Here is a 115,343-nt window from a genome sequence, read left to right as displayed (position 1 = left end):
CTTCCGATTAATCCGGCCCATTCATACGTCGCGCTTGAATAAGCATTGAACTGATCATGCTCCTGTCCCGAAGTAATGACCGTCCCTCCTATAAAAATATGAAAAATAGCGAGGTGCAGCAACAGGTTGAGAACCTGTACGAGCTGCCTGCCCGTCAAAATGATGAGTCTGGGGAAGATGTGAGGGAAAACATGCCTTTTTGCAAGGTGAAAGGATGATCCACCAAGGACTCGTGCACTATCCATAAAATCAAGGGAGTGAATATGCCGTACAGTCTCTCCGATCATCTTTGCTGTAGTAGGTACACCTGCCATAGTGAGAACAATCAGCTGTAAAAGGAGAGATTCGGTCATTGTAAGGGGTGGTGCAGTTCTCAACTCATACAGCAAAAATGGGGACAGCCAGATGATCGCTACCAATGACTGGGGCACGAACGTGAATGCTTGTAGCAGTCCTTCCATCCATGATGAAGTGAACCAGTTTTTAAGCCACACACCAAGGAAAGTCGCAATGATGATTCTACATAAGGTGACCAGTAACGCACATAACATCGTCCACTTCGCTCCAATCACCAACAAATAAAATAAATCATGGCCTTCCCGGTCCGTTCCAAGCCAATACAGGCTTGAAGGGGGGTATGGAGTAGTGTCCACCACAGCCCCATTTTCGTCATACAGAAATGGCTTGACGACGGGCTCTTCTTTTACAATCGGCCAGATGACGCTCACGAGAAAAGTCAAAATGAGTAGATAAGCTGGAAGCACCCTTAATGATTTCAAGCCTTCCCTCCTCCCTTCGTTCCATAAAATCGCTCCCGGTAATGGATTGTACCTTTTATCACTATAAAAAGTGGTGTCATGAAGAGGATCAGCATGAATGCCCGGGATGCCGCTGGCTGTTCTCCCATGATGAATCTCATGATCCCACTGCTATGAAACAGGAACTCGAGGACAACGAGATTGGTGAGCAAGACAAGGATGATGACGGGTAAATGAGCCAGGCACTCCATGACCGTATTTTTTATAATATGATGAAACGAAATGGCAAAACCGGAGATCCCTTTTGATTTTGCAAAGAGTACATAATCCTTCTCCATCTCTTCTTTCATGAATAGAACGTTCATTTTCAGGAGATAAATGCCCGGAACGATGCTTAAGGTTAAAAGCGGTAAGAGATAAGCCGGTTCATCATCGGTGGAATAGGCTGCCGCAAGTTCAACCCCTGTCTGTTTATAAAACCACACAACAAATAATTGAATACTAAAGATAAAAAAGACGTCTGGAAGTGATTCAAGAATTTCAACAGTGGCAAGTGTTATTTTCTTCAATGATGGATGGCAATGAATATACATCAAACTCGCCATTGCGACAATGGATATGGCTATAATAAAGCTTCCCAATAGCAAGGATAAACTATAAAAATAGGAATCTGCTATATAGGGAAATAAGTCTATTGTGACCATCTGCTGATGGAATTCCTCGGACCTCACTTCAGGCATTCCGGCGTAGGACCGGGTTTCTGAATGTACATAATATGAAAGTGTGTGCGGCTGCAGAATATTTTTCATAATCGTTAGAATAGTTGATGTAAAGGTCTTTAGGCCTCCAATCAATGAAGGAGAAGCCAGTAGGAGAATGATGCCTGTGCACGTCAATCCATATTGCCCAATTCCTTTTACGAATTTCAACATGAACATAACCCCTTAAGTTAAATCAGACTCATAAATAAATTGTTCTAATTTAGGAAGCGAGATGAACTGACTAAGATCCGCCCGCAGTGACTCCATTCTCTCTCTGTTTCCTGAATAAAAGATGTAATAGCCTTTCCGTTCACTCGTTACCAGGTCGGACTGTTGAAGAGTTTTAATATGACTGGAAATGGTCGCTTCAGCAAGGTCATGTTTTGCCGCAAGCTGTTTTGTGCTGTACGGATGCATGAAAACATCCCGTAAAATCTTTAATCTTGTTGATTCTCCCAAGGCTTTGAACATGAGAACTAAGTCTGTGGGAGGCTCATCATTTAAAGCTTCCGTCTCAGGCACTGCCACGTGCAATCCGAGGCAAAGCCTGCCAGGATATACGCCGAGCATGACATGTGGGGTAATGAAGGTAGAAAGCTGCAATGTGAGATGGGAATATTCTTTTAAAGAAAAACGGTACGTCTCACCCTTTTGCACCTTAAGGGTTGAGCCTTTTAGCGTAACATCCGGATGAAGCTCATTCAGTGCATCGAAAGAAGACTGATCAAGCTTTTGTTCGAAAGTGGAGGATGCCCTCTTAATCCATGGCTGTATACGGAACAATTCCCGTTGGAAAATCTTTTCGTTGTATTCGTATAGGAGCTGGTGAATACGGTCCTTCCACTGCTTCGGATGTTTCAGTAAATCCTTTTGATGATGGTTAAGCGGCGACATGCGATTATCTTTCCTCCAGCCTTGAAGCGATTCAACACTGTACTGCTCCCCCAGCATATAAAAAACGAATGGCTCATCAGGCATGGAACAAATAAACTCGATAGCTTCTTCTGTAGAGGACTCATTAAGATTGTATTCGTTGCGGATGTTCATGAGATACAGCCACTCATAGGTCAACGACCCAATCATCCGAATATCAGAGACCATCTCTTTTGAAAGTGATGCCTCTACCTCCATCGACCATTTCCTGCGATAAGGATGATGAACCGGATTACAGAGCACATGCAAACTCGCCACCAATTCATTAAATGGTGAAAACACAATTTCAATTCCCATAAGAACTCCACCTTTAACTGATTCGTTATTAATCTAATCAAATTATAAAACTGGATAAATTAAACATAATTTACGGTATGTGGAGGAATCTGTCAAGAGGGGTTTGAGGGACGGACCTTGAAGTTTGATTGAAAAAATGGTGTGGTTACGGATTGGTGGTTGGGCTGTAAAGCAGAGGTCCGTCCCTCTTTAACACGCAAAAAAAACCCCGTCAGGCATCAAGCCCGACGGAGGTCCGTCCCTCTATTAAGGTAATTCTGTTCCACCCATGAGGTAGCGGTCGCATTCGCGTGCTGCTTCACGGCCTTCGTTGATGGCCCAGACGATGAGGCTTTGGCCTCGGCGCATGTCTCCTGCAGCAAAGACTCCATCGACGTTGGTCAGGTATTTGCCGTATTCTGCTTTCACGGTGGAATTGCTGTTTGTTTCGACTTCAAGTTCCTTGATCAGGTCTTGTTCCGGCCCACTGAATCCGATTGCCAGAAGAACAAGATCTGCCGGCCATACTTTTTCCGTTCCAGGAATTTCATCGCGGATTTTGTTTCCATCTTCGTCATAACGAAGCTTTACATTAATCGTATGAACTTCTTTGATATGACCATGTTCGTCACCGACAAACTTCTTGGTCATGACAGCGTACGCACGTGGATCTTCTCCAAGTACTTCAGCTGCTTCTTTTTGACCGTACTCCACCCGGTGAATGACTGGATATTGGGGCCATGGATTGCCGACTTCATCCCGCATGGCACCCTTTTTATCGTAGATATCAAACTGAGTGAGGCTTTTACAGTTATGTCTTACAGAAGTGGCTAAACAGTCTGTACCTGTATCTCCACCACCGATGACGATGACGTTTTTCCCTTCAGCAGAAATATAATTCCCGTCTTCCAGGTTGGAATCCAATAGGCTTTTTGTATTGGAATGAAGGAAATCCATTGCGTAGTGAACGCCTTTCAAATCTCGTCCATCTACTTGGATGTCACGATGAACGGCCGCTCCTCCGCACAGGATGACTGCATCAAAGTTTTCACGCAGGTTTTCGACAGTGTAGTCTTTTCCGACCTCCGTATTCGTAACGAACTCAATGCCCTCTCCCTCTAAAATATCAACGCGGCGCTTTACGACTGAATAAGGCAGTTTCATTTCTGGAATACCATATGTTAATAGGCCGCCTACTCGATCATTTTTTTCGAAAACAGTCACAAGGTGCCCAGCTTTATTCAATTGAGCAGCAGAGGCTAATCCTGCAGGACCTGAACCTACGACCGCCACTCGTTTACCGGTACGGTGTTCGGGTGGTTCTGGAATGACCCAGCCTTCTTCAAACCCTTTTTCAATAATCGAGCGTTCCACGGTTCTGATTGCTACAGGGGGCTCATTGATTCCGAGTACACATGCTCCTTCACATGGTGCCGGACAAGCAAAACCTGTAAATTCCGGGAAGTTGTTCATCTGATGCTCGCGCTTAAGGGCTTCTTTCCATTGACCCTGATACACCAGGTCGTTCCATTCCGGTATTAAGTGATACACGGGGCAACCCGTTGTTGCTCCGTTGATTTCCATCCCGGACTGACAAGTGGGAACGCCGCAGTCCATACAGCGTGCCCCTTGTTTTTTGACTTCTTCTTCCGAAAGAGGAGAGGTGTAATCGTTCCAATCCTTCGTTCTTTCAGCCGGATGTCGTTCATCTAAAGTATGTCTTTTATATTCCATGAACCCAGTTGGTTTTCCCATAATATCCCCCTCCCTCTTTATTTCGCTGGTTCTAACACTTTTTTCTCTTCTTTTGTACCTTCTTCAAATGCTGCCATTTCAGCATCGAATTTCTCTAATCCACTATTCTCAAGCTCACTGATCCGTTCTCTCATCTTGAGGTACGATTTCGGAATCACGCGTACAAATTTTGACACGTAGGAATCCCAGTTCGCTAATATTTTCTTCCCATTGTTGCTGGATGTATAATGAACGTATTTCTCGATCATGTCGTATACATCTTTCATTTCTTCCGGGTCAAATAATGGTTGAACGAGGACAAGCTCCTGATTACATCTCGATCTAAAGTTTTCATCCTCATCCAGTACATAGGCGACTCCACCTGACATACCTGCGGCAAAGTTTCGGCCTGTAAGTCCAAGTACAACCACTTTTCCACCTGTCATATATTCACATCCGTGATCCCCGACGCTTTCAACAACTACCTGCGCTCCACTGTTACGGACACAGAAGCGCTCGCCGGCCACTCCATAAATATATGCTTCTCCACCAGACGCCCCGTAGAAGGAAACGTTACCGATGATCGTGTTTCGTTCTGGGATGAACGTAGCGGTTGGATCAGGATGAACGATGATTCTCCCGCCTGATAAACCTTTTCCTACGAAGTCATTGGAATCTCCTACAAGTCTCAGCGTCAGACCTTTTGGAATAAAGGCACCGAAACTTTGTCCTGCTGATCCTTTAAACGTCAAGCGAATTGTATCTTCCGGTAGGCCTTCTGCCCCGTAACGTTTTGTAATTTCGCTTCCAAGCATCGTGCCGGTTACACGGTGAATGTTGCGAATCGCTGTTGTCCATTCAACCGGTTCTCCCGTTTCAATCGCTTGGCGACAGCGAGGAATCAGCTCTTGATAATCGAGTGTCTTCTCAAGTTCGTGATCCTGTTTTCTTGTCGCATAACGGCCCACCTTTTCAGGCACATCTGGCTGATGCAGAAGAGCAGAGAGGTCGATCCCTTTCCCTTTCCAATGATCAATGGCTTCGTTTGCTTCAAGGATATCGGTTCTGCCAATCATTTCATTGATCGTTCTGAAACCAAGTTGAGCCATAAGCTCTCTTGTTTCCTGGGCAACAAATCGCATGAAGTTCGCTACATGTTCAGGGTCACCTGTATATTTTTTACGTAATTCAGGGTCTTGTGTCGCAATACCGACTGGACATGTATTCAAATGACAAACACGCATCATGACACATCCAAGAACAACGAGGGGCGCAGTCGAGAACCCATATTCTTCTGCTCCTAGAAGCGATGCAACCACAACATCCCGGCCCGTCATCATTTTCCCATCAGTCTCGACGACAATCCGGTCACGAAGACGATTCAGTAACAGGGTCTGATGAGCTTCGGCAAGACCGATCTCCCACGGCAATCCTGTATGTTTCAGACTCGTTCTCGGTGCTGCACCCGTTCCTCCATCATATCCACTGATCAGCACAACATCCGCCCGGCCTTTTGCCACACCTGCAGCGATCGTCCCAACACCGACAGCTGATACCAGCTTCACGCTGATGCGGGCCTGCGGGTTTGCATTCTTCAGGTTATAAATCAGCTCGGCAAGGTCTTCAATCGAATAGATATCATGATGAGGCGGTGGTGAAATCAATTCCACTCCAGGAGTAGATCCCCGCACTTCAGCAACCCAAGGATAAACTTTTTTGCCAGGGAGATGTCCACCTTCACCAGGTTTTGCTCCTTGTGCAACTTTGATTTGAATTTCGTCCGCATTTACCAGGTAATGGCTTGTTACACCGAAGCGTCCTGACGCTACTTGTTTGATCGAGCTGCGTCTTGAATCCCCATTTTCATCCGGGGTGAAGCGGCTTGGATGTTCCCCACCTTCACCTGAGTTGCTCCGCCCGCCAATTTTATTCATGGCAATCGCTAAAGCTTCATGGGCTTCCTGACTGATGGATCCGAATGACATGGCACCAGTCTTAAATCGGCGGCAGATCTCTTCCACTGATTCAACCTCTTCAATCGGGATAGGCTTCGTTTCTTTAAACGAAAGAAGTCCACGAAGAGATTGAAGATTCTGCTTTTCGTCTGTAAGCATGTTGGAATATTTTTTGAATAACTCATAATTATCCGTACGGCATGCATGTTGAAGAGTGTGAATCGTACTTGGATTGTACGCATGATCTTCTCCATTTTTCCGGTATTGGAATTCATCTCCGGAATCCAATGTTTGTTGATTGTCTTTTCGCTCATTGAACGCTTTTCGGTGCCTTAAGAGCACTTCTTTTTCGATGATATCCATCCCTATCCCGCCGAGTCTCGACGCTGTACGGGTGAAATATTTATCAATCACTTCTTTATGAATGCCTACCGCTTCAAAAATCTGGGCTCCACGGTAGCTTTGAATCGTAGAGATCCCCATTTTTGATAAAACTTTGATGACACCGTCTGTCCCTGATTTCACAAAGCTTTGCACCGCTTGTTCGTAAGTGGTATCCTGCAGCTCGCCCTTATCGATCAGATCGCGCAGTGTTTCATAGGCTAAATACGGATTGATTGCTTCTGCCCCATAACCAAGCAGGGTTGCGAAATGGTGAACCTCTCTTGGTTCCCCTGATTCTAAAAGGATGCTGACAGTCGTACGCGTTCCCTGGCGAATTAAGTGATGATGCAGCCCTGAAACGGCAAGGAGTGCTGGAATGGCTGCCTTATCCTTCACAACTCCACGGTCAGATAAAATAAGGAGTGTCGCACCGTCTTCAACGGCCTGGTCAGCTTTTTCATACAGAACATCCAGCGTACTTTCAAGCTGATCTTCTTCATCGGTTACATCAAATAAAATGGATAAAGTAACGGCTTTAAAGCCCTTTTCGTTTTGATGACGAAGCTTTTCAAGCTCTTCACCGGTTATAATCGGTGAATTTAAATGGATATGCCTGCAGCTTTCAGGACCGGGGTCAACCAGGTTTCCTTCTGCTCCAATCGTTGTTCCTACAGATGTAATGATCTGTTCTCGGATCGCATCGATCGGTGGGTTTGTTACTTGGGCAAAAAGCTGTTTGAAGTAGTTATAAAGAAGCTGTGGCTTTTTCGATAATACTGCCAGAGGTGAATCATATCCCATGGAACCAACCGGATCTTTGCCGTCCGTCACCATCGGCTTGATGATTTTGTTCAACTCCTCATTTGTGTAGCCAAAAGCCTGCTGCTGCAAACGCACTTCTTCTGAATCCAGTTGAACTGGTTCATGAGTCGTTTCAGGTAGATCTTCAAGTTCAAATTTATTATTATCCAGCCAATGTCTGTACGGATGCTCGGAAGCAACGCGCAGCTTGATCTCTTCATCAGGAATGATTCTTCCTTTTTCAAGATCAACAAGCAGCATTTTCCCTGGCTGTAATCGATCTTTGTACACAATATCATCAGCAAAAATATCCAGGGCCCCTACTTCAGAACCAAGAACGATCATGCCACCCTTTGTCACATAATAACGTGCCGGGCGTAGTCCATTTCGGTCCAGACAGGCTCCAATCTGCTTTCCATCCGTAAACACAAGGGCTGCCGGTCCATCCCATGGCTCCATCAAACAGCTATGATATTCGTAGAAGTCCTTTTTCTTCGGATGGATCGTGTCATCGTTTTCCCAAGGCTCCGGTACCATCATCATGGCCGTGTGGGCAAGGGATCTTCCAGATAAATGAAGGAATTCAAAGCAGTTATCAAACATAGAGGAATCACTGCCTGTCTCATCAATAACAGGAAGGATTTTTTCCAGATCTTCTTCTTTAAATGCACTTGATTGGCACAGCTTCTCACGTGCGCGCATCCAGTTCACATTACCTCTTAATGTATTGAACTCTCCATTATGAATCGTATATCGGTTTGGATGAGATCTCTGCCAGCTCGGGAAAGTGTTTGTACTAAATCGGGAATGTACAAGGGCTAAAGCTGATCGGAACTCAGGGTGGTTGAGGTCAATATAAAAAGAATCGAGCTGTTCCGGGATGAGCATCCCTTTGTAAACGATGGTCGTGGACGACAAGCTACAAAGATAGACATCTTCTTGTCCCTCAACAGTTGCCACTTCTTTTTCAATTCGTTTCCGGATCACATATAACTTTCGTTCGAAATCCATCCGGGACTGTATATCATCCGATACGCCGATGAATACCTGACGGATGAACGGCTTCGACTTGGAAGCCACTTTTCCGACAAAGGAATCATTGAGGGGAACAGGTCTCCAGCCAAGTGTCTTCTGACCTTCTTCTTCAATGATGCGTTCGAAGATTTCTTTGCTCTTCATGCGCTTCTCATAATTTTCAGGAAGGAACACCATTCCGATTCCATATTCACCTTTTCTCGGAAGGATGATGTCTTCTTTCTCACATTGCTTTTTGAAGAAATGATGAGGGATTTGGGTGAGGATACCTGCACCGTCACCAGTACTTGTATCTGCTGATTGTCCTCCGCGGTGCTCTAAGTTACATAGAATATTAATGGCATTTTGAACGATGTTATGACTCTTCGTCCCATCAATATTTGCGATCATTCCAATTCCACATGCTTCATGTTCTTGCGCAGGATCATACATACCTTGCGCTACAGGAAGATTCGTTTTCATCCAATGTCCTCCTCTACTAAACTTGTATATTGTTTGAATAATTAACCGGTTAATTAAATTTTCTTAATTTTCGTTAGTATATCATGAAATTTAGAAAAAACGAAAAATTAAGTTAATGGAAAAAATGCGGTTTTCCCAAATATATATGTAATAGACTGATTGAACCTTGATATATAAATGTTTGTTTTCACTCAATATTCAGAATCTTTTAAAGCTTGATGCAATCATAAAGAAATCGCTTACAAAAAACCGCTCACTGGAACATTTTTCAACAAATCCCAACATGAATTTTCATGCAAAATTTTAATTAAAAAATTTTTTTCATACCCTGAATTTCAGCTGCTGAAACCCTTCTTCTTTTCCCTCGGGTACCAAAATTCAAACCAAATGAAGAGGGACGGACCTCCACGAATCGTGGAGGTCCGTCCCTCTTCTGTGCTATTTATTCGCTTCTTTCAATGCTTCGCTTTCAACAAGGTCCATGAAATCGGTGACGACTTTGTTGTTGTTTTTTTCTCCGCCCAGTTTTAATAAGACTTTCCCCAGGAAGTTTACTCCCCTGTTTTCGCCTTTATAGACGAATCTGGTTTCGCCGTCGTCTATTTTGTGAAGGGTGAATTCCGCTTCGATTTCAAAGGCTTTGGCAAGTGTGAAACCAATTTTATTGTGTTTTTTCTCGGGGGTGTTCTCGTACTCGAGGTCTTCTACAATATACGTCTCGATTCTTTTCCCTTCTTTGTATTTCTGTTGGTAGGTGGAGCCTACCACGCCTTCCTTTAGCTCCAGTACCTTGTTTTCAACGACGTTCGGCATAATTCGTTGAATGTTCTCGATCTCAAACAATTGCCAGATCGTTTCAATGTTGACTGGAATGATCCGTTCTTCATGCCATTTAATCATCCTTATCCTCTCCTATTCCCATCTCAAAGAAATCATCCATTTCTTCGATCACTGTTTGTATGCGCTCTATCTCAGCTTCCAAGTCCCGTTTCTTGGCACGTATCAATTGTTCCAGATTCTCAAAGGATTCGTCATTTACGACGATTAACATTTCTTGAATGGAAAAGTTAAATCTCCTTAAGTAGACCAATAATCGTCCCACTAGATAGGACCCATTATCATAATAGCGATAGTTGTTTGCAGGATCGATATATACAGGTTCCAGCAATTTGATCTCTGCGTAATAACGCAGTGTTTCCTTACTCAGTCCTGTCATCTTGGAAAACTCGCTCACCTTGTACATTCTTTCCACCTCACACTTAAATCATAAACTACGTGGTGCACCACACGGTCAATCCCTTACTATAAAATGGTTTCCCGACACGATCTTTGTAAACTGAGATTTTCATGAATAGATACGCTTCCCTTGATAAATTTCTTAACTTCTTCGCATGCCTCTTCAATAGAAGACGCTTTTATCATCACCTTTTTATCTCCAGGATACTGACTCGCCGTATGGCAGTATCTTGGATCATAATAGTACTCCATTAAAAGCTCTAAAATCAGCTGATAATTCTTCTCTTTCAGCTCACCTTCTATTTGATTGGCAATCGGGCTATGTATACGTTCTTGATACACTGAAACGCTTCTGTAAATTCATCACGATGCTCGTGTAAACGGTATTCCTCTAAAATATGATTGACTCTTTCTTTCATTGGCATCTCAATAAAAACCGCTTTCTTTTTTCTCTACTAGAAAATCGGGGATAAGCAGCTTTCCGATCCGTTTGCTTTCTGCTTCAAATTATATAAAGGGAGATTCCTGCAGCCCCATCAGGTCTTTAAGAAGAAGGGAATCAATGGTTTTCTGGTTGCTTGGTGTCAACCCGATCCGTCCAAAGATTGAGCCTCGATGGTTGGCTAACGTTTCGATATCCAGGACGGGGTACCCTTCCTTTTGAAGCTGTTTCAGAATGGCTGTTTTGCCAATACCGTTCCACCGCCCTCTCTTTGCATACTTGCTTATCTAGAGTCCCGACTTCCGCTCTCTCTTCATCATTGAAGACGGGTAAGTTCATACGACCCGGAATCATCATTTTCATTTCCCTGTATTCAGAAGGAGATCTCACATCTACGAATGTATAATTTGATCTATCGTTATTTCCTTGAACATTTCATCAACTCTCCTCTTCACTTCTAACTTTTAGTTTACCACCTCTCCAACCCGATTGTTCACAACATTCTGTAACTGTAATCATCCTTTCCTTTCTTTTTAGAACTATTTATCTAGTCAAGATGCATAGGCAGTAAGAGTACGATAATGATAGAAAGAGCGTTTCTCCGCCATGGAGAAACGCTCTTTCTATTTTAATTGCAATTCCTTTATTTTTTGCCTGATATGATCCGGCCACCATGCCCCGCATTCTTCCGATACCACACAGGCCGCACATTTTTCCAAGTCGTACACCATCATACCCTGAATCGGCGGAGAATAGAGATGGAGGGTCACCAAATCTTCCCCACTCTCCTTCTTCATTTTGTGAACACCCTTTTTCGGTGCAAAAAAGAAAGAACCCTCCCTATATTCGCGATGGAATATCTCCTGTGGAAGCTTGTTTTCTTTTACTTCAAAGATTGTATTGACTGTAGTCCCGTTCATGACTTGGATCCATCCCTTAGAGTTCCCATGATCATGTGGGGCACATTCGATATCGGACCAATTCATCACGAGGAGCTCTGCTTCTTCATTTTGATAAAGGAGCTTTCGATAATAGGGCTTTCCTTCCGGAGACTGTAAGTATGGCTGTAAATCATCGAGACTTAAGTTTAGAGACTGCAAGACTTCTTTAAGTTCTTTCGTTGAAGGGTTGGTCAATTCATCCAATCTATCCTTTATCCGTTCCCTTAAGATCACCGCGATTCCTCCCTATGTTATCGTTTCCTCCATAGAAACCGATGGAAAACAGAAATCATCTGGCCATTTACAATCACAACTCCTATTATAATTATGATTCCACCCATGATGCTTATGAAGAAAATTTTCTCGTGCAGGAGAAGGATCGCGGCAATGAGTGTAGTAACAGGCTCTAAATACAGAAACATCGACACCTTTGACGCATCCAATACCTCAAGTGCCTTCCCCCAATACCAGTACGCAATACCTGAGACAAACACACCGAGGAACATCAAGTGGGCCCATTCCACATTTGATAGAAGAGAAATGCCTTCCCAGCCGCGGTTTCGGATGAGAAAAGGGATGGTTAAGCTGAACCCCAGCAGGCTCATATAAAAAGTGATGACGAGAGATGGCAACTCGATACGGAGTTTCTTCAGCAGCACTGAGTAGATGGCCCAATTCAATGTACTGAGAATCATCAGGGTATAACCAATGTTGACAGCAAACCCGATGGACTGACCGCTCCTTGCTGTCGTCACCATCAGCACACCGGTAATTGCTATAATCATACCTATCGCTTTTGGAACCGTCATTTTTTCATGTAAAAAAATCATGGAGAGGATTACGGTGAAAACGGGAGAAAATGAAATCATCCAGCCTGCTGATGATGCATCGATTGTAAGGAGGGCCGTCGCCTGGATCACTTGGTGAATGAAGACCCCAAGTACCCCCAGCACGATCAGGTGCGGGATATATCTGATCGGAATGATGAGGCGATATCTTTTTAAAAGTAAGAGCATGAGCAGAAACAGAGCTCCAATCGCAAACCGGAGAACGAGCAGTGTATAAGGATCAAGGGTGTCCAACACTGCCTTCGTTGATACAAATGATATGCCCCAGAAGCTGATTGACATCATAGCATATAATGAGGCGACAACCTTTGTTTTAACTGGAATCATGGGCGTGGTATCCTTTCGAAAAAGGGTCTTTGTATCATGGTATGCTCGTCCGGGTGAAAGATGTGGGGATTGTAGTGAAATTTGGTGTGGGATGGGTTTAGACGGTTTTGAAAATAAGTTGGAATCCGGACCCGCTGTGGCATATTGTATGTCGATAATAAACTGGTCATACTCGATAATATATTTGAAAAGTCGATAATAAACATACCAAACTAGATAATATATCCGGGAAGTGGGGAATCTTCAATTTTGGTTTCGGGTGGGGCGAATGAAGGTCCGTCCCTCTTTTTTAATCAGCTGCTGATTTTTCTGGAATATTTAACAGGTGAATTTCTTTGATTTTTCAGCTGCTGAATAAACACTAGTATTCTCCTGTTGAATTTAAACGTTATTTTAACGGTTGTATTTTATCTATATTTCTCCTGTTAATTTCCGTCGTTTTTCACCTGTTAAACTACCACCATATCAAACGAAAAAAGACGAACCCCATCCAAGGTCCATCCCTCTCTCTACCGTTTTGATTAGCTGCGCAGGTGATTGAAGGTCCGTCCCTATACCCCAACAGCTCCCTTCGTTGTGATTTCTATAGCTTCCACCATAATCCCTACCATTTTCTTAAGCTCTTCTTCGGTTGTGGCGAGTGGTGGCATGAAGACGATGGTATCTCCGATCGGCCGGGTCAGCATACCCAGTTCACGCATCTTGATGGTGGTCCGGTAGCCGACTCTGTCTTCCCACAGGAACGGCTTTTTACTGGCTTTATCCTGTACCAACTCAATGCCGCAGATCATCCCGAGCTGTCTGATGCTGCTTACATGGGGATGATCCTTTAAAGGAGCTAACAGGGATTCAATGATCCCCGATTTCTCTTGAACTTTCTCAATCAGGTTTTCTCTTTCATAGATCTCCAGATTCGCCAATGCCGCAGCACAACCAAGCTGGTTTCCTGTATAGGAATGACCGTGGAAGAAGGTTTTCAGTGATGTGTAATCATCATAGAATGCTTCATAGATTTCTTCTGTGGTAAGGGTTGCTGCAATGGGGAGGTATCCACCTGTGATCCCTTTTGCCACTGTCATAATGTCAGGCTGGACTTGTTCGTGCTCGACTGAGAACATTTTTCCTGTACGGCCGAAGCCTGTTGCTACTTCATCGACAATGAGAAGCACCTCATATTTCCGGCAAAGCTTTTCGACGCCTTTAAAGTAGCCATTTGGCATAATATTCATGCCGCCAGCACCCTGTATCAACGACTCCACGGTCATACCGGCAATTTCATGATGATGCTCTTTCAAAATCCCTTCCAGCTCTTCAAGTGCACGATTTCGAATCTCTTCCTCATCCTCTAAATCCGGGTGATGGTCCACGTCCGGGAACGGAGCAACGAGTGATTCAAACATAAGAGATTTGTAGACTCTGTGAAAAATGTCCACCTTCCCGACGCTGATCGCACCGACCGTATCTCCATGGTACGCATTTTGAAGAGTGATAAACTTCTGTTTTTCCGGCTTCCCTTTATTTTGCCAGTATTGATAAGCCATTTTAATGGCAATTTCCACAGAGGTTGCACCGCTGTCTGAATAAAAGACTCTGGCTAATCTCTCCGGGGAAAGTTGGACCAGCTTTTCGGCTAACAAAATCGATGGAACATTGGTGGCACCGAGCAAAGTAGAGTGCGCGATTTTATCAAGCTGATCCTTGATCGCTTGATTGATTTCCTCATTACGATGGCCATGAACGTTTAGCCACAGAGAGGAATATCCATCAAGATATTCATTCCCGTAGATATCCCGAAGATAAACGCCTTCCCCGCTTTCAATCACCAACGGGTTCTCATCATAATCCTTCATCTGTGTAAACGGAAGCCACATATATTGACTGCTTTTTTCAATAAGCTGTTGTTGATTCACTCTGTATAGCCTCCTCTAACTCTTCAAGGTTCCAATTCTTAAATAACTCCCCTACATCGACAGTTGCAAAAGAATCCTGCGATATGTTTGGCAGCACACCGATTACCTTTACACCGGTTAATGTTTCGATCATTCGTTTGTTGTCCCGCTCGATCTCCGGCATTTCATCTCTGGATGTCTGATTCAGGATGATGCCTGCGATTTTAATACTCCGTTGTTTCAATGCCATCACAGACAGGACCGTATGATTAATTGTGCCAAGACCTGCTCGCGCGACAAGAATGACAGGCAGTGACACTCGTTCGATTAAATCAAGAATGGTTTCTTCTTCGTTTAGCGGGACAATCAGTCCTCCCGCTCCTTCAATCAGTAAAAGTTCGTGAGTGCTTTTTAACTTCTCGACTTGTTCTAAAATTGGCTCCAATTCAATCGAAACACCGTCTATTGCAGCTGAGAGATGAGGAGAGCTTGGAGTTTTCAATAAATATGTATTAGCATCTTTTCCAAAAGAACGATCAGTGACCTCTTCATAAAATTCAGTATCGGGTGCTACTAGTCTATCTTTTTTCAAGACAGCTCCACTTTGCACGGGCTTATAGGGGAATGCATCCATGCCCTTTTCCAAGAAGTACTTTGTTAACAATCCAGTGGTTAACGTTTTGCCGATATCTGTATCTGTGCCGGTAATGAAAAAACCCTTCATATTTTCCCTCCTTTTATGTAAACCTTATTTACAAACTGGTTAACATTTAAGATAATATCAATCATACCACAGTTTTGAGGAGGAGAAAATGAAAATGGGAAAAACTAGAGAAATGGTCTTATGTGGTCTTTTTGCTGCTTTAATGGCAGTAGGAGCGAATGTGTCTCCGTTTTTAATGATTGGAGGAGTTCCGGTCACCCTTCAGTTGATGTTTGCCATCATTGCGGGAGGAATACTTGGAAGCCGGGTGGGAGCGAAGGCGATGACGGTATATTTAGCTCTCGGCCTAGTAGGGGCCCCGGTCTTTGCACAATTTAAAGGAGGACCGTCAAGCCTGCTCAGTCCTACCTTTGGATTTATTCTATCCTTTATCGCGGTTGCGTTCGCCGTGGGAATCGTTTTGGAAAAGAAGCGTACATTTGTAGGATATCTCACTGCAGGAATCCTCGCCTTATTGTTAAATTACATAATCGGAACGAATTTCATGTACCTGGCCCTGACATTTTGGGCAGAAGCACCGGGCGGATTCAGTTACACGGTTGCCTGGGGATGGATGGTTGCGTATCTGCCGCTGGATATAGGAGTCATGGCTGTTTCCATGGTGATTCTTCAGCGATTGTATAAGGTGGTACCGTCGAGGCATATGAGTCCTTCTTTTCATAAATAAGGGGAGCATTTGTATAGATCGGCAGCTGAGAGATTGGATTCAGCTGCTGATTTCCGCACAATATTCAGCAGCTGATTTTAAGCGTTCATTAAACAACTGAATCCCCCATGAAACCAACTCCATTCCACAAAAAAACACCCGACACCCTAAAACAGGCATCAGATGTCTATCATTTTTATTTAATTGCAGTCTCATAAACCTTCAAATTTCCATAAATCAAACGCAATTCACGCGCTTCGATTCCCTCTGCTTCTGCAGCCTTCAATAAATAACCGTAAAAATGATCCGCTTCTACAGAGAGACCTTTTTCCATATCCCGTTGTAAGGATGACTTCATGCTATAACCCATTTGATTGATTTTATCGTATTGAGCTTCTTCTATTTTCTCAGCAAGTGGTGCTTTCAAGCTTCTCATAATCGCTGCGGCTTCATAAAGGACTCCTTTGATCATATCTGCACCCTCTGCTATTTCCCGAATCGGGCCAATCGGTGCACGGTACAGGGACGTGACACCTGAAAGAGTGGTGATAAATAAATACTTATGCCACATATCCTGCTCGATGGTGTCGGATAATCGGAAGTTTGCCTTCGTTCCTGAAAATGCCCCTTCAAGCTTCACAATCCTATCCGTTCGCTCACCACTTCTTTCTCCAAAAACGAGATCATGAATGGGACTTGATTGAATGACCTTCCCTGATTCGTCAAGTGTCGACTCCACAAAGCATAAACCGCCTATCACTCTTTCTTCCCCGAATGCTTCTATAAGATCGTCGACGTGAGACATTCCGTTTAAAAGTGGAAGTATCATCGTATTTTCACCTACGAAGGAGTGAAGGCTCTCGATTGCTCCCTTAAGATGATAAGCCTTGGTCGAGAGGATAATGGCGTCAAAAGGCTCTGCTTTTTCTCCTGACCTCACCGTTTTCGGCTCGCAGTGAAAATCACCATGAACACTTTCAATATGCAATCCATGCTTTTTCAGCTGCTGCTCTCTTCGCTCACGAACGAGAAACGTAACATCCTCACCCTTTTCTACCAATCTGCCTCCGAAATAGCCCCCAACGGCACCTGCACCAACAACTAGTATTCTCATTCAATCCGCCTCCTTTTCCTTTTCACTGCCATGTCACTATTCTCCGATATGAAAGCGCATAAATCAAAAATATTGGCTTTGCAGAAAAATAAGGTGCCCCCAAATAGTCAGGGGGACACCACATTCAGTACATCAACCCGTACACCAAAAATCGCTCATACTCATTTTTTTCATAATCCCCTGACAAGTTCACTTCTTTCCGCAAAACGAAAAGGGGGTGATTTTCTAAATAATGCACATAATCATCCGAGCTATAGTACAACACGATCTCGATATCACGTGGTGATTGTTCAACTGAAAAGAGGATGTTATTGATGATCTTCATGAAAATCTGAACGGAAAACGGATTAAAAAAGTAAAATCGGTTATCCTTTGGATGGATCATATACTCTTCTGCCAGGCAGTGATAAAAGTAGAGATTATCACGTTTGGCTTTTGCTTTTTTTAAATAGCTTTCCCGGTTCTCCACGGCTTCTTCATAAAAATCTTCATTCATTTCAATGCCAACTACGGTGGATTGAAATAGATGGTGTATAAAGAAATTCAATCGCCCTTTTCCACATCCGAAATCAACAACGCGATCACTGCCATTCAATCTATAATGTCGGAATAATTCATCCAGTGCTTGATACGGAGTCGGCTCATACCGATGATAATGAAAAGACCGATGAAACCCCATCTGCAACTCACACGTTCGAACACCTAATAATTCATCATAATTCTCTTCCTTCATACATACTCCTTTTTGAAGGTCCGTCCTTCTTGGACCTTAAAGTTTAGTAGAGGTAACCAAGCATGTCCAGTTGGCCGCTTGACCATTTTTTGGTACCTACTCGTTTGATCATGAGTTCGTTTATGGTTTCGGTGCCGATGCCCCGGGTGGTCTGGTTTTGGTCGTTGATCTTCATCCACGTGCATTGGTTGGACACCGATTGGAAGCCATTTTTTTCATATAAGGATGGATCATCGGCAAATAAAAGAAGGAAATCGATGTTTCGGCCATCACAGAACCTTTCTAATTCGAAGAGAAGCTGTGATCCGATTCCCAGGGAGCGACTACCCTTTGAAACGCACAAATCGATTATCCCCAATACATTTATAGGCTCACCTTCCAATTTCATGACTCGGTAATCCACCCCGACATGCCCCACTAAACGTTGATCTCCGTTATGGACGAGATACCTGAAATGAGGAATCTGTTTAAAGTAAATTCTATCATCAGGATAGCCATCTCCAAAACATTCAGTTAATAATTCTTGTATTTCAGCTTTCATTTTTCCTTTGATATCATAATCAACGATTTGTTTCACTTGATATTCCCTTTCCACTTTCACACGTTCGCCCCCTCATAAATAAATATAAGCACTTTCATTGACAAACCTTCAAAATCCTAATACATTAATAATAACAAGGGGAGTAGCGACCGGTAAACGGCTGGTGAATCGTCATCCCGGTATGAAAATACCTGGTTCATCAGGCTTTAGCTCATTCTTCAGCACGCAAGACCTTGGTACAATAATTTGTGCCGGGGTCTTTTTTGTATTCGCTGGCTTGGAGGAGATTATATGGTTTACATTGTTTTTCTAGTCGCGGCAGCCGTTGTGGTTGCGGCCGCTATTTACCTTAATCAGTTCGGAGATGTTATCAGTAAGAAGTCTTCATTAAGTGGAGCTGTCGTAGGGACATTCCTCATTGCAGGAGCGACTTCACTCCCGGAATTAACGACGAGCATAACGGCGGTTTATATCGATAACCCTGATATCGCTGTAGGAAACATGCTCGGTAGTAATGTGTTCAATCTTTTTATCCTGGCAGTGGTCGACCTTATTTATCGTAAAAAGAGATTGTTCCAAAAGGTTAACAGAAAGGCGAATATTCCTTCTGCCCTATTTGGATTCCTGTTTCTCATAATCATCATTTTCGCCCTTTTCATGCCGGGTTCAATTGAATTTTTTGGCGTTGGGATTGAGATGTTCATCATTATCATTCTATACTTCGTTGCGGTGAAATTCGTTTCCAGCGATGATGCTGAAGGAGAATCCGTACCTACAAAGGACTATTCCCTCAAAACGGCCGTTATCGGTTTTATCATTGCTGCACTGGTCGTGTTTGCGTCAGGAAGTGTGTTATCGATTGCAGGTGACCAATTGGCAAAGGCAACCGGCATGAACGCAAGCTTTGTCGGAAGCTTTCTCATTGCTGCTTCGACTTCCCTTCCCGAGCTCGTAACGGTTCTTGCTGCTTTTAAACTGGCGAACTACAATATGGCGATCGGCTCTATTCTCGGAAGCAACCTGTTTAACATTCAACTACTCGTCCTGACCGATGTCCTTTACCGAAAAGGCGCCATCCTTGAAGCAGTCGACACGTCCCATATCTTTATCGCAGGATTGGGATTATTGATGACACTCGTCATCGTCTATTTGCTTCTTCGCCCGACAAACGTGATGAACAAGTGGAGGTATATGGCTCCATCCTTTATTATAACCGTTTTATATATTGTCGTGTCGTATGTATTATTCTAGACATTCAAAAGGCGTGCCCTGGCACGCCTTTACTCTTTTTCAGGCTTAAAAATGAGACTCGTCTTATGTTTCATTTCCCCCAAAATTTCAATCGAAAAAGTGTTGTTCAAGCACATCACATGATTCACCACTTCACTTATGATAAATTAAACATGATTGAATCAATGGATAAGGAGTGAATGTTCAATGGCTAATAAAGAACAACTAAAGCAAGACATTTTAGATGCTTACCATTTCAGACATGCAACAAAGGAATTCGATCCAAATAAGAAGGTGTCCGATGACGATTTCCGATTCATCATGGAAACAGGGCGTCTGTCACCAAGCTCATTTGGATTCGAACCTTGGAGATTCGTCGTGATTCAAACCCCTGAACTGAAAGAAAAAATCAAGAACACGGCTTGGGGAGCATACGGAAAACTGCCTGAAGCCAGTCATTTCGTCGTGATCCTGGCTAGAACGAAAAAAGATACGAAATACGATTCACAATACTTACAGGACCATTTTAAAAACGTGAAAAACCTGCCTGAAGATCATATGGCTAAATACTTGGAAAAAATCGAGCAATTCCAAAAGGTTGATTTCGATTTACTCGAAGGCGATCGTCCCCTATACGACTGGGCCGGGAAACAGACCTATTTAGCACTTGGAAATATGATGACAGCAGCCGCTCAAATCGGAGTCGACTCGTGTCCGATCGAAGGCTTTGACATCGAAAAGATGAATACGCTTTTAGATGAAGAAGGTTTATTGGAGGAAGGTCGTTTCAGCATTTCCGTCATGGTGGCATTCGGATACCGGGTAAAGGATCCAGCACCGAAAACGCGTCGACCTTATGAGGATATCGTGAAGTTTGTTTAATGAAAAGAAAAGGAATCCGGCTTACCTGCCCGAATTCCTTTTCTTCACATTTACCCTGCCTCTATCTTTAAAGATTTATGCAACTCTATATAAACCGTCGTGCCTCTATTCAATTCACTTTTCACTTGGATATTCCCCTTCATTGAATGAACAATAATGTTTGCCGCCATGACCCCTAATCCAGTTCCTTCGTTCTTCGTCGTAAAAAACGGTTCTCCAAATCGCTGGATTTGCTCCTTTGTCATCCCCAAACCTGTATCAGTTATGGCAATAACCAGATTTTCGTCCTCCATCATTTCTACGGAAAGCTCACCGCCCTGTGGCATGGATTCTATGGCATTTTTGATAATATTTCCAATACATTTCCGAAAACTATGGGATTGACCGTCTACATAAATATCATCAATGAGATAATAACTAAATGACACGTGTTGAGCCAATGGCTTTACCATCTCTATCAAGTCTACAATGGAATGTTTTACATTGATACGTTCTATTTTGTCCGGTGTTGAGTTGGTAAAGGTCAGATAGTCTTCAATGACGTGAGTAGCTTGATCAATCCCTTTCAAAGATAAATCAATGAACTGTTTTTTCATTTTTTCATCTTTTTCTTCACGCATCAGCTGCAGGAATCCTTTGGAGGAAGTTAAAGGGTTTCGCACCTCATGGGAAATACTCGCCGCTAATTGACTTACAACTTGAAGTTTTTCATGTTGAGACAATGTTCTTCTCATCATCATTAGCTTCCGAATCATCTCAGCAATCATGACGGAGATAATGGTTGCAGCTAAAGGAATGAGAACAAGGTATATGTATTCATCCCTCGAGATTTCAGCTTCATAAACATATCCAAATACAAGATTAAATACAGTCATGCTAAAACAGATCACTACGGTAAAGAGCATTTTCACTTTTTTCTTAGCACGCAAAAACCCCTTGGAAAACGCCGCCAAAATTAAAAACGTAATAAAATAATTCAGAATGACAAGATGGATAAGTCCACTACCGATGAACATATATCGTAATAAAATGATGACGATCATTAAAACAAAAGAAACAATTGGTCCAAAGTATAAACTCGCTAAGAAAAAAGGGATCCTTCTTAAATCTACGTAAACGCCGGCTGTAAGCTCATGACTAAACAACACACATAGTAAAATCGTAATAGTTGAGAGAAAGATGACGATACCTTTAGAAGGGGTTTTCTTTGTGAAATCATAATACAGCGCAAAGGCTAATAGCCCTACTATAATAAATAAAAAGTTTAATAATAAGTTCGTTAAAACAGAATCGACCATATGAACACCCCCTAACTCATATCTATCAAAACTATCTTTCAGGAGTGAATTTTTTGACTGCAGTCCGTTCCTTTTTCCTTTAGCAACTGAGTGGAGGCAGAGCTTCCGCCGATCAATTCACCTTTCTCATTAAATAATGGATGGCAGGTAACATCATACTCTTGAATACTGCCTGATTGAGGAAAGGCAATCTTTTTTCTAATCGACTTACATTGTTTGATAACCTCTTGTTTCATTCTCGTTAGCTCTCTAGTTCCATCATTATCAACCAACTCTACATCCGTTCTGCCAATCACGAAAATAGGATCAAAATCTGGATGGGGATTAAAAATCCACGTGTATCTAAACTCTAAGTCAAAATGGGCAACAACCATGGGGGAATCTTGCAGGGCAAAATAAAACGGACTAACCTCTAATTCGAAAATGGAAACATGAAAATTCAGTAAATCGGCCAAATCTTCCGCAAGCTTCCTACTTGGTACTCTCACACCATTTTCAATCTTTGAATAATAGGATCTGTCGATGTGAACTAGATGTGCAATCTCTTCTTGGCTATATCCTTTGATTTTTCTTAATCTTTCCAGCCAATTTCTTTTCTGCTGACTCACTCGCATCCCTCCTGCAAAGCAACCTTTCTAGTTCTATTATACTGATTCTAATTTCAAAAACTATGTGACTATTTTGTCACTATTGCAAAAAAACGTAAAACCGACTAAAAGACCCATAATTAAGGAAAAATCAGAAAATATTTTCTAGCAAAATGGAAAAATACCCTCAGCACTCTTTCTATCAAAAAAGAACCTTGGGAATACTCCCGAGGTTCTACTATTATTTACTAAACCAATCCGCTCCCTCATCCATGTGAACAAAGGGAATATCTGTATTCACTTCTCCGGTTATTCTTTCAAGGGCTTCATCCTCCCCCTCAAGCCACTGGGCAAAATCAAAGACAACTGGTTCCCGATCTCCCCCCAGGGCAAACCATGCTTTCATTTCTTTCGGAAAATAAGCCGATGTATGGATGGTGCCGGCCCAGCTTCCGTATAAATCGGAGAAAACACCTTTATCCGTGTCGTTCATTAGGCGGAAAGCTTCATAGGCATCTGTAGTCTGCTTATCTTGAATGATACTCAATCGTCGTTTCGAATCGACCAGATGATTTCGATTTTCATGGGTCATCACTTCAAAATGATTCGTACATGCATTGGACTGCCGAACTTCTACCCCACGTGGTGATGTTTCTACAATAAATGTTTCTCCACTTATATCGTACACTACATAACTAAACGAATGACGATGTGGAATTTCTTTTAACATCTCAACGGCTTCCGATACATCTCCGCAAGATTCCAGAATCAATCGTCCAATCATACAGCAAATGAAGCCATCACCAGGATTTTTCCGATGCATGAAGTTATATCCAATCGCCAATCCTTTTTCATTCATGCCATCCATTCGTCCCGTCACCCGCTGACTCGGTCCGATGATACTATATCCCCCGTCCGTCGGCTGGTAAAACGTATACCTTCCCTCATACGTCTTCGGGTGATAATCGTAATTCCGGATCAAATAATTTTCACCCGTCACAATCGAGCAGCCCGACTTCGTATATTCAACACGGTATCCGCCAAACTCCTGCAGCACCTTCTCCATCGGCCACCCGAGCGCTTCCTGTAATCCTATAAGCTCATCCCATACACCCGGAGCAAATCTCATGATCGCCTGCTTCGCTTCCTCCATGCTAATCGAGAAACGGGGCTTTCTTAGCTTCCACTGATTCTCACGATTTCTCACCGTGATCGAATCCTTTATCTTTTCCCCCTGCATATAACCAAAATCGTAATGAGATCCACGGAACTGAATCACATCGCTATGTATTGTTTTCATGCTAAAAACCTCTTTTTGTCAGAATGTATTCTATAAGGATAATAGAATGGTTGGGAAAAAGAAAGGAATCGGAATCCTGCTACACACGCCTATCAACCGGGAGAAAAACCATCATCACAAAGCATATGACAAACGCCACCCCCGATACCAATAGCCCAAGAAAAAACCCGACGGAGGTCATAACCTCGTCCTCACCTGGATACTGAGGTACATAAGTGACCCATTGATACAGGATAAACATAAAAAGCAACAAATAGAAACTGCTCCCCACCATACCGGCCTTCAGTCGCTCACCTTTCTTCCACTCTTTCGCACTTTTAACTGAACTCCACACCAGAATACTCACCACAACAGCAGCCATCATGATAATAAGGTGAAGGTATGGAATCATCATCAAGGTAATACCATACAATATCAGTCCAGTTGTACCGAATAAAACCAGATTCATCCCGAATAAAAAACATCCGACTACCCAAGGATTCTGAAACCACTCATACTTATTCAAGGAATGAACCCACTTAAACGAATAGGCTTTTTCACTTGGCATTCTCATGAAAAAGAAAATCCCGATAAGACCCAGTACTATAACCAATGTCACCAGCCATTCCTCCCTCATACACGAAGATTTCATGGTTTATTTTACCATATCCTTCTGGAATTATGGTGCATCTTGAGAAATGTACCTGGTACAAATTCAACGTTCTGTGCCTGGTACACCCTTCCCCCCTTCATTCAGCTGCTGAATTCCCCTCCATTATCAGCAGCTGAATGACATAATAAAGGAACGGCCCAAACGACCGTCCCTTCTTTTCCATCATTTCTTCTCAATAATCTCATCAATAATCCCATATTCCTTCGCTTCATACGCACTCATGAAATAATCACGATCGGTATCAAGGGCAACCTTTTCAACGGGCTGGCCGGTTTTTTCACCAATGATTTCGTTGATATGCTGTCTTAGCTTCAGAATCCGCTTCGCTGAAATCTCCAGGTCTGTCGCCTGCCCACGGGCACCACCTAATGGCTGGTGGATCATGATTTCGCTGTTTGGTAAGGCAAACCGTTTTCCCTTTGTCCCTGCAAGCAGCAGCATTGCGCCGAATGATGCCGCCATTCCGGTACAGATCGTTCGAACATCGGGACTTATATAGTTCATCGTATCAAAGATGGCAAACCCTGCTGAAGTGGAGCCACCCGGGCTATTGATATATAAGGAAATATCTTTCTCCGGATCATCTGCAGCCAGGAATAATAGCTGGGCGACAATGCTGTTGGCCATCTGGTCATTCACTTCATCACTCACCATGATGATCCGGTCTTTCAACAATCGTGAATAAATATCGTAGGATCGTTCCCCTTTACTTGACTGTTCGATGACATAAGGTATGGTATTCATCCTTACTTCCTCCTTCATTCGTTATGCAGCTAGTGAGAGGACGCTTGAAGGAGAGCCAGACGTTCGTACAAATCGGCCTTGGGCGGGAGCATGTGCAAGCAAGATTGGAATGTATGCCAAAAGAAGACTGGGATCCTGGGCCATTAGGCTGCGGTATAAAATCGCGTTCAACTCCTTCTGAAGCGCTTCATTCCAGTAGGTTTGAACGCCGCACCCGTCTCCATCATCGGAGAATTTTTTCAGTTTTTCCCTCGATCGATTCAGCAAGGCTTTCACAGCGGTTTCTGTCATCCCCAGAACTTCTGCCACTTCAGAAATCTTGAATTGAAACGCCTCTTTCAAAACAAAAGTGACTAACTGTTTGGGGGTCATCTTTCTTGAAAGCTTCTCCAGGGTTTCAAGACTGATCCCCTCATTAGGAATGTCTTCAGCCTTCACTTCCGGGACTCCGCCAATCGCTTCCTTACTCTGTTTCCGGACTTTATCCACCCATAGATGATAAGCGATTTTATTAAGTAAAGAAGACCTCCACTGTTGAGCAGGATAATGACTCAGTGCCTTACATATGGACTCTTGAGCCAAGTCCTCACCGTCCCACTTGCTCTTCGTCAGAAAATAGCAGTATCGATAGAGCTTGGGAACAAGCTCTTCCATGACTTCATCATTTGGCTGTCCTTCATTCTTTTTTAAGCCAGATCTCGTTTGCATCTTCCTCACTCCTTTGAATCCTCTCATACTTATAACGGATGAATTGGTTAAAAAGATATGGGTGAAAGATATTTTTATTTATATTATATCCAACAGTACTGAAATGGGTCATTAATTGGTGTAAGCAGCGTGAGTTGTGCTAAAGTTGATTCATAAAAACAGGTGACTGAAAAGAGGATTAGTGATGATTTCAATACTTGTCGTGGATGACGATCCCCATTTACGTAAGCTTATACGTGTTCATTTAGAGCAGAATGGCTATTTGGTTACTGAAGCACAAGACGGGGACGCAGCTTCTGTCATTCTTGAAGCACAGTCGATGGATTTGGCGATTGTCGATTTGATGATGCCAAATAAGGATGGGTTTCAATTGGCGAAGGAAATCAGGGAGGACTACGATATCCCGATTATTATTTTGACCGCCAAGGACAGTCTTACGGATAAAGCAAAAGGCTATGAAGCCGGGACCGATGATTATATGGTCAAGCCCTTTGAAAAAGAAGAGCTCCTCTTTCGAGTACAAGCGATCCTGAGGAGATTTCACCGTGCCGCTCCCCAGAAAATCCGTTTAAATGAAATGATTCTTGATAAACGATCGTACGAAGTGAAGGACGGATCAAAAACCATCATTCTTCCTCTTAAGGAATTTGAACTATTATATTATTTAGCAAGCTTCCCGAACAGAACCTTTTCCCGGGAAGAGATCATTCAACATGTATGGGGAATGGATTTTGAAGGGGATGACCGGACGATTGATGTCCATATTAAAAGGCTTCGTGACCGTTTCCGTCATTCCGAAGATTTCTTGATCACTACTGTCCGTGGAATCGGCTATAAATTGGAGGTGACCTAAAATGCGCTCGCTGTATGTCCGGATTGTCGTCGTCACCCTTCTTATCATGATGGCGAGCAGTGTCATTGCTTTCATCGGCTCGAATCTTTACTATCAGCATATTTTAAAGCCTGCCAATGATGATAAAAATACTGAAATCGCGAAAGACATCGTTGATTTATATAATGCAGCTTCAATGGATGCTCCTGCTTTTTTTCAGAAAACGGCGAAGCTCAGTTATCAATTTTATGTAACTGATGGCAAAGCTCCCGGAACATTCTACGGAGAGGACTTTCGTGATCGTAGCCTTTCTCCAGAAATTGTAGAAAGCGTTGTGAACGGATCCACTTACCATGGAATTGCGAATTATCCCTCTACCACATTTGTGACTGGATTTTTCTCCAATGAATTAACCAATAGCATTGGTGTTCCCATTGAAATTGACGGAAAGCCCCATGCCCTGTTCATGAGACCGAATGTGAAACAACAATTTAATGAAATTCATATTCTCCTATCTGTCCTGCTTCTTTTTACGATACTACTGAGCATGGTGATCGTGTTCTTCAGTACCCGCTATCTTGTGAAACCGATTCGTGAATTGACGAATGCCACGAAGAAAATTGCCGGTGGTGAGTATTCGATTCAATTGAATGAAAGCCGCAAGGACGAAATCGGTACCCTTGCCCGTTCCTTTACATCCATGAGCCGTCAGCTGATGCAGGTGGAGAATATGCGACAGGAGTTCGTTTCCAATGTATCCCATGAAATCCAAACGCCTCTATCCTCCATGAAAGGCTATGCCAATCTGCTTCTCTCCCCTTCCCTGTCAGAAGAGGATCGGGAACATTACTTAAAGGTGATTGAATCAGAAAGTACCCGGCTGTCGAAGCTGAGCAAGCAACTGCTGACCCTCGCTTCTCTCGATAAGGATAATGGATTGATTCAACATGCACCCATCAACATGACTCAATTGCTCCATGGGCTCATGAAACAAACACGATGGCTGTGGGAAAGAAAAGACCTCGCTGTGTCCATCGAAGCCGACGATGTGACATATAACGGTCACGAAGAGCTGCTCTATCAGGCATTTGAGAACCTGTTGGCCAATAGTATCAAATACACTCCCCCAGGGGGCGAAATCAACCTGTTCCTTCAAAAACATCAGAGGGGGTTCAGATTTATTATTCAAGACAGCGGAATCGGAATTCCTTCTGAACACCAGGTAAAGATATTTGAACGATTTTACAAAGCGGATTCCTCACGGAGTAAAGAAAAAGATAGCAGCGGCCTTGGCCTTTCCATAGTCAAAAAAATCATCACCCTGCACCATGGTGAAATCCATGTTGAGAGCAGGACCAATAAAGGCACCACCTTTACGGTGACTCTTCCTTAATCCCTTGTTCATCTTCCGTTCATACTTCCCTTTTATCATGAAGGAGAAATAATGAAAGGGAAGGTGATTTTTTTGTTTCTGGCATGGAAAGAAATGCGTTATGCGAAGATGAAGTTTTTATTAATTATTAGCATTATCACCTTAATCACAAGTCTGGTCCTATCAATCTCAGGACTTGCCAATGGATTATCGGTGGATAACGCTTCGGCTATAAAGAATATGCCTGCTGATACCTATGTTGTGGAAGCGGGCGACAAGCATCAGCTTGAACGATCACAGTTAACAAAACAAGACATTTCTTCTATAAAAGGGGGATCCCCTCTTGGTCTGAAAATGGTGGAGATCAACAAGGAAGGCAGGACCGTAAATGTAAGCCTGTTTGCCATTGACCACGATAGTGCTTTCATGCCAATTTCAGCAGATCTCCCGAAGCTCGCTCCCTATGAAGTGCTTGTTGATCTCAGCCTGAAGGAAGAAGGGTTGGAGATCGGGGATTCATTCGTCTATGAGGATAAAAAATGGATAGTCAAGGGATTTACTGAAAAGCGATTCAGCTACGGACACACCCCAGCCATTTTTACAACTTTAGAAACATGGGAGGATATTTTTGAAGATTCGCTCACATACCAAGCCATTCTATTTACGAATAAAGGAATGATAGACACGCCTTCAGTAATGGATACCGTGTCTAAAGAAGACATTCTAACCAATGTACCCGGCTATTCTGCAGAACAAGGCTCACTGAATATGATGGTGATCTTTCTCCTCATCATATCGGCGATCGTCCTAGCCACTTTCTTCTATGTCATGACCCTGCAAAAGCTTCACCAATACGGAGTTCTAAAAGCGATCGGGACGAAAGTGAGCATTCTTCTCCGTTCACTATTCGCGCAAATTTCCACCCTTACCATCGCAGGCATCGTTGCAGGGAATGTCGTTACCTATGGACTTACATTAGTGATTCCGGCAGGCATACCTTTTGAATTATCGGTCACCATGATTCTATTCAACAGTGCATTAATTCTGCTGATGGCGTGGATCGGTTCACTTTTATCCTTTAGAAACATTGTGACTGTGGATCCATTACAAGCAATCGGGAGTGTGAAATAAGATGACAGCCATTTTAGAGTTAAATGATGTGAGCAAAACATATGAACAGGGAAATGAGAAGCTGACGGTATTGGACCATGTATCCATGAGGGTGAATCCAGGTGAGTTTGGTGCCATATTAGGACCTTCCGGATCGGGAAAAAGTACGCTTCTGTCCATCATAGGAGCCTTAACCAGTCCATCCAGTGGTGAAGTGAAAATGAACGGACGAAACGTCCACAATCTTAGTGAGAAAGAACAAACATCCCTCCGACTCAAAGAAATCGGCTTTATCTTTCAACAATCAAACCTGGTTCCTTTTTTAACGGTGGAAGAGCAATTAGTATTTGTAGGAAAGCTGAACAAACAAGGGGACGTTCTTCGGAAACGGGCAGGGGAATTATTGTCTCATCTCGGATTGGAAGAACGCTACTCCCATTATCCTGAACAACTGTCAGGTGGTGAGCAGCAGCGGGTTGCCATCGCCCGTGCACTTATGAACGAACCGAGATTGATTCTTGCAGATGAACCTACCGCAAGCCTTGATCAAGCCCGAGGTAAGGCCGTGGTGGAACTTCTCGCCAAGGAAACAAAAGAAAGAAATATCGCCACCATCATGGTGACGCACGATGAAACAATGATCGGGCATTGTGACTGGGTGTACCGGATGACGTGATAAGAGAGAAGTGCCTGACATATCAAGAGTCAGGCACTTTTTTATCATGAACTCCTTATCTCCAACAATTCCTTTAACTTCTCCGGCTCATCCACTCGCAAGGCAACCTCTGATACCAGCTGTTTTCTTCCCATAAACATTGTCGCTTCCACGGGCTCTTTCAGATACAGCAACACCTGTGGCTGAATCTCTTCAAAGTCTTTATGCATGAAAACGAGTGCTTCTTTGCCAGGTTCCCTACCCCATTCAACTTGTTCAATTTGATTAAGGGGGAAGTCTGTTCGTTGCATCAATCCCTGCGTCACATAAAGATGACCATTTTTTACTTCCAGTGGATGGAGTCTGGTAATCTGAATTTCAGCAATAAACAATAGAACAGTATAAACGTTCAGAATCAAGAGAATGAAAGACAGAATCGGAAGCTTGGAATGAAGCCACCAATGGATACCGATCGTCTCGATCACGACGGCATGGATGAGCATGATATTCATGGCAACGGCACTGGTCTTATGATGCATTGTTACAGCACCGGCATGTACAGGCGGTTTGCGGCGCCAGCTGAATAGAGCATAGAAAACCATTAACACTTCTGAGGAAAGGATCCTGATCAAAATGTGACTGGTTACTTTCTTCTCTACAGCAGGCAGGAAAGAAAAGATCGGTCCTACTCCGGATGATTTCATGGCAGATCGAATTTCGGGAAATTTTCGAATGGCGAGGAAAATAAGTCCCAATTCTGCTGCCAGGAATAATACTTCTACTCCTATCCCGGAATATAGCAGGATGGTAAACGGTGCAAATAATTCTTCAGGAATGATGAATCTGGCTAACACAAGGCCGAATACCATCAACCCAACGACTTGCTTCTTCGACAGTTTAAATGCGGCATAGGCCAGGGCAGGGGACACAATCATTAAATCCAGCAGAGACCCTATCACTACTCCCCTCTCCAATTCTATCGATAGAAATCGTTGAACTATCGGTTGGTACAATAAAAGATTACTAAGGAGAACGACACCTAACAGGGCGATTGCCCATTTCGCTAATTTCGTTTCGCGCAGGACCATGAAAACTCCCCTCTCCGCAACAAATTCCATATACTTACATTATAACTCTTCCAGCTTTTTTCGGAAATCCTCATCCCTCAATATTCTTAAATTAAAACCGTTTAAATTGTTTGAGATCTTTTGACGTTCCACTTCCTCGAGATCATTGGCAAAAAAGACGATCTCCGTCGAGTTTCCATCTCTATCGGTTGCGTACGCAGCATTGGTGGCAACGAATAATGTAGACCCCCCTTTTTGCCCAGCATGCTTTAACCATTCCTGGTTCTTAGGATTCTCCATCATTCCTTCCATCACCGTATCCAATCTTTCCTGGGTTCCTCTTGAAAAATACGTCTTCGAATTCAGTTTCCCCATGATTTCTGCATATTCAGCCGTCGTACTTTTCGTCAGTCTGTCTGACCATATTTTCTGAAGGGACTTGTTGGTATGTATACTATCCATATAAATGTGCTTTTCGCCTTTTTTTAATGAAGTGAAAATAAGATGGGAAAGCTCGATGTATTCTTCTTTAGACATGTCTCTCAGTTTGTCTTCTATCTGTTTTTCTGAATAAGCAGGATACTCATTTTTAAAATAGGTGGGAAGCAGCATGGCTGAACTGATGGGGTATAGAGGCTCGTGTTGATCCATTTTCAGCTCCACCAGTAATTTATTGATGCTGTCGATTCCCAGAAGGTTCATCATATATTCGGTATTAGCATTGGAGCTGAATAAAATCATGCCTTTTACGACGTTTTCCAGAGTTGATGACCCGTCTCGAAGCACCCCTTCCCCTTCGGAGTATTCAATCCAGGCTTCATGTGCTCCCCCGTCGGTACCAGGAATATAATACTGATCTAGTTCTTCTAACGATATCTTTTTTGATGGAACTAAATTTCCTTCATCACACTGTTTCGCGTACTCGATTGCAATCATGATTTTCACCGTACTCGCTAACGGGAACATTTCATTTTCCCTGATAGCGGATAGGGTTTGCCCGTTCCTTGATACGGTTAAGCTGCTATTATGGTGGTTCTTTAAGTAGTTTAATAGATATTCTGGATCTTCTTTGGTTAAATAGTGTCTCGCTGCAACGATTACACCGATTCCAATGACAATACAGACACCCACTATAATGAAAGCAATCTTCATTCCATTCACTCCTGTCATAACCTTGTTAGTATATCTACGAATGAGATTTGGAAAATGTTTCATTTCATCTCCATAAAAAAATACCCATCCCTATATTCAGGATGGGTATTTTCCGATTATGCTTCCTGCCTTTTGGCTGCTTGATTATTTTTCAAGAACATATAAAACGAAGCCGCAAAGATGATGATGTACCCGATGACACTCAACACATCCGGTATCTGCCCGAAAAGGAAGATGCTGATCATGGCGGAATACACGACCGTTGAATAGAAAAAGATTGATATTTCCCTTGCCGGTGCGAACTTGTAGGCCATCGTGATTCCGAATTGACCAACTGTCGCGAAAACGCCGGCCGATAATAGATAAATCCACTGCTGAGCGCTCATCGGTTCATAAAATCCGATGACAAATGGAAGCAGCACGACCGTCGTAAAGAATGAGAAGTAAAATACGACGGTATAAAACTTCTCCCTGCTCCCTAATACTCGCAGGACCGTATAGGCACCCGCTGCAAAAATAGCGGAAAACACTCCTGCCAAATATGGAATAACATCAAAGGAGAACGCCGGTTTGATGATGAACAGTGTTCCGATGAATGCAATGATGATCGCCACCACCTGAAACACCCGGGTCCTCTCCCTCAAGAAAATAGCCGAGAATATGATGGTCAGAAACGGACTGAGCTTGTTCAACATATCGGCATCGGATAACACCAGATGGTCAATCGCATAGAAGAACAAGACGATCCCGACAGCACCTAGACTGGAGCGCAGCAACAGCAGCTTCTGATTTTCTTTCTTACCGAATAAGCGCTCCTTATGATAACGGACAAAACCGAATGCGATAAATGCAGAAACGATGTTCCTGAAAAATGTTTTTTGTATCGTCGGCACATCTCCTGACAGCTTCACAAATGCCGCCATCAGGGAGAAACCAAACGCTGATAGAAGTAATAGGAGTATTCCTTTATTTCGATCTGACATAACTTCCTCCAATTTCATTTGCCAATAATAGGATCAATATTGAGTGAATTAATTTTGACAACTTAGATAGTGTAACAAATTTATGATGATTTATGGAGAATTTAAACTTATGTAATAGAACCTACTATTAAAAGAATTTCTTACAACTTAACTTGAATCGTATTTTTATAGGGAAAGAGGATATTTAAGCAAAGACAGAAATACATTTCTATAAGTGATTCCATATAAAGGAGGAATATGATGCTTAAAAAATTCGTCGATCCGCTTCCTGTTATGGAAACGATTCAGCCCTCTTCTTATGGTAGAAATACTTTATATTTTGAAGTTTCCATGAAAGAAGTCATGCAGAAACTGCACAGTGATTTACCGCCGACTAAAATATGGGGCTATAATGGACGATTTCCTGGCCCCACTTTTAGAGTGCAACGCAATCAAACCTTGCAGGTATTATGGAAAAATGAACTTCCAGAGGAGCATTTCCTCCCCATCGATTCAACTGTTCACGGGGCGAATAAGGATAACCCGGAGGTCCGTACCGTGGTTCATCTTCATGGTGGCGCTACCCCTGATACGAGCGACGGTTATCCAGATGCCTGGTTTACAAAGGACTTTAAAGAGGTTGGTCCTTTCTTTGCTGTGAAAGTCTACACTTACCCCAATCAACAGCCAGCCACTACTCTTTGGTACCATGACCATGCAGTAGGGATCACCCGCCTGAATATATATGCCGGACTCGCAGGTGCTTATATCATCCATGACAAAAAGGAGAGTTCTTTGTCCTTACCCCAGGTTCCATACGATATTCCCTTAGTGATCATGGATCGTTCCTTCAATAAAGATGGATCACTCTATTATCCTTCACAACCTGACTCTCCCAATACTTACGTCACTCCCTCCATCCGCACTAATTTCTTTGGAGACACGATCTTGAATAACGGGATGGTATGGCCTTACTTAGAAGTCCAACCTCGCCGCTATCGCTTTCGGATAATCAATGCTTCTAATTCCCGGACGTATCAACTCTCACTCTCAAACGATAATCCGTTTATCCAAATCGGTTCCGATCAAGGTCTCCTCCTTGCACCTGTTAACGTCCGGAAGATTTTACTCGCTCCAGCTGAACGAGCGGATGTCATCCTGGACTTTTCTACCATGAGCGGGCAAGTCATAACCATCCAAAACGATGCGCCGGCACCCTTTCCAACGGGTGACCTCCCTGATCCTGATACGACGGGAGTCCTGATGCAGTTCCGTGTGAGTAAACAACTCTTAAGTACAGATACGAGCAAGATTCCATCAACATTAAATGCTGTAGCAAGGTTGGAAGAGAGAAATGCTTATCAAACCAGAAATCTTCTGTTGAATATGAGTAATGATCAATATAAGCGGGAAATTCACCTTTTAAATAATCAATTATGGTCAGATCCAATTACAGAAATGCCCCATCTTTGGAGTATTGAGATATGGAATTTCATCAACGTAACAGAAGAATCACACCCCATCCACTTGCATTTAGTCAGGTTTCAAATCCTAGACCGGCAGAGATTCGATAAGGAAATCTATCAAACGGAAGGTAGTGTCGTACCCATTGGACCTCGTATCAAACCCGAGGCCAATGAGCAAGGCTGGAAAGATACAGTTTGTGCAAACCCATGGGAAATGACACGGATCATTGTGCCATTCGGTCCTTATACAGGATTATATGTCTGGCATTGTCATATTTTAGAGCATGAGGATTATGAAATGATGAGGCCTTATGTGGTGATCAAATGACCATGAATACAGAAAGTCTGCCCCTTTTCAGAGGCAGACTTTTCTTTTTAGGCAGACACACACCAGACTTTTCTTACTCACCATTCCACAAGAAAAAGGAAGGCTGAATTCTTTACTTTCAAAAGAAAACAGCCTTCTTCCTTTTAGCTCTCCAAAATGTCTTTGATTCTTTTTAAATCCTTTTTGTTAGCTTTTTTCATCATGGTAGACATAAGAGGCGTCGCCCATTTTGAAAAACCGGTGGGCTTTCCTTGATTTCGGAGAGTCATCCTTGTCACTTGTTCATCAAGTGCCTCCCATGTATAGGTGGTTTCCATTGGAAACGGTCCGTTTGCGGTTTTCATCACGAGCTTCTGGCCCGGGATAAACTCCGTGATTTCATAAACGTAGGAGAGGTCCTTCCCTAAAAATCTCGCTTTAAATGCAACTTGAGAGTCAATGGATAAAGGTTTTTCCGTCACCCATTCTGCCGAATCAATATTTACATACCATTCCGGTGCATTATCTGGATCGGCAGCATACTCTGAAACCCTATGAAGCGGACAGCGAATCGTTATTTCTGTCAGTACATCTACCATTTTTTTCTCCTTTTATGAACCGTTTTCGTTTTATTTCTCTTCCACATATTTCTTCAGCAGGGTACCCAGTAGGTGACTCCACCCTTCTGAATGCTTTTCCTGCCAATCGTCTTCAATGACTCCTGATGCAGTATGGGATAGCTGAAGAAGCGTGGAATCGCCTTTTTGAATCAAGCGGTATGTGTATGCACTGTTTACGGCACCTTGCATACCAAGGTGGCCATGGAGGCGGATTTCCTCAGGAGCGTTAACGTAATACACCGTCCCCCAAAGTGCCCCTCCGTTTTCACGCCAATTCTCAATGAATTGCCCACCAGGTACAGGATCGAACGTGAATTGTGAACTTACTCCCTCAGGAGCCAATTTAAACTCCCACCAATCCCCCGCTTGCTCGGTTAACGCTTTAAATACCTGATCCCTTGGTGCATCTATCATCACTTCTTGTTCAATACGAAATACTTTACTTTGTTCCACTCCTTCTTCTCCTCCTTTATTTTCTGCTAATGCCCGTAACTTTAACAGCGAATTGGCGGTAGATTCCATATACTTTCCTACCCACCGATTGTGCATTTCCTGCAGTGGAACCGCGTTAAGGTAATTTCGTCGGTACTTCCCTTCCCGCTTCACCACCACCAAATTCCCTTCCTCCAAGATCGTCAAATGTTTCATAATCGCATATCTTGTCACCTCGGGAAAATGCTCATTCAGTTCACCGGTTGTTCTTGCTGACTGTTTCAACAGGTCCAGGATCTCCCTTCTTATCGGGTGGCCCAGCGCCTTAAATAATGTGGAAAGTTCGTCCTTCATATTAACGATCCTTTCATTGTGTTTTACATGTGAATAATTGGTCACATATAATATGTGACTTTATAGTAACATGATAAGCAAGATTGGGTCAAATGCGAATAAAAACTATCCAGCTTATTCATGCGTAAAACCCCTTTACGTCATCCGCAAAGGGGCTGTCTAACCTTATTTCTTCATTATCGGAATCCAAATCTCACAGCGATAATTCTCGTCATTCGGGTTTCCAGGAGGGTACAATTCAAACTCCGGCCCTCCGCCATGTTCATACCTGGTAGAGGGAAACCATTCAGAGTAGATTCGCTTCCATACTCCTTGGATTGCATGTGGCATCGGTCCGACAGATTCAAAGACAGCCCAGGTCGCAGCCGGAATCTCTTTTACTTCCAAAGAACTGTCTTCCTCACTTTTTTTCTCCGCCCCGATAAAATAGGTGAACTCTTCATTTGGATGGTCAAACTCCATACAGATCCCCAGCATCTCGTTACTTCCTGCTGCTTCACATATCAACCTGTCTAAGTCAGTCGTGCTCACTTCATCCCAAAATGCAGGGATGTCTTTCAGATTCTCACCGTTACAGGTAGAAACTCTTTTTCCTTTTCCAATCACTTGAAATGCTTCTTTATCCACAATTTTATAATCCATTTCGACGTCTCCTTTAAGCTGTATTTGGAAGGATATTCGCGGAAATGCCTTCAATGATGTCCCGGCTTCCCTTACTTGGGATGGCGAAACTCCATGGGCCTTCCGAAAGGCTTTCGAGAAGGATTCCGGTGTTTCATATCCGTACTTGAAAGCCACGTCAATGACCTTTGCATTCTGGTTGATCAGTTCCTGGGCGGCTAATGTGAGCCTTCTCTTCCGGACATAATCAGCCACTGTATACCCGGTTACAAGAGAAAACAGCCTTTGAAAGTGAAACTTCGAACTGAGTGACAACCGGGCGAGTTCTTCCATCTCCACTGCCCCATCCAGGTTGTCCTCTATATACTGAATGCAATCATTCATCCTGTGCAGCATTTCCACTCGAGTTTCTCCTTCCCGCTATCTAAATGTATCATTCTCAATTTGAGCCATCCTGTCCTTCCCGCTATCTAAATGTATCATTCTCAATTTGAGCCATCCTGTCATTCTGTGCTTTTGTGTGACCGGTGGCTATATTATGATATGACCACCGTGTTTATCGATTAAATTTCACCTGCAAAACATATACTACAAACTACTCTAACTTTATATGCCGAGACTCTACTTCTACAAACGTCCATCTATATCCTTCTTTTTTGATTTAAACACATTGACATGAAACCATATGGTGTTATATCATAAAAAACGAAACCAATTGGTGTTACTTATTCCTAAAGAAAACAGGAGACATTCATGAAATCAAATCAATTAGAAGATATTAAACAAACCGTTCTATTCAACGCTCCCATCCAAAAGGTATGGGCCGCAGTTTCTACATCAGATGGGATTTCCTCTTGGTTCATGCCCAATGATTTTGAACCTGAGGTTGGACATGAATTCCATATTCAATCCCCTTTTGGACCTTCTCCTTGCAAGGTATTGGAGCTAGATCCCCCTCATAAGTTGTCTTTTTCATGGGATATAGATGGATGGGTGGTTTCTTTTCTTTTAAAAGAGGTAGGAGATCAAACAGAATTTACGCTTATCCATGGCGGCTGGAAGCATGATGATGCCGTTGTTTCAAAAGCTCATGAAAAAAGCTCTGTCATCCGCGACAGAATGTCCAACGGTTGGGTTGGCATTGTAGGTGAAAAACTAAGAAAGGTTGTAGAAGGTTAAATGTCTGCTGTTAAACATGATGTGTTTCAAGCGATTGCTGACCCGACCCGCCGGGAAGTCCTTCGACTACTTTCTGAAAAAGAAATGCCCATTTCGGCTCTAACCTCTCACTTTCCTATGAGCCGCACCGCCATAGCGAAACATCTCACCATTCTTTCTGAAGCCGAATTGGTACATGGAAAAAAAGTGGGCAGGGAGAAGATCTATCGCCTGCAGCCTGAGCCGTTGGCAGAACTAAAGGACTGGTTAGCGTATTATGAGCAGTTTTGGACCAACAAGTTGTCCAAGCTTAAATATCTTGTCGAAGACGAAGATTGATCACAAACAGGGACGGACCTTTCTCAAGGTCCGTCCCTCTTCATTTTTTACAAGTTGGAGAATAGGAACTACATCCAAACCGTCTATTCTCCTTATCTACTATCATATATATAGGTAGTGCAGCTTTGCTTTGGCTTAAGGGGGAGAATGAAATGAAGAATAGAGCTGATAATCACAATTACGGTGATCTTTCTTATCCAGATGACATGGTATCCATCGTGAAAAATGGTTTGGCTCCCAAACAGGAACCAAAGAATGTGATCATTATTGGTGCAGGTATGGCCGGTCTTGTGGCAGGCTCCCTTTTGAAAAAAGCAGGTCATAACGTTACGATCCTCGAAGGAAATGATCGTATAGGCGGAAGGGTATATACGTTGCGGCAGCCTTTTTCAGAAGGACAATACCTTGATGTAGGTGCTATGCGATTCCCGGAAACGCATGATTTAGTATTCGAATATATTCGTAAGTTCAACTTACCAACAAATGAGTTTATTAATAAGAGCGATCTCTATCTCGTGAATGGAATTCAGACGACAGATTCCAATTACAACACTAACCCTGATATTTTCAATTACCCTTTACCTCCTGAAGAACAGGGGAAAACGGCCATTGAATTATTATCGTCAGCTGTAAGGCCGTTTTTAGACTTGTACGAAAAAGCAAGCCCTGAAGAACAAGAAAGACTGCGAATCAAGTTTGATCATTATTCATTCGATGTCTTCTTACGATTCAATCCGATCGGAACGTCCCTTTCCCCGGAAGCCATCCGGATCGTAAAGGTCCTCTTGGGCATTGAAGGGTTCCCGGAACTAGCATTCGTTGATATTCTCCTGGACATTGTCCGTACGGTTTTCAATGATAAATTAAAGTTTTATGAAATTGATGGTGGGAATGATAAACTTCCATACTCCTTTTTGCCAGAACTCCAGCAGAATATCCTCTATTCACTAAAAGTCCATGGGATCATTCAGAAGGATGATGGTGTTGAAGTCATAGTGAGAGACCGCACTACAAACCGTTATCATCGTTTTCAAGGGGACTACACCATCGTTACGGTTCCTTACTCTGTTTTTCAATTTATTGATGTCTACCCCCATGAATCCATCTCCTTTCAAAAATGGAAGGCGATACGGGAACTTAATTATGTGTCGTCTGTGAAAATAGGATTGGAGTTTAAGTCGAAGTTTTGGGAAACCTTTAAAATTGGAAATATCATAACCGATCTTCCCATCCGGTATACGTACCGTCCTAGTCATAATATTGGAGTAGAAGGCCCAGGTGTCATGCTCGGCAGTTACAGCTGGGGACAAAATGCAAATCTGTGGAATAGCTTGCCTGAGGATGAGCGGATTCGTGAAGCACTCCAGGGACTTTATAAGATATATGGCGATCAGGTTTACAAAGAATTTTCTAAAGGTGCCTCTTACAGCTGGGGAGAAAACCAGTTTTCCGCAGGTTGCTTTACCCTATTCGCTCCCAACCAGGCTTCGGACTTTTCTGACCATCTGTACTTACCAGAACAACGTATCCACTTTGCCGGTGAGCACACATCCCCTTTCCACGGCTGGGTGGAAGGGGCAATCGAATCCGCCATCCGGGCGGCCTATGAGGTCAATAACAGAACGGACTGAAGAAGGAGGGACGGACCTTGGAATCGAAGGTCCGTCCCTCCCATTTAGTAGATCTTCGCCATAATGACCATTGAGATGAATACGGTCATGATGATGAGGCTGGTCATGATGTTCAGTAGATTTATGGCAGTCAGTTGGATCATGTCGAATTGCAGAACCGTCATAAAAATAAGGTGATAGAGGAGGATGGCGAAATACGAGTAAAAGATCCCCTTCTCCCTGATCACCTTCATCCGCTCATCCTTTTGCTTGAACTGTGGATAGAGATAATGCATGCAAAAACTCAAAACAGTCAAGGACATGGGAGTAAGAGCGAAATATGGAAATTCTTCTGCCGTTATGCCGACAAAGAACAAGAAAGCAGTCTGTAAGGCAAGAACCCAACCTAAAATCAGATATCCTTTTGTTAGCACTATTTCTTATCCCCTTTCTCATCATACACAAAAATCTCTTCAATTGACGCTTCAAATACATTTGCCAGCTGAAAAGCCAGATTTAGAGAAGGGTCATACTTCCCTTTTTCAATTGAAATGATGGTTTGCCTTGATACCCCTAACTTAGCGGCCAATCTTTCCTGTGAGTATCCAAACGTCTTCCGGTATTCTACTAGTTTATTATTCAAAGAAGGATACCTCCTTATATTTCCATATCATATTGTAAAGAAAACTTAACGTCAAGTTCCCTTTACATATTTCCAACGAAACTTTTTTACCATTCAATCGTATATCCTACTAATTAACAAAATAAGGGATGTGAACTGGATGGAAGATGTGATGAGTAAAGTGAAGGAATATAAGGATAACTATTCACAATTAAAGAAGCGATTGCGGTGGAAGGTATCTGATTCCCGTTCTTTAATGATGGTCGCTTCATTGTACGTAACGAATGAACGAACTTTTGACCTCGACCGTTTTGTAGAGATCAGTGATTATATTAAAAATGAAGTCGGAGCATTTTCGACGTTAAAGCATGAAATCCGATTTACTTTTGCGGCGATGCTTGATACACGTTTTGAAACGCCGGAAGCAAAATTCCATGAATTCCTTGTCTTATATGATTCTTTAGTGGAAGCTGGATTTTCAAGGGGAACGTTCACCTATATAGCTGCCATGACCCTGCTTTCGAATGATGATTACAGTAAAGACCTGTCCCATCATGCAATGAAGGTTTATAAAGAAATGAGAGCCCAGCATTTCTTTTTAACCGGGCATAGTGATTATCCCTTTGCCACATTGCTTGCTCAAAGAGAAGGTGATCAGAGTGAGTTGATCCATACAATTGAAGACTTTTACTCGAAATTGAACGATTCCGGATTCAGGAAAGGGAATGATCTGCAAAGCATGAGTCACATTCTTTCCCTACACGATGAAGCTTCTCAAGATGAGCTTGTCAGCCGCTGCATCTATTTGTTTGATACCATGAAGCAAGCAGGCATCAAGACGAAGGCGATGTTCTATCCCCAAATCGCTCTACTATCGTTTGTAAATGCCGACTCGAACTTAGTGAATCAAGTAAAGGATGTTTGGGAAGAGCTTAACTCTGAGAAACACTTCAAATGGCACAAAGATATCAATTTGATGATGGCCGTGAACCTTTTGATCAGTGATAAAATTGAGAACTCTACTGTGATGCAAGCGAGTTTATCGACTGCCATTGAGACACTCATACAAGCGCAGCAAGCAACGATGATTGCAACCATTTCGGCTGTATCTGTGACAACCGCGGGTGGAGATTCCTAATATGGATCCGACCGATCTTTTTGTTGTAGGTTTCCCAACAGCCATAACCATATTGGTGCTGATCGGTTTTTATAAGGTGTTTGTTAAAAAGAAAAGCGTCTCCCTCTTTTATACACCGTTTGACCAAGTGACCGGACAGACGGAAGTGGAATTTCATGAGGAGCAAATAATGATTGTGCAAGATGATGATCAAGGTGAAGGGAAAAAGTAGTGACACCTCTTATCCCCCCTCCATATAAGCCTAAATTCATGTTACCATTTAAAAAGCAATTTGATTGGGAGTGGATACATTGAGGTTTTTATTTATTTTACTTGGGTTTATTTTAGGAGGCATCTTCGCTTTCATCGGTCCTGAGGTCGCCATTTGTGCCCTTTTAGGAGCAATACTTTTTTTACTTATTTATGATGGAATCGACCTTAACCATTTCATGCAGAAAGCAAAAGAGTCACAAATGAAATGAGAAAAAATGAGGGACGGACCTACAAAGGTCCGTCCCTCATCCTCTATCTAACACGTATCACTATCTTCCCCTGAGCATGATGAGTTTCACTCAAAGCATGGGCATCCTTCAGTCCTTGCTCACTCAGATTGAACGTCTCACCAATTATAGGTTTCAATTGATCCGATTCATATAATTCAGCCAGCTTCTCCAGTTGCTCCCCCTTGGGATCGAGCCATAGGAATTCAGCTTTCACGCCATACTTCTCTGCTTCTTCTTCGGATGGAGGCTGTGCAATGGATACGAGTTTTCCACTTTTCTTCAGCACCTTATAGCTGTTTGATTGGACTTCCCCACCCATGGAATCCAGAACTAAGTCAAAATCCTGCAGCACTTCACTGAAATCTTCTTCTCTATAATTGATGAATTGATCGGCACCCAATGATTTGACGAATTCTTCATTTTTGCCACTTGCCGTCGTGGCGACGTATGCTCCGAAGCTTTTCGCAATCTGAATCGCGAAATTCCCGACTCCACCGGATCCCGCATGGATGAGCACCTTATCCCCTTCTTTGATTTGTCCAAAATCGACTAAGCATTGCCAAGCCGTTAATCCGGCAAGGGGAATGGCCGCTGCTTCTTCAAAGCTCATGCTATCCGGCATTTTGGCTAGTAGCTCATCGTCCACTGCCACATACTCTGCATATGTACCTTCCCTTGTTGTCGCAGGTCTAGCAAATACTCTGTCACCCACTTCAAACCCCTGAACATTTTTACCCGTTTCTGCAATCACACCTGCTGCATCCCATCCAAGTATGATCGGGAATTCAAAGTCGAGCATATCTTTTAAATACCCTGCGCGCACCTTCCAATCAATCGGGTTGATCGATGTCGCATGATTTTCCAATAAGATTTGATTATCCCCAATCACTGGCTGATCGAGTTCTTTTTCCTGTAATACCTCTTTGTCTCCGTATTGATTGATGATAATGGCTTTCATATATGATGGCCTCCTTTTTTTTCATACGGTTTATCTTCCCTCTAACTTAGGGTATTTAAACAACGTGTAGCCCATCGTCATTAAACAGGGTGTATTACTGGATTCTTCCCTCTCATTATTGTAAATTTAAGACAAACTACATAGTAATAAGCATATGGGAATCTATCTTTCAAAAGGAGGAACACTATGCAACACTACAATATGATCATCAACGGTGAACAAAGAGGATCGGATCTTTCGAAAAGGGATGTGATCAATCCCGCCACTTCAGAGGTCATTGCCACCATCCCTAACGGAGGCAAAAAAGAAGCTGCCAGCGCTGTGGACGCGGCTTATGATGCATTCAAGGACTGGTCCCAACACTCTGCATACGAACGAAGTGAACTCATTCGAAAATGGTATGACTTAATTGATAAGAATAAAGAGGACCTTGCCCGGACCATGACCATGGAGCAAGGGAAACCACTAAAGGAAGCACTTGGTGAAATCCAATATGCCAACGGCTTCATCTCCTGGTACGCAGAAGAAGGAAAGCGTGTATACGGTGAACAAATTCCGGCAACTCAGCGAAACAAGCGATTATTCGTCCATAAGCAGCCTGTCGGGGTCGTAGCCGTCATCACACCATGGAACTTCCCTGCTGCGATGATCACACGTAAGGTTGCACCGGCACTCGCCACCGGCTGTACGGTCGTGATTAAACCGGCTAACCAAACCCCTTTGACCGCTTTAAAAATGGTGGAACTTGCAGAAGAAGCCGGCATCCCTAAAGGAGTCATCAACGTGGTGACAGGTGATTCGAAATCCATCGGGGAAGCGTGGATGGAAGACACACGTGTACGGAAACTGACATTCACGGGATCAACGGAAGTCGGGAAGGTCCTGATGAAAGGTTCGGCTGACACCGTCAAGAAAATATCGTTAGAACTCGGAGGACATGCACCTGTGATCGTGATGGACGATTCTGATCTAGAGAAAGCCGTCGATGGGGTCATTGCCTCGAAGTTCAGAAATGCCGGTCAAACCTGCGTCTGCTCCAACCGTGTCTATGTTCATGAATCCATCGTGGATTCGTTCACGAAAAAACTTGTGGAAAAAGTGAAGGATTTAAAAGTAGGAAACGGCCTTGAAGAAGGTGTCGATATCGGCCCATTAATTGATGAAAATGCAATCGAGAAAGTCCAAAAACACGTAGAAGATGCTGTAAACAAAGGAGCTTCCATTGCCTACGGCGGCAAAGGAAAAGGCGGATTATATTTTGAACCAACTGTTCTTACTAACGTAAGTGATGACATGCTTTGCATGAAAGATGAGACATTCGGTCCAGTCGCTCCCATCACGACTTTTAAAACGGAAGATGAAGCGATCAGGCGGGCGAATGATTCCATCTATGGTCTCGCTGCCTATGTATTCACAGAAAATATGACGAAGGGAATCCGGATCAGTGAGCAACTGGAGTATGGAATCGTCGGATTGAATGATGGCATGCCATCCACTCCACAAGCCCCATTCGGCGGATTCAAACAAAGCGGACTTGGTCGTGAAGGCGGACATCATGGGATCGAAGAGTATTTGGAAGTTAAATATATTTCAGTAGGCTTGTAAAAGTTAAAGAGGCTGGGACAAAAGTGTTTTAGTCTAAGTAAAACCCGAACAGATCTGGTTTTTAGTAGACAGATTTGTTCGGGTTTATTATTTATTTCGGTACAGTTGATTTTAGCTATTTCCAGTGCAAGACGAAGACTCCAGCGTGAAAAGTAGCTTATGTGAGACCCGTCCAGCTCCGGGGCTTAGAGGCACATGTTCATAAGTCAAACCGTCGAACGCCTTCGTGGCCGCTTCGCCTTATGCCACGCCTCTGAACAAAGCCCCTCCGCTTTTCTTCCCGCAGGATTGCCGAGAAGGCTCACGGGCTACCTGCGGAAAGCGTAGTCTTGCAAGGAAATCATTAGCGGTATTAAGAACCTACACTTCTATTGTTGGTCTTTATATCGTGGCATTTTAGTTTTGTCCCAGCCTCTTTCCTACGATTAGTCAAGTTTTTATCGGATTTCTTACCTTAGGTTTTTTCTTGCGACTTTGAGGCATAGGAAATAAACCCAGTCAGTTTTTACTGTAATTACTTCTTATATCACTTCTTATAAATCTCACCAGACGACATCCACTCCATAAACCTCTGATAAGGATAATAAGTCGTCCCCTTCAACTCCACTTTTGGAGCCTCAGGAAATTTGTGTAGCAATTCACTGACTTCTTCTTTACTTAGGCCCACGTGCAAATGCAAATCTTTTTCTTTTACTAGAGTCGGATAATCTGAGAAGCTTGCTTTCGGGTTACCAAAGTTCTTTAACCCATCCCCAATAAAATATCCTAATGCCGCAAGCCCTGCTGCTATCCAGAAAAAGCTAATATCCATTCTAAAACTCCCCTTTTCTACGAATCTGTACCTTACATACGTTTAAGTTTAATAAAAGTTTCCATTTAATATATTTTTTACCGATTGAAATAATCATATAAATCTAGAAAAATAGAAATTAATATTATATTAGGAAAACTTATTGACTGCGCTTTCTTCCTATGCTAGATTGTGTTTAATAATAAAATTCCACGACGAGAAAATATAACTCGTCCCTGGTCAGGGGCGGGTTTTTTTATGTGAAATAATAAGAATAATCAATAGAAGCTATCATGGTTTGGTAGGGATTAGGAGGGGTTTTGTTGAGAAAAAAAGATGTGCTCGTTTCTGGATTTATGCTTTTTTCTCTATTTTTCGGGGCTGGAAATTTAATATTTCCTCCTTATCTTGGAATGGAATCGGGAGCCTACTTTGCCGCAGCCATTGCCGGGTTTATTTTAACAGCAGTGTTCCTGCCTTTTTTAACGATCATTTCGGTATCGTTATCTGCTAACGGATTATTGTCAATTGGCCAACGGGTCCATCCTGTCTTTGGGCTTGTGTTCGCCATCGTGGTTTATATGTCGATTGGAGCATTATACGGTATTCCAAGGGCTTCGAATGTTGCCTATGAATTGGGATTTATGCAAGTGATTAGTGTGGAAGGACGGCTACCTTTATTCTTTTTCTCCCTCGTCTTTTTCGGATTGACTTACTTGCTCAGTATCAATCCAAAAAAAGTGATTGATCTTGTCGGGCAGTTTTTAACGCCTGCCTTGCTCATTGTATTAGCGATATTATGTGTGCGGGCCTTTATGATTTTTGAATATACGGACGCTCAAGCAACTGAAAATTTCCAGTCAGATCCGTTTCTCAAAGGGTTTCTGGAAGGTTACTTTACCATGGATGCCGTGGCAGCCCTTGCCTTTGGGATAGTCATCATCAATGGATTGAAAGACAAAGGCGCTAAGGATAAAAGGGAGCTGATACGAGGGACTATCAGTTCAGGTATGATTGCAGCCGCCGGCTTAATCATGGTGTATCTTTCACTCGGATGGATCGGACGGGTTGTTCCCCATGAAGAGCCCCTTCAAAATGGGGCAGAAATATTGGTTCTCGCTTCTCGCCAATTATTTGGATACAGCGGGAATGTGTTATTCGGAGCCATAGTGATGATTGCTTGTTTAACGACCTGTATCGGCCTCATCAATGCATGTGGACGTTTTTTCAATGAAAATTTCCCAAGGTATTCCTATAAGACTTATGTAATGATTTTCATCCTCATCGGGTTGGCCGTGACCAACCTTGGGCTGAATTTGATATTGAAGGTGGCTACACCGTTACTCGTTCTGATTTATCCTGTAGCTATTGTGCTTGTAGTCCTCTCTCTTTTCCAGCATTTCTTTGGAGAAAGCAAGAGAATGTATGTGTATGGGGTTGGAGTCGCAACATTATTTGCCTTTTACGAAATGCTGATGTCGCTAAAAATTCCAATTCAAGGAATTCACGCTATCCTGGGATACCTTCCCCTCAGCGAAAACGGCCTGGCCTGGACCCTCCCTACCCTCGTGGCCGTCGTGATTGGATATGCCATTGACCTCTCCCAAAGGAAAATCATCTTTCCTTTCAAGAGAGGGACGGACCTCTAAAAATAGCAGCAAGGCATGAGTGAATTTCCCAATCATGCCTTGCTGCTTTTTTGATTTTCAGGTAGTTTGATCTGCTGCTTTTTGGTAGACGTTCATGGAACCACCGCTCAGTCCAATGGCTTCTGTCGTGTGAGTCCACCCGTACTTTTCATAATAACCTTCCAGATCCGTTGTTAGATATAGATGTTTATAGCCTTTTTCATGGGCCTCCCGTAGGCCATGCTCGAGGAGACTCGAACCAAGCCCTTTCCCTCTGTGATCCGGGTCAATGTAGAGGCAAGCAAACCATGGAAACAGGTCTTGCCTACTATTCAGGTCGTTTCTGAGCAGCGCGTACGTCCCAATGATTTGTTCTTCCTGTAAAGCGATATAAAATCGCGGTAAGTCCTCTTCGGTACGGCAGGAATGGAATATACAATCTTGATAGAATCTGTAATTCTCCTCACTTCCCCACTGCTCCCAGAAAGCTTTCACTGCTTCCTCAAAAATACTTGAATTCTTTTGTAACTCCAATATTTTCATTGCTGTTTTCCTCTCTTTACTAAATAGATGTATCTTTATAAGGTTCTTCATCGGGAAAGGAAAACCTCTATTGCAATAAAAAAAGACACGCTCTGCATTGAACGTGCCCTCATTAATTGATCAGTATGCCCCATCTGAATACGTTAATTCATAGCTGTGTGAATAAATCTCAAAAATATTCCCGAACGGATCTTCTACATACACCATGCGGTAAGGCTTTTCCCCAGGGTAATATTCACGGATCGGCATCCGCTGTTTACCGCCGTGCTGTTTGATTTTTTCAACCACGCCTTCTACATCGGGATCCTGGATACAGAAATGGAATAGTCCTGTTTTCCAATACTCGAAGTTATTCTCCGGCTTTTCGTTGTGGGGGAACTCAAACAGCTCTACTCCGATTTTATCACCGGTTGCCAGGTGGGCAATTCTGAACTTCTCCCAATCATTTCCGAATACATCACGGCACATTTGCCCGATTGCTGTATCATCATTTTCCACACCGGATGGCTCCATGATGGTGTACCATCCGAACACCTCTGTGTAAAATGCAATGGCCTCTTCGAGATTCGGGACGGATAGTCCAATATGAGAAAACGATCTTGGATATGGTAACATCGTCAATATTCCTCCTCTTTTTGATTAGTTTCATCTAACATGCCTCCATTATACGGAGCTGAGCTTCTTAATGTAAGAATGCACTTTTTTGTGAGAAACTAACCTTAAGGTAAGAAAGGACTGATAAGAATATGGATACGCCCATAGATCAAGAGGGAAAATTAAAGTGCACGATTGAATACACACTGAAGAAAATCGGAGGGAAATGGAAAACAGTCATCTTATGGCATCTTGGGACAGACGGAACTCTCAGGTACAACGGATTGCGCAGATTACTACCCGGGGTTGCCCATAAAGTGCTAAGTCAGCAACTAAAAGAGCTCGAAGAAGACGGCTTCATCAATCGAACCCAATACGATACCATCCCGCCAAAAGTAGAATACTCCATGACAGAATTAGGTATGACCCTCATGCCGATTCTCAAGCAAATGCATGTCTGGGGTAAGGAGCATGGTGAGTTTTAGGAGAGGGACGGACCTCGGATTCATTGTATAATTGGAATTAGGGGTTCATTGGAGGATTGGAGGTCCGTCCCTCCACACATTTTTTAAACAAAATCAGAAATTATATCAAGTCAATAAGAATATACGAACTGAATATCGTAATGATGATTCCCGCAACCCGATTGATCATCGTTAACGAGTCCGATTCAATCCGACTGCTTAACCATCCGCCTACCAAGGCAACCGTCCCCCACCACAAAGCGGATCCGCAAAAGACACCCAAAACGACGAGCAATGCAGATACTATGCTGCCATCAGAACCGGTTACCCGAAAGACACCAAAGATGGCGATAAATGCAAGGATGGTCATTGGATTCGTAACCGTCAAAAGAAAAACTGAGAAGAATCCTTTCAAAGAAGAAGTTGCTTGCGATTCACCAGTCTTAAATGTTGCCGGCTGTGAAGTGAATGTCTTCCATCCTAATAAGAATAGAAACACCCCTCCCCATAATTGAATCCAGAACTGGTAATCAAGAAGGAAGTCAGAAACAATCGTAAGCCCCAAGACAGCAATCAAGCCGTATAGCGTATCTGCAGTGGCAGCCCCCAACCCCGATACAAAACCTGTCCTTCTCCCATATGTCAATGTCCGCTGAATACAAAGGATACCGACCGGTCCAACAGGAGCAGCAATGGTGACCCCTATGATGAGGCTCTTTAAAAATAAAATGATATCAATCATGGTCCTGCCGCTATTGCAAAGGAAAATGATAAGTTTGTATTGGCAGTTCCAAACTCTCTTTGAACCAATCTATGCCAACCGTCTTTGGGGTCATTGTTATTGCCGGCAGGTTCTTGATTTCATGACTGATGACGTGATCCATATTCTTTATATTTCTACTCCGTACTTTCAAAAGATAATCATCCTCCCCGGCGAACTTTTATGCATGTAATTTTTCGTAAAGAGCGTAAAAGAGGGACGGACCTTCAATTCGGTTTCCCCCCATGAATACCTCGGTCAAGCTATAAAGTAATTCATTTAATATATGCGGAGTTTCTAATCCTTTATGTACCTTTTCCCGAGAAACTAAGGATAAAAGATCTTTGCTTCATTCTTCGATTCAATTTATCCTTAAGTAAATGAAAAAGGATTGGAGGAAGATCCATGTCTATCGTTCTAAAGAGAATTTATGATGAACCTCCCCAATTAGGCGGTCATCGCATTTTGATTGACCGGGTTTGGCCACGTGGAATATCAAAAGAGAATGCCAACTTGGATGAGTGGATGAAGGAAATTACGCCAAGCCCACATTTAAGAAAATGGTTTAATCATGAACAGGAAAAGTTCGAGGAATTTAAAAAAGCCTACAAAGAAGAACTCAAACAAGATGATAAAAAACAAAAGAAGCTGCAGGAACTTAAAGAAATGTCTGCTAACGAACGCTTAGTCCTACTCTACGGTGCAAAAGATGAGCAGCACAACCATGCCGTTGTGTTAAAAGAAGTATTAGACGATCTATAATAATGAGGGACGGACCTCCAATCAGGATAAACCTTATTAAGTACAAGGCTTATACTTTATGGAGGTCCGTCCCTCTAAAATTACTCACGGATTATATCTTTTTCGTTCATCCATTTAGGCGGAGAGCCTTCGTCACATCCCATTACTATTTTAGAACACGTTCAGAATGTTTCCTTTCCCATTCCTCCAAGAACATTTCCAATAAAGGTCCAGGCAATGGCCGGCTAAAGTGGTATCCTTGACCTACCTGACAGGCATTCCGTTTCAGGAATAATACTTGATTTTCTGTTTCAATGCCCTCAGCAATAGTGGTAAAGTTCATATTTTGACTCATATCAATAATCGCTTTTACGATTGAAACTTGATTTGAATCTTTCATAATATCATCTACGAACGATTTATCTATTTTAATACTATCAATCGGTAAATGCCTTAAATTATTCAAAGAAGAGTAACCTGTTCCAAAGTCATCCATGGAAATGATGACGCCCAGCTTTTTCAGCTTATTGAGAACGTTCGTTGATTTTTCAAAGTCCTGCATAATACTCTCCGTAATTTCAAGCTCAAGTCGATCCGGCTGAAGCTTGAGTTCTGATAGGGTTTCATTTACCATGTCAACGAATCCGTCATCCTTTATCTGTCTGACCGATATATTTACAGCAATGGGAATGATGCCTAACCCGTTCTTTTCCCACTCCTTACTTTGTTGACAAGCCTCTCGAAGAACCCACTCCCCAATCGGAATGATCAATCCCGTCTCCTCCGCAAGAGGAATAAATTCACATGTAGAGACCATTCCAAGTTCCGGATGCTCCCAGCGTAACAAGGCTTCTACTCCTATAATGTCCAGCGTTTCTAAATCCACCTTTGGCTGATAATGGAGAGTTAATTGTTTCAGCTCCAATACCTTTCTTAATCCATTTTCAATCTCCATATTCCTTGAAGAAGCTTTTTCAAGTTCAGGAAAATAGAATTGATAGTTGTTCTTCCCGCGATCTTTCGCTAAATACATGGCTGTATCGGCATGCTTAATTAAACTTTCCTGGTCCTCTCCATCCTTTGGATACATACTGATCCCGATACTCGGTGTCACAAAGAACTCCTGTTCATGGATGACGATTGGACTGTTGAAGCTATGTAATACTTCACCCGTCGTTTCTTCGACCTCTTTCTCATTCAAATGAGAGAGTAAGATGATAAATTCATCTCCCCCTTGCCTAAACACAATCCCTTTATCTTTCACCACATTCTTCAATTGGACCGCAACCTTCTCGAGTATAATATCGCCAGTAGAGTGCCCTTTCGTATCATTGATGACTTTAAATCGATCTAGATCCAGAAATAAGATGGCAATCGATTGATCAGGGGCATCACGAATTGACTCATTTAAGTATTTCTTAAATTTATTCCGATTTGGAAGCCCTGTTAATGAATCATAATAGGCCATGGTGCGAATAGTTTTCTCAGTCTCTTTACGATTCGTAATGTCTCGTCCAACCAGCTGTATGGCCATCCTTCCTCCATACAAAATGGGCATCGCGGAAATCTCCAACTCTATTGCATCACCGTTAAGGCGATAAATGGTCAGTTCAAATCGTTCCCCTGAGGTCGAATCTTTTGTCTGCTCCCTAATTTTCTTGATATTTTCCATACTGGTAAAATGGGAAACATCTTTGTTCATGATGTCCTCGGGGCAATTGGCACCAATCAATTTACTGCCTGCTTCATTGATATAATCAAACTTTTGATTACTGATGACCGCAATAATGTCTGGAGACATTTCTACTAAACTACGGTATTGATCTTCACTTTCTTTCCGGTTGGTGATATCAAACAACACACTGGTAAAAGAAATCATTTCTCCGTTTTCATCCAAGGTAGGAATGCCTCTATCCTGGATCCATCGAACCTGACCATCCGGCTTGATGATACGGTAAACACTCACACAGGCCTGACCGGAACCAAGCTTTTCCTCCCTTTTATTCAAAACCGGGATATCTTCAGGGTGTATCACTTTTCTCCATAGTAGCGTATCCTGATAAAATTCATTCAAAGGAAATCCATATAGATTTTCAATACCAGGTGTAATCAACAGAACATCGGACTTCATATCATGAGACCAAATCGCAACGTCCAGCGTCTCAAAAATGTTGTTTAAATTCTTATTACTCTTCGTTAGTTCCTTGGAAGCATTCCAATTCCCTTTGTATAGTAGGAATAATAAAGTAAGCAGACAAAACACTACTCCTAAATGGAGGAATAGGAATACTGCCCCATTTGAGTGATTATTGGTTTTCCAAGACAAATCCGTGATTTGTAACAATAACATTATGAAAAATAGCATGAAGATTGTTTTCTTATTTTGTGTAAAATTCATTCATTACTCTCCTGAATATAAGAATTCTTTCTTTAATCAAGTGTACTATTTACGGCTATCATTCACAATATAGCTAATTTTCACCTCTTACACTATATTAAAAAGACCAACTCCATCGACTGGAGGCAGGTTCTAATCGTTTCTAATACGACACACCCGTCCGTGTATGCGTCTTCTTAAATTCATCCATATCCGGATCAAAATAATCCTCATTAAAGGCCGGCACAAACTTATCATCCTTTAAATAGCCTGACCCCCATGTCGGATCCAGAGTGACCCATTCCCCATCGAGGTTCGCTTCCACCCAAGCATGCCTTCCCGGGAAAATCCCGCCTGCCCTTCCTTCAACAAATCTCGCCTCGGTGTCGCTGGCACGAAGCATGGCAATCGCCAGGTAGGCGTAGTCCTGGCACACACCTGTTTTGGTTTCCAGTGTTTTTAATGCACTGTCATCCCAGTTAAAGTCGTCATTTTCATATTTCTCAACGTCATAGGAAACATTTTTTGCGACATAATCATAGATTGCTTTCGCCTTGTCCCTGTCGCTTGTTTTTCCCGCTGTGACGGTTTGGGACTGCTCCTTGATTTCCTGCGCATCTGACTGTACGCCACGGGATGGCAGAAGGTCTCGCTTGTCTTCACCTGTCGATTCGACTTCAAACTTCGCAAAACCGAAAAATCTGAAATAGTCGCTATTCTCCTCCTTGATTTCAGGTACGCTGAGAGTCACCTCATAGGTGCCGGGTCCAAACCGCAGATAAAAGGAATCATCAAAGGTAAAATCCTCTACGGGAATCACATCCAGAGCTTCATCCTTCCCTTTTTTAGTGGTGATGTAAATATGCGTCGTTTCCGGACCCAATTCAGTTTTTCGATCGATGCTTCCTTTGATGGAGTAAACACCGTCCGACTTCTCCCCGCCAAATTGAGGAGATTCCAGAGTTACGCCCCGCTCGCGATATTTATCAGCAAACTCAATCGGACTCATCACTCGATCAGACTCATTATCAATGATTAGAGTGGTGGCCGTCTGGTAGTAGTTTTCACGGTCTGCATCTGGTACCAGTACCTCAAGCTCGTGAATTCCTTCCCCATAAAATAAAGGAACTTCATAACTGAATTCTCCATTTTTCAAGGGAATGACATGTGTCCAGTTTTGCGAATCCTTCTTTAACCTGAGCATGATGGTGTCTTTGTCTGTCAGGTTAGCAGCTTCTCCTTTTAAAGCAAAGGTTTCGTTCCCTTTGATATAGCTTGATTCAGAGCTCAAGGACAATCCTGCCTCCTGGCCAAACGGTGTGAGCGTCACATCCCTCACTATGTCGGGATTCACATTATGAACCGTGAAGGAAGCAGTATCATAGTAATAATTCTCACGATCCTTGCTTGGCAGTTGTACAGACACACTATACTCACCTTCTCCATTGAACAAGCGGATGTTCTGTTTAAACTTGCCATCCTCGATGGGTGTGTAGTATTCGAGCTGCTTTCCTAGAGGGCCTTCTTCACTCGCCCTGACCTTGATCCAGACGTAGTCCGACTTCAGTTCAGAATGCTGTTCAATTTCCCCGTCGACGGTCACTTGCCCATTCACTGCAAATTCCTTATATGACGGCTCATTCATGGTGACACCGATTTCCTCGCTATAGGAAGTTAACTGAAGTGGCTCCATTTCCCCTAGATCATCGTTCATTTTCTTCTTTTCTTTTTCATACAGATCTTCTTCTATTTCATCCACCTTCGTTTCTTCTCCATTGGAACTAGAATCACTGCATGCCGTCAGAAACAAGAAACTTATTAACAAACCCAAAAATAGAAACAAAAAGGGACTATTCTTCTGCATGTTTTCCTCCTGAATTTGGACGGACCTCTAAACGTTAGAAATCACCTGAATATAGAGTGATTTACGGATTTGAGGTCCGTCCCTCCTACTATTTTATTCTCAAAGACTTCTAAATCTGTTTGTAGTAGATAATGGTTGCCTCTAATTCTCCAAAAGGTGACGCTGCGTAGTCAGGAATGCGCCCTCCTTGAACGAATTCCAGTGCCTTATACAAATGATTAGACGGCGCCCCTTCGACCGTATCAAGAATGAGCAAGGTCCGTCCCTCTTCCTTTGCTCTTTCCTCCGCTGTTTGCATGAGTTTACGGGCAATTCCTTTTTGACGAAATTGAGGGTGGGTCATCATTTTTGCGATTTCGGCTCGGTTTGTCCCGTTTTGTTTGGTGCATAGGTGAAGTTGCACAGTACCTGCAATTGTACCCTCCATCCAGGCTGCATATAGGATCACATGTGGATTCAGTACATGCTGCCAGAAATCCATCGCTGCAGAACGTGCCATTGGGGATAAAAATCCAATGGAAGCTCCCTCATCCACTACGTTCATTAATAAATCAGAGAGTTCCTCAATGTGCTGATCTATCGTTGTAAGTTCTTCGATTTTTAGTCCTTGATTCTTCATGATCTTCTCACTCCTTAACATATCTTCTCTTCTTCATTACAGTGGTCCAGTTTAGTTTTGCAATGTATTGGTTAAATGTGATGACAAGGTAAAATCTTCTAATCAAATTATAACGAGGGACACTTTAATAATCTAACTTTTTATGGAAAATTCGCTTTTTGTTATACATAAACTAGAACAATTCTGTTATACTAAACATATAACAAACTAGGAGGTGAATCCTTGTTTATCCAAATAGAACCTCAATCAGATGTACCGATTTATACCCAGGTCAAGAATGGGATCATGGAGGGGATTGTCCGCGGGGAATTAGTGCCAGGGGATATCCTTCCATCCGTTCGCAGCCTTGCCGGTGACCTGGGTGTAAACATGCACACGGTGAATAAAAGCTATCATGAATTGGAAAGCAAGGGGGTAATCCGGATTGTACCTAAATCTGGGGCTGTTATTTGTCCACCATCGGAGGGAGAAATCCCGCCATCCCGATTGGATCAGATATCAGAAGAATTGCGGCCGATTGTAGTGGAATCATTGGTAATCGGCATGAGTGAAAAAGAAATTCAAGAATTAGTCTCATCTATTATGCTAAAGGTTAAGGGGGAGTAACAAATGGAAATGACGCTTTTATTTGTCACTGTGGGATTTTTGATGGTTCTACAAATCATCATTCCTTTTATCGTAAAACGAACGGTGGTTTTTGGTGTAACGATACCTGTTGATGAAATACGGAACGAACAGTTGCTGCGTTACAAAAAACTCTACGCATTTTTAACATTTTTCATTTCAATTGCGGCATTGACTCTTTATTTTATCTGGTCAAAAGACATCTCACCCTCTGAAAATCACCTCATCTTAGCAGGCTTATTACTGCCTTTTGTCATCCTATTTATTTCGATGTCCCTTTATTTCTATTTTCATATGAAAGTATCAACGCTGAAACGGGAAAAGCAATGGTTCAAGGATCGCAAGCAGGTGAAGGTTTCAGAATTGAACCTAAGAACGAAAGATGAAATGCTCCCCTGGATAGTGTATGTAATACCCATGGTGATCACTGCCGGATTAATGGTGTTTACATTGGTGAATTACAATAGCCTGCCGGATCAGATCCCTACCCACTGGGGAGCTGATGGAAAGCCAGATGCATTTACAACAAAATCGTATCTTTCCGCTCTGACCCTCCCACTCGTCTTACTGGTGATGAATGCGATGTTCCTCGGTATAAACGAGCTCACAAGGAATTCCGGGATCAAGCTGAGTGCAGGAAATATAAAAGCATCACGTGTCCGACAGCTCCGTCTGCGCAAGTACACAAGCTGGCTCTTATTCTTCATCTCCATTCTGATAAGCATGCTATTTACATTCCTGCAATTCACCACCCTGTATGAAAATAGCGTCAGCGACCTGCTGATCATCACCATGCCACTGGCCTTCTCTGCACTCGTCTTGATAGGGACGGTCCTTATGGCCATCAAGGTGGGGAAAAAGGATTCGGACTTGGACTTAGAGATCATTGATGAAGGCACAGGCGAAGTGATCAATGCAGATGACGATCAATACTGGAAAGGGGGGCTCTTCTATTTCAACCCTGAAGACCCCTCCATCTTCGTCGAAAAACGCTTCGGAGTGGGCTGGACCCTTAACTTCGCCAGACCCTTGGGATACCTCATCCTGGTCGGACCGCTGCTCGTGATAGTAATCATTACACTAATATAACGGTGAGGGACGGACCTCTCAAACTGAGCGATAAAGTTACATCAACGTTCAGCTGAGGAGGATCCGTCCCTTTTGTTACGTGACTTCCACCCTAAGATAACACTTGGGACCACTTTCGCTTGTAAATGAATCCGAGGTCCGTCCCTCCTGCTACTCTTACTACTAAAAAAGGCTCAATCTCTGGAAATTCGACTTTTGTTATGGACAGATTGTTCGGAATACTATATAAATAGTAGATGGAAACTCACAAAGAAAACGTTTACAACATGATTCGACAAGGAGGATTCTATGTTAGATGTGCTAGACAAGATTAATTCATTCTTATGGGGGACACCAAGTTTAGTACTGTTATTTGGGACAGGCCTTTTCTTAACGTTTATGCTTAAAGGGCTGCAGTTCCGAAAGCTACTGTATGCATTTAAACTTGCTTTTACAAAAGAAGAACCCTCTTCTTCAGCTGACAAATCGGAAGGGGATATCAGTAACTTCAAAACGTTGATGACGGCTCTGTCAGCGACAATCGGTAACGGAAACATTGCCGGTGTTGCGACGGCATTGACGATTGGCGGACCCGGGGCCATCTTCTGGATGTGGGTTGTCGGTCTTCTAGGTATGGCGACGAAATACGCCGAAGCCCTGCTTGCCATGAAGTACCGTGTGAAAAATAAAAACGGGGAATACTCCGGCGGACCGATGTATTACGTAGAAAAAGGTCTCGGAAGCAAGTGGAAGTGGCTGGCTGTTGCGTTCGCTTTATTCGGGGCATTTGCTGCCCTGGGAATCGGTAACAGCGTACAGTCCAATACGATTGCAGATGTCATGACATCAAGCTTTCAAATTAACAATGTCGTAACAGGAATCGTGTTAGCCGTCCTGACAGGTTTGATCATCTTTGGAGGGATTCAACGAATTAGTACAGTCGCTTCCTTCTTTGTACCGATCATGGCATTCCTGTATATTGGTGGTTCATTGATCATCATCGTACTGAATTATGACATGATCATTCCGGCATTTGAAATGATTTTCCATTACGCGTTCAATCCTGTAGCTGCCGCTGGCGGTTTCACCGGGATCATTATCAGTGAAGCGATCCGCAGCGGGGTATCACGTGGGATTTTCTCCAATGAAGCGGGTCTTGGTACGGCTGCATTGATTGCAGGTAACGCGAAAACCGATCACCCGGTTAAACAGGCACTTGTCGCTATGACGGGGACTTTCATTGTGACGATTATTGTTTGTACAATGACTGGACTGGTTCTTCTGATCACTGGTTTCTGGGATCCTACAGGCGGAGCGATTTCAGGAGTTGAGCATGCTCCAAGCCTTGATGGCGGAGCTTTAACGAGTGCCGCATTCGGTCATGCTCTTGGGGTAGCAGGAGAATACATCGTATCATTTTCGGTCATATTCTTCGGGTTCTCAACGATCGTCGGATGGTATATGTACGGGGAGAAATGCTTCGAGTATTTGACAAATTATCGTTTTGCTAACTCCTACAGACTCATTTACATTTTAGCAACCGGACTTGGTGCCGTTGCGAACTTAGAGCTTGTTTGGGCATTCGCTGATATGTCTAACGCCTTGATGATGATTCCAAACCTGATCGCCCTTATTTTACTTTATAAGGTCATCGTTCGTGAAACGAATCATTACTTCAATGAGTACATGCCCATGATGGAAGCACAACCAAGGAAGAAAGCCAGTTAAAAAAGTAACCCGGTGTGATTTTTGATCATGCCGGGTTTTATATTTATAGTATGATTTCATATTTATTGTGACGCCCGTGGATATGGGCAACTTCTTTTAAGGGATATCGCCTTTGGTAATAGGTGTTCAATCCTTCGTTATTCGCGATACAATCAAAGCGGATGCTTTTTTTACCTGCTTCTTTTGCCTCTTTTTCGACCCAATCCAGTAAAGCGGCACCTATGCCTTTTCCTGCATGGTTTCTATGTACGACCAATCGATGTAAATACACAACATCATCATGCACATTTTCTCCCCAAAGGTCCAAATCCCAAACACTTGGGATATTCTCAAGGGTTAGAGTGGAAATGGGTCGACCTTCTTTTTCAACAAGATAGGTCGCCCCGTTTTCAATTGAATGGAGGATCTCTTCTAGGTTTCCATCTAAATCAGTCAGATAGTAACTCCATTGTTTCGTCCTTTTTGTCTTTAACCAGGCGGCGGCATTCACTAACAGATCCAATATCTTTTTTAGATCACTATTTTTTGCCTTTTTGATTTCATAAACTTCTTCATCGAGTTTAAAACGCATGGTCCTTTTCTCCTTTCCCAATCTGGTAGAGTACCCACTTACCCATGATTTGGACATGAACTTTACTAATTCCTTCATTTAAAAGAAAAAACCATCCCTATTTACACACAGGGATGGTTCTATACCTATCAAGCATACCACTTATGCCACATATGATCGTTTCTGCCTCTCACAAAGGCATCCACCCGGTTACGGCCCCAAGACACGGCTCCCGGTGAAGAACGAACGCCTCCCCTTGGTGCTCCAAGGTCTTCCCAGTTGCTCCAGCGGGAACCATTCCACCATTTGTGCCACATGTTATTATTGTCTCCGCGGACAAAGGTATCGATCCGGTTCGGTGCCCACGAGGATGCTGCTGGAGCACCTTCAAACCCTCTAGGCGGGGAACCGAGATTCTCCCAATTACTCCATCTCGAACCGTCCCACCACTTATGCCACATCCGGTCGTTGTTTCCCCTGACAAAGCAATCGATCCGGTTGGATCCCCAGGATACCGCACCCGGTGAATCCCTCAAGCCGCCTCTTGGAGCGCCAAGGTTCTCCCACTGGCTCCAATTCCTTCCGTCCCACCATTTATGCCAAAGATTATTGTCATATCCCTGGACGAATACATCCAATCGGTTGGCTGCCCAGGATGAAACCGTTGGATCCCCCTTGAAGCCCCTTGGCGGTCCCCCGAGATCTTCCCATTCATTCCATCTCGAACCATCCCACCACTTATGCCATAGAGTATCCCGATTCCCTCTTACAAACGTATCAATGCGGTTCTCGCCCCAAGACACGGCTGCAGGCGAACTCCTTAAACCTCTTCGCGGAGCTCCGAGGTCCTCCCAATTACTCCAGCGGGAACCGTTCCACCATTTGTGATACATTCTGTCATTCTCACCTCGAACAAACGTATCCAAACGGTTCGCCTGCCAGGAAGCAACGGCTGGCGAACCCTTCATCCCCCGTGGCGGAGCACCAAGATCCTCCCATTCCCTCCAGCTTGCCCGCCAATCAAATGGATTTTCGTAGACAGCTTGGTCATAGAATCCTTGATAAGGATCATAGTAGTTCAGCTGTTGTGGATAATACGTGAACTCACGTTGTTGTTCGTATGGTGGATAGAACTGTTGATAAGTATGTGGTAACAGACCATCTTCATAATGGTTTCTGACTTCCGGCCAATACGGATAGTATTCTTGTTGTACCTCACATGGTATCATTCGTCGTGGAAAAAACATACTGCATCCCTCCTCTGCATTTACTTTATGCAGGAGCCCAGATGGAGGAGTATGTACTTTTTTTTCTCAAAAAAAGATCCCTCCACATGTGGAAAGGATCCTGAAATGTCTAAACCATATACTGTTGATATCGTTCTGCATCACTCATCTTGCATTCTAGCGTCAGCTTCGTACCATTTTCTTCATACTCGGTTTCTAACACATTGGCATTCTCATTAAAATAAGAAATCAAATGGCCTTTATCAAATGGAATCAACATTTGACAGCGTTTATAGTCTTTAAAAATATAACTTCTCACCACTTGAAGCAGTTCGTCGATTCCAATTCTATTTTTCGCGGAAAAATAAATGCGGTCCTTTTCCACTCTCGGTATCTCTTCTTCCATCAGTTCAGCTTTGTTAAAAGCGTAGATGACAGGTGTATCACCTATCCCGAGTTCTTCAAGGGTTTGATCAGTCACCTTCATCAATTTCGCGTAGTGAGGATCGGAATAATCAACCACATGTATGATGAGATCAGCCTCCACCACTTCTTCAAGTGTTGAACGGAATGCTTTGACCAGCTGATGAGGCAGTTTGTTGACGAAACCAACCGTATCTGTCAGAAGAAATGCCTTCTTGTCCGGTAAGGTGATGTTTCTCACCGAGGTTTCAAGTGTCGCGAACAGCATATCCTTTTCAAACACTTGCTTGTTTTCGTTTGGATGGAATTTTTCTACGAAAGCGTTCATCGTCGTCGACTTCCCGGCATTTGTGTATCCGACGAGGGATACGACCGGGATTTCACTCTTTCGACGCTGCTTGCGTTGTGTAGTTCGCAGGTCAACAAGTGAATCAAGCTCTTTATTCAATGCTGTGATTTTCTCTTCAATTCGGCGACGATCAAGCTCGAGCTTCGTTTCACCCGCACCACGGTTGGCGAGGCCAGATCCTCCCCCTTGACGGCCTAATGACTCACGGCGTCCAATCAAACGCGGGAGCATATATTGCAGCTGAGCTACCTCTACTTGAAGTTGCGCTTCCCGGGTTTTCGCACGTTCTGCGAAGATATCGAGAATCAACATCGTCCGGTCCATGACACGAATATCAAGTTTCTCCTCAAGTACACGAATTTGCGAAGGAGACAGTTCATCATTGGAAATGAGTACCTCCGCTTCCCACTCTTCAATGAGTGGCAGGAGCTCTTCAATCTTCCCCTTACCAATATAATGAACATGATTCGGCCGGGGCAGGTTTTGAGTCAGTTCACCGACGACATCAATATGCCTCGCTTCTGCCAATCCATTCAACTCAAGCATCGAATATTCGAAGTCATTATTCTTATCCTTTGTATTAACGCCAATGGCGATTGCTTTTAAACGTTCTTCCATTCCTTCGTCACTTCCTATCTTTTAGTGGGTACAGAAAAAAGCACAGGCCTCTGCCTGTGCTTTTCGTAAATGGATTTGAATAAACCGGTGGCGCATGAAGAAGACCGCACTTTCTCCTGGCGTGTTCCCAAGAAAACACACAAATTGGCACCACTCGGAAAGTATTCAATTCTATTTTTAAAAGAAGAAAGAGGAGCCATTCAGCCTCGCTTTCCTCCATTCAACGTCAAATGAAGAATTCCTTTAAAAATAGTCAGACCAATCCCATTTACCCTGCACACAGGCAGAGCCTTTGAACATATTCAATTAAGCGTTCAAATTGCGGATGCGTAGTCTGATTAAAATCAAAAGGAAAACCTCCATTTCTCATAAATTATAATCATCTTACCACAAACAGCCGAGGATGGGAAGATATGGTTTGAGGGACGGACCTTCAAAGCTCTACATCCCTGTTGAATCAACTGCTTAGGGTATTTCAAGGTCCGTCCCTCACCACGTTACTACACAAAAGAACAGACCTCCAAGCCAGCATGAAATCCAGTAACGACATGGATTATGCTAGCTTAGGAGATCCAGCTTAGGAGGTCCGTCCCTCAGTTCTTGTTAGAATGATAAGGATTCAGCCAGATTCAAGGTCCGTCCCTCAGTTCTTGATCGATACATTGACCTGATCGGAATGGGAGATGGTGATGGGGTGTTGTCCGCTTCCTAGTTTGAGGGTGGCGGATTTGTTTGGGATTACTTCGTTGTTTATGTCCGTGTCGGATACAGCGGTTTGTTCTGTATATTGCCATTTAGCGTCCTCCCCTTGGATGTCCCCTACATTTTCGGCATTGATGGTCAGGTCCTCCGATGAAGCGAGAACGAGATTGACCCTTGCTGAGCTTGATACTTCCCATGAGGTTGAAATGGTTCTTGGCTTTAATGTGACTTCATTGTAGTCACTCGCGATTTCCAGGGACTTGGATCCCGGAATGACGAGTGTAGCATCTAACTCCCTCCCTGATTGCATCCAGCCATTGGAGTCGGGAAGACTTTTCAATGTGATATACAGCGTGTCTCCTTTTTGTATGGTCATCAGATAATCTTCCGGATTCGAAAGTAATGGTTTACCTCCTGTAGAGGAAGAACGATACGTACCAAACACGCTCACTTCTTTATTCGTAACCGTTTCAACCGTTATTGGATGATGACTGGAATCAACGACGATCCGCTTCACATCATCACCAACCTGATGGCTATAAGAAGGAAGATCCGCAGTTTTCACTTCAGAATCAAAGAACGATTGCATTTGTCCCATCAATCCTGTTGCCTGCAGAACGGTAAATCCGATTCCCACCGTCCCAATGACAGCCACAAATATTATACTTAGGAAATCATATTTTAATATTGGCTTCTCCTGCTTTGATAAAAATAAGTACACTAAGATTTCTGCCCCTAACACAATCAGCAGGACAGGCCACCAACCTGCTAACACGTACGCTGAATCCCATTTTAAAAGCTGCGATAGCAGTAAAAAGATTCCTAAAAAAAGCAGGGATGCCCCCATTGATATGGATCCGACTCTCCAAGTTCTCATTCTGATACCTCCTCTTTTGAATGGGCTTTTTTACTTCCGGCAACCAGTTTGATTCCTCCTCCTATAAGAAGAAGGCAAACAATTCCCGGCTGGATATAGCTATACATCACATGATACAAATCAATGCCATACGTCTCTAAAAAAGGTAATGATAGGGGCATAAGGATGTTCGTAGCCAGGTAATAAACACCAAGCAACATCAATCCGATTCCCACCCACTTCTGCTGATTGATTAAGTAAGACACGATCGGCGTATCTTCTAAAGGTTCCTTTCCGTGCTTAGATGCCCGTTGCAATCCATCAAAGAAGCTGTAGAACCATATGATCGGAACTAAGAATAGAAAAATCCCTAACCGAAGTACGTCTAATATATAGATGGAGAATAAGAACACTGCCATAAGCTGAATGCCCCGTCGCTGATAACCAAGATAAAGATGACCTGCTCCAGGGAACATCGATAAAAATGTGGCAAATGCCTTACTCTTTCTCCCGCCTTCATGCTGAGCTTCCAGGTCTTCCAATACAGACCGGTCCGTCAGCACTTCCCCAGCCTGTTTTTTATTCAATAATTGCATCGTATCAAAGAAGTTGTATACCCATACGACAGGTAGAACGATCAAGAATACCATAAACTCCCCTCTCCCCGTCATCGCTGTTACAAACAAAATCATCGCAGCCACTCCGAGGAACGTTGCCAAAAATGTGACACCCCGGTTCATCAGTCCCAGTTGGAAATGACCGAGACCTGGTATCATGGATAGGATGATGGTATAGAAGCGCTCGGTGCTCAGCTCCCCTGAATCACTTTCTACCACCGGTTCTCGTGATGCTTCATTCGCTTTCAACATTCTTGATGCGACAAGTGCCGTATTAACGATACTGATGAGATACAATAGAAACGCAAATCCAATGGTGATAAAAGCAAATCCATCCCAGTTCAACACTTCCGCTCCCACGAATGCAACAGGAAATGACGCCATCAATACCAGTAAAAATAAAACTCCTCTAAAAACCTTCCCTAAATACATCAATCCCACACCGGGTATAAAAGCCAACAAAAACGCAATGATTGGATTCTTCTTTTTATTCATCTTACTCTGCCTCCTGTTCTTCAATTTCTTCAACATTATCCAGTAAAGCCGTTGTTTTATTTAAAATATTTTCTGTAAAGGAAGGCTGCTGATTTCTTTCAAATTCCGTCGTGATCTTCACAAGTTCACCAAAAATACCAGATGCCATCAAAATCAGCGTCATCGCCGTAGCCAGCACATAATGAAACACCTTTTCCTCATACCACGATTTCTTGACCGGCTTCATCACTGGATCCCGTTCAACCGGAATTCGCTCCATCACCTCTTCTGTAAAGAGGGACGGACCTTCAATGGAAGGAAGCTCATCTTGAACCGCCTCGATTGCTTCCATATAAAGACTCATGCATTGATCGCAACTGTATAGATGCTCCTCGTATTCGGTTCGCTTATTATCATCCATTTCATCTCTGGCGTAATTCATCCATTCTTCCAACGCATTATGGCTCATATGAAGTCCTCCTCCTTCCAATGCTTCCGCATCCAAAGCCTTGCCCGGTACAGCTTTGTTTCAATCGTCTTCACTTGGACATGCTGTTCATTTGCAAGCTCCTGATAGGACTTTTCTTTTATGTAGAATCCTTCAATCACTTCTCTGTAGGATTCGGGAACTTCTTTTAAATGCCTCAACACGAGCTGCTTTTGTTCTTTCCTTAATAATCGTCTTTCTACAACATCCTGTGACTCTTTCACAGGGAGGTCGTCGACCAGCTCTTCCTTCTGTCTTGCCTTCCTTCGCATACAATCAATGGCATGGTTCACCGCAATTCTCGTCATCCATGTCTTGAACCCTTGATGTTCGTACTGAGGGAGAGAGGTGTAAATCTTCATCCATACTTCCTGTGATGCATCTTCCGCATCTTTCTGATTTCGCAGAACCCCGAAGATGCATTTAAAAACATACTGCTTATGCATTTCGATCAACATCCGAAACGCATTTTCACTGCCATTCTTCGCTTTTTCAATTAGCGGATCCACCAACCTCTCTCCCCCTTTCTTGTGGTCTCATAATAATAGACGAAAGAAATTGGTGAATCCCTACATTTTTTTTGAAAATATTTTTTAGTTGGTGGTGGGGCTTAGTACGTTTGATGGAATTCGTAGCTGGCCATGGCTCGTAACTTCACGATTTGGGATTTCGCCATTATATTGAAAATATTGCCGTTAAATAAATCTCTCATCGGCTCAACAGAAGATTACAAGTACCGGGTAGCGGGTCGATACCTCCTCTTGAATGCACGTTCACTGATATATTGAAAATTCCGCTGATAAACTGGTCGATTTCGCTGATATAATGATAAAGTCCAGAATTTCGCTCCCTCTCCCTCGTTGGAGCGGATTAGAATTGAAAAAAATCGCAATATGTATCACTCTCCACCACCCACCTGCAACACCCATCCAGAAAACCACCCTTATTTACCAACTAACACGATTTCTTCATTCCTGATATACTCGTAAAGTACTTATCTTCATAGAAAAGTGAGTGGATATAATGAAAGAAGGCATTACCTTAATAGTGGAGATCATTAACAACCTCCATGACATGTTAATAGGAATAACAAGTGATCTTGGTTTCACCCTTACGGATAAAGATCTTCATTTTTGGATTATGGGCATCATCGGAATTTCCGTGTTCTTTTTTGTATACATTGTGTCTAAGATTCTATCGAAGCTTAAGTTCGGGATCACCGCACTGGCTTTTTTCTATACCTTGACCTTCATGTTTGTGGTAGTCTTTGCAATTGAAATTCAGCAGGCAATCACAAACCGGGGGCAGATGGAGTTCATCGATGCCATCGTTGGTTTGTGGGGATACATTGCTTTTTTCCTCATGTATATTGGATTGGCAGCTATTATTCTACTGATTAAGTTTTTCTATCAAAAGCTTTCCCGGAACAGAGAAAATACCCTGGAAAGCGACTAGGGTCTTGCTCTCCCCGGGGTAATACAAGCAGTTTTTCGAATGGCACTACTGATTTGTCATGACCTACCAAAAAAGGAGCAAACGCCATATGCGCTTGCTCCTCTACTATTTCATCTTACATAAATACTTCAATTCTATTGGATTCCTCATTCAAAAGACTCTCAAGAACCTCTCGCTTAATCTTCATACCACCCGTACGATATCGATTAGAAATCTTTTCTGTCTTCACTTTTTCACCATTTACCACAATGTTTCCACTCTCTTGCCCCATGTGATAAGTGAATGTAACAGGACGATTCATAAATTTGAAATCAAAGGTCAATCCGTCAAATTTCTCTGGTAAAACGGGATCAATGATCAAGTCTTCCGCTTCTTGGCGGATGCCCAGACAGTTGGAGATTAATTGGTTCATGTAGATTCCCGGTCCGCTTGAGTAGATTCTCCAGCCGCCTTTTACCGGTACGGTCCCTGCGCGCAGCTCGTTGAATCGTTCTTGCGCCTCGTATCGTGTATTGAATTTACCGTCGGAGCTGCTGAAGTATGCGTTACTTTGTCTTCTTTCAGCGTTTGGAACGACTTCTGTCAACCCGACAGGATTGATGATTTCAAGTCCCTTCCACACTTCTTCCGTATTTCCGAGCTTCGCCATTGCTTCAACAAAGCGAATATGAGCGTGAACATATTGCAGACCGATTTCGCGGCCGAAATTGGCTGCTTGTTCTGCCCGTTTGAAGTGCGTGCTTATTCCACCTTTGTAGTTTGCAGGGCGGTTCATTAATCGGACGCCGTCTGGACAATATAGGTGTTCCTTTACCAATTGGTAATGGGATTTCGCTTCTTCCGGCGTGAATAATTCAGAGATGATACTGCGGTTCATCGGCAGCAGTCGATACTCTATCCCCGTTTTCGTGTCCTTCGGGTGAAGCATTAATTCTGCATGTGCCGGATCTTCCATGTAAACAAAGCCTGGTATCACATCATTTTGTAAAATATAGCGATTATAATCATTCTGTATTCCTGATGCGAGTGCTTTGAATTCCGAAGCTACTTCATCCCGGACTCCCTGAAGTACGTTAGACAATTGATTCAATACCTGATAGGTCAGGGCAACTGTCCAGCTGCTCGCCATGAATTTTTTCAGCTGGGAGTTTGCCGGTTGTAGCGTATCATCCCAATCCCCATCGCCGTATGATGAAAGGAATGTGTCATGCAGGAAATGTTCTTTAATATAGGCGATTTCTTTATGAATATGGTCTAATAACGTCGCCCTTCCTTCCGATAAGTCAAAGCCATCCCGGGTCGTATAAGGGATTTCTTCGTCCAGAATGCTGTAATCATTGGTTGCCGCGATATAGTCACCGACAACCTTTAACGGCCAAACAATGATATCTCCATGACTATCATCCTGCTGGATCTTGAAGTAACGGTCAAACATGAACCATTGCGGCCAATTGCCGTTGTCTTCATATTGATGAGAATAGACGGTTTTGATGATATCTTTCACACTTTGGTAGTTGTGAGTGGCCATGAAATACTCCGTCGGGCCCTGACACACATCACGGGTTCCCCAAGCAGCTCCGCCGTATTGCTCCAGTCCATGTGGCACCGAGAAATGGACAAGCATATTGTGTGTGTACCACCATGATAAGGAATTGACTTTGGCCAGCTCACTTGGAATTTCCCCATGAAGAGAAAGCTTGAATCCATTCATCACTTGATGATAGTACTCTCTATAGCGCTCAATTTCAACGTTCATATCAGACTCTTCGAATTCTCTATCTTCCCCGTGAAGAAGACCTTGAAGGGTCATGGTCCATTCTGTTGTCGCGGTTAAGTCGAGTACACAAAGAGAGGCACTTCCTGCTGGGACGTTCTTACCCAATCTTTCCTCGTTCCCGATGCTCATGTCAGCCCCATCGACCATTATTCTGTAACACAGGTCAGGGTACGTTTGGCTGCTTTCAGATTGAGAATCAGCAGAAATGGAGAGGATATCCCCATTTTTTTTAAGCTTATAAGGGACTTCATATTCATTGTTGTTCATTGTAATCTGATTCGAAACAAGATAACGGTACTGTTTTCCGTTCTCAGATCGTACGTTCAGGCGGACTTCAGGCGTATCAACCGTCGTATAATTTGTGATGATGATCGTGTCATCCTGTGTCTTGTAATACCAACGCGCATAGTTGAATCCTAATTCAAACAAGGAAGGCATGGTTAATAAACGATACGCTCCTTCAATCTCAACATAAATGCGCTGACCGGACGTTTTCATGACGTTTAAATGATTCCGGGTATTCGTTAACATCTTGTTGAACGATGTATTTCCAATCACCAGTTGGGAGTTGAATACTCCGTACATGAAGGAAGTGGATGTGATGGTCCCTTCCTTCAGCTCATGATTTCCTCCAGACATGAGGATGTGGCCATGAGGGCGTTCAACAATCAATTCTTTTTCTTTTAAGACGACATGTTCGTGAGTGTCTGTGAAGAAGGAAAGCAAACGGTCGGCATCCCATTCTTCCGTATGGCGCTTAGTAAATAGAGCGTCAATTTCTTCTTTGTACATCTCTTCCGTTTGAAGGGGTTCACCAATGTCGGGTGATAGTGCAACTTTTTCGAGTGGAGCACTGAACTTCTCATTAAGCTGCTGTACCCCTTCCCATGCATGTTCCACTTCTTGTTGATATTCTAACGTCGTGATCGCTTCAGAATGGTTTTCTTTAAATAGACCGTAGAAGACAAAATGTTCTTGTCCTGATAATCGGACCTTCTCTGATTGCAGGGCCGTATAAGCAAATTCATATTGATAGACTTCGTTTGCCAATGAAGGCTGCGTCAAGATTTCAGGTTGGTTTGTTTCCTTGTAGGATAAGCCAAAAAATTGGAATCCGTCCGTTGAGTAGCCAACCGTCTTTCCAATGGACCCTTGCTGAATATAGGGAAAACCATTAGATTGTGGTTGGTTTTGACGGGAACAGACGACAAATCCTTTTTCATCATCTTCAAATACTTTGTGGTCCACGTATTGGGACATATAGGCTTCATTCGAGCGGACGCCGCCTTTATCTGCCAATCCTAAATCCTGTCCATAAATGACATCGATCTCCGCGTCTTGTCCCTCTACCATCACATCCCAGAACCAAACTCCTGTTTGTGATAATGTAAACGTTACTTCGTATTGAAGAGCCTTATGGTTCCCTGACCATTTCACCTGTGATTCTGAAAATGAAACTTCACTCGTTGATTGAACACCGATTAAAGGAACAATCTCGATTTCGGATGATTGATAGATTCGTAAATAAAGATTGTTTAACGAGCCATCGATGGGATTCGTCAATAATTGATTGATCATAGTAGATGCATGGTTTATTTCAAAAAGATCGCCACTATTTAAAAAGGTGAATTGAAGATCACCGGATGTAAGCTTTTGTGTAGAATTCATTCTGTTCCCCTCGTTTCGTCTATTTTACTAATGTAAAGGATTGCTCCATTCCTTTTTTGCTATGTGGACCTGCATAGGCAATAAATGTCCCCGGGTCACTGTCAAACTGTAAATCTGAATGATGATAACGAAGCTGTGGTTCCGATAGGATAAAGGAAACATGCTTCGATTCTCCTGGTGCCAGGACAATTTTATGGAAGTCCTTTAGTTCCTTTAATGGTCGAATCACTTCCCCACTCACATCCCGTACATAAAGCTGAACGACTTCCTCACCTTTCATAGAGCCGCTGTTTGTTACGGTAACAGAAACGGTAATCGGCTGATCGGGTTTCATAATGGATTCTGAAAGAGTCATGTCACTATAGGAAAATGTGGTGTAACTTAAACCGAAACCAAACGGTAGGAGCGGATCATTCGGAATATCCAGGTATTGTGAGACATAACGGACCTGGGCATCCGGTGCCCCCTTTGGTCTTCCTGTATTGTAGTGATTATAGTAGACCGGCACCTGTCCTACACTATATGGGAAGGACATGGTCAGGCGGCCGGACGGATTTTCATCCCCGTATAATAGATCGGCAACCGCTGCCCCGCCTTCCGTACCAGGATACCAGGCTTCAAGGACCGCATCGGCCTGGTCTATGACCCCATGTAAATCCAGTGGTCTACCATTAAATAGAATGGCCACCATTGGTTTATTTAATTTCTTTAAGCGCGATACAAGTTCCAGTTGGGCGTCAGGTAGTTTGATATTCGCTCTACACCCCGCCTCCCCACTCATTTCAGAATCCTCTCCAAGTGCCAGAACGATAATATCTGCTTCTTCCGCCACTCTCTCTGCCTCAAGCAATTGCTCTTCTGAAACCGATTCGATTTCAGAACCTTTTGCCATTGTCAGGTGAGAAGATTCCACTTTCATCTTCATTCCATCCATTAATGTCACGGCATCTTCTTTTGATCCTAACCATGACCAGGGGCCCAGGATGTCACCATTTTGAGCAAAAGGTCCAATGAGTGAAATTTTCTGTTTGCGGTTTAAAGGTAAAACGCTCTCATTTTTTAATAGAACACAAGACTTTGCTGCTAGTTTACGAGCTGCCACGCGGTGTTCTGAGCTCAACACCACTTCTTGTTCAAGCAATTCATTTGCACCGCGGTAAGGATTCTCGAATAATCCTAACTTTTGTTTAAGCTCTAATATACGCAGTACACCTTCGTCGATGATGGATTCATCTACTGCTTTTTCTTCCACCAGCGTTTTTAAGTATTTCACATACGTCGAAGTCATCATTTCGATATCAACACCGGCTGTTATTGCTTTAAGGGCAGCTTCCTTCTCATCCTCTGCCACACCGTGGGGAATCATCTCTTTCACTGCTCCCCAATCCGATATAAGAACGCCGTTGAATTCCATTTCCTCTCGAAGTATGGATCTCATAAGCTTCTTATTTCCTGTAGCAGGAATCCCAAACACCGTATTAAAAGCGGTCATGACCATTTCACAGCCTTCATCAAGTGCCGCTTTGTATGCCGGTAAATAGGTTTCCCTGAGTTCCCGCTCCGACATATCAACCGTGTTATAATCACGTCCGCCTTCAGCTGCCCCATAGGCGGCAAAGTGTTTGACACAAGCTGCCACACGATTATGATCATGAGTTAGATCCTTCCCTTGAAACCCTCTCACAAACGCTCTGCCAAACTGACTGTTTAAAAAGGAATCTTCACCGGTGGACTCCATCACTCTTCCCCAGCGAGGATCGCGAACGAGATCAACCATCGGGGCAAACGTCACATGGACTCCTGATACTGATGCTTCTTTGGCAGCAATTTCTGCACTCTTTTCCGCTAACTCCAAGTCCCATGAGCATCCAATCCCAAGAGGTACCGGGAAGATCGTTTTGAAACCGTGTACAATATCAGACATGACTAATAAAGGAATGCCCAGCCTGTTTTCTTCCATATGAGTGCGTTGAATGTTAATAACGTTCCTTGCACCAGAAGCTCCCAATACGGATCCACTATTTCGGACAACTTCCTCGTCGATCCCCATGTCGACCATCGGGCCGGTAATTTCACCCTGATCGCTTGCCCCTTTGAAAAAAGGCGTAGCAAGCTGGGTAAGCTGTGCAATTTTTTCATCCAACGTCATTTGGTTAAGTAATGCAGTGAGTTTATTTTCATTCATAAGTAGAACCTCCAATTGGGTTTTCATTTTGGTTCTTTCTAATTATTGAAACGTTTCGATTAACAATTGAAGAAAAGTATAAAGGTAAATGGTTGGTCAGTCAACTATGGATTCCCACTCTGCAATTCCCCTTTAAACCTTGCTATGACAACAAAAAAGATAATACATATATAGGTATAATATGGAATGAAACTTAAAATTCTAGTATTTTTCAGAAAAGTATTGAAAGCGGATACACCTTTGATTATAATATAGTTATCGAAACGTTTCAATAACACCTGGTAAGATATTTTCCTAATATAAAATAACTCTTACCACCTCTGATTCAATTTTTTTAATAGGGTTTCAAACTAATAGAAATGGAGATGAAGATATGAAAAAGAAAACATGGGCTTTCTTAATGATTTGTGTGCTGGCGCTATCTACTGTATTAGCAGGCTGCGGTGGCAGCGAGTCAGAAGATGGAAAGAAAACGATTACTGTCTGGGCAATGGGTGAAGAAGGTAAGAAGCTTAGTAAACTTGCTGAAGAATTTGAAAAAGAAAACACAGATATCAAAGTAAAGGTACAAGCGATTCCTTGGGAAACAGCTCATGACAAACTATTGACAGCAGTTGCTTCAAAAAATGGACCTGATGTTCTTCAACTGGGAACAACCTGGGTTCCGGAGTTTGCAGACGCAGGAGCGTTACTCGATCTGACTCCATATTTAGAAGATTATCCGGATTTCAAACCTGAGAACTATTTCGCGGGTTCTGCAGACTCTATGACCTATGATGATCAAGTTGTCGGGATTCCTTGGTATATCGATACTCGTGTTTTATACTACCGAACTGACCTGTTAAAAGAAGCAGGATACGATCAAGCTCCTGCTACTTGGGATGAAATGAAAGATGCAGCGAAGAAATTAAACGACAGAGGCGATGACGTTTACGGCCTTGATATCGACCGCAACGACCAAATCACACCGTTTATCTTTGCTTGGCAAAATGGGTATGAATTTGAAGGAAAAGATAAGATGAATTTCGATAGTCCGGAATTTAAAGAAGCGATGGAATACTATACAAGCTACTTTAAAGAAGGAATCAGCCCTACTACTGAAGGAATGGATATTGTTCAAGCATTTAAAGATGGCGTGAAACCGATGTTCTTCAGTGGTCCATGGATGATCAATATCATTAATGACCAAGCTCCGGATCTGAAGGATAAATGGTCAGTGTCTGTAATGCCGAAGAAAGAAAAGAATACATCAAGCATGGGTGGAGCAAACTTCTCTATCTTCCATAATTCAGAGAATGTAGACGAATCCCTTAAATTCATCTCCTATGTGAATGAAGTGGATACACAAATGGAATGGCTGGAAATGTCCAATACTCTTCCATCAAGAAAAGAAGCATGGGAAGAGCCTAAATTAAAAGACGATCCACTATTATCCGTATTCGGGGAACAGCTGAAATCGACTAAAGCTTCTCCACAAATCAAAGAGTTTGAAAAGATCGCACAGGAATTCCTTTCAACAATTGAAAGAGTTACCGTTGGCGACGCTGACTTAGACAAAGAATTAGAACAGTTCAATAAAAAAGCACAAGAAATGGTAGAAGAGTAAATTGAGTCATTTAAGACGAAAATAAATGAAACAAACGCTTCAATTACGAAGTCATAGTAAGGTACATTTGGAGTTACAGGCATAGGGATCACACCTTTGCCTGAGCTCCATTTTTAGCAAGCTGGCCTTTACGAAGCGTAGTTTTAGTTAGGTGGGATATCATGGGCAATAAAAACAATAAACATCCATATGTGTTTATAGCTCCTGCGGTTATCATATTGACTGTCTTTAGTATCATTCCGATCATTGTAGCGTTCTTTATTAGCTTTACAGACCTTGACTTAAAAGGCTTAGCCGATTGGTCCAATATCAGTTTCATCGGTCTTGAGAATTATTCCAAATTGATAACGGATGATTTATTTCATAAGTCGATCATTAATACATTGTTTTATGTTGTCATCGGCGTTCCCCTCGTCATTATATTCTCATTGGGAATCGCCTTATTGCTGAACTACGGAACAAGCTCCTTGTTCAAAGTGTTTCGTGGTGTATACTACATGCCATCCATCACAAATATCATTGCCGTCGCAGTGATTTGGGGATTTCTATACAACACTGAGTACGGTTTGTTCAACTACCTATTATCACTATTGGATGTGGATAAAATTCCTTGGTTAGGAGAGCCAACGATTGCGAAACTATCGTTGATTGTTTTAGCCGTATGGAAGGGAATCGGAATCAATATGATCATCTTCCTTGCTGCCTTGCAAGGAATACCGAAGTCCTACTACGAAGCTGCTGAGATGGATGGTGCCAATCGATTGCAGGTACTGTTCAATGTCACGATACCATTACTCCGGTATGCTACATTCTTCGTGACGATCACCACCCTGATTGGCTGGTTACAATTCTTCGAAGAACCATTTGTCATGACTAATGGCGGTCCATTGGATGGTACGATCTCCATGGCATTATTCATCTACAAAAAAGGCTTCCAATTCAGTGAATTTGGTTATGCCGCAGCAGGTTCCTTTATTCTATTTATCTTTATCATCATGATTACGCTATTCCAATTCAAGCTTAGAAAATCTGATACAGAATATTAAGTCTGAAAATTTATTAGTATCGGGGCTGAAACAATGAAAGCAAATACAATGAAACGAAAAACCGAAAAAACGCTGGTAGCCTTACTCATGATTCTTGGTGGAATCCTTGTTTCCATCCCTTTCATTTGGATGATTTCAAGCTCATTCAAACCTGAAAGTGAAGTACTGCAAATTCCACCAACCTTGTTTCCAGAGAATCCTACATTGGAAAACTATCTTAACTTATTTGAAAGCATGAACTTTGGTGTGTATTTAAGAAATACCCTTGTCATCGTCTTATTTTCCTTTTTAGGATTATTCTTTAATGCAATGGCTGGTTATGGATTTGCAAAGTTTCATTTTAAAGGAAAAGAAAAGATCTTTTATATAGTGCTTGCAACCATGATGATTCCTGCACAAGTAACGATGATTCCCGTTTACCTAATTTTAAATGAAATGGGCTTGACCAATACAATGGCCGGGATCATCCTCCCCGGGCTTGCAGCAGCATTCAGTATATTCCTATTCAGACAGTTTATGACCACGATTCCAACTGATTTGCTTGAAGCAGCCCGCCTTGATGGGGCAGGAGAATTCTATATCTTCTTTAAATTAATCGTTCCCATTGCGAAGCCAATCTTTGCTGTACAGGGAATTCTGACGTTTATCGGAGCATGGAATAGCTTCCTATGGCCATTGATCATTGCCAATGATGAAAGCCTCTACACCCTTTCAGTAGGACTATCCCTCCTTCAAGGGCAGTATGCGAATAACTTTGGTCTTCAAATGGCTGGAGCAGCATTCATGGTCGTACCGATTATCATCATCTTCTCTTTCTTCCAGAAGTATATCGTCGAAGGCTTTACGATGTCAGGGATTAAATAGTGACGGGGAAAAACATCACCCTCTACTAGTCGGAAGTGTGAATGACTATACTATAAATGTATAATGGTTTTTGGATACAGAGATGAACAACCGCTATTCATATAGCAATCATAGGATGTGAATAAATGGCAACAATCAAAGATGTAGCAAAGCTTTCAGGAGTAGCCGTTTCAACGGCCTCCTACGCTTTAAATAACAGCACCAAGGTAAGCGAAGAAACAAGAAAGAAAGTATTGGATGCAGCAAAGCAATTGAACTACCAAAAGAACGGACTCGCATCCGATTTAAAACGGACCAACACGAATACCATCGCCTTGATTCTTAGCGATTTATCAGGTCCGTATTATTCTGAATTAATTAAAGGCGTCCAGGATGTGACCTCTACGAACGGGTATGATCTCATAGCCTGCAGTTCAATTGGCGGTCCCCAATCTACGGCCATTAAATTTTTGAAAGAAAAACGAGTCGACGGGGTCATCATCCTGGCCCATAACATCACGGACGAAACGATATTGGAATCCACTCGCGAAGGATTCCCTATCGTCGTGCTGGACCGGGATATTAAACATGACTATGTTCTCCAGGTGGAAGTCGATAATGTCGAAGGTGGATTTCAGGCTACGGAGCATCTGATTAAGAAAGGTCACCGGAATATTGCTTATATTAGCGGACCTTATAACTCCCATGACAATGAACTCCGCTTCCAGGGCTTTAAGCAAGCCTTGGAGAAACATGATATTCCTTATCGCTCTAAATGGAAAACATCAGGCGGATTCACACGTGAAGGCGGATATAAAGCAACGAAAATGCTCATTGCCCAACAAGATATCCCCCAGGCAATCTTTTACGCCAACGATGAAATGGCCATCGGCGGGTTACAAGCACTATCAGAAAAAAATATCCGGGTACCCGAAGATATCTCCATTATCGGATTCGATGATATTCAACTGGCAGAGTACGTATCTCCCCCACTGACCACCATGAGGCAGCCGAAATACGAAGCCGGCGCACTCGCTGTTCATCTGATCTTTCAGAAGCTTGCTAAAGAGGAAGTGGATCCTTATTATAAGTTGACGACTGAATTGGTGGAACGGAGATCGGTGAAGGACAATAAGTAGACTTGAGAGAAGCAAACCCGTGAAGATGGGTTTGCTTTTTTTCGTCCCCTTCGCCAAACACCTCTAAAAGCTTACGCATCCCTCTTATTGCAATTAACACTTCCACTCTTACTGAACCTCCTCCACATCCGTTAACAAAACCTTCACAAATATTGGGTACATTGTGTGATTGAGATGGTATTTTACTGGGTATACAATGGAGTGGAATGAATATTCATTCCGTATTTAACACACGAAAGGCTGAATCTTTATGGCAACTGCAGTTAATAAACGAGACAGCATTATATCTAGCGCGTTGGTACTCTTTGCTGAGCGTGGATATGATGCGACTACGATTCCGATGATTGCGACATCGGCAGGAGTCGGAGCCGGTACCATTTATCGTTACTTTGAAAATAAAGAAGTGCTTGGCAACACGCTCTTTCAGGAGTATGTAGGGATATTTACAGAAACTCTTGAAAATGATTTCCCTTATGATGAAACTATTCGCGATCAATTTCATCATATATTTAAAGCCATGATTCTATTTACAACAAAGCAAAGCCAAGCACTTTATTTTATAAAGACACATAGCAGTGCTCACTTTTTAGACAAAGCAAGTCATGACAGCTTTCAAGGACTCCTGGAAATCCTAAAGAATTTCTTTGATTCAGGAAAAGAGAAAAAAGAAATCAAGGAGCTTCCTTCCTCCGCTTTGATTGCCATCGTTTACGGAGCGTTTCTTGAGCTTCAACGATTGGTTCGCATCGGGGAGCTTGAACCGGAAGAAGAACTATTGGAAGATGTGGAAGAAAGTATGTGGGACGCTGTACGGTTACATGTATGAGAAACAAATGGTTTCTCATAGACCAAACGGAATGAACGTTCATTCCGTTATAATTCTTAATAAGAGGTGCTACTAAATGACAAACTCAAACCAACTACCGCAGCCAAAGACGTATGGACCCCTTGGCAGTTTGCCGGTCATTGATAAAGATAAACCCCTTCAATCCTATATGAAGCTTGCAAGAGAGCTTGGCCCGATCTTTCAGTTTCAATTTCCAGGGCGTATCAGTACGTTTGTATCAAGTGCCTCCCTTGCTGAAGAAATTTGTGACGAAACACGCTTTGATAAGAAAGTCGGTCCTGCCCTGCAAAAAGTAAGAGCATTTGGCGGCGACGGCCTTTTCACAAGCGAAACGACGGAAAACAATTGGAAAAAGGCGCATAATATCCTGCTTCCAAGCTTCAGCCAGCAGGCAATGAAAGGCTACCATGCTAAAATGGTCGATCTCGCCACCCAACTTATTCAGAAGTGGGCCCGCTTAAATCCGGCTGATGAAATCGATGTTCCTGAAGATATGACTCGCTTAACCTTGGATACGATCGGACTCTGCGGATTTAATTACCGCTTTAATAGCTTTTACCGGGAAAACTCCCATCCATTTGTCGACAGTATGGTTCGGGCGATGGACGAAGCCATGAATCAAACGCAGCGACTTGGTGTTCAAGATAAATTGATGGTTATATCTAAAAAACAATTCAAGGAAGACATTCAATACATGTTCAACCTGGTGGATGAATTGATTGCCGAACGGAAACAAAATGGGGACCAGGGCGAGGATGACCTGCTCTCTCATATGTTGAAAGGGGTCGATCCGGAAACGGGTGAAGCCTTGGATGATGAAAACATACGTTTTCAAATCATTACTTTCTTAATTGCAGGACACGAAACAACGAGTGGTCTACTGTCCTTTGCCATCTACTATCTCATGAATAATCCGGAAAAATTGAAGAAAGCACAGCAAGAAGTGGATGACGTGCTGGGTGATGACGTTCCAGATTATAAACAGGTCAAGAAATTGAAATATGTTCGTATGGTGCTTAATGAAGCTCTTCGTCTATGGCCCACAGCACCGGCATTTTCCGTATACGCAAAGGAAGACACGACACTGAACGGGAAATACAAAATTAAAAAAGATGATGTATTCACCCTTATCATTCCTGAGCTTCACCGTGATTCATCCGTTTGGGGAGATGACGTGGAATCGTTTAGACCAGAGCGTTTTGAGGACCCGTCTTCGATCCCTTATCACGCATATAAACCTTTCGGAAACGGACAACGCGCCTGCATCGGACAGCAGTTTTCCCTTCACGAAGCGACTCTTGTTCTTGGCATGGTTTTGCAGCACTTTGACCTGATTGATCATAGTGACTATCAATTGGATGTTAAAGAAACATTGACACTCAAGCCGGATGATTTCAAGATGCGCGTCTCACCGCGGAAACCGGATATGTCCTTTACGACTGCCGCTTCTGTAGAAGTGAAATCTGAAGAAAGAGAAGCACACGCTTCTATCAAGCCATCTCATGGTACACCACTCTATATTCTGTTTGGATCAAACATGGGGACAGCTGAAGGAATCGCCCGCGACCTTGCTGAAACAGGCCGTCAACAAGGCTTCATGACCGAGGTTGCTCCTTTAAATGATTATACGGGTGGGCTTCCGACTGAAGGAGCGGTTCTCATTATCTCTGCTTCCTATAACGGAAATCCTCCGGACAATGCGGACACATTCGTTTCGTGGCTCAAAGAAACGGAGGAAGGCACACTGAACGATGTTCGCTATGCGGTATTCGGATGTGGCGATCACAACTGGGCGACTACTTACCAACGCATCCCTACCTTCATTGATGAGCAGCTTGAACAAAAAGGGGCTCAGCGTCTGTCGAAAATCGGGCATGGAGATGCAAGTGACGATTTTGAAGGAGATTACGAGAAATGGTCGGAAGCACTTTGGCCAAACCTGGCGAAAGAATTGAACATTGAACTTCATCAAAACGGAGAAGAAAGTAGCTCGATGACGATGAAGTTTGTCAGTGATGTCAGTGACACACCACTTGCTCGCACCCACCACGCCTTTACATCGGTGGTAAGTAGAAATATTGAATTGCAGCACGAGGAAAGCGGAAGGAATACAAGACATATTGAGTTGACTCTTCCAGAGCGTGTTGATTATCAGGAAGGAGACCATCTTGGGGTGCTTCCACGGAATCCGGGCGCCCTTGTTGAGAGAGTGCTCAGTCGATTCAACTTGAACGGTGAGGACTATGTACAACTTACCGGAGATACGGGAAAAGCTGTCCACCTTCCAACAGACAAGCCGGTGAATCTTAAGGAATTACTCTCTAATTATGTGGAATTCCAAGAACCCGCCACCCGTTCGCAAATCCGTGCACTGGCTGCTCACACGGTATGCCCTCCCCATGTAATGGAGCTTGAAGAGTTATTGGAGGATGGAACATATAAGAGGGAAATTCTCGGTAAACGGATCACCATGCTGGACCTGGTGGAAAAGTACCTTGCCTGTGAAATTCCGTTTGAAGGGTTCCTCCTTTTACTCCCGGCACTAAAAGCAAGATACTATTCTATTTCAAGCTCACCCCTTTACAAGGAAGGAGAAGCGAGCATCACGGTCAGCGTCGTTCGTGGAGCTGCATGGAGCGGAAATGGTGAATACAAAGGAATTGCATCAAACTATCTGGCAGAACGTTCCGAAGGCGATAAGGTAGCGTGCTTCATTTCTACACCTCAATCGAACTTCCAGCTTCCTGACGAAACCGACACACCCATCGTCATGATCGGACCCGGAACCGGAATTGCACCATTCAGGGGATTTATCCAGGCACGCCGCCTTCTTAAAGAAAAAGGAGAAACGCTGGGAGCAGCCCATCTTTACTTCGGATGTCGCAACCCTGAACATGATTTCTTATATCAAGAGGAACTGGAGAAGGCCGAACAAGATGGAATCGTCACTCTTCACACCGCTTTCTCGAGATGCCCTGGTAAAGAAAAGACGTACGTCCAACACAGACTGGCGGAAAACGCTGAAGACATCCTTCCTTTACTGAAAGATGGCGGCCGCTTATACATCTGTGGTGACGGTGGTAAAATGGCCCCTGATGTGGAGAACACATTAGTAGAAAGCTATATGCGTCTCTATCAAACAACGAGAGAAGAAGCTGCCGCTTGGCTGGGATCACTAGAAGAAGATGGTCGATTTGCCAAGGATGTTTGGGCAGGAGCGTAAATAAAAAAAGGAAAGCAGCGGACCTTTGTTGGGTTCGTTGCTTTTTTTTGAGGCTGCAGAAAATCCCCGGATCATTTAGAGGTGCTATTTACTCCTTAGATGCCTGGCACTTCCCTTTCCCCCATCCACATCAACCAATCACGCTACTTATCTCCAAAACCTTCAAATGACCCCACTACAAAAATATCACACAAAAAAAGCACCGGATTATTCCGGTGCTATCCAATAAATCTTTACTTATTAAGCTTCGTAATTCGCCCTTCTTCAACAGGATCTACTGTCCCTTGTGCTTTAATGTATGAAACGAAAGATTCTAAATCTACGATATCAATGACTTGATTCTTACCTTCTAATAGAACCGTGTATCCGTCACCGCCGCCTGCCATAAAGTTGTTCACCGTAATTGAGTATGTTTTGGCCAGGTCAAGTGGTTGATCGTCTCCGGTTGTGACAGCTTGGATTCTGCTTCCTTCAGGTTTACTGCTATCATACGAAACTTTCAATCCGGAAATCTGTAAGATCCTTGGTGCATTAGGATCTTTCGCCCATTGAGATTCGAATAGTTCATAGACCTGCTGTCCAGTCAGATCCATCGTTACAAGATCATTACCGAATGGCTGAACAGTGAAGGCTTCTTTCCATGTGATTTCACCTGCATCGATTTCTGCACGGATACCTCCTGGATTCATAAAGGCAAAGTCTGTTCCTGTATGACTTCTCATAGCATCTGCAATCAGATTACCCATAGCAGACTCGCCATCAGGATTTTGATCCCAGCTGATTCCTTTTGTTGTGTTCCCAATTTTCACATTCAGGATAGGTGCAACATCTGCAAGATATTCATCCAGCATTTCTTTAATCCCGGCATCTGGCGTGATGGTTCTGACGGCAGATACGATTTCCGCTTTTTTCGACGTGATATCCTTGGTAGCCGGATCAATCACGAAATCCACATCCGAAAACGCTGTACCATAAGAATACGATTGAACAAGAAGCTTTCCATCCACAATCGTATTTGCATATTGATGGTTGTGTCCACCAAACATAATATCCACTTCATCGTCTACTTTTGTTGCGATATCAGCCAGTTCTTCTGTAGGGTTGGATCCATCAGTGTTTGATTTCACCGGGTTATGGGAAAGGACGACAATCGCCTCTACACCCTTTTCCTTTAGTTCTTCTGTATATTTGTTAATCGCTTCGGCTTCATCAGTAAATGTTACTCCCGCTGTTCCACTCGGTGTGACAATTCCTGGTGTATCAGAGAAAGCAATTCCGATAAATCCAACTGGAACTCCATTAACTTCTTTTACCACATATGGAGAAAGAATCGGTTCTTTCGTTTTGCTATCCACTACGTTTGCCGCTACATAAGGGAATTTCGCTCCTTCAAATACCCCATATTTAGAGTAGGTTTTCGAATGTCTTCCACCGTCGATCAGGCGCATCATTTCATCTACACCTTCGTCAAACTCATGGTTTCCTACAGTTCCTACATCAAAACCAATTTCATTTAGCATTTTGATAGTTGGTTCATCCTGTAATAACGCAGATACTGGTGAACTTGCCCCGGCGATATCTCCTGCATGCACCATAAGTGTGTTAGGATTCGTTGCTTCACGTTCTTTTAAATGGGCAGCCAAGTATTCAATACCACCAGCGTTCAAACCTTTGTTGTACGTGTCCAATTGACCGTGAAGATCATTGATGCCTAATAATTGAACTTCAAATGGCTCTTCTGCTGGAAAATCAATCTTGTATTTATGGAATCCATTTGTACCTTCTCCGACATGATGAATGTTCGATGTTTGCTGAGCAAACGTTTTTGCTTCTGGAGAAGACTCAAATGTGACATCAACATTTCCCGAAATCGGTGCAAACGTCCAGTTCTTATCTGCAGTTGGATTAATCGTTTTGTTTTTAATAATGTAGTTCATGACTACTTGACGATTCTCGTCTGGTGAAACATAGATCACTCGTTTCCCATCAGGATTCGCAAGCTTAGTAAATGAAGCACGATAGTTATTCGTAGCCACAACAAACTTCTGATCTTCTTCTACCGGCTTACCGTTAAACATTAAGTTTTTCACACGACTTTCTCCTGCATTAATCACGTTCCCGGACTGATCATATTTGGCAGGCTTCGTTACATCCACTTCATAAGTCACACCATCGATCGTATCAAAGTTATAAGCTTGGAAATCCTTATTAATCAGGGATTGTTCCTCTGTTTTCGTTGGATCGATTTGATTAAAGTTTCCTGTTGTCCATTCGATATATTCTTTTACTTCGGCACCTGTTAAAAGTAACGCTTGAACCGTATTTGGATACTTGTAAAGGTCAGAAACGTTTTTAATCGTCACTGTTCCTTTAGGAATGTTTGTGTACTCACCGGCCCCATTTCTTCCAGCTTTAAAAGGTGCTGCAGATGAAAGGACAGGAAGATCTTCGTATTCAGTTCCTATTAACGCACCTTCTACATACTCTTTTTGAGCGTTGCTGACAATTTGTACGGATGGATCATCCTGTACCCGTGCAAAGAAGCTGTGAATTGGGGCTTCCGTTTGACCCACTTCACCATTGATGTATTCAATGGTGCTTTCATGGGAATCTTTTAAGACATCAACCATTTCTTTATCCGCTGTTACCCCTGTTGAAGAAATAACTTCCGATTGAGAATCTTTTACTTTCCATTTACCATTAACCTGTTCCAAAGTTAAGTCTATGACACCAAGTGTTTTTCCATCAACATTCGCTTGAACGGCAGCCACACCATTGATTGTTCCTTTTTTATTATCCACGCCTTCAAGTGAATTGTAGGAAGCATCTCCCGGGAAGGACAGGTGAGTGTGCCCGAATAATATCGCATCGATTCCGTCTACTTCACTTAGAGGATATACGGTATTTTCTTTATTGGATTTATCTTTGTCAAAACCTGAATGAGAGAGAACAACAACCACTTCTGCTCCATCCTTCTTCATTTTAGGAACCCATTTTTCAGCTGACGCCACTACGTCCTCCGTTACAACTTTACTTTCCAGGTTCGCTTTATCCCATTGCATGATTTGAGGAGCTACGAAACCAATGACACCGACCTTGACCGTTTGCTTATTCCCTTTTTCGTCGACGACTTCTTTGTCCACGATTTTATATGGTTTTACAAGGTTTTCATCGTTTGACGGGTCCTGATCATGATCATCTTTATACACGTTCCCTGACACATATGGGAAGTCAGCGCCTTTAATACTATTTTCCAGGAAGTCTAACCCATAATTGAATTCGTGGTTTCCTAAAGTTGCAGCATCATAATCTAATAAGTTCATCGCTTCATAGATCGGATGCGTTTCATTTTCGATTAATCCTTCCGATACGGCATTTTCTCCACCTAGAATGGATACGTACTTGCTATCAACCAATTGCTTGGCAGCATCAGTCATGGCATTTTTCTCAACTAAAAGGACAGGAGCATCGTGCTTGGCTGCGAGAACTGATCCCGTTAATCCATCCACGAAGTTTCTTCCTGTTGTAACAAACACTTTATCCGTTACTGTATCCAACTCAGTAGCAATTTTGAGTGACGTTTCAAATCGATTTTGACCGAAAATCCGCGATGGGTTTTTCAGTTGTTTTTCGACTTTTTCACTAATAACTCCAGGTCCACCTACAATGATGGTCTTGTCTTTCCCTTTAAGAGATTCAGTTGTCGGACCTGGTACACTATCCTTTTTTGTTAAAAGAATCGGATACCCGTTCTTTGCAGCATATGGGGCAATCGCAATGGCATCTGGATAGTTGGATCCATCTGCAAGGATGGCAGTGTCGGTGTTTCCGCCAACTTCCTCTGCAATCATGGAGGCTGTCTCATAGCGATCAGAACCTTGGATTCTCTTAATATATAATTTCATATTGCTTAATTCACTTTGTACATCTGCAGAAACGGCATTTTTCCCGCCTAAAATAATCACTTTTTTCGGACCAAGACGTTTGATTTCTTCCTTAGTCTTAGCATTTAAGCTCTTCGTGCCCGTCAATAGGATCGGAGCATCCAAGTGATAAGCCAACGGCGCACCCGTTAACGCATCGGCAAAATTATCAGAACGTGCGATGACTACTGTATCAGACTTCGCCCAGCCTTTTTTTGATACCTCTACTGCCGTTTCATATCGATCATCACCTGATAAACGATTCACAAATGTTAAGGGATCAACCTTAGCGATAAAATCAGTAAATGGATTCCCTTGAAGCAGGTCACCATTATCCAACAATAAATTATTCGGGTTTTCTTCACGTTCTTTTTTGATCAGAGTTGAAAGGCGAACAAGTCCATTTTCAACAGGTTTATCAGAATAATAGTCATGATCCATTAAACTTCCATGCACATCGGTCGTTTCCATTATTTTTAATTTTACATAAGCATCATTCGATAAAACATTTGTTGGGGCTATTTCTGCCGAAACGGTACCCCCTGCAGGAGAAGCAATCATACCTAAAGCTAAAGTTGACAGAGCAATACTACTTAACTTCTTTTTTACTCCACTGTTCAAACCATTCAACCCTCTCAAAATTAATATGTAAGGAACAACCCAGATCTATTAAACAGTCGAATTGACTCATTTTTTATTCTAATCTGAATTATCTAAGACAATTATACTTCGAAAATTGACATTTACTATCATTTTTTTACAAAATTTAATAAATTTCAAACAAAAAAAGAAGACTATGAACCTATAAAAGGATCATAGTCTTCTTTATCAAATAGGAGTAAGTGTCCACTCATCATCTTCGTACAGAACTTTATAAACTCCTTCAGGATTATCCACGTCTATATATTTTAATAGCCATTCATTAATCGCTTTATCAGAGTCCAATACGACTAAGAAGTCTGATTTCTTGAGGCTTGTAAAGAACTTTTCTTTTTCTTCCTCAGAACTTAAACCGTTCGTGATCGAATAGTTCATAGATAGCTGTTCATATGAAACGATATATTTCAAATATCCTCTATCATCTTTACTCTTTGGGCTATAGTAAGTCACCTCTGGATCAATGGCTCCCGTTGAGGCAATCTTGCTAAATTTGTTTTTCGCTTCCCATCTGATTGAGGAAATCGTTTCCGGTTTTTCTGCAACCACTTTAACATTCCCACTAAATGGATATATGAATAGACTCCCCAGCAGAAACAGAGTAATCATTTTCGAAATAGGCTTATTGTTTATATAATGGCTCCACTCATGAATGACAGCAGTCATTAATATACCAATGATATAGATAATAATCGTTGATTGATATCTGCCAAACCCTGCAATTCTTGCTGCCTCAAATTCCGGCATTAAATACACATACATGAAATAGAGAGAGAACATGTAGAGAACGTAAAAACCATTTGAAATTAATATGGAGAAAACCAAAAGCTTGGATATTTTTCTTTTGACTATATACATCAATACCAATAGGATGACGGCTATTATATTTACAATAACGATAGCTTTAAAATTATTCGATTCTAAATTTGTAGAGGCCTTCCATAACTGTGGGCCAATATAATCCATAAATTCTGAAGACTTTTCATTATTCGCGACCTTACCCGGTGTTACTGCAAATTTGTTTGCACCATAACCCGTTTGGTAAGCTTTAATGGTGTATTTCAACCATAAATAATTCAGGAATATTGGAATCCCAATCAACCACAATAAAGCATTATACACAACCTTCCTTACATTTTTTGTAAATCGTTTCTTATGTAAATAATAGGAATAGATAAAGCTTAGAATAAGAATGACATTGAATGCCAGAAAGATTTTCCCGCTATCTTTTAGAAGTATAAGAAGAATCAAGATTGGTGTATTCACAATCAGCTGCCTCTTCCAATCATCTCTATAATAATACGCTACATTAACCGAGGAGAAAGCAACCAATCCTAATACGATATCCACTAAAAGGTTATAGAAACTTCCCCAATTGACAAGCAATAGAGAAATACCTGCCGCCATCGTTAAAAGAATTACTTCAGGTCGCTTCCATTTACTAAAAAAGTACATTGTCACGACGCAAGAGATAGCTAAAAAGGCTTGTGCCATTAATGCATAACTTTCATGTTTCCCTAATACTTCTGAGAAGAAATAAATAAACACTGCACTGCCAGGAGGATAGTTTTGAAACGTCACAATCGTCGAACTGTCAGGTAAGCCATTGATCAGTGACATTTCCTTCACAATTAACCCCCAGTGACTGAAATTATCATAGTGGGTCAATATCAGCCCCTTCAAATAAATCATCATAGCAAGTATTGACAGGGCAAATACAATGATACTAGGATGAAGCATCGGCTTTAATGGTTGTTTCCTTCTAAAAAAAAGAAAAAGGTAAATAACAAAAAGAATAAGCCCCGAGTAGTAAATAATATTTACTACTAGAGGCATAATATTAATTAAACCTGCACAAAACACAACTGTAGTAATGGATGAAAAGATAAAGATAGGAATAAAAGCGATATGCACTTTTATTCTATTAAAAGAGAGAAGTCCCCATCCGCTTAAGGAGGCGAATAATAATAAAAATGAAACAATGCTGTTACTCATTATTCAACAACTCACGACGACCAACTTCATTTTTAAAAACCCATTCTCTTTGAATCACAAAACTTACCAGGAACAACAAAGAATCCACGATTATCTTAATGACTACCTCTCCAGAACTTACAGCCGTATAAATGTAGTGTACCCCCAACGCTGATATCCCCATCTGCACGATACTCAGGGCATAATATTTTACCATCGTATTCGATGAACTGGATTTAAATACTACGTTTCTATTAATCATAAAATTAATGAAAGAAGATAAAACCCTTGAAAGCACTGTCGAGACGATGATAAATGAATCGGGTAACACTTCTTTTAACATCAATGAGAAAATCATGAATAAAACGATGTCTATCCCAAATGATGCAAAAGAGGATGCAATAAACCTGAGGAACACCGAATAGATTTTGATAGAATCTTTAATGGGATTGAAGTGAGATGATTTATTTTCTTCTATATAAATTGTCTTAATCTTAACTTCTTCTATTTGAATATTCTTTTTCTTACATTCCAGCAACATGTTCATCTCGTATTCATAACGCTCACCCTTAACCTCCAGCAGATCATCTACAAACAATGCAGGAACTGCTCTCAATCCAGTTTGCGTATCCGAGACCTTGATACCGCTGGCAAATTTCACAACTACCTTTGTAAGATTATTCCCGAATCGGCTTCTAAACGGAATATTTTCTTCTGAAAAATTCCTTGAGCCCAGTACTAGACTAGTCGGACTTTCCATTAATTTAGCTGCTACTTTCTTCATATCTTCCAATGTATGTTGACCATCGGAATCAATCGTAATGAGGCCCATTGAGTCGTTATAATTCTCATTAAAATATGTAAAAGCCGTTTTCAGTGCCCGACCTTTCCCTTGATTCACACTATGGTGCAGCACCACACATTCCTTCATTCCTTCTAACTCTTCAAAAATTCCGGAACACTCTTTTTTACTTCCATCATTTACAATAATAACTCGTGAAAATTGAGCTGAAATGATTTCATTCACTAAAGTAGTCAATTTTTCATCTGGGTTATAGGCAGGAATGATGATGGCAATATCATGTATGGATTTCATTGTATCTCCTCCCAAAAATTTCAATCTACCCCACTATATCTAAATCAACTGCAAAATTCAATGAAATAGCAATATTTTTACAAAAAATATACGATTGAGCGGGACGAGGGGACGGGCTGTCCCACATAAGGTATAGCCCACATTCTTGTCTACCGTCATTCGCTGATAAATTTGATATTCTCCTGATATAATCCGAATTTCGCTGATATATTGAAAGTATCGCTGATAAAATCATTATTTCGCTGATAAATCCATCCCTGACGACAAAATGAACCATACACCACACGCATGTGACTCCCAACACCATAAACAACAACCAAATCAGCCAAAAAAGACAGCAAACCCATAAAGATTCCTGCTTCCCCCTCTATGTTTTCCATACCCTTCACTCCTATGATTCAATAAAAAGAGAGCTCCCTTAAAAGAGAAGCCCTCCCTTCACTATTTCCCGCCTGTAAATGATATTCCTTTAATAAAGTAGCGATTAAAGAATGCATACAAAAGGAGTACCGGCAGTGTAAAGACCATGGATGCCGCCATGATGTAGTTCCAGTAGCTGACGTATTGGCCTTTAAAGGTGTTTAACCCTAATGGCAGTGTATACATTTCTGTATCGGTCATGACAATCAATGGGGTCATGAAGTTGTTCCAGAATCCCATGAAGACAAAAATTGCTTGTGCGGCCAAGGCTGGTTTTGCTAATGGTAATACCACCTTGAAGAAGATTCCGAAACGACTGAGACCATCGATTTGAGCGGCTTCTTCCAGTTCTTTCGGGAAATTGATGAAGAACTGTCTCATCATGAAGATGAAGGTTGCATTGATCATGGCAGGTACGATCATCCCTTGATACGAGTTAAGCCAGCCGATTTCTTTTAGAATTAAATAGTTTGGGATCATCGTGACTTGCGCAGGAATCATAAGGACAGCCAGGACCATGATGAATAATGCCTTTTTCCCGGGAAAGCTTAAGCGTGCCAAGGCGTATCCAGACATGGAGTTAAAGATGATATTCAATGCTGTCCCAATTATTGCGATGAATAAACTATTGAATAACCATCTCGGAAATAGCTCCTGCTCAATGAAAATCTGTTTATAATTATCCAAAGTGAAATTCTTGGGTATGAAATTCATCGTTCCACTAATGATTTCTTCTAATGTTTTAAAAGAAGAGGAGAGTGCCCATAAGAATGGAATCAGAGTTGTGATCGCATAGCCTATCAGGACAATGTATAGAAGACGCTTACTGAACGTCTTTTTCTTCGAATTCATGCTTCCATCCTCCTTAATAGAGTGATTCTTCTTTAGAGAATTTACGTTGAATCAGTGTCGCCACCAGGATGATCAGAGCAAGCGCGAAGGCAAGTGCGGCTGCATATCCCATGGTCCCCAATGATTTAAAGGCATATTGATAGATTAAGAGGACCACTGTTAATGTCGAGTTATTCGGTCCACCGGATCCACCTGAGAAAATATACGATTGATCAAACAGCTGGAACGTTCCGATGACCCCCATGATCACGACGAAGGATGTCACCGGTCTGAGAAACGGAACTGTCACATAGAAGAACTTCTGGATTGCGTTCGCTCCGTCCAGTTCAGCCGCTTCGTATAACGAGTCTGGAATATCCTGAAGGGCTGCAAGGTAGATGACCATGAAAAACGGTGCCGTGGCCCAGATGTTCATCAACATAATCGCATTCAAGGCAATGTCAGGATCACCTAAGAAATTATACGTCGGCAATCCCACTTTTCCCAAAAGGTTGTTGATCAGCCCTTCTTTGTTATACATCCACATAAAGATCAGCGTTAATACGGCTGAAGACGTTAAGGTCGGTAAGAAATAGACAATCCTGAAAAGCTTCTCACCCTTTAATCCTGCGTTTAACGTTGCAGCCAGAACCAATGCCAGAAAGGTTTGTGTCGGTACCACAATCAGTACGTACTTTGCCGTGTTTTTCAATGCGATGATGGCCCGGTTGTCTTCCATGATCCTCGCAAAGTTTTCAAATGCAACAAATTCAAAGCTCATATCCCCCAGGAGTTGAACCTTATGAAAGGATAAAAAGATGGCATAAAGAATCGGTCCAATAATAAACACCGCTAATACAAATAGCGTGGGAGACATAAATAAGTATCCTTGTCCTGCATCCTGTAATCTCTTCTTAGAAGATTGTTTGTTCATTCTTATCCCTACCTTCTATCTGTCTCTAAAATCTTCAGCGATTACCTGTATTCTTTCCGCCCAGGTCCGCGTCCAAGACCTCAAAAGAAAGAATACAGTCAATGGTAAAGCTGTACCTGACACATTTCATGAGTGCCAGGTACCTTTAAAAAGATTATTGAATTTCGCTATTCGCTTGTTCTTCTGCTTCTTTCAGTGCTTCATCCAGAGGTCTGTCTCCCAGGAAGGCAGCGATAAATTGATTGTTGAAGTTATTCATGATGATCGGCAGGTTCTTTCCTTCTGCCCAAACCGTTGCATATGGTGCTCCGGCTACCAGTGCTCCGCGTAATTCATCCTTGTCATACCCTAATTTTTCCGCTACTGACTTACGTGTAGGAAGGGCAAACCCTTTGGACGTCCATGTTTCCATTCCTTCTTTACCAGTCAGATACGAGATCAGCTCCCATGACGCTTCCTTCTTTTCCGATGCCGCATTCATCACATATCCAACCGTGTAGGCCATTGTTGCTTTTTCTCCATTAATGGTCGGTAATTCAGCTGTTCCGTATTCTACATCAGGGAACGTATCCGCTAAGAATGGGATTGCCCAGTTCCCTTCGATGACCATGGCAGCTTTCCCTTGACCGAACATTTCTCCTCCCCAGTTCGCTCCCACTTCTGATGCCTGAGCAGAGGTTTTGTCTTCGTTATGCTGGTCGATGATCGGCTGAAGGGCATCGACCACTTTGTCTGATGCAAAGTTTGCCTGATCATCCTTCACGACTTCCCCGCCGGTTGACTGAGCAATGTGATAAAGACGGGCGAGTTCTGGCGCCACGCCAAATCCATATACACCGTCTTTCGTCAGCGCTTTTGATACTTCACGGAGTTCATCCCATGTTTTCGGAACTTCCACTCCTGCTTCTTCAAACATCTTTTTATTGTAGAATAAGGCTAGAGTCGAATAGTCTTTCGGAAAACCATATGTCTTTCCATCAACTTGGAACGCTTCAAGCATAGGTTTCTCGAAATCTTTCACATCGAAATCTTCGGTTACGTAATCATCCAGCGGCTCCACAACCCCCGTTTCAATCAGGGCAGGTGCTTCCAGTGCATCCAAATAGAAAACGTCAGGACCTTCCCCACCAATCAAACGTGTTTTCAATACGTCCATATACTGCTCAGAAATGACTTCGTGCTTTACGTCAATATTCGGATGCTTTTCTTCAAAGTCAGCAATCGTTTGAGTCAAAAGCTTTTGTTCAGAAGGATTTCCTCCCCAGCCGGCTAAAGTAATTTCGACCTTCTCACCATCTGCTCCATTTGAACTCGTCTTTTCATCTGATCCACTGCATCCTGCCAAAGCCGTTCCCACTAACATCGTCGTAATACCTAGACTCGCGATCCATTTCTTCTTCGCCATTTTCATAACCCCTTTTTTTGATTTATTTAAAATAGGATTGTTATTCCTGGATGTGATTACACCGTCTGCTTTTCCTTCACAATGTCGTAGCCTGTTGAGTTTTCTAAAATGGTGGTTTCTACTTTGTCTCCTTTTCGGGTTAAGGATAGAGACAGTACTCCATCACCAATCGTAATATCGTGCACCGTCAATATGCTCATTTCATCAATTAACATCGGATTGAGATGGATTTCTTTTGTAAGACTGTTTGGGAATAAACCTAGCAGGGATTGTATAAAGACAAGTGGTGTCCCCGCTGCCCATGCTTGTGGAGAACATGCGACCGGATACTTTACAGCCTTCCCGATCGTTGACTCATATCCACAGAACAATTCCGGCAAACGGTCATACTCGAAGTGGCGGGATGCATCAATCAGTCCACTCATCACCTTTTTCGCTTCTTCGGTAAATCCTAATTTACTTAACCCCAGCAGAGTCATGCTGTTATCGTGTGGCCAGATGCTTCCATCGTGATAGCTCATCGGGTTGTAACCAGCCTCGCCTTTCCCCATGGTACGAATTCCGTATCCTGAAAACATTTTGTCATTCGTTAACGTTTGACTTACTTTTTCAGCGCGATTCCCTGACATCATTTCTGAATATAAAACATGTCCTGGATTGGATGTGATCGTCCCAACCTTTTCCTTGTTTTGATCAAGGGCGATGGCGTAGAATTCCAGGTCATTCATCCAAAACTCCTGTTCAAACCTTTCTTGCAGATTTTTCGCTTCTGCTTTTAATCTAGAGGCCGTTTCATTATTCTCAAGTGCTTCATAAACAGCAGCCAATCCAAGTTTCGCCTGGTACACATAGCCTTGAACCTCCACTAAAGCAATCGGTGTATCCGCGTAGTCCCCATTTCGATGAACGATGGAGTCCCCCGAATCTTTCCAGCCTTGGTTGGCGATTCCCTTGGATGATTCCTGATGGTACTCTACGAATAAATCTCCATCACGATCTCCATATTGATCGATCCATTCAAGCGCTCTCTTCACATTGCCTTCCAGCTTATGGAATGTATCGAAGTCACCCGTCCATTTCACATACTCTGTTAAAAGAACAAGGAATAACGGTGTTGCATCAATCGTTCCGTAATAAGGCGTGAACGGAATTTGGTCCGTATTCGCAAGCTCTCCGTAGCGAATTTCATGCATGATCTTTCCTGGCTGTTCGTCTCTCCAAGGATCAACCTTCGTCCCTTGCTCACTGGCCATCGTGAACAGGGTGCCTTTTGCAACCTCGGGTTGGAACGCAATCATCTGGAGGGCCGCAATCAGACTGTCTCTCCCAAACGGTACCCCGAACCAAGGCAGACCTGCTACAGGAAACTTTCCGTACCCAGTGTCCGTCAGTAGTACACGAAGATCTGATAATCCTCTGTCCACCAGGCGTTGAAGTGGCTGGTAATCCGTTTCTACCTTCGTTAACTGAGCGGACCACTCTTTATAAGAAACTTTTAATTTTTGAAGAGCCTCTTCGACAGGTAAAATGTCATCTCTTGTTTCTACATTTTCCAGTGGCACAATCATAAATGTAATGGATTGTTCTTCCTCGTGCTGAAGCTCAACCTGGAAAGTAATCTCCCCAGTTTCCTTAACGTTTTTCGCTTTGGCATCCCACTGAATCTTCGTGGCACGTTTGATATCATCTGCTCCTTCATATCGGAAGGAGAGGGACTGATCTTCCGCTTTCTGACCTGTTTTCTTTCCTGTGTTTCCAGTTTGGAACCCGCGTACGATGAACATATCGTTAAAGTCCACATCGACTTCTATATTCAACTCAAACGAGACCGGCTTTGGGTAATAGTTTTTCGTCGTAATCGTTTCATATAACACATCATCATAAATAAAGCGCTTACGTTCGATTTCTACTGATTCCCTCCAGAGAATAAGATTTCCCTCCTTCTCTTGGTGGGGGTTCGTCGATAGAATCGTAGACATATAGTTTTCGGATCCATCCGAATGTAATAGAATCGGTTTTTCATTATTTATTTTTACATTCAACTTGCTAAGGTACCTCGTGTCATTCTTGTATAAACCAAGTCCATAACTATGATCTGAAACGATATCTCCCTGCTCATCTGTAAGAAGAAATAAGTTGTTTTCTTTAATCACTCTGTAGTTCATATTGGTTCCTCCTACTTTCAAACGCTATTGTTTGTGAATAATTTCGCTGTCTCCCGAAACGTTTTGGAAATAAGGTAAAAAATATTCCAAAACGTTTCGGATTATCCCCTAAATAAAAGTTGGCTTTTAGATTTTCACCAACGTTTATTTATTTATATGATTCGTACTTTCTCTTTTGATTAACTTTGTCTCCAACACCATTCGATGAGTCTTGGACTGATTTGATAACAAATCCAGCAATAACCTTGCCCCTTCATACCCGAGCTGAAACTTATTTTGTTGGATGGTTGTCAGCTTTGGACTAACATATGAAGCTAACAAAATATCATCATATCCTACAACCGAAAGCTTTTCCGGCACCTGTAACTTCAACTCTTTCGCTGCACTCATCGCACCGATGGCCATTAAATCACTTGCGCAAAATATAGCTGTTATTTCAGGGTGTGAGGTTAATAATGTATTAGCCGCTTTCTTTCCACTTTCTTCTGTGAACTCTCCATTTACGACGTAATTGTTATTGAGTTCCACCTGTGCTCCTTGCAAAGCATTTTTATACCCTTCCAATCTCTGCTGACTAACAAACGCAAACTCATGTCCATTAATCATCCCAATGTTCTTGTGTCCATTGTCGAGTAAATGTTGAACGGCTTTTTCAGCTCCTAATACATTATCCGTCGTCACATGACTCACATTCCCGGACTCAAGGGGAATATCAATTAATACGCAAGGAATATCACTTTCGACGACTTCATGTAAATAAGGATCATCGGTTCGAATCCCCTGGATAATGACCCCGTCCACTCTTCTTTCTCTGCAAAGTTGAGTATACGTCTTTTCACGCTGCTTTGAGGAATTGGTGTTGAATAATACAAGATCGTAGTCAGCACCTGAAACAAATTCATTAATCCCTGCCAGCACTTCCACGATGAAATTATCTTTCACACTTTCCTTCGTAAATCCCGAAACGAGTAAACCAATCGTCTTTGACTTCTTCATGACCAGACTTCGGGCAATTGAATTCGGACTATAATTTAACTCCTTCGCAACTTCTGCAATCTTCCTTCTAGTGTCTTCGTTGACATCAGAATATCCATTTAACGCTCTTGAAACAGTCGTTACGGATACCCCTGCTACTCTGGCAATATCTTTAATTGTAGTCACTTGCACATCTCCCAAAACGTTTCGGATTTCCTTTAACTGAATAATACAACAGCTTGAAAACGATTACAACATTATTTTTCTATAACGTTGTTTTTGTGGGACGTGGGGTCAGGCACCGTGTCCCACTTATAGCTGGTTGGTCCTTGGTACTCTCTCCTCTTTCCAATGCTTCGTTCGCGGTTAAATTTGAAATTTCGCCGTTAAATCCTGGATTTCGCCGTTATATTAAAAATATCGCTGATATATCAGTCCTCCTTAAAGAATGCCCCCTCTTCTAACACCCAAAGGACTATCCCCTCACCTTTTTTTCTGATTCACCATTAATTAAGTACCGGAACATAAAAAAAACAGCGAATGTCACTATATTCGCTGCATGTCGTGGCCTCCTCTTTAGAGAAGGCACACCAATATTTATTTTCTCGCTTCATGAACCTTCAGCATCTTACCTTTGACCGTGGTTTTCTTCATCGCATGCAATACCAGTGACCCTTTACCATTCAAAATTTCCACATACGAAAGGTTTTCCTGAATGGTTATGATACCGATGTCGTCTGCGGAGACTCCATCGATTTTTGCGATGGTTCCGACGAAATCGACAGCCCTGATTTTCTTTTTCTTTCCGCCATTGAAGTAGAGCTTCATGATGTCTCTGTTTAACTGCTCACTCTTGTCTGATTTAAAATCAGGTTCGGTGTCTAATTTTCGTTCGAAATCCGTCTTTGCTTTTGCCACTGTGTCTTGTGACGGCGGCTGCAGCTTTGGAATCGTAAATCCGATATAGTCTTCAATCTCGGCAAGGAATTTATCTTCATACGGCGTCCAGAAGGTGATCGCTTTTCCTGTTAGACCAGCGCGGCCTGTTCTCCCCGTACGGTGAACATAGCTTTCTTTCTCCATGGGGATATCATAATTGATGACGTGGGTAATATTTTCGATATCGATTCCACGCGCCGCCACATCGGTAGCGATGAGATACCTGAATTCCCCTCTTTTAAAATCGTCTATCACTTCAAAACGGGCTTCCTGAATCATACCGCCATGGATTTTATCCACAGGGTACCCTGAGCGGTCCAACTCTTCACACAATGTATCCACATTTTCTTTTGTTCGGCAAAAAATAATGCAGCTATCTGGATTCTCAACGGTTGTGACGTTTCTCAGAAGAGCCAGCTTATCTTCTTCTCTCACTTCGATTAAAGAGTGATCGATTTTATCTGTCGTAATGCCCTTTGCCTTGATTTCAATATGAACAGGTTTCTTCATATATTTATGGCAGAGTGCTTCGACATCCTCTGGTAAGGTAGCAGAGAATGTCAACGTAACCCGGTCTGTTGGCAGCTCCTGAATAATCGCTTCCACCTGTTCGATAAACCCCATGTTCAGCATCTCATCTGCTTCGTCGATCACAAGGTACGCAAGCTTTTCCAGTGGGAAAGTCCCTTTTTCAATATGATCGAGTACACGTCCCGGGGTGCCGACTACGACATGATTTTTCTGCTTAAGCTCTAGCTTTTGTCTATGAAAAGGAGATTTTCCGTACACTGCAGCCGCTTTGATTCGCTTATATCTCCCGATGTTCGTGATGTCTTCTTTTACTTGAACCGCGAGTTCTCGGGTTGGCGTCAGGACAAGTGCTTGAGGCTTATTCTCTTCCCATTCTACCATTTCACAAATAGGAATCCCGAAAGAGGCTGTCTTACCGCTTCCTGTTTGGGAACGCACAACAAGATCCTTCTTCTCTAGGGCCAATGGGAGCACCTTGGACTGAACCTCGGTTGGAGATTGATAGCCTAAATCGGATAGTGCCCTTACAATATCATCACTAAGCTTATAATCCTTAAATTGTTCTATACTCATTTCAATACCTCATTTATTCTTTCATTTAGTCTTATTCTCATAGGAAAGTGGCGATTCTATTCAATGGAAAAATACCCCTTGCAAATTCTTTTCAAATATCTTTAGGTATTCCATCAATAGTGTGTTATGCTTTACCTAACCATTTTTAACTTGTAACATGTTGTCTCCGGGACCGACGAACGCTGTCGGTCTCTTTTTATACCCAAAAGCGGAGGCGGCTCGCCCAGAGGCGACAAGCATAAGGCGAACATGCCGGAAAGGCGTTCTTTGCCTTTTTGGCATGTTTGACTTATGACCTCGAGCCTCTAGCCGCCGGAGCTGGACGACACCAAAAGCGCAGGCGGCTAGCTCAACACCATCCTAAATAATCCGCACTTTCACCTATTCCCAACAATAAAAAAAGGACCCTCCGAGAGAGTCCCTTCATCAAAAGCTATTACGCTTTGTTTACGTTAGTCGCTTGAAGTCCACGTTGACCTTGCTCAGTGTCAAATGTAACTTTTTGACCTTCGTCTAAAGATTTAAATCCTTCGCCTTGGATAGCTGAGAAATGTACGAATACATCTTCTCCACCTTCGATTTCGATGAAACCGAAACCTTTTTCTGCGTTAAACCATTTTACTGTACCTTGTTGCATAATTGTTTCCTCCTGTGTGGATTTGAATCCACGATTTATTACTATCGTTGCTCAATTAGATATCAAAGGCGAAAAGTTTAAATACTTTCTTTCCTTACAGACCGAACAAAAATAATTCTTCTTTAGAATAACAGATAATCTGAGAAAAAGCAAATCTATTCCTATATTCTTTACAAACCAATGATCTTCTCCTCTTGTTTCATCTTTTAACTCTGGAGGATCATTTTGAAAAAACCTTTGAATATTTACCTTTAAACTCTCTATCCGTAAAGGAGAAACCCATCCTTGTGTCGAAAGTAAAAGATAAAGGGGATGACCCAATGAATAAAATTGGATTATTAAAAAGTTTAAATCAAGCCAGCCGTGGAAACTTCTTTTCAATTGAAATCCCTATGACGTCAAAAGAAGAAGCGCAAACCATTGAAAATCTGGCCCATGAGTTAGAAAAAGAAGGAAAAATCAAAATCAGGGAATGTGCTCAGAATGAAACATCTGTTTACATTCAAGGAATCATCAAGTATGCGTTAACATAATTGTGAAGGGTTGCCTGCAACTTTTACGACAGGCACCTCTTTTTTTTGGCAAATAAAAAAGGACTCTACGAGAGAGTCCTTCATCATAAAGCTATTACGCTTTGTTTACGTTAGTCGCTTGAAGTCCACGTTGACCTTGCTCAGTGTCAAATGTAACTTTTTGACCTTCGTCTAAAGATTTAAATCCTTCGCCTTGGATAGCTGAGAAATGTACGAATACATCTTCTCCACCTTCGATTTCGATGAAACCGAAACCTTTTTCTGCGTTAAACCATTTTACTGTACCTTCTTGCATGTGTGTATCCTCCTGTGTGGACTTTGCATCCACGATTTATTACTATTATTGCTCAATTAGATATCAAAGGCGAAAAGTTTAAATACTTTCATTCCTTACAGACCGAACAAAAATAATTCTTCCTTAGAATAACAGGAAATCGTAAAAAAAGCAAATGCTTTTTATAAGTTTCTTTAAGACGCATTATGAAATCCTTTAACTTCCTATATAAAAAGTCCACTTCCCCGAAAGAAAATGGACTTTCATATAACTACTTATCTTCCTGCTTACTCCCATGCTTCACGCCTTTACTTATATAAGGCTTGTTGCTCTTCTTCTTATTGGCCCCGGCCTTCCAGCGATTCCAGCCTTTCTTTCCTGTGCCTTGGCCCGTTCCGCTTTTTTTCTTTGGTTTACTCATTTTTTCACTCCGTTATGATAAGGTTCGTTCTTTCACATTCGTCTCCATATCATAACACTTATTGGGGGTGTAGAGTACTTCTTGTTTATTCCACTTCTTTTTTCTGTCCTGTATAGATGTGAATCGCATCCCGCAAGAACTCGGCCATTCCCTCTTGTTCAGCGTCATAATAAGCCTTGAACCGTTCATCGTCCACATACATTTGAGCAAGGCCGGCATGGGCTTCCTTGCTGTAATGCCCCCAATAGAACGAAATCCATTTCTTATGGAAGTCAGCCGCTTTTTGGGCAGCATCGCTTGCGGGATCACCGGTTTGAAATGCTTCCCCTAAGGATTGTTTAATTTCCTTTTCCAGTTCTGTGACCTTTTCATGGTCTTCCTGAGACATGTTCATGACTCTCGCGTTGGATTCGTCCACTGCCTTTTCACCGTATTTTCCCCGCACTTCTTTTCCGTACTTTTTCTCATTATCTTCCACCATTTTTTCCTTGAATCCTTCAAACTTTTCTTTATCTGACATGGTGATTCTCCCTTCCTTTACCCGTAATGTTTTATCTACATTCGCAATCAGTTGATCAAGCTGCGCGCGTCTGTCCAGTAAGATTTCCCGGTGTTCCCGTAAGGCATATGTTACGTCAAAGTCAGGATCATCCAGAATATCCTTGATTTCCTCCAGTCCTACACCTAGTTCTTTGTAAAAGAGGATCTGCTGCAGGCGGTCAACTTCCTTCTGCCCGTATAACCTATATCCTGACGAATTGGTCCTGGCCGGCTTCAGAAGCTCAATTTCATCATAATAGCGCAGGGTCCTCGTGCTAACACCAGCAATCTCTCCAAGTTTTTTGACGGTATATTCCATGATGTCACCTCCTGACAATTCTTACTTTACAGGTTGACGCTGCGTAAATGTAAAGGGGATATAGGAAAAAAGTTCGCGTTATTTATCTTTCATAGGATAGCCCACCCGCACGGGATCTATTTAGTGGAATCCCTTGAAAATAAAGTGCCAGTCCGATATTCTTAGAATATTAATTATCAGTTTAAGGTTGTGTTGAGCATGCGTATCAATAAGTATATAAGCGAAGCTGGGAAGGCATCCAGACGCGGTGCAGATAAATTGATTGCCGAAGGAAGGGTGACCATCAACGGGAAGATTGCGAAGATTGGCGATCAAGTGAATCCCGGCGATGATGTGAAGGTTAGCGGAGCTCCTGTCAGGGTAGCAAGAAATAATGTGTATATTGCATTAAATAAACCTGTTGGGATTACGAGTACAACTGAAAAGGGCGTCAAGGGGAATATTGTGGATCTCGTCAATCATCCGCTGCGAATTTTCAATATTGGACGACTGGACAAAGATTCAGATGGCTTGATTCTTCTGACGAACGATGGGGATATTGTCAATGAAATCCTCCGTGCAGAAAATCAGCATGAGAAAGAATATATCGTCACTGTTGACCGCCCGATTTCAGAAGATTTCTTAAAGCAGATGTCAGAGGGCGTTAAGATCCTTGGTACGAAAACCCTGCCTTGTAAAGTAGAGCAGGTGTCAAAATACGTGTTCCAAATCACGCTGACCCAAGGATTGAACCGACAGATCCGCCGCATGTGTGAAGCCCTTGGATATGAGGTCTACAGACTGCAACGCACGCGCATCATGAATATTCAACTGGGGAATCTGCCTGTGGGACAATGGCGCGACCTTTCTAAGAAAGAGAAGACGCGACTGTTTCAAGATTTGGATTACGAACCGAAGGAATGGTAATCATTCGGACGGGGGCACCATACGTTTCGTATGGTGCCCCCGTTTTTTTACCTGTATAAACCTATCTCCATACCCCTAAGATGAACCCCATCAACGTAAAGGTCACAACATGATACCCGGCATTTATGAAGAAAAGTTTAATTGATTTCCTTTCAAATAAATACGTGATACCCATCGCGGTCGCCACCCAGAAAAGCCCTGCTGTGAACCCTGCAGAAGCCCCGATCATCCCGTTTCTGTCCGGACCTAAAAACAGTACCAATACAATCGAAATAATAAGTGAAAGGATAAATGCACCACCGAAGATTTTCCCCATGTGACCGTTCTTTAGGTCTTCTTCGTCAAAATTGTTTTCCACCATCCAAGCTTTTCCGAATAGGAGGGAATACCATAGGCCACCTACTACAAACGAAGATAGTGCTGCCACAAATACCGCTAAGTAATTAATAGATTCAGCTGATTGAGCTATCATATTCATTTTCCTCTTCCTTCCTGCACACTATGTATGTCCTTCATCCATTATAGGTACATGACGAGGAAATGTATTGTAAAAAATGGACATGTTTTTATGAAAGAAAATTATCAGATCCGGATGCCCTTCTCTTATATTCTCCAGGAGACATACCGGAAAACCGTTTGAACTCTTTATTGAAGTGAGACTGATCATAATACCCCAGCTGAGAAATCAAATCTGCCACATCGTTATGAGAATGGGAATAGAGAGACGAATAGGCTTTTTCAAACCTATATACTTGAGCCAACAGCTTCGGATTCACACCTGTGTGATCATGAAAGATCCTCGTAAGATGTCTTTGAGTAAAACCTAAGGAATCTGCCAGTGTCGGAATCGATTGATTAGGGTTCACTTTCAGTTGATTTATGTTACCAGTGATGACTTTATATTGTCTTGTTTTCTCTTCAGATATTTTTCTAATCAAGAACTGATCTAAAAGGGGATAAATCTCTGCGTTTTCTTTTACCATGTAAAGGGCCTCATACATTTCCTTCTGAAAAACTCCCCAAATGGAATGGAGGGGATCTACCTGGTTGACCGTTTCACCAATGGGGATTTCTAAAAAAGGAAAAATCCCGTGTGGATAAAAACGTATGCCAATTAAGTTTGATTTCCCCCGGTAATTGATTTCTAAAGGTTCATAGTGACACCCCGACAACCAAGATTGGTTTACGCTGCGGGTTCTCCGATTCATCATTTTATAGTTTCCTTCAAGTGCAAAAATCATTTCAATCTTTCCGTTGGGCAGGATTAATTCAGTCTTGTCATTCGGCCCCGTGTTCAACTCCACATTCCAATAGCATTCAACCCACGGTCTCAAATCCGTATCAGGCTTTCTAACCTCAAATTTCATAACGTATCTCACCTTTTTATGTACAGGATTACCTCTTGCTTTAGTAACAACATATGGCTCTCAACCAATTATTTCAAAAGCTGTGAGTTTACTCAAGCATGTATATGAAAAAAGGGGTCCGCCCCCCAATGCATTAACTACATGGGAGGCAGACCCCTCAAATTCACCCTGCCGGTGACTTCATCTTATTCATGATCATTGTAAAATAGTTCTTCACCTGACCTGGTGGGTGGGAAATGTGGAATGAACCAGACTCCTGAGACTCCTTATCCTCTTCGATTAATTTCGGAGAATAGACCCGCGTACCTTCCACTATGCTGCGAATCGAGGAAGTCAGCTCTTCACTTGGACTGTCCTTGAGTAAGTACCCACCTGCATCGAATTGTCGAGCCCGCTCTAAATAACCCTTTTTCGGGAAGGTCGTCAATAAAAGCAGATGACATCCGACTGTCTTCACAGCTTCCAGAGGTCCGTCCCTCTCAAGCATTTCAATATCCATGATAAAGAGGTCCGGTTTTAATTGGTGGACAAGGGCGAGTGCTTCTTGACCATCCTTTACCTGGCCGACTACTTCCATGTCGTCTTCCAGGTTGAGGATGGAGGTTATGGTTCCACGTAATAATTCCTGATCCTCTGCGATGACGATTCGAATCATGTAGGTTCACTCCTTTTAAAGGCCTTATCAAGTAAAGACTCCCCTTATATGAAACGTTCATAAGGAGAGTCGGTCAGGATTATAATTCAGGTTTGGCTTCCGTTGAAATTCTTGATTTTGACTTACCCAGAGACTTAATACCTCTAAAACTTACAAACGTTTTGTTTTCTTCATCCCAAAGCTTGAAACGTAGTGATTTTAAGCTTGTTAATAGGGAGATGGTTGGTACTTTTTGTAATGGCTCTGAGTTTTTATGTGCTTCTTCGAGTTTGTAGTTCGGTACTCTCGGACTTAGATGGTGAATATGGTGATAGCCGATGTTACCTGTAAGGAACTGCATAAATTTTGGAAGCTTGTAGAAGGAACTTCCTTCAACAGCCGCCAACACATATTGCCATTCTTTGTCTTCTTCGAAATACGAGTCTTCAAACGTATGCTGAACGTAGAACAACCAAATACCGATCGATCCTGAAACCATAAAGATGGATCCTTGTACAAGGAGGAATTCCTGCCAGCCCAGTGTTACACATAGAAGTGCGATAAGGGCCACGATGATTACGTTCACTAAATACGTGTTGTTACGTTCTTTCTTACGTGCATTTTTACGGTTAAATCTATTTTTCAGAAGGAATACATAAATCGGTCCTAATACAAACATAACGAACGGATTGCGATAAAAGCGATACGCTAAACGAATCTTAAGAGGTGCTGCTAAATATTCATCAATCGTCAGCGTCCAGATATCACCTGTTCCACGCTTATCCAGATTCCCGCTTGTCGCGTGATGGACGGCATGCTCATGTCCCCACTGATCGAACGGGAATAGCGTCAATACACCCATAGCGGTTCCGACGATTCGATTTACGCGACGGCTTTTAAAGAAAGAGAAATGGGTACAATCATGAAAGATGATGAAGATTCGTGTCAGGAACCCTGCAGCGATCACGATTGGAACGAGTGCCAGCCAGTATGATACCGAAAGGCTTTGATACGCAAGAAACCATAATAGAAAGAATGGCCCCAGCGTATTGATGATCTGCCATACACTTTCCTTTGTTGTTGACTTTTCATAAGGAGCAACTTCTTTTTTCAACGTTTTTATATTTGTCATGTCATAATTCCCTTCATTTAAGGCGTTGAATTCATTATAAGATAAGCGATATTATCTTGTTAGTAGTAGGTGTCATATGCTGGGCATGACAAATGTCATAAGGGAGATTTTGTCATGAGCCCATCAAAGCTCTTTCCCTTGCTATCACTGGATTCCCCACGATAGCAGGACGCTTCCAATTGGTTATATTATTTTTTGAGATTAGAAAAATATTCTTGTTTGGGTGATTTTTTATAGAGGTTTTATAAAAAAAGTTCTTCATTATAACAAAAAGAGCCTGGATTCATCCAGACTCTCTATCCTGATCATTCGCAAACCAGCACCTGCCGGACAAATCTTCCTTTACTCACTTCACAACGATCGACGATCTCAAAGCCCGCTTTTTCAATATTCGCGTCCACATCTTCCAAGGTGACGATCACTACCTTCTCAGCAAATCGTCTCGCACTGCGGAGCATGTCAAGCTGCTCGTCATTTGTAATCACTGAACAAAGATTGTAAGGTAGATCGATTACAGCTACATCATAGTAGTCGGTTACGTCGTTAATATCCTTTAAAGAGACATCCCCTTTGTATCCAAAATGAGCGATATTCTCTTTCACTCCATCGAGGATCAAAGGATTGCGGTCACTCCCGACGATATCGATTCCCATGGATAGTGCCTCCACAAGGACCGTCCCTATTCCGCAGCACGGGTCGATCATTTTGATTCCTTCAGGATTCGGTGCTGCGATATTCACGACGGCTCTTGCCACACGAGTGCTGAGTGCCGTCGAATAGCTGTGCGGCTTTTTCACATGGTGCAGCCAAACCGCTTCGTTTCTCACATACTTTCCAAACACCCAGCGCTCATTGGTCTTCATCACCCCGAACCAAATGTCTGGATCGACTAACTCCGCTTCACCTTTTAGATGCATTCCTACTTCTTTTTCAATCTTGCGAAGCTTTTTGAAGCCTACTCTTTCCGCATCAAGATTTTGAACAAAAACGACTTTGAACCCATCAAGTGCTTCTAATTCTTCTATTTCTTCGAGTAGTTCTTCAAACTCATTACCCTCGCAGATTATTTCGAGTCTCTCCCGAATAAAAGGACTTCTACTGGGATCTATCATCACTGAACTTTCCAGAACGCTAGATTCAGGGCTCTTTCCAAATAACACTCTTCTTTCCAAGGCACATAGGGATTCCTCGTTCGGCTCCCATGAATAATGATAGATATATTTTTTCGTTTCTATTATGATCAACTCCGTGTGATGATAAAAATGTTGTGTTGCATTAGACCATTGTAACATAAAAAAGACCCGACCCCGGGCATGCTTAGCATTCATGCACCGTGGGTCAGGACCCGTAACATTATTTATTTTCCATCACTGAAATATATTCTTTCACCACTTGATAGACATACTCCTGATTCGCCGATGCGGTTTCCGGGTTGTATGCTCCACCATTTGTCTTATTATTGGACAGTACACGTATGCCCAGGAACGCTACATCATAAGCACCTGCAATCTGTGCTGCTGCAGCCCCTTCCATTTCCTCTACAGAAGTACCGTATTTCTCATGGAACCATTGGATGCGGTCCACTTCATTATTCCACACGTCAGCAGAACCGATGGTACCTTCGACGACCTTTCCGTCGGTGTATGTATCCTTTACTGCTTTGGCAGCTTCAAGTAAGTCCTCGTCTCCATCGTAATAACGAATCTTTTCAGCATTTGGATCTTCACCTGCACTGCCTTCAGAAGCCATTAAGTCCATAGGCTTCCAGACGGTAGGGTCAATTCCTTCGCTATCAGCTTTGTCCGCTGTTTTCAATGAACCCAGGTTTACGGTTCTTTCTCCCAATACGATATCAAATACATGCAGTTCAGGGTCATGTCCACCTGATGTTCCTTGGTTGATGATGGCGATCGGATCGTATTTCTCAACCGCTACCGCAGTAGCTGCTGCCGTGTTTTCCATCCCTTTACCGGTTTTGGCAACGATGACAGGATAATCATCCAGGGTTCCTATGTAAAAAACAAATGTTCCGGATTTTTCTTCTTTCACATTTTCTAATTTCCCTGCAAACTTTTCAGCTTCAATCGGCATTGGACCTTGAATCATAATGGGTCTCTCTGCCTCTTCTTCCTTAGCTGCAGTCTGTGAAGTGGAACTGCACCCAGTAAATAAGGATAATGCGAGTAAGGATAATGATACAAATAAAGCCAGTTTCTTTTTCATCAAAATCTCTCCTTTTTCGTTTTTTTCTTGATGGTGACATCTCGCTGTTTTGCCCAAAAGAAAAAGATCTAGAACATGTAGAGTGGTTTCTACTTTCCAGACCTTCGAAGTTAAAGTATACGTGATATGACGTGAATGCCCATCACAAAATGGCAACGGCAAAAAACCGAAAAACCGAATACTTCAACTCGTAGTCCAGTTCTTATAATGGGAACCAGGTAGAAACACTCAGACCATATTACCGAGGATATACGAGTAACGATATGTAATTAGTACAATGTTAATATAACAAACTCTCCTTCGACAATCAACCTAAATACGAATTTTATTTAAATTTTATATTTTAATGTTCGTGTTTTAGTGAATCCCTCCGAACTGATCCGCATCTTGATCACTCTTAGATTTGATATATAAATAGGGAATAATATAATGAAAGAATGACACACAAAAAAAACAACGGGGTGAAAAACATGAAAATCGGACTTATTGGGCTGGGAGACATCGCCAAGAAAGCCTACCTGCCAGTTCTCTCTGAAAAAGAAGGCATCGAGCTGGTGCTTTGTACCAGAAATGTTGAAACTCTAAATGCTCTGGCAGATCAATATCGCATCCAGGAAAAGGTTCAGAATGTGGAAGAACTGATTGCAACCAACATTGACGCTGCATTTGTGAGTACCGCTACCGAAGCCCACTTCGAATTAACGGAGAAACTACTACAGAACGGCATCAACGTATACATAGACAAGCCGATTTCCTTGAACTTTCACGAAACCGAAAGAATCGTTCAGCTTGCAAAAGAAAGTGGAAAAATCGCCATGGTCGGTTTCAACAGACGATTCATTCCAAAAGTGAGAGAGCTAAGGGAGCATGGCAATCCGAGCTTCCTTCTTATGCAAAAAAACAGATACGCCCTACCTGATTACACCAGAAGGTTCGTCGTAGAAGATTTCATCCATGTCGTCGATACTCTGCGATACTTAATGGATACAGAGGTCCAGGATGTAAAGGTTCAGTATCTAATAAAGGATGACATGCTCCACCACTTAGTCGTCCAGCTCATGGGTGATGAGTGCACCGCAGTCGGGATCATGAACCGTGACGGCGGTGTGACGGAAGAAATCATCGAGTACTCGGCAGGCCATCATAAATATGTCGTCAACAGTCTGGTTGAAACGACTCATTATCATAATAAAGAAGTCAGCCTTTCTTCATTTGGAGATTGGGAGCCTACTTTGTATAAGCGAGGGTTTTATGATTTAGTGGATCATTTCATAGAATGTGTGGAAAATGGTACAACCCCTGACCCATCGATTGAGGATTCACTGGTTACCCATGAGATTTGTGAGAGGATCGTCGGGATGATTAAATAGTAGGTCAGATAGATGGGGAAGGGGACATGGAAAGCCCCTGTCCCCTTCCCCCTTTTTAGAATAAAGGGTTTTTCTCTATTTGCAACCAATGCTCAGACTTCTCAATCTCTCCAGCCAACTGCAACAGCAGATCTTCTCTTCCTTTTGCTGCCATCACCTGAACTCCGACGGGCAGCCCTTCAGGAGTTTGATGTATCGGAAGTGACATGGCTGGCTGTCCTGTTAAATTGGCCAACTGCGTAAAAGGGGTACGCATCAGATTCTTCTGTGCGATCTGATCAACGATCCCAATCTTCTTCAATAATCTTCTGAGTCCCAATTTCCCTACTGAACTGATCAAGAATTTCTCTGATTGGGTCGGCTCCAGCTCTCCTATCTTGGCTGGTGGAAAAGCGGTAGTAGGAGTAAGGTAGAAATCATACGTTTCATGAAATGTTTCCATTTGGTAGGCTGCTTTGTCCCACTCCCTAATACTCAGGATAAATTCTTCTGCAGGAGTGGCCTTTCCGATCAAACCCAGGAGCCAGGTGGAAGGTTCCACATCAGCGTAAGTAGCTTTTCGTCCCAGCACTTCTTCCAACGTAGTTAACAATGCAGCGGTTTCCCCAAAATACATGGTAAAAAAACTTCTCGCAACCTTATGTCCATCCACAGGCACCTCTTTTTCTTCCACATCATGACCCATGGACTCTAGTACTTTAGCAGCTTTCACAACAGCCTTTTCGCATTCGGGATGTACTTCAGTTCCTATGGGAGAAGCAGTGGAGTAAGCAATCTTTAATTTCTTGCCTAATGGGGTTTGTGATGCTTCCAAGTACCTCCCTTCAAATGGTGGAGCATAAAAAGCAGCAGACTTTTCATACGTTCGTAATTCATCCAGCATGGCAGCACTATCCCTGACTGATCGTGTTAAAACATGCTCAACAGAGGCACCTTGCCACGTTCTTCCGTAGGTGGGACCAACAGGTGTTCTTCCCCTGGTTGGCTTCAAACCAAATAACCCGCAATAGGCAGCAGGGATTCTGATAGATCCCCCACCATCATTGGCACCCGCGATCGGAACAATGCCGGATGCTACCGCAGCTGCTGAACCGCCACTTGAACCTCCCGGTGTATAATCCAGGTTCCACGGATTTCTTGTCGCACCGTAATGTGAAGGCTCCGTAACAGCCACTAAAGCAAATTCAGGTACATTCGTCTGCCCCAGAATAACCACGCCAGCTTCCCGCAATCTCCTGGTATACTCTGAATCTGTCTTTGCACGGTAGCTTCGAAGAGATCTTGAACCTGCTGTCATGGGCTCCCCTTCCATATCTTGAGTGATATTTTTCAATAGCATCGGTACACCGGCGAAGGCCCCAGTAAGCTCTTTGTCTGCAACCTCCCTCGCCTGTTCATACATTTTATGAATCACTGCGTTCAACTTCGGGTTGTGGGCTTCTGTTCTTTTAATGGCCTCTTCAACCAATTCTCTAGGCTGAACTTCTTTTTTCTTCACTAATTCTGCGAGCCCTAAACCGTCGTAGTTTTTATAATCAAAGCCCTGCATCCTGCTCCCCCCTATTGACTATGTATCTATGACTTTCTACATAATAGGAGAATTTCCTTTTTTTAATAGAATTCAATCACACTGTAGCCTAAAAAAGATTCTAGTCCCCCAATATAGTAGCACCTATGACTGAGGGCAGTGTCTGGATCCAGCGGTTACTCGACGATGGATACTGGTATAAAAGACTCAAAAAAAAGGTCATATACCCACGGTTTATTTTCAGATAATTGTTACTATTGAGTGATATACGTCTTTTGATCACTCTTGTATACTTTTAATCGAAACGTTTCACCAAATTGAAAGGAAGTGTCCTATTTGAAGAAATATTTTTCATTGCTGTTAGTTTTATTGCTTATCGTCAGCGCTACGCTCCCAGCTGCGGCTTCTGGAAATCACACAAACAAAGGAAAAGAGATCGCTTTATCTAAACAATTGAAAGCGATTTCAAAAAATACCTATCGATACTTCGAAGATTTTACAGATAAGAAAACGGGACTCACTTATGATGCCGTCCGAATGGATACCGGGGAGATCAATGCTCAGAAATTCACTTCTCCTACGAACATTGCCATGTATATGATGAGTACGATTTCAGCTGAGGAAGTCGGCCTGATTTCACGTGAAGAAGCCGTGACCAACATCGAAAAGACGTTGAATTCATTAAAAGATATGGAAAAATGGAACGGATTATTTTACAACTGGTACTATACAGAAGATGCAACACTCATGACGGAGTGGGGTCAATTCATCTCAACTGTAGATAATGGATGGCTGTCTGCAGGACTCGTTGTAGTGGGACAAGCGTATCCGGAACTCTATGAAGAGACCCACGCATTAGTTGAGGACATGGATTATTCCACTCTTTACACACCTGAAGTAGGACAAATGCGGGGCGGATATGATGTAGCAACCGAGAGCTATACTTCTCACCATTACGGTGCCTTTTATACGGAACCACGCGTAGCAAGCTACATCGCAATCGGGAAAGAAGATGTACCGGAAGAACATTGGTGGAGAATGTTCCGCACCATGCCTGAAAGCTGGGATTGGCAGGCTCAAATTCCAGAAGGATATACAGAAACTTATGATGGTGTAGATGTCTTTGAAGGACATTACAGTTACAAGGGCACTAAATATGTACCAAGCTGGGGAGGAAGCATGTTTGAAGCATTGATGCCACAGCTTGTACTAAAGGAGAAAGAACTTGGGAAGAACGCACTTGGCTTGAACAATAAGCGTCATGTAGACATCCAGATTCAATATGCTAAAGAGCAAGGATATGAAGCCTGGGGCATGTCGCCAGCAGCCACACCAGATAATTATTCAGAATTTGCCGCTACTCCATTAGGTATGGACGGTTATAAGTCTGATGGTACTGTTACTCCACATGCCACTTTCCTGGCACTTGAATATGCACCAATGGAAGCATTCAATAACATCCAGGCGTTGAAACGTTTCGATATGTACGGGAAATACGGATTCCTTGATTCAGTCAATGTAGAGACAGGAGAAGTGACTCAAGCCTACCTCGCTTTAGATCAAGGTATGACAATGGTCTCAATCGTCAACTATTTAAAAGATGGAGTCATCAGAGATTACTTCCATCAAGATCAAATCGGGAAATCTCCAGAGGACCTACTGATAAAAGAGACGTTTTCTATTAAATAATAGAAGCGATAATGATGCAAAAGCCCAAATGGTTGAACCACTTGGGCTTTTGCATTTAAGTGTTATTGTCTATCTCCACCTCTTCGCCAAGGCTTCAATATGACCAGGATCCGTCCGGCAGCAACCACCAATGATACGGGCACCTGCCTCGTACCAAATTCCTGATTGCTCATCAAACGCCGAACACGCTTCCTCCCCATGCCACGTTTTAGTCTCAGCATTGTAAGTCTCACCTGAGTTCGGGTACACGATGATTGGTTTGTCAGTGTTTCTGCTTAATACGCTTATCGCCTCTTTGGCCGCAATAATCGGTGCACAATTCACCCCAATCGCAGCGATTTGTTCATCGTCATTGAACACACGCGTGCACTCTTCAATCCCCGTTCCATCACTTATCGTCTTTCCATCCTTTAATGAAAAAGACAGCCAGGCACAGGTATCCGGAAATTCTTTCAAAAGTGACGCGAGTACCTTTGCCTCCTGCAAGGACGGGATGGTTTCGAATGCCAACAAATCAGCACCCGCCTCCACTAGTGCCTGGATTCTGGGAAAATGGAAACCTGCTAAATGTTGATCGCTTACTCCATAGTTCCCAACGTATTCAGAGCCGTCAGCAAGGTATGCCCCGTATGGTCCTACAGAACCTGCAACGATTGGTTTCGGCCGATTCGAATTTCCCTTATCTTCCTTCCAAAAGCCATCCCGAGCCTGTTTGGCAAGAGTAACCGTTTTTCGGATTAATTCCAGCGCTTCCGGTTTCTCTATTCCGCGCTTTCGAAAACCATCCACCGTTGCCTGGTAGCTGGCTGTAATCGCACAATCGGCTCCTGCACGGAAATAATCAGCATGAACTTTCTCAATCGCTTCCGGTTTTTCAAGGAGTACACGGGCAGACCAAAGGGGGTCGTTTAAATCACAGCCATGGGTTTCCAGCTCTGTGGCTAACGCTCCATCTAAAATAAGTGGGGAATGTTTTTGTAAAATAGCATCAATGGGATTCAGCTTCAGTTGATTCGACATAACCTGTTCCTCTTTTCTTTACGTATTGTGTTATATGATAGCTTCCATAGCAAAGGGCGATAAACGGGATTCCGCAATAAAGGGCGATCCTCTGAGTGGGATCAAAGGCAATGCCGATACAGGAAGCGAGACAAAGCAGAAATGCCGCAATGGGGACGAGTGGATAGAGCGGCGTCCGATAAGCCAGGTCTTTCACATCGTTTCCTTCCCTTATGTACTGTCTTCGAAATAGAAATTGGGCAGCACTAATGCTCATCCACACGATCACCACCGCAAGACCTGAGACCGAAACCAAAACGATGTAGACCGTCCCCGGTGCAATGATGCTTGAAAGCAAGGCCAGCCCCCCTCCAAGCATGCTGCATACAATCGCATTGAGAGGGACTCCCCTATCAGTCAATTTGGCAAAAATCGGTGAGATCGTTTGCTTATCTGAAAGCGACCATAGCATTCTGGAAGAAGCATACAGACCTGAGTTTGCCGCTGATAAAATGGCCGTTATGATCACAAAATTCATGATATCGGCGGCATACGGGATTCCAATCCGACCAAGTACCGCTACGAAAGGACTTTCCAATACACCGGCTGACTGGCTCGGTATTAGAGCAGATAATACTACAATCGTCCCTACATAAAAGATGATCAATCTCACAAGAGTGGTACGGATGGCTCTAGGAATCGATTTTGATGGATTCTCTGTTTCTCCCGCCGCAACCCCGATCAATTCTGTTCCTGAAAAGGCAAAATTCACGGCAAGCATGGTCATCAAGATGGCAAATGCCCCGTTCGGAAACAATCCAGAACTTGTGATATTCGAGAAAAGCGGAGCGGGCTCTGAATGAATGAGGGGGATGAAACCGACGATCGCCCCTGTCCCAATCACAATAAACGCAACAATCGCAATCACTTTTACTAAAGAAAACCAAAATTCAGATTCAGCAAAAAACCGCACTGACAACGCATTAAGGACAAAAATCAACGCAGCAAAGATCGCGCTCCAAATCCATACACTAATCGAAGGAAACCAGCGCTGCATCATCAAGCCAGCCGCCGTAAACTCCGACCCCAATGCCACTGTCCATGTCAGCCAATATAACCAGCCCACCGTATAACCGGTTCCAGGACCAATGAATTTTGTAGCATAACTATGAAAGGATCCCGTCTCCGGCATATGGACAGAAAGCTCGCCTAAACAAAGCATCACAAGATACACCACCAGCGCCCCAATCAAATAAGCAAGGATCGTCCCAAACGGTCCAGCCTGATGGATCGTGTACCCCGAACTCAAGAAAAGCCCGGTTCCGATCACCCCTCCAAGAGACAGCATCACCAAATGCCGCGTCTTCATCTTCCTTTTAAAACTCTGTCCTGCCTTTTCCATACAAACACCCTTCCTTCTAAATGTATTGAGGAATGGGTGAACAAACAAAAAACGCACCCTAAACGAGTGCGTCACCGACAAATAAAAGATTGCTCCTATCTATCAGGGTTTGAATCACCCGCTGGAATTAGCACAGTATCTTCACAGACCTGTTGCTGAGGCTTCAAAGGGCCAGTCCCTCCACCTCTCTGGATAAGAAAATATTTAGATTTTTTAAAACTTTATCAATATATTGGAATAATGTCAAGACCATGAAATAGATTAGTACCCCAGCCTATCCCAATGTTACATTAAGGATTAAAAAGGGAATAACTATACTAAAAAAGGAGAAACCGCCATGCCAGAAGGTCCGGAAATCAGAAGAGCGGCTGATGGAGTCGAGCGCGCTCTTAAGAATAAAACCGTACAAGATGTATACTTTGCCTTCCCTCATTTGGAAGATTACGAAGACCTATTAAAAGGATCGATCGTGAAGAGAGTGGACACGAAAGGAAAAGCCATGCTCATCCGCTTTGACAACGGATACACCATTTACTCTCACAACCAACTTTACGGAAAATGGTATATCAGGAACCTGTACAATTATCCGAAAACCAACCGACAGCTAAGGCTTGCTCTACATAATGAGAAAAAGTCGGCACTTCTTTACAGTGCATCCGATATTGATGTCCTCCGTGACGAAGAGGTGCCCGAGCATCCTTTCGTTTCTAAAGTGGGACCCGACATTTTGAGTGAAGAAGTAACAGCGGATGAATTGCTTCAAAGAATGAAAGAAAAACGATTCTACAAACGAAAGTGGTCGATACTTTTATTAGATCAAGGGTTTGTAGCCGGGATCGGGAATTATTTGAGGTCTGAGATCATGTTTGCAGCAGACATCCACCCTTCTCTTCGTCCGATTGACTGTACGGAAGATCAATTGATGAAAGCATCAGAGGCGATCATTCATTTAATTAAGCAATCCTATAAGACTGGTGGGATTACAAACGATCTTGAGCTTGTTGAGAAGTTAAAAGCTAAAGGAGAGAAGCGTTCGAAATATCGTCATTGGGTATTCAATCGAGAAGGGGCATCATGCTTTATTTGTGGGAGTGAAATTGAAAAGACGGTCGCTGCTTCGAGGCGGTTGTATTTTTGTCCGGTTTGCCAGGGACAATGAACCTGTCCCCCCCCCCCCCGCCCCTATCATTGAAAGCGAACCCGGTGATAAGATAAAATGAAACTAACAATTCACATATTGGATTGGAGGAGGGGTATGCCATGACCAATAAAACTATCTACCTTTTAATCGGACCAAAAGGAAGCGGAAAATCGTTCATCGGGACCCTGATGGACCAAAAGTTTGGAATCCCCTTTATCAGGGTGGAAGATTGGGCAAAGAAAGTGAAGAAAGATAGACAAATCGACAATGAAGATTATCTATCTGACGTTTTTTCTGCCATCGAAAAAGGGATTCGACACGCCTTGGACATGCACGACAAAATCGTATTTGAATCCACAGGACTGACGCCTTACTTTGACCAAATGTTCGAAAGTATCAATAGAGATTTTTCAGTCGTTACGATTGGGGTCCATGCAAACCATGAACGGTGCCTGCATAGAGTCAAGTCAAGAGATCAATCCATCCATATAAATGTTTCTGATGAACAGGTGAATGAGATCAACAAACAGGTAAAGGAAAAAGGGATGAGGACAGACTTTCAGCTGATTAATGAGGATAAATCTGTGGAGGAATTAGTGAGCGAAATGAGAGAAATAATGAAATAAAGCCCCTTCCATCTGCTTTTTGCCAGACAAAAGGGGCTTGTTCCGGATCTACATTCCGTATTTCTCCCGATAAAAATCATGCTTGGGCTGAAACAACTCTTCATCCGATTGTCTGACGTCGGAGAAATGATCCACGTTATAATGACCATACAAAGCCTTGTTGTGGTGCTGGATAATTTGCTCAGCCTTTAACACAGATGAATCCTTCGTCGAGTGACCATCTGCCACCAGGGTTACGTCCAATCCATTAACGGTTGCATACCGAACAGCGGTGTCGATACAATATTCCGTTTGGCATCCCATGATGACAACATGTTCAACCTTTTTATCTTTTAAATAGCTTAGTAATGGCGTACCGTAAAACGAATTGGTCGCTAATTTATCATACACCACACTCTCGTCCGAAACATGGATATCCTTGTGAACCTGGAATCCATCACCTTCCCCGCCTCCTACATCTTTATCTCGAATAAACACGATGTGAG

104 protein-coding genes, 1 pseudogene and 2 riboswitches (2 of these 107 cut by a window edge) are annotated in these 115,343 nt (G+C 42.7%); of the genes and pseudogenes, 34 read left to right on the top strand and 71 right to left on the bottom strand.

The window, feature by feature from the left end; translation table 11 throughout:
- The 12 genes from ACOSV2_RS14930 to bioD all read right to left on the bottom strand — a co-directional run.
- Positions 1 to 779, bottom strand: the 5' portion of a protein-coding gene (locus ACOSV2_RS14930) for an ABC transporter permease subunit (protein ID WP_428975795.1). It extends 115 nt beyond the left edge of the window; the window shows 779 of its 894 coding nt (coding positions 1–779); its start codon is at positions 777 to 779; its stop codon lies beyond the left edge, outside the window.
- Positions 776 to 1,690, bottom strand: coding sequence for an ABC transporter permease subunit (locus ACOSV2_RS14925; protein WP_428975794.1), 915 nt, complete (start codon positions 1,688 to 1,690; stop codon positions 776 to 778). The genes ACOSV2_RS14930 and ACOSV2_RS14925 overlap by 4 nt, the downstream gene beginning before the upstream one ends.
- Before the next feature lie 12 nt (positions 1,691 to 1,702).
- Positions 1,703 to 2,749 carry an ArsR/SmtB family transcription factor gene (locus ACOSV2_RS14920; RefSeq protein ID WP_428975793.1) on the bottom strand — a complete coding sequence of 349 codons (1,047 nt, stop codon included), beginning with the start codon at positions 2,747 to 2,749 and terminating at the stop codon, positions 1,703 to 1,705.
- A 246-nt stretch (positions 2,750 to 2,995) separates the two neighbouring features.
- The gene (locus ACOSV2_RS14915; protein ID WP_428975792.1) at positions 2,996 to 4,483 is read right to left on the bottom strand and encodes a glutamate synthase subunit beta; all 1,488 of its coding nucleotides are present in this window, start codon (positions 4,481 to 4,483) and stop codon (positions 2,996 to 2,998) included.
- Positions 4,484 to 4,500: 17 nt separating this feature from the next.
- Positions 4,501 to 9,099 (bottom strand): glutamate synthase large subunit, encoded by a 4,599-nt coding sequence (gltB, locus tag ACOSV2_RS14910; protein WP_428975791.1) that lies wholly within the window; start codon positions 9,097 to 9,099, stop codon positions 4,501 to 4,503.
- Positions 9,100 to 9,537: 438 nt separating this feature from the next.
- Entirely contained in the window at positions 9,538 to 9,999 is a 462-nt protein-coding gene (locus tag ACOSV2_RS14905) for an SRPBCC family protein (RefSeq protein WP_428975790.1), read from the bottom strand.
- Complete coding sequence (locus tag ACOSV2_RS14900) at positions 9,992 to 10,342, bottom strand: MerR family DNA-binding transcriptional regulator (protein ID WP_428975789.1); 351 nt, start codon at positions 10,340 to 10,342, stop codon at positions 9,992 to 9,994. Before ACOSV2_RS14900 ends, ACOSV2_RS14905 begins: the two co-directional genes overlap by 8 nt.
- Positions 10,343 to 10,401: 59 nt before the next feature.
- Positions 10,402 to 10,677 carry a hypothetical protein gene (locus tag ACOSV2_RS14895; RefSeq protein WP_428975788.1) on the bottom strand — a complete coding sequence of 92 codons (276 nt, stop codon included), beginning with the start codon at positions 10,675 to 10,677 and terminating at the stop codon, positions 10,402 to 10,404.
- A 723-nt stretch (positions 10,678 to 11,400) separates the two neighbouring features.
- Entirely contained in the window at positions 11,401 to 11,952 is a 552-nt protein-coding gene (locus ACOSV2_RS14890) for a cysteine dioxygenase (protein ID WP_428975787.1), read from the bottom strand.
- Between the two features lie 17 nt (positions 11,953 to 11,969).
- On the bottom strand, positions 11,970 to 12,893 hold the full coding sequence (locus tag ACOSV2_RS14885) for a DMT family transporter (RefSeq protein WP_428975786.1): 924 nt from the start codon (positions 12,891 to 12,893) through the stop codon (positions 11,970 to 11,972).
- Between the two features lie 551 nt (positions 12,894 to 13,444).
- Positions 13,445 to 14,764, bottom strand: a complete 1,320-nt coding sequence (bioA, locus tag ACOSV2_RS14880; protein WP_428975900.1) for an adenosylmethionine--8-amino-7-oxononanoate transaminase — start codon at positions 14,762 to 14,764, stop codon at positions 13,445 to 13,447.
- Between the two features lie 16 nt (positions 14,765 to 14,780).
- Positions 14,781 to 15,506, bottom strand: coding sequence for a dethiobiotin synthase (bioD, locus tag ACOSV2_RS14875; RefSeq protein ID WP_428975785.1), 726 nt, complete (start codon positions 15,504 to 15,506; stop codon positions 14,781 to 14,783).
- Positions 15,507 to 15,594: 88 nt separating this feature from the next.
- Here bioD and ACOSV2_RS14870 point away from each other — a divergent pair, with 88 nt between their 5' ends.
- Complete coding sequence (locus ACOSV2_RS14870) at positions 15,595 to 16,173, top strand: biotin transporter BioY (protein ID WP_428975784.1); 579 nt, start codon at positions 15,595 to 15,597, stop codon at positions 16,171 to 16,173.
- Positions 16,174 to 16,348: 175 nt separating this feature from the next.
- On the opposite strand, the gene ACOSV2_RS14865 is transcribed toward ACOSV2_RS14870, so the two are convergent.
- From ACOSV2_RS14865 to ACOSV2_RS14855, 3 genes are all read right to left on the bottom strand, one after another.
- On the bottom strand, positions 16,349 to 17,266 hold the full coding sequence (locus tag ACOSV2_RS14865; RefSeq protein ID WP_428975783.1) for a ketopantoate reductase family protein: 918 nt from the start codon (positions 17,264 to 17,266) through the stop codon (positions 16,349 to 16,351).
- Between the two features lie 124 nt (positions 17,267 to 17,390).
- Positions 17,391 to 17,999: a methyltransferase gene (locus ACOSV2_RS14860; protein WP_428975782.1), complete on the bottom strand. Its 609-nt coding sequence runs from the start codon at positions 17,997 to 17,999 to the stop codon at positions 17,391 to 17,393.
- A 43-nt stretch (positions 18,000 to 18,042) separates the two neighbouring features.
- Positions 18,043 to 18,600 (bottom strand): GNAT family N-acetyltransferase, encoded by a 558-nt coding sequence (locus ACOSV2_RS14855; protein ID WP_428975781.1) that lies wholly within the window; start codon positions 18,598 to 18,600, stop codon positions 18,043 to 18,045.
- Between the two features lie 231 nt (positions 18,601 to 18,831).
- On the opposite strand from ACOSV2_RS14855, the gene ACOSV2_RS14850 reads away from it, so the two are divergent.
- Together ACOSV2_RS14850 and ACOSV2_RS14845 are read left to right on the top strand one after the other, a co-directional pair.
- Positions 18,832 to 19,791, top strand: a complete 960-nt coding sequence (locus tag ACOSV2_RS14850) for a sodium:calcium antiporter (protein WP_428975780.1) — start codon at positions 18,832 to 18,834, stop codon at positions 19,789 to 19,791.
- A 186-nt stretch (positions 19,792 to 19,977) separates the two neighbouring features.
- Positions 19,978 to 20,652, top strand: coding sequence for an NAD(P)H-dependent oxidoreductase (locus tag ACOSV2_RS14845; RefSeq protein ID WP_428975779.1), 675 nt, complete (start codon positions 19,978 to 19,980; stop codon positions 20,650 to 20,652).
- 50 nt (positions 20,653 to 20,702) lie between these two features.
- Here the strand turns inward: ACOSV2_RS14845 and ACOSV2_RS14840 are convergent, their stop codons facing one another.
- From ACOSV2_RS14840 to ACOSV2_RS14815, 6 genes are all read right to left on the bottom strand, one after another.
- On the bottom strand, positions 20,703 to 21,950 hold the full coding sequence (locus tag ACOSV2_RS14840) for an ATP-binding protein (protein WP_428975778.1): 1,248 nt from the start codon (positions 21,948 to 21,950) through the stop codon (positions 20,703 to 20,705).
- Between the two features lie 38 nt (positions 21,951 to 21,988).
- Positions 21,989 to 22,558 (bottom strand): helix-turn-helix domain-containing protein, encoded by a 570-nt coding sequence (locus ACOSV2_RS14835; RefSeq protein WP_428975777.1) that lies wholly within the window; start codon positions 22,556 to 22,558, stop codon positions 21,989 to 21,991.
- Between the two features lie 220 nt (positions 22,559 to 22,778).
- Entirely contained in the window at positions 22,779 to 23,837 is a 1,059-nt protein-coding gene (locus ACOSV2_RS14830; RefSeq protein WP_428975776.1) for a C45 family autoproteolytic acyltransferase/hydolase, read from the bottom strand.
- 79 nt (positions 23,838 to 23,916) lie between these two features.
- On the bottom strand, positions 23,917 to 24,435 hold the full coding sequence (locus tag ACOSV2_RS14825; protein WP_428975775.1) for a hypothetical protein: 519 nt from the start codon (positions 24,433 to 24,435) through the stop codon (positions 23,917 to 23,919).
- A 216-nt stretch (positions 24,436 to 24,651) separates the two neighbouring features.
- Positions 24,652 to 25,251: an ATP-dependent Clp endopeptidase proteolytic subunit ClpP gene (gene clpP, locus ACOSV2_RS14820; RefSeq protein ID WP_428975774.1), complete on the bottom strand. Its 600-nt coding sequence runs from the start codon at positions 25,249 to 25,251 to the stop codon at positions 24,652 to 24,654.
- A gap of 3 nt (positions 25,252 to 25,254) precedes the next feature.
- The gene (locus ACOSV2_RS14815; RefSeq protein WP_428975773.1) at positions 25,255 to 25,941 is read right to left on the bottom strand and encodes a sigma factor-like helix-turn-helix DNA-binding protein; all 687 of its coding nucleotides are present in this window, start codon (positions 25,939 to 25,941) and stop codon (positions 25,255 to 25,257) included.
- Between the two features lie 184 nt (positions 25,942 to 26,125).
- Between ACOSV2_RS14815 and ACOSV2_RS14810 the strand changes: the two genes are divergently transcribed.
- The 4 genes from ACOSV2_RS14810 to ACOSV2_RS14795 are packed head-to-tail and all read left to right on the top strand — an operon-like array spanning position 26,126 to position 29,931.
- Positions 26,126 to 26,794 (top strand): response regulator transcription factor, encoded by a 669-nt coding sequence (locus ACOSV2_RS14810; protein WP_428975772.1) that lies wholly within the window; start codon positions 26,126 to 26,128, stop codon positions 26,792 to 26,794.
- A gap of 1 nt (position 26,795) precedes the next feature.
- Positions 26,796 to 28,166, top strand: coding sequence for a sensor histidine kinase (locus ACOSV2_RS14805; protein ID WP_428975771.1), 1,371 nt, complete (start codon positions 26,796 to 26,798; stop codon positions 28,164 to 28,166).
- Between the two features lie 51 nt (positions 28,167 to 28,217).
- Positions 28,218 to 29,276 (top strand): ABC transporter permease, encoded by a 1,059-nt coding sequence (locus ACOSV2_RS14800; RefSeq protein WP_428975770.1) that lies wholly within the window; start codon positions 28,218 to 28,220, stop codon positions 29,274 to 29,276.
- Between the two features lies 1 nt (position 29,277).
- On the top strand, positions 29,278 to 29,931 hold the full coding sequence (locus tag ACOSV2_RS14795) for an ABC transporter ATP-binding protein (RefSeq protein WP_428975769.1): 654 nt from the start codon (positions 29,278 to 29,280) through the stop codon (positions 29,929 to 29,931).
- Between the two features lie 44 nt (positions 29,932 to 29,975).
- On the opposite strand, the gene ACOSV2_RS14790 is transcribed toward ACOSV2_RS14795, so the two are convergent.
- The 3 genes from ACOSV2_RS14790 to ACOSV2_RS14780 all read right to left on the bottom strand — a co-directional run bounded on the left by ACOSV2_RS14790 (position 29,976) and on the right by ACOSV2_RS14780 (position 33,112).
- Positions 29,976 to 30,998: a hypothetical protein gene (locus tag ACOSV2_RS14790; RefSeq protein WP_428975768.1), complete on the bottom strand. Its 1,023-nt coding sequence runs from the start codon at positions 30,996 to 30,998 to the stop codon at positions 29,976 to 29,978.
- Positions 30,999 to 31,037: 39 nt separating this feature from the next.
- Positions 31,038 to 32,129 (bottom strand): serine hydrolase, encoded by a 1,092-nt coding sequence (locus tag ACOSV2_RS14785; protein WP_428975767.1) that lies wholly within the window; start codon positions 32,127 to 32,129, stop codon positions 31,038 to 31,040.
- 116 nt (positions 32,130 to 32,245) lie between these two features.
- Positions 32,246 to 33,112: a DMT family transporter gene (locus tag ACOSV2_RS14780; RefSeq protein ID WP_428975766.1), complete on the bottom strand. Its 867-nt coding sequence runs from the start codon at positions 33,110 to 33,112 to the stop codon at positions 32,246 to 32,248.
- A gap of 237 nt (positions 33,113 to 33,349) precedes the next feature.
- Here ACOSV2_RS14780 and ACOSV2_RS14775 point away from each other — a divergent pair, with 237 nt between their 5' ends.
- Positions 33,350 to 34,885 carry a multicopper oxidase family protein gene (locus tag ACOSV2_RS14775; protein ID WP_428975765.1) on the top strand — a complete coding sequence of 512 codons (1,536 nt, stop codon included), beginning with the start codon at positions 33,350 to 33,352 and terminating at the stop codon, positions 34,883 to 34,885.
- A gap of 143 nt (positions 34,886 to 35,028) precedes the next feature.
- On the opposite strand, the gene ACOSV2_RS14770 is transcribed toward ACOSV2_RS14775, so the two are convergent.
- From ACOSV2_RS14770 to ACOSV2_RS14760, 3 genes are all read right to left on the bottom strand, one after another.
- Complete coding sequence (locus ACOSV2_RS14770) at positions 35,029 to 35,463, bottom strand: SRPBCC family protein (protein ID WP_428975764.1); 435 nt, start codon at positions 35,461 to 35,463, stop codon at positions 35,029 to 35,031.
- A gap of 30 nt (positions 35,464 to 35,493) precedes the next feature.
- Positions 35,494 to 36,270, bottom strand: a complete 777-nt coding sequence (locus ACOSV2_RS14765; RefSeq protein ID WP_428975763.1) for an SRPBCC domain-containing protein — start codon at positions 36,268 to 36,270, stop codon at positions 35,494 to 35,496.
- A gap of 165 nt (positions 36,271 to 36,435) precedes the next feature.
- The gene (locus tag ACOSV2_RS14760; RefSeq protein ID WP_428975762.1) at positions 36,436 to 37,293 is read right to left on the bottom strand and encodes an AraC family transcriptional regulator; all 858 of its coding nucleotides are present in this window, start codon (positions 37,291 to 37,293) and stop codon (positions 36,436 to 36,438) included.
- A 351-nt stretch (positions 37,294 to 37,644) separates the two neighbouring features.
- Here ACOSV2_RS14760 and ACOSV2_RS14755 point away from each other — a divergent pair, with 351 nt between their 5' ends.
- From ACOSV2_RS14755 to ACOSV2_RS14745, 3 genes are all read left to right on the top strand, one after another.
- Positions 37,645 to 38,070, top strand: coding sequence for an SRPBCC family protein (locus tag ACOSV2_RS14755; protein WP_428975761.1), 426 nt, complete (start codon positions 37,645 to 37,647; stop codon positions 38,068 to 38,070).
- Complete coding sequence (locus ACOSV2_RS14750) at positions 38,071 to 38,388, top strand: ArsR/SmtB family transcription factor (protein WP_428975760.1); 318 nt, start codon at positions 38,071 to 38,073, stop codon at positions 38,386 to 38,388.
- A gap of 152 nt (positions 38,389 to 38,540) precedes the next feature.
- Entirely contained in the window at positions 38,541 to 40,019 is a 1,479-nt protein-coding gene (locus tag ACOSV2_RS14745) for a flavin monoamine oxidase family protein (RefSeq protein WP_428975759.1), read from the top strand.
- 44 nt (positions 40,020 to 40,063) lie between these two features.
- Here the strand turns inward: ACOSV2_RS14745 and ACOSV2_RS14740 are convergent, their stop codons facing one another.
- Together ACOSV2_RS14740 and ACOSV2_RS14735 are read right to left on the bottom strand one after the other, a co-directional pair.
- Positions 40,064 to 40,432 carry a permease gene (locus ACOSV2_RS14740; RefSeq protein ID WP_262371798.1) on the bottom strand — a complete coding sequence of 123 codons (369 nt, stop codon included), beginning with the start codon at positions 40,430 to 40,432 and terminating at the stop codon, positions 40,064 to 40,066.
- Positions 40,432 to 40,641 carry a helix-turn-helix transcriptional regulator gene (locus ACOSV2_RS14735; RefSeq protein WP_428975758.1) on the bottom strand — a complete coding sequence of 70 codons (210 nt, stop codon included), beginning with the start codon at positions 40,639 to 40,641 and terminating at the stop codon, positions 40,432 to 40,434. Before ACOSV2_RS14735 ends, ACOSV2_RS14740 begins: the two co-directional genes overlap by 1 nt.
- 139 nt (positions 40,642 to 40,780) lie before the next feature.
- On the opposite strand from ACOSV2_RS14735, the gene ACOSV2_RS14730 reads away from it, so the two are divergent.
- The 3 genes from ACOSV2_RS14730 to ACOSV2_RS14720 all read left to right on the top strand — a co-directional run bounded on the left by ACOSV2_RS14730 (position 40,781) and on the right by ACOSV2_RS14720 (position 42,219).
- On the top strand, positions 40,781 to 41,758 hold the full coding sequence (locus ACOSV2_RS14730; RefSeq protein WP_428975757.1) for a DUF4003 family protein: 978 nt from the start codon (positions 40,781 to 40,783) through the stop codon (positions 41,756 to 41,758).
- A 1-nt stretch (position 41,759) separates the two neighbouring features.
- Positions 41,760 to 41,969 carry a DUF3951 domain-containing protein gene (locus ACOSV2_RS14725; RefSeq protein ID WP_324747429.1) on the top strand — a complete coding sequence of 70 codons (210 nt, stop codon included), beginning with the start codon at positions 41,760 to 41,762 and terminating at the stop codon, positions 41,967 to 41,969.
- A 79-nt stretch (positions 41,970 to 42,048) separates the two neighbouring features.
- Positions 42,049 to 42,219 (top strand): hypothetical protein, encoded by a 171-nt coding sequence (locus ACOSV2_RS14720; RefSeq protein WP_428975756.1) that lies wholly within the window; start codon positions 42,049 to 42,051, stop codon positions 42,217 to 42,219.
- 43 nt (positions 42,220 to 42,262) lie between these two features.
- Here ACOSV2_RS14720 and ACOSV2_RS14715 read toward each other — a convergent pair whose 3' ends face one another.
- Positions 42,263 to 43,198, bottom strand: a complete 936-nt coding sequence (locus ACOSV2_RS14715; RefSeq protein ID WP_428975755.1) for an NADP-dependent oxidoreductase — start codon at positions 43,196 to 43,198, stop codon at positions 42,263 to 42,265.
- A 186-nt stretch (positions 43,199 to 43,384) separates the two neighbouring features.
- Here ACOSV2_RS14715 and ACOSV2_RS14710 point away from each other — a divergent pair, with 186 nt between their 5' ends.
- A complete protein-coding gene (locus ACOSV2_RS14710; RefSeq protein ID WP_428975754.1) occupies positions 43,385 to 44,803 on the top strand; it encodes an NAD-dependent succinate-semialdehyde dehydrogenase in 1,419 nt (472 codons plus the stop codon).
- A 526-nt stretch (positions 44,804 to 45,329) separates the two neighbouring features.
- On the opposite strand, the gene ACOSV2_RS14705 is transcribed toward ACOSV2_RS14710, so the two are convergent.
- Positions 45,330 to 45,614, bottom strand: coding sequence for a DNA-binding protein (locus ACOSV2_RS14705; RefSeq protein WP_428975753.1), 285 nt, complete (start codon positions 45,612 to 45,614; stop codon positions 45,330 to 45,332).
- A 302-nt stretch (positions 45,615 to 45,916) separates the two neighbouring features.
- Here ACOSV2_RS14705 and brnQ point away from each other — a divergent pair, with 302 nt between their 5' ends.
- Positions 45,917 to 47,242, top strand: coding sequence for a branched-chain amino acid transport system II carrier protein (brnQ, locus tag ACOSV2_RS14700; RefSeq protein WP_428975752.1), 1,326 nt, complete (start codon positions 45,917 to 45,919; stop codon positions 47,240 to 47,242).
- Between the two features lie 57 nt (positions 47,243 to 47,299).
- Here brnQ and ACOSV2_RS14695 read toward each other — a convergent pair whose 3' ends face one another.
- Positions 47,300 to 47,764, bottom strand: coding sequence for a GNAT family N-acetyltransferase (locus tag ACOSV2_RS14695; RefSeq protein ID WP_428975751.1), 465 nt, complete (start codon positions 47,762 to 47,764; stop codon positions 47,300 to 47,302).
- Positions 47,765 to 47,884: 120 nt separating this feature from the next.
- On the bottom strand, positions 47,885 to 48,379 hold the full coding sequence (locus ACOSV2_RS14690; protein WP_428975899.1) for a lactoylglutathione lyase family protein: 495 nt from the start codon (positions 48,377 to 48,379) through the stop codon (positions 47,885 to 47,887).
- Between the two features lie 131 nt (positions 48,380 to 48,510).
- Here ACOSV2_RS14690 and ACOSV2_RS14685 point away from each other — a divergent pair, with 131 nt between their 5' ends.
- The gene (locus tag ACOSV2_RS14685; protein ID WP_428975750.1) at positions 48,511 to 48,843 is read left to right on the top strand and encodes a winged helix-turn-helix transcriptional regulator; all 333 of its coding nucleotides are present in this window, start codon (positions 48,511 to 48,513) and stop codon (positions 48,841 to 48,843) included.
- A 100-nt stretch (positions 48,844 to 48,943) separates the two neighbouring features.
- Here ACOSV2_RS14685 and ACOSV2_RS14680 read toward each other — a convergent pair whose 3' ends face one another.
- A complete protein-coding gene (locus tag ACOSV2_RS14680) occupies positions 48,944 to 49,564 on the bottom strand; it encodes a LysE family translocator (protein WP_428975749.1) in 621 nt (206 codons plus the stop codon).
- Between the two features lie 10 nt (positions 49,565 to 49,574).
- Positions 49,575 to 49,745 (bottom strand): annotated as a pseudogene (locus ACOSV2_RS14675) (Lrp/AsnC family transcriptional regulator); the annotation flags it as partial.
- A 242-nt stretch (positions 49,746 to 49,987) separates the two neighbouring features.
- On the opposite strand from ACOSV2_RS14675, the gene ACOSV2_RS14670 reads away from it, so the two are divergent.
- Positions 49,988 to 50,344, top strand: a complete 357-nt coding sequence (locus tag ACOSV2_RS14670; protein WP_428975748.1) for a DUF488 domain-containing protein — start codon at positions 49,988 to 49,990, stop codon at positions 50,342 to 50,344.
- Positions 50,345 to 50,489: 145 nt separating this feature from the next.
- On the opposite strand, the gene ACOSV2_RS14665 is transcribed toward ACOSV2_RS14670, so the two are convergent.
- From ACOSV2_RS14665 to ACOSV2_RS14655, 3 genes are all read right to left on the bottom strand, one after another.
- Entirely contained in the window at positions 50,490 to 52,721 is a 2,232-nt protein-coding gene (locus ACOSV2_RS14665) for a sensor domain-containing protein (RefSeq protein ID WP_428975747.1), read from the bottom strand.
- Positions 52,722 to 52,863: 142 nt separating this feature from the next.
- On the bottom strand, positions 52,864 to 54,564 hold the full coding sequence (locus tag ACOSV2_RS14660) for a transglutaminase domain-containing protein (protein ID WP_428975746.1): 1,701 nt from the start codon (positions 54,562 to 54,564) through the stop codon (positions 52,864 to 52,866).
- 109 nt (positions 54,565 to 54,673) lie between these two features.
- Positions 54,674 to 55,183 carry a GNAT family N-acetyltransferase gene (locus ACOSV2_RS14655; RefSeq protein WP_428975745.1) on the bottom strand — a complete coding sequence of 170 codons (510 nt, stop codon included), beginning with the start codon at positions 55,181 to 55,183 and terminating at the stop codon, positions 54,674 to 54,676.
- Between the two features lie 222 nt (positions 55,184 to 55,405).
- Here ACOSV2_RS14655 and ACOSV2_RS14650 point away from each other — a divergent pair, with 222 nt between their 5' ends.
- From ACOSV2_RS14650 to ACOSV2_RS14640, 3 genes are all read left to right on the top strand, one after another.
- Complete coding sequence (locus tag ACOSV2_RS14650) at positions 55,406 to 55,789, top strand: GntR family transcriptional regulator (protein ID WP_428975744.1); 384 nt, start codon at positions 55,406 to 55,408, stop codon at positions 55,787 to 55,789.
- Positions 55,790 to 55,792: 3 nt separating this feature from the next.
- Positions 55,793 to 56,896 (top strand): DUF1648 domain-containing protein, encoded by a 1,104-nt coding sequence (locus ACOSV2_RS14645; RefSeq protein WP_428975743.1) that lies wholly within the window; start codon positions 55,793 to 55,795, stop codon positions 56,894 to 56,896.
- A gap of 288 nt (positions 56,897 to 57,184) precedes the next feature.
- Positions 57,185 to 58,603: an alanine/glycine:cation symporter family protein gene (locus ACOSV2_RS14640; protein ID WP_428975742.1), complete on the top strand. Its 1,419-nt coding sequence runs from the start codon at positions 57,185 to 57,187 to the stop codon at positions 58,601 to 58,603.
- 43 nt (positions 58,604 to 58,646) lie between these two features.
- Here ACOSV2_RS14640 and ACOSV2_RS14635 read toward each other — a convergent pair whose 3' ends face one another.
- The 7 genes from ACOSV2_RS14635 to ACOSV2_RS14605 form a co-directional block, all read right to left on the bottom strand.
- Complete coding sequence (locus ACOSV2_RS14635; RefSeq protein ID WP_428975741.1) at positions 58,647 to 59,174, bottom strand: GNAT family N-acetyltransferase; 528 nt, start codon at positions 59,172 to 59,174, stop codon at positions 58,647 to 58,649.
- A gap of 128 nt (positions 59,175 to 59,302) precedes the next feature.
- Positions 59,303 to 60,400, bottom strand: a complete 1,098-nt coding sequence (locus tag ACOSV2_RS14630) for a carbohydrate-binding protein (RefSeq protein WP_428975740.1) — start codon at positions 60,398 to 60,400, stop codon at positions 59,303 to 59,305.
- A 109-nt stretch (positions 60,401 to 60,509) separates the two neighbouring features.
- On the bottom strand, positions 60,510 to 61,769 hold the full coding sequence (gene hflX / locus ACOSV2_RS14625; protein ID WP_428975739.1) for a GTPase HflX: 1,260 nt from the start codon (positions 61,767 to 61,769) through the stop codon (positions 60,510 to 60,512).
- 643 nt (positions 61,770 to 62,412) lie between these two features.
- Positions 62,413 to 63,348, bottom strand: a complete 936-nt coding sequence (locus tag ACOSV2_RS14620) for a LiaF transmembrane domain-containing protein (protein ID WP_428975738.1) — start codon at positions 63,346 to 63,348, stop codon at positions 62,413 to 62,415.
- Positions 63,345 to 64,439 carry a hypothetical protein gene (locus ACOSV2_RS14615; protein ID WP_428975737.1) on the bottom strand — a complete coding sequence of 365 codons (1,095 nt, stop codon included), beginning with the start codon at positions 64,437 to 64,439 and terminating at the stop codon, positions 63,345 to 63,347. Before ACOSV2_RS14615 ends, ACOSV2_RS14620 begins: the two co-directional genes overlap by 4 nt.
- Before the next feature lies 1 nt (position 64,440).
- Entirely contained in the window at positions 64,441 to 64,887 is a 447-nt protein-coding gene (locus ACOSV2_RS14610) for an anti-sigma factor family protein (protein ID WP_428975736.1), read from the bottom strand.
- A complete protein-coding gene (locus ACOSV2_RS14605) occupies positions 64,884 to 65,414 on the bottom strand; it encodes a sigma-70 family RNA polymerase sigma factor (protein ID WP_428975898.1) in 531 nt (176 codons plus the stop codon). Before ACOSV2_RS14605 ends, ACOSV2_RS14610 begins: the two co-directional genes overlap by 4 nt.
- A 514-nt stretch (positions 65,415 to 65,928) precedes the next feature.
- Here ACOSV2_RS14605 and ACOSV2_RS14600 point away from each other — a divergent pair.
- Positions 65,929 to 66,360 (top strand): hypothetical protein, encoded by a 432-nt coding sequence (locus ACOSV2_RS14600; RefSeq protein ID WP_428975735.1) that lies wholly within the window; start codon positions 65,929 to 65,931, stop codon positions 66,358 to 66,360.
- A gap of 115 nt (positions 66,361 to 66,475) precedes the next feature.
- Here ACOSV2_RS14600 and ACOSV2_RS14595 read toward each other — a convergent pair whose 3' ends face one another.
- Entirely contained in the window at positions 66,476 to 69,805 is a 3,330-nt protein-coding gene (locus ACOSV2_RS14595) for a GH36-type glycosyl hydrolase domain-containing protein (RefSeq protein WP_428975734.1), read from the bottom strand.
- Positions 69,806 to 69,824: 19 nt separating this feature from the next.
- Entirely contained in the window at positions 69,825 to 71,990 is a 2,166-nt protein-coding gene (locus ACOSV2_RS14590; RefSeq protein WP_428975733.1) for a glycoside hydrolase family 3 N-terminal domain-containing protein, read from the bottom strand.
- A 373-nt stretch (positions 71,991 to 72,363) separates the two neighbouring features.
- Here ACOSV2_RS14590 and ACOSV2_RS14585 point away from each other — a divergent pair, with 373 nt between their 5' ends.
- The 6 genes from ACOSV2_RS14585 to ACOSV2_RS14560 all read left to right on the top strand — a co-directional run bounded on the left by ACOSV2_RS14585 (position 72,364) and on the right by ACOSV2_RS14560 (position 80,694).
- Entirely contained in the window at positions 72,364 to 73,596 is a 1,233-nt protein-coding gene (locus tag ACOSV2_RS14585; RefSeq protein WP_428975732.1) for a sugar ABC transporter substrate-binding protein, read from the top strand.
- A gap of 161 nt (positions 73,597 to 73,757) precedes the next feature.
- On the top strand, positions 73,758 to 74,642 hold the full coding sequence (locus ACOSV2_RS14580) for a carbohydrate ABC transporter permease (RefSeq protein WP_428975731.1): 885 nt from the start codon (positions 73,758 to 73,760) through the stop codon (positions 74,640 to 74,642).
- Between the two features lie 33 nt (positions 74,643 to 74,675).
- On the top strand, positions 74,676 to 75,506 hold the full coding sequence (locus ACOSV2_RS14575; RefSeq protein ID WP_113971086.1) for a carbohydrate ABC transporter permease: 831 nt from the start codon (positions 74,676 to 74,678) through the stop codon (positions 75,504 to 75,506).
- Positions 75,507 to 75,631: 125 nt separating this feature from the next.
- Positions 75,632 to 76,624: a LacI family DNA-binding transcriptional regulator gene (locus tag ACOSV2_RS14570; RefSeq protein WP_428975730.1), complete on the top strand. Its 993-nt coding sequence runs from the start codon at positions 75,632 to 75,634 to the stop codon at positions 76,622 to 76,624.
- Positions 76,625 to 76,874: 250 nt separating this feature from the next.
- The gene (locus ACOSV2_RS14565) at positions 76,875 to 77,450 is read left to right on the top strand and encodes a TetR/AcrR family transcriptional regulator (protein WP_428975729.1); all 576 of its coding nucleotides are present in this window, start codon (positions 76,875 to 76,877) and stop codon (positions 77,448 to 77,450) included.
- 76 nt (positions 77,451 to 77,526) lie between these two features.
- The gene (locus ACOSV2_RS14560) at positions 77,527 to 80,694 is read left to right on the top strand and encodes a bifunctional cytochrome P450/NADPH--P450 reductase (RefSeq protein WP_428975728.1); all 3,168 of its coding nucleotides are present in this window, start codon (positions 77,527 to 77,529) and stop codon (positions 80,692 to 80,694) included.
- 233 nt (positions 80,695 to 80,927) lie between these two features.
- Here ACOSV2_RS14560 and ACOSV2_RS14555 read toward each other — a convergent pair whose 3' ends face one another.
- From ACOSV2_RS14555 to ACOSV2_RS14505, 11 genes are all read right to left on the bottom strand, one after another.
- Positions 80,928 to 85,238: a bifunctional 2',3'-cyclic-nucleotide 2'-phosphodiesterase/3'-nucleotidase gene (locus ACOSV2_RS14555; RefSeq protein WP_428975727.1), complete on the bottom strand. Its 4,311-nt coding sequence runs from the start codon at positions 85,236 to 85,238 to the stop codon at positions 80,928 to 80,930.
- 207 nt (positions 85,239 to 85,445) lie between these two features.
- Positions 85,446 to 87,269: a hypothetical protein gene (locus ACOSV2_RS14550; RefSeq protein WP_428975726.1), complete on the bottom strand. Its 1,824-nt coding sequence runs from the start codon at positions 87,267 to 87,269 to the stop codon at positions 85,446 to 85,448.
- Complete coding sequence (locus tag ACOSV2_RS14545; RefSeq protein WP_428975725.1) at positions 87,262 to 88,344, bottom strand: glycosyltransferase; 1,083 nt, start codon at positions 88,342 to 88,344, stop codon at positions 87,262 to 87,264. The genes ACOSV2_RS14550 and ACOSV2_RS14545 overlap by 8 nt, the downstream gene beginning before the upstream one ends.
- Positions 88,345 to 88,499: 155 nt before the next feature.
- Positions 88,500 to 88,724 carry a hypothetical protein gene (locus ACOSV2_RS14540; RefSeq protein ID WP_428975724.1) on the bottom strand — a complete coding sequence of 75 codons (225 nt, stop codon included), beginning with the start codon at positions 88,722 to 88,724 and terminating at the stop codon, positions 88,500 to 88,502.
- Between the two features lie 61 nt (positions 88,725 to 88,785).
- Positions 88,786 to 89,616 (bottom strand): carbohydrate ABC transporter permease, encoded by an 831-nt coding sequence (locus ACOSV2_RS14535; RefSeq protein WP_428975723.1) that lies wholly within the window; start codon positions 89,614 to 89,616, stop codon positions 88,786 to 88,788.
- 13 nt (positions 89,617 to 89,629) lie between these two features.
- The gene (locus ACOSV2_RS14530) at positions 89,630 to 90,529 is read right to left on the bottom strand and encodes a carbohydrate ABC transporter permease (protein WP_113971091.1); all 900 of its coding nucleotides are present in this window, start codon (positions 90,527 to 90,529) and stop codon (positions 89,630 to 89,632) included.
- Positions 90,530 to 90,683: 154 nt separating this feature from the next.
- Positions 90,684 to 91,934, bottom strand: a complete 1,251-nt coding sequence (locus ACOSV2_RS14525; protein ID WP_428975722.1) for an ABC transporter substrate-binding protein — start codon at positions 91,932 to 91,934, stop codon at positions 90,684 to 90,686.
- 56 nt (positions 91,935 to 91,990) lie between these two features.
- Complete coding sequence (locus ACOSV2_RS14520) at positions 91,991 to 94,099, bottom strand: amylo-alpha-1,6-glucosidase (protein ID WP_428975721.1); 2,109 nt, start codon at positions 94,097 to 94,099, stop codon at positions 91,991 to 91,993.
- Positions 94,100 to 94,243: 144 nt separating this feature from the next.
- Positions 94,244 to 95,260, bottom strand: coding sequence for a LacI family DNA-binding transcriptional regulator (locus ACOSV2_RS14515; RefSeq protein ID WP_428975720.1), 1,017 nt, complete (start codon positions 95,258 to 95,260; stop codon positions 94,244 to 94,246).
- 411 nt (positions 95,261 to 95,671) lie between these two features.
- The gene (locus tag ACOSV2_RS14510) at positions 95,672 to 97,117 is read right to left on the bottom strand and encodes a DEAD/DEAH box helicase (protein WP_428975719.1); all 1,446 of its coding nucleotides are present in this window, start codon (positions 97,115 to 97,117) and stop codon (positions 95,672 to 95,674) included.
- A 436-nt stretch (positions 97,118 to 97,553) separates the two neighbouring features.
- Entirely contained in the window at positions 97,554 to 97,754 is a 201-nt protein-coding gene (locus ACOSV2_RS14505) for a cold-shock protein (protein ID WP_064094055.1), read from the bottom strand.
- A gap of 287 nt (positions 97,755 to 98,041) precedes the next feature.
- Between ACOSV2_RS14505 and ACOSV2_RS14500 the strand changes: the two genes are divergently transcribed.
- A complete protein-coding gene (locus ACOSV2_RS14500) occupies positions 98,042 to 98,287 on the top strand; it encodes a hypothetical protein (RefSeq protein WP_428975718.1) in 246 nt (81 codons plus the stop codon).
- Positions 98,288 to 98,381: 94 nt separating this feature from the next.
- Here the strand turns inward: ACOSV2_RS14500 and ACOSV2_RS14495 are convergent, their stop codons facing one another.
- From ACOSV2_RS14495 to ACOSV2_RS14485, 3 genes are all read right to left on the bottom strand, one after another.
- Positions 98,382 to 98,582, bottom strand: a complete 201-nt coding sequence (locus tag ACOSV2_RS14495; protein WP_060671790.1) for a cold-shock protein — start codon at positions 98,580 to 98,582, stop codon at positions 98,382 to 98,384.
- A 250-nt stretch (positions 98,583 to 98,832) separates the two neighbouring features.
- A complete protein-coding gene (locus ACOSV2_RS14490) occupies positions 98,833 to 98,982 on the bottom strand; it encodes a DUF3934 family protein (RefSeq protein ID WP_397552447.1) in 150 nt (49 codons plus the stop codon).
- Between the two features lie 85 nt (positions 98,983 to 99,067).
- Complete coding sequence (locus ACOSV2_RS14485) at positions 99,068 to 99,841, bottom strand: MerR family transcriptional regulator (protein WP_428975717.1); 774 nt, start codon at positions 99,839 to 99,841, stop codon at positions 99,068 to 99,070.
- Between the two features lie 198 nt (positions 99,842 to 100,039).
- On the opposite strand from ACOSV2_RS14485, the gene rluF reads away from it, so the two are divergent.
- The gene (rluF, locus tag ACOSV2_RS14480; protein WP_428975716.1) at positions 100,040 to 100,747 is read left to right on the top strand and encodes a 23S rRNA pseudouridine(2604) synthase RluF; all 708 of its coding nucleotides are present in this window, start codon (positions 100,040 to 100,042) and stop codon (positions 100,745 to 100,747) included.
- Between the two features lie 61 nt (positions 100,748 to 100,808).
- Here the strand turns inward: rluF and ACOSV2_RS14475 are convergent, their stop codons facing one another.
- From ACOSV2_RS14475 to ACOSV2_RS14450, 6 genes are all read right to left on the bottom strand, one after another.
- Positions 100,809 to 101,225: a DUF1761 domain-containing protein gene (locus ACOSV2_RS14475; RefSeq protein ID WP_428975715.1), complete on the bottom strand. Its 417-nt coding sequence runs from the start codon at positions 101,223 to 101,225 to the stop codon at positions 100,809 to 100,811.
- An 88-nt stretch (positions 101,226 to 101,313) separates the two neighbouring features.
- Complete coding sequence (locus tag ACOSV2_RS14470) at positions 101,314 to 102,114, bottom strand: AraC family transcriptional regulator (RefSeq protein ID WP_428975714.1); 801 nt, start codon at positions 102,112 to 102,114, stop codon at positions 101,314 to 101,316.
- Positions 102,115 to 102,277: 163 nt separating this feature from the next.
- Positions 102,278 to 102,769 (bottom strand): response regulator, encoded by a 492-nt coding sequence (locus ACOSV2_RS14465; protein WP_428975713.1) that lies wholly within the window; start codon positions 102,767 to 102,769, stop codon positions 102,278 to 102,280.
- A 79-nt stretch (positions 102,770 to 102,848) separates the two neighbouring features.
- A complete protein-coding gene (locus ACOSV2_RS14460) occupies positions 102,849 to 103,880 on the bottom strand; it encodes a fatty acid desaturase (RefSeq protein WP_428975712.1) in 1,032 nt (343 codons plus the stop codon).
- 305 nt (positions 103,881 to 104,185) lie between these two features.
- Positions 104,186 to 105,172, bottom strand: a complete 987-nt coding sequence (locus ACOSV2_RS14455; protein ID WP_428975711.1) for a TRM11 family SAM-dependent methyltransferase — start codon at positions 105,170 to 105,172, stop codon at positions 104,186 to 104,188.
- Between the two features lie 61 nt (positions 105,173 to 105,233).
- A complete protein-coding gene (locus tag ACOSV2_RS14450) occupies positions 105,234 to 106,103 on the bottom strand; it encodes a 5'-methylthioadenosine/S-adenosylhomocysteine nucleosidase (protein ID WP_428975710.1) in 870 nt (289 codons plus the stop codon).
- Positions 106,104 to 106,274: 171 nt separating this feature from the next.
- A riboswitch (purine riboswitch) is annotated at positions 106,275 to 106,378 on the bottom strand.
- 162 nt (positions 106,379 to 106,540) lie between these two features.
- Between ACOSV2_RS14450 and ACOSV2_RS14445 the strand changes: the two genes are divergently transcribed.
- Complete coding sequence (locus tag ACOSV2_RS14445; protein WP_428975709.1) at positions 106,541 to 107,473, top strand: Gfo/Idh/MocA family protein; 933 nt, start codon at positions 106,541 to 106,543, stop codon at positions 107,471 to 107,473.
- Between the two features lie 55 nt (positions 107,474 to 107,528).
- Here ACOSV2_RS14445 and ACOSV2_RS14440 read toward each other — a convergent pair whose 3' ends face one another.
- Positions 107,529 to 109,022 (bottom strand): amidase, encoded by a 1,494-nt coding sequence (locus ACOSV2_RS14440; protein WP_428975708.1) that lies wholly within the window; start codon positions 109,020 to 109,022, stop codon positions 107,529 to 107,531.
- A gap of 306 nt (positions 109,023 to 109,328) precedes the next feature.
- Here ACOSV2_RS14440 and ACOSV2_RS14435 point away from each other — a divergent pair, with 306 nt between their 5' ends.
- Positions 109,329 to 110,690: a glucoamylase family protein gene (locus ACOSV2_RS14435; protein ID WP_428975707.1), complete on the top strand. Its 1,362-nt coding sequence runs from the start codon at positions 109,329 to 109,331 to the stop codon at positions 110,688 to 110,690.
- Between the two features lie 69 nt (positions 110,691 to 110,759).
- Here the strand turns inward: ACOSV2_RS14435 and mmuM are convergent, their stop codons facing one another.
- On the bottom strand, positions 110,760 to 111,710 hold the full coding sequence (gene mmuM, locus ACOSV2_RS14430; RefSeq protein WP_428975706.1) for a homocysteine S-methyltransferase: 951 nt from the start codon (positions 111,708 to 111,710) through the stop codon (positions 110,760 to 110,762).
- Positions 111,679 to 113,091: an S-methylmethionine permease gene (mmuP, locus tag ACOSV2_RS14425; protein WP_428975705.1), complete on the bottom strand. Its 1,413-nt coding sequence runs from the start codon at positions 113,089 to 113,091 to the stop codon at positions 111,679 to 111,681. The genes mmuM and mmuP overlap by 32 nt, the downstream gene beginning before the upstream one ends.
- Before the next feature lie 92 nt (positions 113,092 to 113,183).
- Positions 113,184 to 113,290, bottom strand: a riboswitch (SAM riboswitch).
- A gap of 138 nt (positions 113,291 to 113,428) precedes the next feature.
- On the opposite strand from mmuP, the gene nei reads away from it, so the two are divergent.
- Both nei and ACOSV2_RS14415 read left to right on the top strand, forming a co-directional pair.
- Positions 113,429 to 114,250 carry an endonuclease VIII gene (gene nei, locus ACOSV2_RS14420; protein ID WP_428975704.1) on the top strand — a complete coding sequence of 274 codons (822 nt, stop codon included), beginning with the start codon at positions 113,429 to 113,431 and terminating at the stop codon, positions 114,248 to 114,250.
- Between the two features lie 101 nt (positions 114,251 to 114,351).
- Positions 114,352 to 114,858 carry an AAA family ATPase gene (locus ACOSV2_RS14415; protein ID WP_428975703.1) on the top strand — a complete coding sequence of 169 codons (507 nt, stop codon included), beginning with the start codon at positions 114,352 to 114,354 and terminating at the stop codon, positions 114,856 to 114,858.
- A 48-nt stretch (positions 114,859 to 114,906) separates the two neighbouring features.
- Here ACOSV2_RS14415 and ACOSV2_RS14410 read toward each other — a convergent pair whose 3' ends face one another.
- Positions 114,907 to 115,343: the 3' portion of an isochorismatase family protein gene (locus ACOSV2_RS14410; protein WP_428975702.1), read on the bottom strand. Its footprint extends 136 nt past the window's final position; only the last 437 of its 573 coding nucleotides appear in the window; its start codon lies beyond the right edge, outside the window; its stop codon occupies positions 114,907 to 114,909.

It is taken from the genome of Rossellomorea sp. DUT-2 (assembly GCF_052665285.1).
Note: the sequence above shows the minus strand (reverse complement) of the source record. Positions and strands in the feature narration are given on the sequence as shown.

Coding starts and splice junctions, on each gene's coding strand:
- ACOSV2_RS14615 (WP_428975737.1), bottom strand. CDS start 64,439: ATGAATAAAAAGAAGAATCCAATCATTGCGTTTTTGTTGGCTTTTATA.
- ACOSV2_RS14520 (WP_428975721.1), bottom strand. CDS start 94,099: ATGAACTACAGAGTGATTAAAGAAAACAACTTATTTCTTCTTACAGAT.
- ACOSV2_RS14845 (WP_428975779.1), top strand. CDS start 19,978: ATGGCTAATAAAGAACAACTAAAGCAAGACATTTTAGATGCTTACCAT.
- ACOSV2_RS14860 (WP_428975782.1), bottom strand. CDS start 17,999: ATGAAGGAAGAGAATTATGATGAATTATTAGGTGTTCGAACGTGTGAG.
- ACOSV2_RS14840 (WP_428975778.1), bottom strand. CDS start 21,950: ATGGTCGATTCTGTTTTAACGAACTTATTATTAAACTTTTTATTTATT.
- ACOSV2_RS14655 (WP_428975745.1), bottom strand. CDS start 55,183: ATGAAGAATCAAGGACTAAAAATCGAAGAACTTACAACGATAGATCAG.
- ACOSV2_RS14790 (WP_428975768.1), bottom strand. CDS start 30,998: ATGGTCCTGCGCGAAACGAAATTAGCGAAATGGGCAATCGCCCTGTTA.
- ACOSV2_RS14830 (WP_428975776.1), bottom strand. CDS start 23,837: ATGAAAACAATACATAGCGATGTGATTCAGTTCCGTGGATCTCATTAC.
- ACOSV2_RS14475 (WP_428975715.1), bottom strand. CDS start 101,225: ATGAATATGATAGCTCAATCAGCTGAATCTATTAATTACTTAGCGGTA.
- ACOSV2_RS14870 (WP_428975784.1), top strand. CDS start 15,595: ATGAAAATGGGAAAAACTAGAGAAATGGTCTTATGTGGTCTTTTTGCT.
- ACOSV2_RS14600 (WP_428975735.1), top strand. CDS start 65,929: ATGAAAGAAGGCATTACCTTAATAGTGGAGATCATTAACAACCTCCAT.
- ACOSV2_RS14695 (WP_428975751.1), bottom strand. CDS start 47,764: ATGAAAATATTGGAGTTACAAAAGAATTCAAGTATTTTTGAGGAAGCA.
- ACOSV2_RS14885 (WP_428975786.1), bottom strand. CDS start 12,893: ATGATTCCAGTTAAAACAAAGGTTGTCGCCTCATTATATGCTATGATG.
- ACOSV2_RS14780 (WP_428975766.1), bottom strand. CDS start 33,112: ATGTCAGATCGAAATAAAGGAATACTCCTATTACTTCTATCAGCGTTT.
- gltB (WP_428975791.1), bottom strand. CDS start 9,099: ATGAAAACGAATCTTCCTGTAGCGCAAGGTATGTATGATCCTGCGCAA.
- ACOSV2_RS14565 (WP_428975729.1), top strand. CDS start 76,875: ATGGCAACTGCAGTTAATAAACGAGACAGCATTATATCTAGCGCGTTG.
- ACOSV2_RS14440 (WP_428975708.1), bottom strand. CDS start 109,022: ATGCAGGGCTTTGATTATAAAAACTACGACGGTTTAGGGCTCGCAGAA.
- clpP (WP_428975774.1), bottom strand. CDS start 25,251: ATGAAGGAGGAAGTAAGGATGAATACCATACCTTATGTCATCGAACAG.
- ACOSV2_RS14785 (WP_428975767.1), bottom strand. CDS start 32,129: ATGAAGATTGCTTTCATTATAGTGGGTGTCTGTATTGTCATTGGAATC.
- hflX (WP_428975739.1), bottom strand. CDS start 61,769: ATGGAAGAACGTTTAAAAGCAATCGCCATTGGCGTTAATACAAAGGAT.
- ACOSV2_RS14415 (WP_428975703.1), top strand. CDS start 114,352: ATGACCAATAAAACTATCTACCTTTTAATCGGACCAAAAGGAAGCGGA.
- ACOSV2_RS14915 (WP_428975792.1), bottom strand. CDS start 4,483: ATGGGAAAACCAACTGGGTTCATGGAATATAAAAGACATACTTTAGAT.
- ACOSV2_RS14595 (WP_428975734.1), bottom strand. CDS start 69,805: ATGAATTCTACACAAAAGCTTACATCCGGTGATCTTCAATTCACCTTT.
- ACOSV2_RS14460 (WP_428975712.1), bottom strand. CDS start 103,880: ATGACAAATATAAAAACGTTGAAAAAAGAAGTTGCTCCTTATGAAAAG.
- ACOSV2_RS14745 (WP_428975759.1), top strand. CDS start 38,541: ATGAAGAATAGAGCTGATAATCACAATTACGGTGATCTTTCTTATCCA.
- ACOSV2_RS14900 (WP_428975789.1), bottom strand. CDS start 10,342: ATGTACAAGGTGAGCGAGTTTTCCAAGATGACAGGACTGAGTAAGGAA.
- ACOSV2_RS14920 (WP_428975793.1), bottom strand. CDS start 2,749: ATGGGAATTGAAATTGTGTTTTCACCATTTAATGAATTGGTGGCGAGT.
- ACOSV2_RS14850 (WP_428975780.1), top strand. CDS start 18,832: ATGGTTTACATTGTTTTTCTAGTCGCGGCAGCCGTTGTGGTTGCGGCC.
- ACOSV2_RS14775 (WP_428975765.1), top strand. CDS start 33,350: ATGATGCTTAAAAAATTCGTCGATCCGCTTCCTGTTATGGAAACGATT.
- ACOSV2_RS14660 (WP_428975746.1), bottom strand. CDS start 54,564: ATGCAGAAGAATAGTCCCTTTTTGTTTCTATTTTTGGGTTTGTTAATA.
- ACOSV2_RS14540 (WP_428975724.1), bottom strand. CDS start 88,724: ATGGAAAACATAGAGGGGGAAGCAGGAATCTTTATGGGTTTGCTGTCT.
- ACOSV2_RS14630 (WP_428975740.1), bottom strand. CDS start 60,400: ATGTTTTTTCCACGACGAATGATACCATGTGAGGTACAACAAGAATAC.
- ACOSV2_RS14635 (WP_428975741.1), bottom strand. CDS start 59,174: ATGCGTTTTAAACTCGATGAAGAAGTTTATGAAATCAAAAAGGCAAAA.
- ACOSV2_RS14570 (WP_428975730.1), top strand. CDS start 75,632: ATGGCAACAATCAAAGATGTAGCAAAGCTTTCAGGAGTAGCCGTTTCA.
- ACOSV2_RS14715 (WP_428975755.1), bottom strand. CDS start 43,198: ATGAAAGCCATTATCATCAATCAATACGGAGACAAAGAGGTATTACAG.
- rluF (WP_428975716.1), top strand. CDS start 100,040: ATGCGTATCAATAAGTATATAAGCGAAGCTGGGAAGGCATCCAGACGC.
- ACOSV2_RS14465 (WP_428975713.1), bottom strand. CDS start 102,769: ATGATTCGAATCGTCATCGCAGAGGATCAGGAATTATTACGTGGAACC.
- ACOSV2_RS14800 (WP_428975770.1), top strand. CDS start 28,218: ATGAAAGGGAAGGTGATTTTTTTGTTTCTGGCATGGAAAGAAATGCGT.
- ACOSV2_RS14705 (WP_428975753.1), bottom strand. CDS start 45,614: ATGGATATTAGCTTTTTCTGGATAGCAGCAGGGCTTGCGGCATTAGGA.
- ACOSV2_RS14925 (WP_428975794.1), bottom strand. CDS start 1,690: ATGTTGAAATTCGTAAAAGGAATTGGGCAATATGGATTGACGTGCACA.
- ACOSV2_RS14445 (WP_428975709.1), top strand. CDS start 106,541: ATGACACACAAAAAAAACAACGGGGTGAAAAACATGAAAATCGGACTT.
- ACOSV2_RS14450 (WP_428975710.1), bottom strand. CDS start 106,103: ATGAAAAAGAAACTGGCTTTATTTGTATCATTATCCTTACTCGCATTA.
- ACOSV2_RS14545 (WP_428975725.1), bottom strand. CDS start 88,344: ATGAAATCCATACATGATATTGCCATCATCATTCCTGCCTATAACCCA.
- ACOSV2_RS14795 (WP_428975769.1), top strand. CDS start 29,278: ATGACAGCCATTTTAGAGTTAAATGATGTGAGCAAAACATATGAACAG.
- mmuM (WP_428975706.1), bottom strand. CDS start 111,710: ATGTCGAATCAACTGAAGCTGAATCCCATTGATGCTATTTTACAAAAA.
- ACOSV2_RS14610 (WP_428975736.1), bottom strand. CDS start 64,887: ATGAGCCATAATGCGTTGGAAGAATGGATGAATTACGCCAGAGATGAA.
- ACOSV2_RS14730 (WP_428975757.1), top strand. CDS start 40,781: ATGGAAGATGTGATGAGTAAAGTGAAGGAATATAAGGATAACTATTCA.
- ACOSV2_RS14670 (WP_428975748.1), top strand. CDS start 49,988: ATGTCTATCGTTCTAAAGAGAATTTATGATGAACCTCCCCAATTAGGC.
- ACOSV2_RS14665 (WP_428975747.1), bottom strand. CDS start 52,721: ATGAATTTTACACAAAATAAGAAAACAATCTTCATGCTATTTTTCATA.
- ACOSV2_RS14645 (WP_428975743.1), top strand. CDS start 55,793: ATGGAAATGACGCTTTTATTTGTCACTGTGGGATTTTTGATGGTTCTA.
- ACOSV2_RS14770 (WP_428975764.1), bottom strand. CDS start 35,463: ATGGTAGATGTACTGACAGAAATAACGATTCGCTGTCCGCTTCATAGG.
- ACOSV2_RS14765 (WP_428975763.1), bottom strand. CDS start 36,270: ATGAAGGACGAACTTTCCACATTATTTAAGGCGCTGGGCCACCCGATA.
- ACOSV2_RS14455 (WP_428975711.1), bottom strand. CDS start 105,172: ATGTTACAATGGTCTAATGCAACACAACATTTTTATCATCACACGGAG.
- ACOSV2_RS14690 (WP_428975899.1), bottom strand. CDS start 48,379: ATGTTACCATATCCAAGATCGTTTTCTCATATTGGACTATCCGTCCCG.
- ACOSV2_RS14755 (WP_428975761.1), top strand. CDS start 37,645: ATGAAATCAAATCAATTAGAAGATATTAAACAAACCGTTCTATTCAAC.
- ACOSV2_RS14560 (WP_428975728.1), top strand. CDS start 77,527: ATGACAAACTCAAACCAACTACCGCAGCCAAAGACGTATGGACCCCTT.
- ACOSV2_RS14640 (WP_428975742.1), top strand. CDS start 57,185: ATGTTAGATGTGCTAGACAAGATTAATTCATTCTTATGGGGGACACCA.
- mmuP (WP_428975705.1), bottom strand. CDS start 113,091: ATGGAAAAGGCAGGACAGAGTTTTAAAAGGAAGATGAAGACGCGGCAT.
- ACOSV2_RS14535 (WP_428975723.1), bottom strand. CDS start 89,616: ATGAATTCGAAGAAAAAGACGTTCAGTAAGCGTCTTCTATACATTGTC.
- ACOSV2_RS14530 (WP_113971091.1), bottom strand. CDS start 90,529: ATGAACAAACAATCTTCTAAGAAGAGATTACAGGATGCAGGACAAGGA.
- ACOSV2_RS14865 (WP_428975783.1), bottom strand. CDS start 17,266: ATGAGAATACTAGTTGTTGGTGCAGGTGCCGTTGGGGGCTATTTCGGA.
- ACOSV2_RS14750 (WP_428975760.1), top strand. CDS start 38,071: ATGTCTGCTGTTAAACATGATGTGTTTCAAGCGATTGCTGACCCGACC.
- ACOSV2_RS14810 (WP_428975772.1), top strand. CDS start 26,126: ATGATTTCAATACTTGTCGTGGATGACGATCCCCATTTACGTAAGCTT.
- ACOSV2_RS14905 (WP_428975790.1), bottom strand. CDS start 9,999: ATGATTAAATGGCATGAAGAACGGATCATTCCAGTCAACATTGAAACG.
- ACOSV2_RS14585 (WP_428975732.1), top strand. CDS start 72,364: ATGAAAAAGAAAACATGGGCTTTCTTAATGATTTGTGTGCTGGCGCTA.
- ACOSV2_RS14680 (WP_428975749.1), bottom strand. CDS start 49,564: ATGATTGATATCATTTTATTTTTAAAGAGCCTCATCATAGGGGTCACC.
- ACOSV2_RS14805 (WP_428975771.1), top strand. CDS start 26,796: ATGCGCTCGCTGTATGTCCGGATTGTCGTCGTCACCCTTCTTATCATG.
- ACOSV2_RS14590 (WP_428975733.1), bottom strand. CDS start 71,990: ATGAATGAAAATAAACTCACTGCATTACTTAACCAAATGACGTTGGAT.
- ACOSV2_RS14485 (WP_428975717.1), bottom strand. CDS start 99,841: ATGGAATATACCGTCAAAAAACTTGGAGAGATTGCTGGTGTTAGCACG.
- ACOSV2_RS14685 (WP_428975750.1), top strand. CDS start 48,511: ATGGATACGCCCATAGATCAAGAGGGAAAATTAAAGTGCACGATTGAA.
- ACOSV2_RS14505 (WP_064094055.1), bottom strand. CDS start 97,754: ATGCAACAAGGTACAGTAAAATGGTTTAACGCAGAAAAAGGTTTCGGT.
- ACOSV2_RS14710 (WP_428975754.1), top strand. CDS start 43,385: ATGCAACACTACAATATGATCATCAACGGTGAACAAAGAGGATCGGAT.
- ACOSV2_RS14470 (WP_428975714.1), bottom strand. CDS start 102,114: ATGAAATTTGAGGTTAGAAAGCCTGATACGGATTTGAGACCGTGGGTT.
- ACOSV2_RS14495 (WP_060671790.1), bottom strand. CDS start 98,582: ATGCAAGAAGGTACAGTAAAATGGTTTAACGCAGAAAAAGGTTTCGGT.
- ACOSV2_RS14490 (WP_397552447.1), bottom strand. CDS start 98,982: ATGAGTAAACCAAAGAAAAAAAGCGGAACGGGCCAAGGCACAGGAAAG.
- ACOSV2_RS14510 (WP_428975719.1), bottom strand. CDS start 97,117: ATGAGTATAGAACAATTTAAGGATTATAAGCTTAGTGATGATATTGTA.
- ACOSV2_RS14525 (WP_428975722.1), bottom strand. CDS start 91,934: ATGGCGAAGAAGAAATGGATCGCGAGTCTAGGTATTACGACGATGTTA.
- ACOSV2_RS14725 (WP_324747429.1), top strand. CDS start 41,760: ATGGATCCGACCGATCTTTTTGTTGTAGGTTTCCCAACAGCCATAACC.
- bioA (WP_428975900.1), bottom strand. CDS start 14,764: ATGTGGCTTCCGTTTACACAGATGAAGGATTATGATGAGAACCCGTTG.
- ACOSV2_RS14575 (WP_113971086.1), top strand. CDS start 74,676: ATGAAAGCAAATACAATGAAACGAAAAACCGAAAAAACGCTGGTAGCC.
- ACOSV2_RS14815 (WP_428975773.1), bottom strand. CDS start 25,941: ATGCAAACGAGATCTGGCTTAAAAAAGAATGAAGGACAGCCAAATGAT.
- ACOSV2_RS14580 (WP_428975731.1), top strand. CDS start 73,758: ATGGGCAATAAAAACAATAAACATCCATATGTGTTTATAGCTCCTGCG.
- ACOSV2_RS14550 (WP_428975726.1), bottom strand. CDS start 87,269: ATGAGTAACAGCATTGTTTCATTTTTATTATTATTCGCCTCCTTAAGC.
- nei (WP_428975704.1), top strand. CDS start 113,429: ATGCCAGAAGGTCCGGAAATCAGAAGAGCGGCTGATGGAGTCGAGCGC.
- bioD (WP_428975785.1), bottom strand. CDS start 15,506: ATGAAGGGTTTTTTCATTACCGGCACAGATACAGATATCGGCAAAACG.
- ACOSV2_RS14620 (WP_428975738.1), bottom strand. CDS start 63,348: ATGAGAACTTGGAGAGTCGGATCCATATCAATGGGGGCATCCCTGCTT.